This window comes from Pseudomonas sp. CNPSo 3701 (assembly GCF_028674975.1).
GTDB lineage: Bacteria > Pseudomonadota > Gammaproteobacteria > Pseudomonadales > Pseudomonadaceae > Aquipseudomonas > Aquipseudomonas straminea.
Genome location: NZ_JAQZSI010000007.1, coordinates 1 through 112,765 on the forward strand (window position 1 = coordinate 1; position 112,765 = coordinate 112,765).

General features: G+C 62.7%; 105 protein-coding genes, 1 tRNA gene and 2 pseudogenes (1 of these 108 cut by a window edge). 57 read left to right on the top strand and 51 right to left on the bottom strand.

The features are described 5' to 3' along the window. Nucleotides 1-999, bottom strand: a 999-nt coding sequence (locus tag PVA39_RS19000; protein ID WP_274125354.1) for a retention module-containing protein, incomplete at its 3' end; no start/stop codon positions are given. A 307-nt stretch (nt 1,000-1,306) separates the two neighbouring features. Here PVA39_RS19000 and PVA39_RS19005 point away from each other — a divergent pair. Genes PVA39_RS19005 through PVA39_RS19015 form a run of 3 tightly spaced genes read left to right on the top strand, consistent with a single transcriptional unit; the run spans nt 1,307 to nt 6,211 of the window. Then, nucleotides 1,307-2,659, top strand: coding sequence for a TolC family outer membrane protein (locus PVA39_RS19005; RefSeq protein WP_443200988.1), 1,353 nt, complete (start codon nt 1,307-1,309; stop codon nt 2,657-2,659). 32 nt (nt 2,660-2,691) lie between these two features. Further along, the gene (locus tag PVA39_RS19010) at nt 2,692-4,848 is read left to right on the top strand and encodes a type I secretion system permease/ATPase (RefSeq protein WP_274125357.1); all 2,157 of its coding nucleotides are present in this window, start codon (nt 2,692-2,694) and stop codon (nt 4,846-4,848) included. 58 nt (nt 4,849-4,906) lie between these two features. Beyond that, nucleotides 4,907-6,211 carry an HlyD family type I secretion periplasmic adaptor subunit gene (locus PVA39_RS19015; RefSeq protein WP_274125536.1) on the top strand — a complete coding sequence of 435 codons (1,305 nt, stop codon included), beginning with the start codon at nt 4,907-4,909 and terminating at the stop codon, nt 6,209-6,211. Between the two features lie 4 nt (nt 6,212-6,215). On the opposite strand, the gene PVA39_RS19020 is transcribed toward PVA39_RS19015, so the two are convergent. Genes PVA39_RS19020 through PVA39_RS19030 form a run of 3 tightly spaced genes read right to left on the bottom strand, consistent with a single transcriptional unit; the run spans nt 6,216 to nt 9,442 of the window. Beyond that, the gene (locus PVA39_RS19020; RefSeq protein ID WP_274125358.1) at nt 6,216-7,316 is read right to left on the bottom strand and encodes an enoyl-CoA hydratase/isomerase family protein; all 1,101 of its coding nucleotides are present in this window, start codon (nt 7,314-7,316) and stop codon (nt 6,216-6,218) included. 31 nt (nt 7,317-7,347) lie between these two features. Beyond that, nucleotides 7,348-8,166 (bottom strand): enoyl-CoA hydratase, encoded by an 819-nt coding sequence (locus PVA39_RS19025; RefSeq protein ID WP_274125360.1) that lies wholly within the window; start codon nt 8,164-8,166, stop codon nt 7,348-7,350. A 28-nt stretch (nt 8,167-8,194) separates the two neighbouring features. Beyond that, on the bottom strand, nt 8,195-9,442 hold the full coding sequence (locus PVA39_RS19030) for an ABC transporter substrate-binding protein (RefSeq protein WP_274125362.1): 1,248 nt from the start codon (nt 9,440-9,442) through the stop codon (nt 8,195-8,197). A gap of 190 nt (nt 9,443-9,632) precedes the next feature. Between PVA39_RS19030 and ung the strand changes: the two genes are divergently transcribed. Beyond that, complete coding sequence (ung, locus tag PVA39_RS19035; RefSeq protein WP_093502470.1) at nt 9,633-10,331, top strand: uracil-DNA glycosylase; 699 nt, start codon at nt 9,633-9,635, stop codon at nt 10,329-10,331. Here ung and PVA39_RS19040 read toward each other — a convergent pair whose 3' ends face one another. From PVA39_RS19040 to PVA39_RS19065, 6 genes are all read right to left on the bottom strand, one after another. Next, nucleotides 10,332-11,186 carry a DUF6279 family lipoprotein gene (locus PVA39_RS19040; protein WP_274125364.1) on the bottom strand — a complete coding sequence of 285 codons (855 nt, stop codon included), beginning with the start codon at nt 11,184-11,186 and terminating at the stop codon, nt 10,332-10,334. Between the two features lie 110 nt (nt 11,187-11,296). Further along, nucleotides 11,297-12,352 (bottom strand): AbrB family transcriptional regulator, encoded by a 1,056-nt coding sequence (locus tag PVA39_RS19045; RefSeq protein ID WP_274125365.1) that lies wholly within the window; start codon nt 12,350-12,352, stop codon nt 11,297-11,299. Continuing rightward, nucleotides 12,345-13,859 (bottom strand): tripartite tricarboxylate transporter permease, encoded by a 1,515-nt coding sequence (locus tag PVA39_RS19050; RefSeq protein WP_274125366.1) that lies wholly within the window; start codon nt 13,857-13,859, stop codon nt 12,345-12,347. Before PVA39_RS19050 ends, PVA39_RS19045 begins: the two co-directional genes overlap by 8 nt. Nucleotides 13,860-13,862: 3 nt before the next feature. Beyond that, nucleotides 13,863-14,318: a tripartite tricarboxylate transporter TctB family protein gene (locus PVA39_RS19055; protein WP_274125367.1), complete on the bottom strand. Its 456-nt coding sequence runs from the start codon at nt 14,316-14,318 to the stop codon at nt 13,863-13,865. A 75-nt stretch (nt 14,319-14,393) separates the two neighbouring features. Further along, entirely contained in the window at nt 14,394-15,374 is a 981-nt protein-coding gene (locus tag PVA39_RS19060) for a Bug family tripartite tricarboxylate transporter substrate binding protein (protein ID WP_274125368.1), read from the bottom strand. Between the two features lie 115 nt (nt 15,375-15,489). Further along, nucleotides 15,490-16,185, bottom strand: a complete 696-nt coding sequence (locus PVA39_RS19065; RefSeq protein WP_274125369.1) for a hypothetical protein — start codon at nt 16,183-16,185, stop codon at nt 15,490-15,492. A gap of 231 nt (nt 16,186-16,416) precedes the next feature. On the opposite strand from PVA39_RS19065, the gene PVA39_RS19070 reads away from it, so the two are divergent. Together PVA39_RS19070 and PVA39_RS19075 are read left to right on the top strand one after the other, a co-directional pair. Next, nucleotides 16,417-17,088: a response regulator gene (locus tag PVA39_RS19070; protein ID WP_274125370.1), complete on the top strand. Its 672-nt coding sequence runs from the start codon at nt 16,417-16,419 to the stop codon at nt 17,086-17,088. Continuing rightward, nucleotides 17,081-18,472 carry a sensor histidine kinase gene (locus tag PVA39_RS19075; RefSeq protein ID WP_274125371.1) on the top strand — a complete coding sequence of 464 codons (1,392 nt, stop codon included), beginning with the start codon at nt 17,081-17,083 and terminating at the stop codon, nt 18,470-18,472. The genes PVA39_RS19070 and PVA39_RS19075 overlap by 8 nt, the downstream gene beginning before the upstream one ends. Nucleotides 18,473-18,509: 37 nt before the next feature. Here the strand turns inward: PVA39_RS19075 and PVA39_RS19080 are convergent, their stop codons facing one another. Both PVA39_RS19080 and ygfZ read right to left on the bottom strand, forming a co-directional pair. Beyond that, nucleotides 18,510-19,346 carry an HDOD domain-containing protein gene (locus tag PVA39_RS19080; protein ID WP_274125372.1) on the bottom strand — a complete coding sequence of 279 codons (837 nt, stop codon included), beginning with the start codon at nt 19,344-19,346 and terminating at the stop codon, nt 18,510-18,512. A 48-nt stretch (nt 19,347-19,394) separates the two neighbouring features. Continuing rightward, nucleotides 19,395-20,336 (bottom strand): CAF17-like 4Fe-4S cluster assembly/insertion protein YgfZ, encoded by a 942-nt coding sequence (gene ygfZ, locus PVA39_RS19085; protein WP_274125373.1) that lies wholly within the window; start codon nt 20,334-20,336, stop codon nt 19,395-19,397. A 161-nt stretch (nt 20,337-20,497) separates the two neighbouring features. Between ygfZ and PVA39_RS19090 the strand changes: the two genes are divergently transcribed. After that, nucleotides 20,498-20,752 carry an FAD assembly factor SdhE gene (locus PVA39_RS19090; RefSeq protein WP_013792334.1) on the top strand — a complete coding sequence of 85 codons (255 nt, stop codon included), beginning with the start codon at nt 20,498-20,500 and terminating at the stop codon, nt 20,750-20,752. Continuing rightward, entirely contained in the window at nt 20,736-21,188 is a 453-nt protein-coding gene (locus tag PVA39_RS19095; protein ID WP_274125374.1) for a protein YgfX, read from the top strand. Before PVA39_RS19090 ends, PVA39_RS19095 begins: the two co-directional genes overlap by 17 nt. Here PVA39_RS19095 and nadB read toward each other — a convergent pair. After that, the gene (gene nadB / locus PVA39_RS19100; protein WP_274125375.1) at nt 21,157-22,773 is read right to left on the bottom strand and encodes an L-aspartate oxidase; all 1,617 of its coding nucleotides are present in this window, start codon (nt 22,771-22,773) and stop codon (nt 21,157-21,159) included. The two genes, PVA39_RS19095 and nadB, sit on opposite strands and share 32 nt — an antisense overlap. 573 nt (nt 22,774-23,346) lie before the next feature. Here nadB and rpoE point away from each other — a divergent pair. From rpoE to pdxJ, 11 genes are all read left to right on the top strand, one after another. Further along, the gene (gene rpoE / locus PVA39_RS19105; RefSeq protein ID WP_013792331.1) at nt 23,347-23,928 is read left to right on the top strand and encodes an RNA polymerase sigma factor RpoE; all 582 of its coding nucleotides are present in this window, start codon (nt 23,347-23,349) and stop codon (nt 23,926-23,928) included. 31 nt (nt 23,929-23,959) lie between these two features. Beyond that, nucleotides 23,960-24,550, top strand: a complete 591-nt coding sequence (locus tag PVA39_RS19110; protein ID WP_093502445.1) for a sigma-E factor negative regulatory protein — start codon at nt 23,960-23,962, stop codon at nt 24,548-24,550. An 11-nt stretch (nt 24,551-24,561) separates the two neighbouring features. Beyond that, on the top strand, nt 24,562-25,515 hold the full coding sequence (locus PVA39_RS19115) for a MucB/RseB C-terminal domain-containing protein (protein WP_274125377.1): 954 nt from the start codon (nt 24,562-24,564) through the stop codon (nt 25,513-25,515). Nucleotides 25,516-25,665: 150 nt separating this feature from the next. Then, nucleotides 25,666-27,051, top strand: coding sequence for a DegQ family serine endoprotease (locus PVA39_RS19120; protein ID WP_443200989.1), 1,386 nt, complete (start codon nt 25,666-25,668; stop codon nt 27,049-27,051). A gap of 241 nt (nt 27,052-27,292) precedes the next feature. Further along, a complete protein-coding gene (gene lepA / locus PVA39_RS19125; RefSeq protein ID WP_013792327.1) occupies nt 27,293-29,092 on the top strand; it encodes a translation elongation factor 4 in 1,800 nt (599 codons plus the stop codon). A gap of 5 nt (nt 29,093-29,097) precedes the next feature. Further along, on the top strand, nt 29,098-29,952 hold the full coding sequence (gene lepB / locus PVA39_RS19130; RefSeq protein WP_274125379.1) for a signal peptidase I: 855 nt from the start codon (nt 29,098-29,100) through the stop codon (nt 29,950-29,952). Nucleotides 29,953-30,058: 106 nt separating this feature from the next. Beyond that, on the top strand, nt 30,059-30,436 hold the full coding sequence (locus PVA39_RS19135; protein WP_013792325.1) for a DUF4845 domain-containing protein: 378 nt from the start codon (nt 30,059-30,061) through the stop codon (nt 30,434-30,436). After that, nucleotides 30,433-31,122 (top strand): ribonuclease III, encoded by a 690-nt coding sequence (rnc, locus tag PVA39_RS19140; protein ID WP_013792324.1) that lies wholly within the window; start codon nt 30,433-30,435, stop codon nt 31,120-31,122. Before PVA39_RS19135 ends, rnc begins: the two co-directional genes overlap by 4 nt. Further along, the gene (era, locus tag PVA39_RS19145; RefSeq protein ID WP_013792323.1) at nt 31,115-32,017 is read left to right on the top strand and encodes a GTPase Era; all 903 of its coding nucleotides are present in this window, start codon (nt 31,115-31,117) and stop codon (nt 32,015-32,017) included. Before rnc ends, era begins: the two co-directional genes overlap by 8 nt. Before the next feature lie 49 nt (nt 32,018-32,066). Then, on the top strand, nt 32,067-32,765 hold the full coding sequence (gene recO / locus PVA39_RS19150) for a DNA repair protein RecO (RefSeq protein WP_274125380.1): 699 nt from the start codon (nt 32,067-32,069) through the stop codon (nt 32,763-32,765). Continuing rightward, nucleotides 32,758-33,501: a pyridoxine 5'-phosphate synthase gene (gene pdxJ / locus PVA39_RS19155; RefSeq protein ID WP_274125382.1), complete on the top strand. Its 744-nt coding sequence runs from the start codon at nt 32,758-32,760 to the stop codon at nt 33,499-33,501. The genes recO and pdxJ overlap by 8 nt, the downstream gene beginning before the upstream one ends. On the opposite strand, the gene PVA39_RS19160 is transcribed toward pdxJ, so the two are convergent. Next, entirely contained in the window at nt 33,498-34,400 is a 903-nt protein-coding gene (locus PVA39_RS19160) for a LysR substrate-binding domain-containing protein (protein ID WP_274125384.1), read from the bottom strand. The genes pdxJ and PVA39_RS19160 overlap by 4 nt on opposite strands. Before the next feature lie 123 nt (nt 34,401-34,523). On the opposite strand from PVA39_RS19160, the gene PVA39_RS19165 reads away from it, so the two are divergent. After that, complete coding sequence (locus tag PVA39_RS19165) at nt 34,524-34,799, top strand: hypothetical protein (RefSeq protein ID WP_274125386.1); 276 nt, start codon at nt 34,524-34,526, stop codon at nt 34,797-34,799. Nucleotides 34,800-34,806: 7 nt separating this feature from the next. Here PVA39_RS19165 and cmoB read toward each other — a convergent pair whose 3' ends face one another. The 5 genes from cmoB to metR form a co-directional block, all read right to left on the bottom strand. Next, nucleotides 34,807-35,775 (bottom strand): tRNA 5-methoxyuridine(34)/uridine 5-oxyacetic acid(34) synthase CmoB, encoded by a 969-nt coding sequence (cmoB, locus tag PVA39_RS19170; RefSeq protein ID WP_274125388.1) that lies wholly within the window; start codon nt 35,773-35,775, stop codon nt 34,807-34,809. Then, the gene (cmoA, locus tag PVA39_RS19175; protein ID WP_274125389.1) at nt 35,772-36,548 is read right to left on the bottom strand and encodes a carboxy-S-adenosyl-L-methionine synthase CmoA; all 777 of its coding nucleotides are present in this window, start codon (nt 36,546-36,548) and stop codon (nt 35,772-35,774) included. The genes cmoB and cmoA overlap by 4 nt, the downstream gene beginning before the upstream one ends. Nucleotides 36,549-36,630: 82 nt before the next feature. Beyond that, nucleotides 36,631-37,023 carry a protease inhibitor I42 family protein gene (locus PVA39_RS19180; protein ID WP_274125390.1) on the bottom strand — a complete coding sequence of 131 codons (393 nt, stop codon included), beginning with the start codon at nt 37,021-37,023 and terminating at the stop codon, nt 36,631-36,633. Nucleotides 37,024-37,099: 76 nt separating this feature from the next. Further along, complete coding sequence (locus PVA39_RS19185; protein WP_274125391.1) at nt 37,100-37,429, bottom strand: DHCW motif cupin fold protein; 330 nt, start codon at nt 37,427-37,429, stop codon at nt 37,100-37,102. A gap of 29 nt (nt 37,430-37,458) precedes the next feature. Next, on the bottom strand, nt 37,459-38,379 hold the full coding sequence (metR, locus tag PVA39_RS19190; RefSeq protein WP_027903309.1) for a transcriptional regulator MetR: 921 nt from the start codon (nt 38,377-38,379) through the stop codon (nt 37,459-37,461). A gap of 210 nt (nt 38,380-38,589) precedes the next feature. Here metR and PVA39_RS19195 point away from each other — a divergent pair, with 210 nt between their 5' ends. Then, on the top strand, nt 38,590-39,579 hold the full coding sequence (locus PVA39_RS19195; protein ID WP_274125392.1) for an alpha/beta fold hydrolase: 990 nt from the start codon (nt 38,590-38,592) through the stop codon (nt 39,577-39,579). On the opposite strand, the gene glpD is transcribed toward PVA39_RS19195, so the two are convergent. The 4 genes from glpD to PVA39_RS19215 all read right to left on the bottom strand — a co-directional run bounded on the left by glpD (nt 39,503) and on the right by PVA39_RS19215 (nt 44,599). After that, nucleotides 39,503-41,098, bottom strand: coding sequence for a glycerol-3-phosphate dehydrogenase (glpD, locus tag PVA39_RS19200; protein ID WP_274125393.1), 1,596 nt, complete (start codon nt 41,096-41,098; stop codon nt 39,503-39,505). The two genes, PVA39_RS19195 and glpD, sit on opposite strands and share 77 nt — an antisense overlap. 249 nt (nt 41,099-41,347) lie before the next feature. Then, nucleotides 41,348-42,103, bottom strand: a complete 756-nt coding sequence (locus PVA39_RS19205) for a DeoR/GlpR family transcriptional regulator (protein ID WP_027909947.1) — start codon at nt 42,101-42,103, stop codon at nt 41,348-41,350. 81 nt (nt 42,104-42,184) lie between these two features. After that, nucleotides 42,185-43,681: a glycerol kinase GlpK gene (glpK, locus tag PVA39_RS19210; RefSeq protein WP_274125394.1), complete on the bottom strand. Its 1,497-nt coding sequence runs from the start codon at nt 43,679-43,681 to the stop codon at nt 42,185-42,187. Nucleotides 43,682-43,750: 69 nt separating this feature from the next. Beyond that, nucleotides 43,751-44,599: an MIP/aquaporin family protein gene (locus PVA39_RS19215; RefSeq protein ID WP_274125395.1), complete on the bottom strand. Its 849-nt coding sequence runs from the start codon at nt 44,597-44,599 to the stop codon at nt 43,751-43,753. 348 nt (nt 44,600-44,947) lie between these two features. Here PVA39_RS19215 and ybaK point away from each other — a divergent pair, with 348 nt between their 5' ends. The 3 genes from ybaK to PVA39_RS19230 all read left to right on the top strand — a co-directional run bounded on the left by ybaK (nt 44,948) and on the right by PVA39_RS19230 (nt 47,243). Beyond that, complete coding sequence (ybaK, locus tag PVA39_RS19220) at nt 44,948-45,415, top strand: Cys-tRNA(Pro) deacylase (protein WP_274125396.1); 468 nt, start codon at nt 44,948-44,950, stop codon at nt 45,413-45,415. Nucleotides 45,416-45,626: 211 nt separating this feature from the next. Further along, entirely contained in the window at nt 45,627-46,367 is a 741-nt protein-coding gene (locus tag PVA39_RS19225) for a substrate-binding periplasmic protein (protein WP_274125397.1), read from the top strand. Between the two features lie 96 nt (nt 46,368-46,463). Then, complete coding sequence (locus PVA39_RS19230) at nt 46,464-47,243, top strand: PhzF family phenazine biosynthesis protein (RefSeq protein WP_274125398.1); 780 nt, start codon at nt 46,464-46,466, stop codon at nt 47,241-47,243. Here the strand turns inward: PVA39_RS19230 and PVA39_RS19235 are convergent. Continuing rightward, complete coding sequence (locus tag PVA39_RS19235) at nt 47,240-48,325, bottom strand: ABC transporter ATP-binding protein (RefSeq protein ID WP_274125399.1); 1,086 nt, start codon at nt 48,323-48,325, stop codon at nt 47,240-47,242. The two genes, PVA39_RS19230 and PVA39_RS19235, sit on opposite strands and share 4 nt — an antisense overlap. Continuing rightward, nucleotides 48,322-49,242, bottom strand: a complete 921-nt coding sequence (argF, locus tag PVA39_RS19240; RefSeq protein WP_274125400.1) for an ornithine carbamoyltransferase — start codon at nt 49,240-49,242, stop codon at nt 48,322-48,324. The genes PVA39_RS19235 and argF overlap by 4 nt, the downstream gene beginning before the upstream one ends. Nucleotides 49,243-49,530: 288 nt before the next feature. On the opposite strand from argF, the gene PVA39_RS19245 reads away from it, so the two are divergent. Both PVA39_RS19245 and grxD read left to right on the top strand, forming a co-directional pair. Further along, complete coding sequence (locus PVA39_RS19245) at nt 49,531-51,639, top strand: molybdopterin oxidoreductase family protein (protein ID WP_274125401.1); 2,109 nt, start codon at nt 49,531-49,533, stop codon at nt 51,637-51,639. Between the two features lie 106 nt (nt 51,640-51,745). Further along, a complete protein-coding gene (grxD, locus tag PVA39_RS19250) occupies nt 51,746-52,072 on the top strand; it encodes a Grx4 family monothiol glutaredoxin (protein ID WP_070886621.1) in 327 nt (108 codons plus the stop codon). A gap of 257 nt (nt 52,073-52,329) precedes the next feature. Here the strand turns inward: grxD and tsaA are convergent, their stop codons facing one another. The 9 genes from tsaA to PVA39_RS19290 all read right to left on the bottom strand — a co-directional run bounded on the left by tsaA (nt 52,330) and on the right by PVA39_RS19290 (nt 59,585). Beyond that, nucleotides 52,330-53,022: a tRNA (N6-threonylcarbamoyladenosine(37)-N6)-methyltransferase TrmO gene (tsaA, locus tag PVA39_RS19255; protein WP_274125402.1), complete on the bottom strand. Its 693-nt coding sequence runs from the start codon at nt 53,020-53,022 to the stop codon at nt 52,330-52,332. Nucleotides 53,023-53,027: 5 nt separating this feature from the next. Continuing rightward, complete coding sequence (locus tag PVA39_RS19260) at nt 53,028-53,489, bottom strand: DUF1456 family protein (RefSeq protein WP_274125403.1); 462 nt, start codon at nt 53,487-53,489, stop codon at nt 53,028-53,030. 64 nt (nt 53,490-53,553) lie between these two features. Beyond that, nucleotides 53,554-54,264 (bottom strand): rRNA pseudouridine synthase, encoded by a 711-nt coding sequence (locus PVA39_RS19265; RefSeq protein ID WP_274125404.1) that lies wholly within the window; start codon nt 54,262-54,264, stop codon nt 53,554-53,556. 106 nt (nt 54,265-54,370) lie between these two features. Further along, entirely contained in the window at nt 54,371-54,484 is a 114-nt protein-coding gene (locus PVA39_RS23540; protein ID WP_443200982.1) for a hypothetical protein, read from the bottom strand. A gap of 76 nt (nt 54,485-54,560) precedes the next feature. Then, complete coding sequence (locus tag PVA39_RS19270) at nt 54,561-55,262, bottom strand: ABC transporter ATP-binding protein (RefSeq protein ID WP_075931190.1); 702 nt, start codon at nt 55,260-55,262, stop codon at nt 54,561-54,563. Then, nucleotides 55,262-56,029: a high-affinity branched-chain amino acid ABC transporter ATP-binding protein LivG gene (gene livG / locus PVA39_RS19275; RefSeq protein WP_013792298.1), complete on the bottom strand. Its 768-nt coding sequence runs from the start codon at nt 56,027-56,029 to the stop codon at nt 55,262-55,264. Before livG ends, PVA39_RS19270 begins: the two co-directional genes overlap by 1 nt. Next, on the bottom strand, nt 56,026-57,285 hold the full coding sequence (locus PVA39_RS19280) for a high-affinity branched-chain amino acid ABC transporter permease LivM (protein ID WP_274125405.1): 1,260 nt from the start codon (nt 57,283-57,285) through the stop codon (nt 56,026-56,028). Before PVA39_RS19280 ends, livG begins: the two co-directional genes overlap by 4 nt. After that, entirely contained in the window at nt 57,282-58,205 is a 924-nt protein-coding gene (gene livH, locus PVA39_RS19285) for a high-affinity branched-chain amino acid ABC transporter permease LivH (protein WP_013792296.1), read from the bottom strand. The genes PVA39_RS19280 and livH overlap by 4 nt, the downstream gene beginning before the upstream one ends. 258 nt (nt 58,206-58,463) lie before the next feature. Further along, nucleotides 58,464-59,585, bottom strand: coding sequence for a branched-chain amino acid ABC transporter substrate-binding protein (locus PVA39_RS19290; protein WP_274125406.1), 1,122 nt, complete (start codon nt 59,583-59,585; stop codon nt 58,464-58,466). Between the two features lie 290 nt (nt 59,586-59,875). Between PVA39_RS19290 and PVA39_RS19295 the strand changes: the two genes are divergently transcribed. From PVA39_RS19295 to PVA39_RS19305, 3 genes are all read left to right on the top strand, one after another. Further along, nucleotides 59,876-60,187 (top strand): DUF2288 domain-containing protein, encoded by a 312-nt coding sequence (locus PVA39_RS19295; protein WP_274125407.1) that lies wholly within the window; start codon nt 59,876-59,878, stop codon nt 60,185-60,187. A 199-nt stretch (nt 60,188-60,386) separates the two neighbouring features. Further along, nucleotides 60,387-60,755: a DUF5064 family protein gene (locus PVA39_RS19300; RefSeq protein ID WP_274125408.1), complete on the top strand. Its 369-nt coding sequence runs from the start codon at nt 60,387-60,389 to the stop codon at nt 60,753-60,755. 59 nt (nt 60,756-60,814) lie between these two features. Continuing rightward, entirely contained in the window at nt 60,815-61,606 is a 792-nt protein-coding gene (locus PVA39_RS19305) for a hydroxypyruvate isomerase family protein (protein ID WP_274125409.1), read from the top strand. Here PVA39_RS19305 and mdoH read toward each other — a convergent pair. From mdoH to lon, 4 genes are all read right to left on the bottom strand, one after another. After that, nucleotides 61,589-64,162, bottom strand: a complete 2,574-nt coding sequence (gene mdoH, locus PVA39_RS19310) for a glucans biosynthesis glucosyltransferase MdoH (RefSeq protein WP_274125410.1) — start codon at nt 64,160-64,162, stop codon at nt 61,589-61,591. The two genes, PVA39_RS19305 and mdoH, sit on opposite strands and share 18 nt — an antisense overlap. After that, nucleotides 64,159-65,703, bottom strand: a complete 1,545-nt coding sequence (locus tag PVA39_RS19315; protein ID WP_143103570.1) for a glucan biosynthesis protein G — start codon at nt 65,701-65,703, stop codon at nt 64,159-64,161. The genes mdoH and PVA39_RS19315 overlap by 4 nt, the downstream gene beginning before the upstream one ends. Before the next feature lie 143 nt (nt 65,704-65,846). Further along, nucleotides 65,847-67,103: an acyltransferase family protein gene (locus PVA39_RS19320; protein WP_274125411.1), complete on the bottom strand. Its 1,257-nt coding sequence runs from the start codon at nt 67,101-67,103 to the stop codon at nt 65,847-65,849. Nucleotides 67,104-67,300: 197 nt separating this feature from the next. Further along, nucleotides 67,301-69,688 (bottom strand): endopeptidase La, encoded by a 2,388-nt coding sequence (lon, locus tag PVA39_RS19325; protein ID WP_274125412.1) that lies wholly within the window; start codon nt 69,686-69,688, stop codon nt 67,301-67,303. A gap of 186 nt (nt 69,689-69,874) precedes the next feature. Here lon and PVA39_RS19330 point away from each other — a divergent pair, with 186 nt between their 5' ends. From PVA39_RS19330 to PVA39_RS19355, 6 genes are all read left to right on the top strand, one after another. Beyond that, complete coding sequence (locus tag PVA39_RS19330) at nt 69,875-70,627, top strand: AraC family transcriptional regulator (RefSeq protein WP_147175070.1); 753 nt, start codon at nt 69,875-69,877, stop codon at nt 70,625-70,627. Between the two features lie 180 nt (nt 70,628-70,807). Beyond that, nucleotides 70,808-71,491, top strand: a complete 684-nt coding sequence (locus PVA39_RS19335) for a methylamine utilization protein (protein ID WP_274125413.1) — start codon at nt 70,808-70,810, stop codon at nt 71,489-71,491. Further along, nucleotides 71,475-73,784: a bifunctional diguanylate cyclase/phosphodiesterase gene (locus tag PVA39_RS19340; protein WP_274125538.1), complete on the top strand. Its 2,310-nt coding sequence runs from the start codon at nt 71,475-71,477 to the stop codon at nt 73,782-73,784. Before PVA39_RS19335 ends, PVA39_RS19340 begins: the two co-directional genes overlap by 17 nt. Then, entirely contained in the window at nt 73,781-74,647 is an 867-nt protein-coding gene (locus PVA39_RS19345; RefSeq protein ID WP_443200983.1) for a DUF3034 family protein, read from the top strand. The genes PVA39_RS19340 and PVA39_RS19345 overlap by 4 nt, the downstream gene beginning before the upstream one ends. 2 nt (nt 74,648-74,649) lie before the next feature. Then, nucleotides 74,650-75,075, top strand: a complete 426-nt coding sequence (locus tag PVA39_RS19350; protein WP_443200984.1) for a group I truncated hemoglobin — start codon at nt 74,650-74,652, stop codon at nt 75,073-75,075. A 65-nt stretch (nt 75,076-75,140) separates the two neighbouring features. Next, a complete protein-coding gene (locus PVA39_RS19355) occupies nt 75,141-75,596 on the top strand; it encodes a GNAT family N-acetyltransferase (RefSeq protein WP_274125414.1) in 456 nt (151 codons plus the stop codon). Between the two features lie 207 nt (nt 75,597-75,803). Here PVA39_RS19355 and PVA39_RS19360 read toward each other — a convergent pair whose 3' ends face one another. From PVA39_RS19360 to imuA, 3 genes are read right to left on the bottom strand one after another with little or no spacing between them, the layout of a single operon-like run. Then, nucleotides 75,804-78,890 (bottom strand): error-prone DNA polymerase, encoded by a 3,087-nt coding sequence (locus tag PVA39_RS19360; protein WP_274125415.1) that lies wholly within the window; start codon nt 78,888-78,890, stop codon nt 75,804-75,806. Continuing rightward, nucleotides 78,887-80,296, bottom strand: coding sequence for a Y-family DNA polymerase (locus PVA39_RS19365; RefSeq protein WP_274125416.1), 1,410 nt, complete (start codon nt 80,294-80,296; stop codon nt 78,887-78,889). Before PVA39_RS19365 ends, PVA39_RS19360 begins: the two co-directional genes overlap by 4 nt. A gap of 1 nt (nt 80,297) precedes the next feature. Continuing rightward, nucleotides 80,298-80,918, bottom strand: a complete 621-nt coding sequence (imuA, locus tag PVA39_RS19370; protein WP_274125417.1) for a translesion DNA synthesis-associated protein ImuA — start codon at nt 80,916-80,918, stop codon at nt 80,298-80,300. 283 nt (nt 80,919-81,201) lie between these two features. Between imuA and PVA39_RS19375 the strand changes: the two genes are divergently transcribed. Further along, nucleotides 81,202-81,291, top strand: a tRNA-Ser gene (locus PVA39_RS19375). Between the two features lie 162 nt (nt 81,292-81,453). After that, the gene (locus PVA39_RS19380) at nt 81,454-81,990 is read left to right on the top strand and encodes a DUF3592 domain-containing protein (RefSeq protein ID WP_167363108.1); all 537 of its coding nucleotides are present in this window, start codon (nt 81,454-81,456) and stop codon (nt 81,988-81,990) included. Here PVA39_RS19380 and PVA39_RS19385 read toward each other — a convergent pair. The 4 genes and pseudogenes from PVA39_RS19385 to PVA39_RS19400 all read right to left on the bottom strand — a co-directional run. Further along, nucleotides 81,968-82,180: pseudogene (locus PVA39_RS19385) on the bottom strand (phage integrase); the annotation flags it as partial. The gene PVA39_RS19380 and the pseudogene PVA39_RS19385 overlap by 23 nt on opposite strands. A 25-nt stretch (nt 82,181-82,205) precedes the next feature. Beyond that, a complete protein-coding gene (locus tag PVA39_RS19390) occupies nt 82,206-82,790 on the bottom strand; it encodes a DUF1349 domain-containing protein (protein ID WP_147175078.1) in 585 nt (194 codons plus the stop codon). Nucleotides 82,791-82,966: 176 nt separating this feature from the next. Further along, a complete protein-coding gene (locus PVA39_RS19395) occupies nt 82,967-83,350 on the bottom strand; it encodes a GNAT family N-acetyltransferase (protein WP_274125418.1) in 384 nt (127 codons plus the stop codon). Between the two features lie 194 nt (nt 83,351-83,544). Beyond that, entirely contained in the window at nt 83,545-84,096 is a 552-nt protein-coding gene (locus tag PVA39_RS19400) for a TetR/AcrR family transcriptional regulator (RefSeq protein WP_093502347.1), read from the bottom strand. A 95-nt stretch (nt 84,097-84,191) separates the two neighbouring features. Here PVA39_RS19400 and PVA39_RS19405 point away from each other — a divergent pair, with 95 nt between their 5' ends. The 4 genes from PVA39_RS19405 (at nt 84,192) to PVA39_RS19420 (ending at nt 89,484) form a co-directional block, all read left to right on the top strand. Beyond that, nucleotides 84,192-85,373, top strand: coding sequence for an MFS transporter (locus PVA39_RS19405; RefSeq protein ID WP_274125419.1), 1,182 nt, complete (start codon nt 84,192-84,194; stop codon nt 85,371-85,373). A 146-nt stretch (nt 85,374-85,519) separates the two neighbouring features. Then, nucleotides 85,520-86,035, top strand: coding sequence for a sigma-70 family RNA polymerase sigma factor (locus tag PVA39_RS19410; protein WP_274125420.1), 516 nt, complete (start codon nt 85,520-85,522; stop codon nt 86,033-86,035). Beyond that, the gene (locus PVA39_RS19415) at nt 86,032-86,955 is read left to right on the top strand and encodes a FecR domain-containing protein (RefSeq protein WP_274125421.1); all 924 of its coding nucleotides are present in this window, start codon (nt 86,032-86,034) and stop codon (nt 86,953-86,955) included. The genes PVA39_RS19410 and PVA39_RS19415 overlap by 4 nt, the downstream gene beginning before the upstream one ends. A gap of 105 nt (nt 86,956-87,060) precedes the next feature. Then, complete coding sequence (locus tag PVA39_RS19420) at nt 87,061-89,484, top strand: TonB-dependent siderophore receptor (protein WP_274125422.1); 2,424 nt, start codon at nt 87,061-87,063, stop codon at nt 89,482-89,484. A gap of 187 nt (nt 89,485-89,671) precedes the next feature. On the opposite strand, the gene PVA39_RS19425 is transcribed toward PVA39_RS19420, so the two are convergent. Genes PVA39_RS19425 through PVA39_RS19440 form a run of 4 tightly spaced genes read right to left on the bottom strand, consistent with a single transcriptional unit; the run spans nt 89,672 to nt 93,035 of the window. Beyond that, nucleotides 89,672-89,956, bottom strand: coding sequence for a YciI family protein (locus PVA39_RS19425; protein WP_274125423.1), 285 nt, complete (start codon nt 89,954-89,956; stop codon nt 89,672-89,674). A 57-nt stretch (nt 89,957-90,013) separates the two neighbouring features. Beyond that, nucleotides 90,014-91,321 carry an MFS transporter gene (locus PVA39_RS19430; protein ID WP_274125424.1) on the bottom strand — a complete coding sequence of 436 codons (1,308 nt, stop codon included), beginning with the start codon at nt 91,319-91,321 and terminating at the stop codon, nt 90,014-90,016. 48 nt (nt 91,322-91,369) lie between these two features. After that, nucleotides 91,370-92,146 (bottom strand): SDR family NAD(P)-dependent oxidoreductase, encoded by a 777-nt coding sequence (locus tag PVA39_RS19435; protein ID WP_274125425.1) that lies wholly within the window; start codon nt 92,144-92,146, stop codon nt 91,370-91,372. Further along, nucleotides 92,130-93,035 (bottom strand): sugar phosphate isomerase/epimerase family protein, encoded by a 906-nt coding sequence (locus tag PVA39_RS19440; protein WP_274125426.1) that lies wholly within the window; start codon nt 93,033-93,035, stop codon nt 92,130-92,132. Before PVA39_RS19440 ends, PVA39_RS19435 begins: the two co-directional genes overlap by 17 nt. Nucleotides 93,036-93,156: 121 nt before the next feature. On the opposite strand from PVA39_RS19440, the gene PVA39_RS19445 reads away from it, so the two are divergent. After that, nucleotides 93,157-94,071, top strand: a complete 915-nt coding sequence (locus PVA39_RS19445) for a LysR substrate-binding domain-containing protein (RefSeq protein WP_274125427.1) — start codon at nt 93,157-93,159, stop codon at nt 94,069-94,071. A gap of 151 nt (nt 94,072-94,222) precedes the next feature. On the opposite strand, the gene gcvA is transcribed toward PVA39_RS19445, so the two are convergent. Next, nucleotides 94,223-95,161: a transcriptional regulator GcvA gene (gene gcvA / locus PVA39_RS19450; protein ID WP_274125434.1), complete on the bottom strand. Its 939-nt coding sequence runs from the start codon at nt 95,159-95,161 to the stop codon at nt 94,223-94,225. A gap of 194 nt (nt 95,162-95,355) precedes the next feature. Between gcvA and PVA39_RS19455 the strand changes: the two genes are divergently transcribed. The 14 genes from PVA39_RS19455 (at nt 95,356) to PVA39_RS19520 (ending at nt 111,170) form a co-directional block, all read left to right on the top strand. Next, complete coding sequence (locus PVA39_RS19455; RefSeq protein ID WP_274125435.1) at nt 95,356-96,207, top strand: transketolase; 852 nt, start codon at nt 95,356-95,358, stop codon at nt 96,205-96,207. Beyond that, on the top strand, nt 96,204-97,202 hold the full coding sequence (locus tag PVA39_RS19460; RefSeq protein WP_274125436.1) for a transketolase family protein: 999 nt from the start codon (nt 96,204-96,206) through the stop codon (nt 97,200-97,202). Before PVA39_RS19455 ends, PVA39_RS19460 begins: the two co-directional genes overlap by 4 nt. A gap of 66 nt (nt 97,203-97,268) precedes the next feature. Continuing rightward, entirely contained in the window at nt 97,269-98,033 is a 765-nt protein-coding gene (locus PVA39_RS19465) for an SDR family NAD(P)-dependent oxidoreductase (protein ID WP_182371065.1), read from the top strand. A 99-nt stretch (nt 98,034-98,132) separates the two neighbouring features. Then, on the top strand, nt 98,133-99,107 hold the full coding sequence (locus PVA39_RS19470; protein WP_274125438.1) for a TRAP transporter substrate-binding protein: 975 nt from the start codon (nt 98,133-98,135) through the stop codon (nt 99,105-99,107). Nucleotides 99,108-99,172: 65 nt separating this feature from the next. Beyond that, entirely contained in the window at nt 99,173-99,670 is a 498-nt protein-coding gene (locus PVA39_RS19475) for a TRAP transporter small permease (protein WP_274125439.1), read from the top strand. Continuing rightward, nucleotides 99,667-100,926, top strand: a complete 1,260-nt coding sequence (locus PVA39_RS19480; protein ID WP_274125440.1) for a TRAP transporter large permease — start codon at nt 99,667-99,669, stop codon at nt 100,924-100,926. Before PVA39_RS19475 ends, PVA39_RS19480 begins: the two co-directional genes overlap by 4 nt. A 48-nt stretch (nt 100,927-100,974) precedes the next feature. Then, nucleotides 100,975-101,859, top strand: coding sequence for an NAD(P)-dependent oxidoreductase (locus tag PVA39_RS19485; protein ID WP_274125442.1), 885 nt, complete (start codon nt 100,975-100,977; stop codon nt 101,857-101,859). A 41-nt stretch (nt 101,860-101,900) separates the two neighbouring features. Continuing rightward, nucleotides 101,901-102,785, top strand: a complete 885-nt coding sequence (locus tag PVA39_RS19490; RefSeq protein ID WP_274125443.1) for an AEC family transporter — start codon at nt 101,901-101,903, stop codon at nt 102,783-102,785. A 356-nt stretch (nt 102,786-103,141) separates the two neighbouring features. Further along, nucleotides 103,142-104,833, top strand: a complete 1,692-nt coding sequence (gene kdpA, locus PVA39_RS19495; RefSeq protein WP_274125444.1) for a potassium-transporting ATPase subunit KdpA — start codon at nt 103,142-103,144, stop codon at nt 104,831-104,833. 11 nt (nt 104,834-104,844) lie between these two features. Then, complete coding sequence (gene kdpB / locus PVA39_RS19500; RefSeq protein WP_274125446.1) at nt 104,845-106,896, top strand: potassium-transporting ATPase subunit KdpB; 2,052 nt, start codon at nt 104,845-104,847, stop codon at nt 106,894-106,896. Between the two features lie 22 nt (nt 106,897-106,918). Then, complete coding sequence (gene kdpC, locus PVA39_RS19505) at nt 106,919-107,512, top strand: potassium-transporting ATPase subunit KdpC (protein ID WP_274125448.1); 594 nt, start codon at nt 106,919-106,921, stop codon at nt 107,510-107,512. A gap of 5 nt (nt 107,513-107,517) precedes the next feature. Beyond that, a complete protein-coding gene (locus tag PVA39_RS19510) occupies nt 107,518-110,190 on the top strand; it encodes a sensor histidine kinase (RefSeq protein ID WP_274125450.1) in 2,673 nt (890 codons plus the stop codon). Beyond that, on the top strand, nt 110,177-110,890 hold the full coding sequence (locus PVA39_RS19515; protein ID WP_274125451.1) for a response regulator: 714 nt from the start codon (nt 110,177-110,179) through the stop codon (nt 110,888-110,890). The genes PVA39_RS19510 and PVA39_RS19515 overlap by 14 nt, the downstream gene beginning before the upstream one ends. A 106-nt stretch (nt 110,891-110,996) precedes the next feature. Then, complete coding sequence (locus PVA39_RS19520) at nt 110,997-111,170, top strand: hypothetical protein (protein WP_274125452.1); 174 nt, start codon at nt 110,997-110,999, stop codon at nt 111,168-111,170. A 39-nt stretch (nt 111,171-111,209) separates the two neighbouring features. Here PVA39_RS19520 and PVA39_RS19525 read toward each other — a convergent pair. After that, nucleotides 111,210-111,509 (bottom strand): annotated as a pseudogene (locus tag PVA39_RS19525) (YkvA family protein); the annotation flags it as partial. A 255-nt stretch (nt 111,510-111,764) separates the two neighbouring features. Between PVA39_RS19525 and PVA39_RS19530 the strand changes: the two are divergent. After that, nucleotides 111,765-112,765 carry the 5' portion of an extracellular solute-binding protein gene (locus PVA39_RS19530; protein ID WP_274125453.1) on the top strand. Its footprint extends 70 nt past the window's final position, so only the first 1,001 of its 1,071 coding nucleotides appear in the window; its start codon is at nt 111,765-111,767; its stop codon lies off the right edge, out of view.

Sequence of the window (112,765 nt, forward strand, 5' to 3'; positions counted from 1 at the left end):
CAGAACCGGTGTGGTCACGGTAAAGGTGTTGGCACCCTGAGTGATGGTCAGCGTAACGGTGCTGCCGACCGGCGCATCGGTAGTACCGACGATGGTCGGGGTGGTGTCGTTGGTGATTGCCGGTGCATCGACAGTGATCACGGGTGCAGTGGTATCGACGCTATAAGGACGACTTGCCGTCGCAGTACCGACATTGCCCGCCGCGTCAGCACTGCTGATCGTTGCGCTGAGACTGCTGAAACTGCCGAGGTCCGCGCTACTGACCGGAATGCTGAAACCGAGCGCTCCATTGCCAAGCGCTATCACTGTCCCGCTGTAGAGGTTGCCACCCAGGTTTAGGGTGATCGAGTCGCCAACTTTTGCCTCTCCGCCCACGGTGCCGGTAATTGTGACTGTTGCCGCGCCAAGCTCGGCGCTGTTGAGCACGTCGTCGCCGGTGACCGGGTCGATGCCGATGGTCACGACCGGAGGCGTTGTATCCGGTGCCGTCGTGCCCGTAGCGGCTGCGCCTGCCGTCGAGAAAATAGCGGGATCATTGTTTTCAATCAGATTGAAACCTGGCGTACCTAGACCGTTCGTCTGAAAGCCGATTGTCGGATCTACGCGCTGGGCTGTCTCGCTGAGCATGACTGCGCTGTGACCGCCACCGGCAGCACCGCCGCCGCCACCTGCGCCAGGGCCTGCCGCGGTGGGGTCAAGGTCGACAGTCGGGTCCATTCCCGCTGCCAGCGCCTGCTCGAATTCGCTGCCGGGCGCTTGGGTCGCGCTATCCGCCACTTCCTGAGCTTCTGGGTTACCCGCCTGCCATGAGGCGTTCGCACCAAGCTCTAGAGTTTCGCCATTCGCCATCTCCAGAGTCACGGAACCACCATCGGCCGTGGTGACCTGTTCTCCTGCGAAGATGCGATCTCCCTCAAATACCTGGCGCCGAATTCCGTCAACCGAGGTGACGAATACTTGGCCAATCAAGGACTTGATGACGGCGGCGAAATTACTCATAAACAGCTCCATGCGCGTGCGCGAGAGGTAAAACCTGTGAAATGTGTCTATACCGGTTTATAGCGGATGCTGCTGAAAATACGTCGTCATATAATTGGCGGAAATTTATTGTTGCAAGCTAGCCGCCAGAGTATTGACCCTTCGGGTCCGATCATAAACAATCATACTCGTTGATGTCACTTTGATATTTTCAGCTGTTTTGTCTTCCATGAGACTCTGAAGTTCAGGTGGCAATGATAGTCTTCGGCCGGTTGCTCAGCGACTTGATCTATACCGATAAAACATGTCGGCGTTTACAGGGAATTTACTGACCATGCGCTTCATTGCCACGCTTCCACTCGTCCTTGCCATTTCCGCCTCGGCTCAAGCGCAGACCTTGACCGAGGCGATGCAGAGTGCCCTGAGCGTGCACCCTGAAATCCAGTCCGGCATCAATGCACGGCTGGCGTCGGAAGAGGACATGAAAGCGGCGCGGGCGGGCTACCTGCCACGCGTCGACGTGCAGGCCGGTTATGGCCGTGAAGGTACGGAAAACAACAGCACTCGCGCGAGCAACGACCGCGGCTATCGCACACTCAACCGTTCGGAATCCAGCCTGAGCGTCCAGCAGATGCTGTTCGACGGTTTCGCGACTCGTAACGAGGTCGCGCGTCAACGCGCCACCGTCAACGCCCGCGCCTACGCACTGCTGGCCAACTCCGAGCGCACCGCACTGGAAGTCGCCCAGGTCTACCTGGATGTACTGCAGCGCCAGGAGCTGGCGCGCCTGGCCGAAGAGAACCTGCGTAGCCACGAGCGTATCTACGATCAGATTTCCCTGCGCAGCGAACGCGGTGTGGGCCGTATGGCCGACCTGGATCAGGCCGAGGCGCGCCTGGCCCAGGCACGCAACAACCTGTTGACCGAGCAGACCAACCTAGCTGATGCCCAGGTTACCTTCCTGAGCGTGGTAGGCCGCGAGCCGGCCGACCTGAGCATGCCGGACAGCATCGGCGTACACCTGCCAGAGAGCCTTACGGCTGCCCGTGATGAACTGCTGGCCAACAACCCCAACATCAGTTCGGCCGAAGCTGACGTCAAGGCGACCGAGGCGCAGTACGCCGCGGCGAAGAGTACTTACTACCCACGTTTCGATGCGGAAGTGTCCACGGGCCTGAATAACAACGTCGATGGTGTGGAGGGTGAGAACAAGGAATGGCAGGCCATGCTGCGCATGCGCTACAACCTATACGCAGGTGGCAGCGACAGCGCCAACGTGCGCTCCAAGGCTTACCTGAGCAACCAGGCCATGGACATTCGCAACAACGCGTTGCGCGTGCTCAACGAAGAAGTCGGCCTGGCCTGGAATGCGCTGCAGAACGCCCGTGCGCAATTGCCGATCGCCCAGCAGTACGTCGACCACAGTTCACGTGTGCGTGATTCCTACCAGAAGCAGTTCGGCCTCGGCGAGCGCACCTTGCTGGATCTGCTGGACAGTGAAAACGAGTACTTCACTGCCGCCCGACGTCTGCAAGAAGTGCGCTTCACAGAGCTGTTCACCCATTACCGCATCAAGGCGACCACCGGCACGCTGCTCAAGAGCCAGGGAATCGCCGCGCCGATGGCTTCCGTGCCGCTGGATACCGTGAAGACTAATGTGCAACTGCCCAACATGAACTAGAGTTCGGTTTTTTAGGTAAGGGTAAATGTGCAGTGGCAGTAGAACCGGATCCATCCCAGCCCCGTAATGATCCACGTGACCGTTACGACGACCCTCTGCTGGATAGTTTGCTGTCGTTGTGCAGTCTGCATCAGAAGTCCGTCAGCCGAGCCATGCTCACCGCCGGGCTGCCGCTGCCCAAGCAGCGCCTGAGTGCCGAATTGTTGCCGCGGGCAGCCGCTCGCGCCGGTCTGCAAGGGCGCTGGCTGCGCCGCAATCTGGAAAAGATCCCCGAACTGGCTCTGCCCGCGCTATTGCTGTTGCGTGATGGGCGCAGCGCCTTGTTGCTTGGCTGGGAGGCCGGTGGGCAGGCGCGCATAATGCCCAGCGAAACCGAAGGCGGCGAGGTGCGGGTTAGCATCGAGACCCTGGCCGAGGATTACAGCGGCCGGGTGTTCTTCGCCCAGCCCCAGCACAAATTCGATTTCACCCGCGGCGAACTGGTTCCCCGGGCCAGTTCCTGGTTCCGTGACACACTCAAACGCTCGCGCTGGCTGTATGTCGATGCCGTCGCGGCGAGTCTGCTGATCAACCTGATCGGTCTGGTCACGCCGCTATTCGTGATGAACGTCTACGACCGAGTGGTCCCCAACCAGGCCGAGGCCACGCTTTGGGTGCTGGCCATTGGCATCAGCGGGGTATTCATCTTCGATCTGCTGCTCAAGACATTGCGTGGCCTGTGCCTGGATCTGGCGGGCAAAAAGACCGACATGATCATTTCGGCCACCCTGTTCGAGCGCATCGTCGGCATGGCGATGAAGCATCGCCCGGCACGCGTTGGCAGCTTCGCCCAGAACATCCATGAGTTTCAGAGCCTGCGCGACTTCCTCGCCTCGCTGACGCTGGCCAGCGTCATCGACCTGCCGTTCACCATCCTGATTCTGGCGGTCATCGCCTACCTGGGCGGGCATCTGGTGTGGATTCCCATCCTGGCCTTCCCGCTGGTCGCGCTGATCGGCTGGGCGCTGCAGAAACCCCTGGCCAAGACCATGGAACGCAGCATGGCTCTGGCGTCCGAGCGCCAGTCCGGGCTGATCGAGAGCCTGGCTGGGTTGGATGCGGTCAAGGTCAACAATGCGGAAAGCGAGCGCCAGTACATCTGGGAGCAGACCATCGGCACCCTGGGCCGCTTCGAACTCAAGGCGCGCATGCTGTCGAGCCTGGCGATGAACTCGACGCTGCTGCTGCAGCAGCTCGCCGGTGTGGTGATCATCGTGCTGGGCGTGTATCAGATCATCGCCGGCAACCTGAGCATGGGCGGCCTGATCGCCTGTTACATGTTGAGCTCCCGGGCGCTCGGCCCGCTGGCTCAGGTGTCCGGTTTGCTGATCCGTTACCAGCAGGCGCGTGTGACCCTGGACTCGGTCAACCAGATGATGGAACTGCCTCAGGAACGTCAGGCAGACGAGCGTCCGCTCAAGCGCCAGACGCTGCAGGGCGGCATTGAATTCCGCCAGCTGGATTTCCACTACCCGGACCAGCAGCAGGCGGCGCTGCAAAGCATCAACCTGGTGATCCGTCCCGGCGAGAAGGTCGGCATCATCGGCCGTAGCGGCTCCGGCAAGAGCTCGCTGGCCAAGCTGATCGTCGGGCTTTACCAGGCTGATGCCGGCAGCCTGCTGGTCGACGGTATCGATGTGCGTCAGCTGGATGTCAGCGACGTACGCTACAACATCGGTTACGTGCCTCAGGACATTCAGTTGTTCGCCGGTACATTGCGCGACAACCTGATATCGGGCGCGCGATACGTCGAAGATGAGCTGGTGCTGCAGGCCGCCGAGCTGGCCGGCGTGCATGAGTTCGCGCGGCTGCATCCCAATGGCTACGAGCTGCAGGTGGGAGAGCGTGGCCAGAACCTGTCCGGCGGTCAGCGCCAGAACGTGGCCCTGGCCCGTGCGCTGTTGCTTGACCCGCCGATCCTGCTGCTCGACGAGCCCACCAGTGCGATGGACAACACCGGTGAGGAGCGCCTCAAGCAGCGCCTGGCTGCCATCAGCAAGAACAAGACGCTGTTGCTGGTTACCCACCGCGCTTCGATGCTGAGCCTGGTGGAACGCCTGGTTATCGTCGACCGGGGCCGGATCATTGCCGATGGCCCGAAAGAGAGCGTCATGGAGGCGTTGAAGAAGGGGCAGATCAGTGTCAGTTAAGGATTCCTTCCAGCGTTTCTATCGCGCTGCCGCCTCGTATTTCGGCCCCCGCGATGAAGTGGGTGACGAGCCGCTGCCCGAGGTGCGCAAGGCGCTCATCGAGGATGCGCCACGGGTCATGCGCCTCACGCTCTGGGGCATCATCGCCTTCGTAGTGTTCTGTCTGTTGTGGGCCAACTTCGCCGAGGTCGATGAAGTGACCCGCGGTGATGGCAAAGCCATTCCGTCCTCGCGGGTGCAGAAGATCCAGAATCTGGAAGGCGGTATCGTTTCCGAACTGTTCGTCAACGAAGGGCAGGTGGTCGAGGCGGGTACGCCATTGCTGCGCCTGGATGACACACGTTTTGCCTCCAACGTGGGCGAGACCGAGGCTGATCGCCTGTCTCTGGCCATGCGTGTCGAACGCCTGAGCGCCGAGGTGGAGGGGCGCGAGCTGGCCATTCCCGAGGATATCGCTGCCAAAGCGTCGGGCCTGGCGCAAAGCGAACGGGCGTTGTTTCTCAGCCGTCAGCAGCAGCTGCAGGACGAAATTGCCGGGCTGCAGGAGCAGCTGACCCAGCGTCGCCAGGAAGTGCGTGAGTACGCATCCAAGCAGGGCCAGTTCCGCAATAGTCTGGAACTGCTGCGCCAGGAAATTCGCATGTCCGAGCCGCTGGTGGCCGAAGGCGCCGTATCGCCGGTCGAGGTGCTGCGCCTCAAGCGTGCCGAGGTGGAGGCCCGCGGTCAGCTGGAGGCCACCGGACTGGCCATCCCGCGTGCCGAGGCAGCGATCAAGGAAGTGGAGCGCAAGATCGACGAGACCCGCGGGCGCTTTCGCAGTGAGGCGTTGACTCAGTTGAATGAAGCGCGTACTGACCTGAGCAAGATCGAATCCACCGGTAAGGCGCTCGAAGACCGGGTCAACCGCACCATGGTCACTTCGCCGGTGCGCGGTATCGTCAAGCAACTGCTGGTCAATACCATCGGCGGGGTGATCCAGCCTGGTAGCGACATGGTGGAGATCGTACCCATCGATGACACCATTCTGGTCGAGGCGCGCATTCGTCCGCAGGACATCGCCTTCCTGCACCCGGGTCAGGAAGCGGTGGTCAAGTTCACCGCCTACGACTACACGATTTACGGTGGCCTGAAAGCCAAGCTGGAGCAGATCGGCGCCGACACCGTGACCGACGAAGAAGGCAACAGCTTCTATGTGATCAAGCTGCGCACCGAGAAAAGCCACCTCGGCACCGAGGAGCACCCGCTGCTGATCATTCCCGGGATGGTCACCTCGGTGGATATCATCACCGGCAAGAAGAGCGTGCTCAGCTACCTGCTCAAGCCGATCATTCGCGCTCGCGCCGAGGCGTTGCGCGAGCGCTGATCGGTCAGGCCAGGTCGGCCAAGGGGTGATCGTCGAGCGGTGCGAAATGTGCGGCGATCACCTGACCCGGCACTTGGTTCACGTCCGGCCAATGCCAGTGCGGCGCGTGATCCTTGTCGATCAGCCGGGCACGCACGCCCTCGGCGAACTCCGGGTGACGGCAGCAGCTAAGGCTCATGCCGTATTCCATCTGAAACACCTGCGCCAATGACAGGTGCCGCGCGCGCCTGATCTGTTCCCACACCAAGTAGCCGGTCAACGGGCTGCCGCCGAGCATGGTCTTGGCGGCCTTGGCGAGCAGGGCGTCTTCGTCGTTCTCCAGGCTGGCCAGGGCCTGCCAGTACAGTGGCAAGGTGGCCTGGTCGAGCAGGGCGTCGAGGCGTTCGCGACGCGGCAGCCATTGCGCGGCGGGCAGCTCGCCGCGGGCCTGCTGCTCCAGCGCCTTGAGCAGGCTGTGCAGTTGCATCTCCGGCTGCTCGCGCCAGTTCAGCTGTACCAGCCCGTCGATCAGCGCCTCCTGCTGGGTGTCGAGCAGAAAGCGGTCAGCCAGGTTCAGATCGAGGGCATCACGGGCATTCAAGGGGCTGGCGGTGAGACCGAAGAACAGGCCCAGTTTGCCCGGCAGGCGCGACAGGAAGTGGCTGCCGCCGACATCCGGAAACAGGCCGATGCTGATCTCCGGCATCGCCAGGCGGCTGCTCGGTGTGACGATGCGAATCCCTGCGCCCTGCAGCAGCCCCATGCCGCCGCCCAGTACATGGCCGTGGGCCCAGCAGATCAGTGGTTTCGGGTAGGTGTGCAGGTAGTGATCGAGACGGTATTCGCGAGCGAAGAAGCGCTCGGCCAGCTCGGGCGCTTCGCCGGGGCTGGCCAGACATTTCTTGGCCAGTTGCACCACATCGCCGCCGGCGCAGAACGCCTTGCTGCCGTTGCCGCGCAGCAGCACGCAGGCGACATCGGCGTCGTCGGCCCAGGCGCACAGGCGATCCTGCAGGGCGTCGATCATCGGCAGCGACAGGGCATTGAGGCTTGCCGGCGCATCCAGGCTGGCGATACCGATTCGATAGCCGTGCAGGCTGGCCCGTTCTTCAAAGGTGACATTCATGTGCAGTTCCAAAGGCAGTTGCCGGTAAGGGTCACTGGTTACGCCAGTGAGCCGTACGTTTTTCCAGAAAGGCGTTGACCCCTTCGCGAGTATCGGCAGCGTCGAACAGGTCGACGAAACGCTCGCGCTCGGCAGGCAGCCAGGTGGACGGGGCGCGTTCGCGGGCGCCCTGAATCAGCGGTTTGATGGCGCGCACCGCCACCGGACTCTGGCTGGCGACCTTGGCGGCCAGCAGCAGCGCATGGCCGCGGGCTTCGCCGCTATCGACCACCTGTTCCACCAGGCCGATGCGCAGCGCGGTGTCGGCATCGACCCGTTCGCCACAGAGAATCATGCGTTTGGCCCAACCTTCGCCCACCATCCAGGACAGATTCTGGGTGCCGCCGGCGCAGGGCAACAGACCCACGCTGGCTTCCGGCAGAGCCATCATTGCCTGGCGTTCGGCGATGCGGATGTCGCAGGCCAGAGCGCATTCCAGGCCGCCACCCATGGCGTAGCCGTTGATGGCGGCAATGGACACGCCACGAAAGGCGCTGAGCCGCTCAAAGGCCTCGCCAAAGCGACTGGCCATTTCCCGGGCCCGGGCCTTGTCGCCGTCGGCGAACAGCTTCAGGTCGGCTCCGGCGGAGAAAAACTTGCCGCCCTGGCCGGTGATCACCAGGGCGTAGATGTCGTCGTCACGGTCCAAGTGGTCGATCAGCTGTTTGAGGCCGATCAGCGATTCCCGGTCCCAGGTGTTGGCCGGCGGGTTGTTGATGGTGATCAGCGCGGTGTGCCCGTGCTTTTCCACGGTGAGCTTGTGGGTCAGATCGAAGATCCCGGGTTTGTAGGGTTCCAGTGCCGTACTCATGGGCTGTCCTCTTCAGCTGTGGTGTCTTTTACTGTAGCGCCAAAGGCTGCCCCGCGTTGCGCCGCTCGGCCTGCCAGGTGGCCAGGTCGGGCAGGGCGGTGCTGCCATCCAGGCGTTCGACGATCTCGAAATAATCCTGCTTGAGTGGGTCCTTGAGTACCTCGGCGCGCGGCTTCACCTTCACGGCGTAGACCGTCTGCAGATTCTGGTGATCGAAGCTGCGCCATTGCTGGCGATCCTTGAGCAGGGTGTAGCTGTGGCCTTCGAGGGCCTTGATCAGCGCTTCGCCGTCCAGGCTGTTGGCGCGTTTGGTCGCATCCGCCCATTGCTGGACGATGCTGTAGGCCGAGGCGGCGGAGCTGGAGGGGTACATGGCGTAGCGTTCGCTGTAGGTCTTGACGAAGACCTTGCCGGCTTCCGAGTTTTCCAGCTCGGGCACGCGCCAAGTCCAGGGCTCGGTGCCGACCACGCCTTCCATCAGACCGGGGCCGGCCTGTTCGACGATGCTCTGGGTCAGGTTGGGCGCCACGATCTGCATGCGCGAGGTAAGGCCCAGGTCCTTGGCGATACGCATCGCCCGCACCAGGTCCTCACCGAACAGCACCAGGGCCAATACGTCGGCATCGCTGGCGGCGGCCTGGGTCAGGGCATTGTGGTAGTCGGTCAGGCTTGCGCCTGGGAACGGTACCTTGAGGCCGGCGTGCTGCGCGGTGTCCTGGGTGTTGGTGGTCTGGCGCAGCGAGCTCTCGGTGGTATGGCCCCAGGTGTAGTCGGCCGTGACGTAGAAATAGCGTTTACCGGGCAACTGCTTGTTGAGGTACTGGCCCAGCACTTGGGCGCTCATCCACGCATTGTTGCACTCGCGGAACATGTGCCGTTGGCCATCCTTGCCGGTGGTGTCGTTGGAGTAGGTGAGGGTGCCGAAGTACAGTAGGTCGAGCTGCGCCGCACGCTTGCCAGCGGCGATAGCCACTGCGCTGGAAGCGCCGCCGAACAGCATGGCTGCACCTTCCTTGGCCAGCTTTTCGACGTTGCGCACTGCTTTATCCGGCTTGGAGGCATCGTCCAGGCTGGACAGGCGCAAGCTGCGGCCCAGCACGCCGCCCTGGGCGTTGATTTCATCGATGGCGAGCAGGGCGCCGCGCATTTGCGCCAGGCCTTCTTCCTTGTAGCTGCCGGTGCGCGGGTAGCTGAGGCCCAGGGTGATGGGATCGGCGGCTTGTACATAGGCGCTGGCGGCCGTGCACAGGGCGAGAAACGCGAAGAGTCGCTTCATGGTGCAGTCCTTGTTTTTATTATTCGGTTGGCCGCTCCGTTTTACGCTTTTCTAAGCGGTTGGTGTGATTCACTTTTGGTCTAAGAAGGCGGCGCTGCCAACCATTTCGCATAATCTCCATCAGCCGCTGCCTTGACTTGATAGGGGCGCTTCTCTAGCGTGCCGACTTCACTGATTACCGGGAGCAGGCATGTCCGCCGCAGACAAGGTCAAGTTGGAGGCCAGCTGGAAGCAGGCGCTTCACGACGAGTTCGACAAGCCCTACATGATCGCCCTGGGCGATTTCCTGCGTCAGGAAAAGGCCGCCGGCAAGGAAATCTATCCGCCGGGTCCGCTGATCTTCAATGCCCTGGATTCCACGCCGCTGGATCAGGTCAAGGTCGTGATCATCGGTCAGGATCCTTACCACGGCCCCGGTCAGGCCCACGGCCTATGTTTCTCGGTGCAGCCGGGCGTGGCGACGCCGCCGTCGCTGGTGAATATCTATAAAGAACTCAAGCGCGACCTGAATATCGACATTCCCGACCACGGTTACCTGCAGTCCTGGGCGGAGCAGGGCGTGCTGTTGCTCAACACCTCGCTCACCGTCGAGCGCGCCAACGCCGGCTCCCACGCCGCCAAGGGTTGGCAGCCGTTCACCGATCGGATCATCTCGGTGGTCAGCGAGCAACGCCCGCATCTTGTGTTCTTGCTGTGGGGCGCCCATGCGCAGAGCAAGGAACGCCTGATCGACACCAGCAAGCACCTGGTGCTGCGCTCGCCGCACCCTTCGCCGCTGTCGGCGCATCGGGGCTTTATCGGCAACGGTCATTTCAGCCGCACCAACAAGTTCCTTGAGCAGAACGGGCTGCCGCCCATCGACTGGCGTCTACCACCAGTTCAGAGCTGATCAGCCGGTACAGATCTCTGCGGCCAGGTCGGTGCGTATGGAAGCCAGGCGCTGGTTTACCCGATCTCGCTGGCTGTCGTCGGCTGCAGCCAGCAGATCGCTGAGCAGTGTGGCCATGGCCTGGCGCGACTGTTCGTAGGCCTGGGTGGTCTGCTCGTCATGGCCGCCACGGCGGTTCTCCAGCACATCGCTCATGCGCTGAGCGAAATCCGGAGCGTTGCGGTCATCCAGCACGCGGCGAAACTCGCCCTGCCAGCGTGCGCGGTTCTCCATCCATAGCTGGTTCTGATCGCGGCGCTCGCTGGCCCACTGGGCGACGCGAGCCCGCTGCGCCTCGTTGAGGCTGCCGAACCAGGGTTTCAGGCGTTTTTCCAGACGTTCGGCGCGCTCGCGGATCTGGGTTTCCAGCGGCGGTTCGAGAAACTTCTGACGGTCTTCGCGATTGTCCTTTTCCATCCGGGCGTAAAGCCGGTCGACCTGTTCGGGGCGCAGGTCGGCGAGCAGGGCGACGGTCGTCGGGGTGGTCTGCTGGACGATGGCGTTGAAGGCCTGCTCGGCCTCGAGCATCTGCGCTTCCAGTTGCCGAGCGCTCGGCTCGGGCATCCGGACCAGCTGCTCGGTGCGTTGCAGCCAGTCCACGTAGCGTGGCAATTCAGTGCTGCAATGCCAGACCAGGTGTTCCTGCAGCCTGGGCTTGAACCAGGCCTTCTGCTGCGAATCGAGATCCAGGTACTGATTCACCCGCCAGGAAATCACCCAGTCCAGGTTTCGGTAGGCCATACCGGTCTTGCTGCACGCACTGAGCAGCAGGCCGAGTGACAGCAGCAGACACAGGCTTTTCAGATAACCGGACATGTCGCCTCCTTTTGGTACGCGTGCCTAGAGAGGGTACGCCAGCCATGTCGACCGCAGGTGCGTGGACATATCCGCTAAAAAAAGCCCGACGTAGCGTCGGGCTTGAAATCTCAGGGCAGCGGCGCGTGCCGTTGCCACAGGCGGAACAGAGGATCGGCCAGAAACATCACCAGAAACAGGCGCAGCGCCTGCAACGCCGTGACCAGGGCCACCGACAGTTGCAGGGCTTCTGCGGTCAGGCACAGTTCTGTAATACCGCCGGGCATCATGCCGAGCATCAGCGAGACCGAGTCGATACCGCTCAGCCAGCCGATGGCCGAGCCGAGCCCGACCGTCGCCATCATGGCCAGCAAGGTAAATAGCACCACGCGTGCCAGAAAGCTTGGTGCGCTGCGAAAGAATGCCCGGTCGAAATGACAACCCAGGGCGCAGCCGATTAGCCATTGCCCGGCCTGGCCGAGCCAGCCGGGCATGCCGATATGCAGGTCGAAGGTCACGCTGGCCGCGGCGCACAGCGTCAACGGGCCAAGCATCCACGGGTTGGGTTGCCTGAGTCGCCGCCACAGCAGAGCCAGCAAGGCACCGGCTGGCAGTAAAATTGCCAGCCAGAACCAGTCCACCGGCATCGACGGCGCGGGATCAACGGGCGGTAAACCCCAGGTGAACAACGCGGGAATCAGCAGGATAACCATCAGCAGCCGCACGCTGTGCGCGGCGGCGATGCGTGCCGGTTGGGCGCCGTGGCGCCTGGACAGATTGACCATCTCGCTGGCACCGCCCGGCATACTGGCGAAGAACGCGGTGGCGCGATCCACACCGGCGCGGCGCAGGCCGGCGATGCCGATGGCGCTGAGTGCCAGGGTGGCGAAGGCGCCGAACAGAATGATGGTCAGGTTGCCAAGCACCTGCTCGAGCACTTCGCTGGTGAAGTGCAGGCCGATGCCGGCGGCTACCAGCCACTGACCGACCTGGCGGCCGCCGGGCATTTCCTGGCTGAGCACGCCGCTGCAGCGCAGCAGGATGACGGCCAGCAAAGAGCCTATCACCCAAGGCAAAGGCCAGCCGATCAGGCTGGCCAGGTATCCACCGACTGCGCCAACCAGTGGCGTGAGCCACCAGTTGCGTAGGTGTTTGGGGTTGCCTCGGGTGCTCTCGCTATCAGGCATTGGCCGCGTCGGCCTTGCGCTGATTGCGTTGGCGCCAGTTGCGATAGAACGGCAGGGCGATCATCGCCACGATCAGAGCCCATACGGTCCAGGTGATCGGGCTGCTCCACAGGATGCTCAGCTCGCCGTTGGAGATCGACAGCGCCCGGCGCAGGTTCTGCTCCATCATGCCGCCGAGAATGAAGCCCAGCAGCACTGCCGACAGCGGAAAATCCATCTTGCGCAGGATGTAGCCCGCGACGCCGATGCCGATCATCAGGTACAGGTCGAACGCTGTGGCGTGTACCGCGTAAACCCCGATCGAAGTGATGATGGCGATGGCCGGCACCAGTGCCCAGTACGGCACGGCAAGGATCTTGGTGAACACCTTGATCATCGGCACGTTGATGATGATCAACATGATATTGGCCACGAACAGCGAGGCGATCAGGCCCCAGACGATGTCCGGCTGGTCGCGGAACAGCAGCGGGCCCGGGGTGATGTTGTAAAGCGTCAGGGCGCCGAGCATCACCGCGGTGGTGCCCGAGCCGGGCACGCCCAGGGTCAGCATTGGCACCATGGAGCCACAGGCCGCGGCGCTGTTGGCGGTTTCGGGGGCGGCCAGGCCACGCAGGTCGCCGTCACCGAACTTGTTGTCCTTCACGGCCAGGCGCTTTTCGGCCATGTAGGACACGGCACTGGCCAGGGTCGCGCCCGCGCCGGGCAGAACACCCATGACGAAGCCCGTGACGCCGCTACGCAGGTTGGTAGCCAGCACCGACATACCTTCCTTGGCGTTGAACAGCATGCGCCCGCTGGCATCCAGGGCCTTCTGGCCATGGTGGGTACGCTCGAGGAGCACCAGAATCTCGCTGACCGAGAACAGACCCAGTACCAGCACCACGAACTGAATGCCGTCGGCCAGGCCCAGGCTGCCAAAGGTGAAGCGATACACGCCACTGTTGGAGTCGATGCCGACGCACGACAGGAACAAGCCAATACAGGCCGCGATCGCGGTCTTCATTGGTTTGTTGCCGGCCATGCCCGCCAGGCAGACGATGGCGAACACCATCAGCACGAAGTATTCGGCCGGGCCGAAGGCCACCGCCCACTTGGCCAGTAGCGGTGCGAAGATCACCACGCCACACGTGGCGATCAGGCCGCCGACGAAGGAGCTCCAGGCGGAGATCGACAGGGCTACGCCAGCCTTGCCCTGACGCGCCAGCGGGTAGCCGTCCAGGGTGGTCATCACGGCCGAGGCTTCGCCCGGGATGTTCAGCAGAATGGAGGAAATACGGCCGCCGTATTCACAGCCCAAGTACACAGCGGCGAGCAGAATCAGCGCGGTTTCCGGTGGCAGGCCGAGGGCGAAGGCGATTGGAATCAGCAGGGCCACGCCGTTGATCGGGCCAAGGCCCGGCAGCAGGCCGACGACGGTGCCGATCAGGGTGCCGCACAGCGCGGTAAGCAGGTTGTAGGGGCTCAGGGCAACACCGAAGCCCTGACCCAGGTAGCTAAATGTATCCACGGATCAGATCTCCAGAGAGGACAGGATGCCGAGCGGCAGCGGCACATCGAGGGCTTTGTCGAACAGCACGTACAGGCCGATGGCCAACAATACGCCCGAGATCAGACTGGTCTTCCAGGTGCCTTCGTACAGGCGCGCCATCGCGACACCGAACAGCAGGCTGGCAGGAATGAAGCCCAGGGGTTCGAACAGCGCGGCATACAGGGTGAAGATCACCACGCAGCTTGCCACCTTGCGGATCACATGCTTGTCCAGCGGCGGTTCGTCGCTGGGCTCACTGGCGCTGGCCGGCTTGACCAGCAGGTAGATGGCGCCCAGACCCATGAGGGTCAGCAGCAGCATCGGGTAGGCGCGTGGGCCTACCGGTTCGTAGGAGAAGGGCGCGTGGTAGCCCCAGGCAACGATGCCCAGCCCGGCACAGGCCAGCAGCAGCACCGCGCCGAAAATGCGTTGTGACATTTGAGGACGTCCTCGTTCGTTCGTGGCGAAGGCATCCTCCGGGCGGTGCCCGGAGGATGAACTATGCGGCTGGCGTTACTGGATCAGACCAAATTCCTTGGCCAGTTCCTTGTACTGCACGACCTGCTTCTTCACGTAGGCATCCAGCTCGTCGCCGGTCATGGCGAACGGGTAGAGCTCGCGGCTCTCACGCAGCTTGGCGAAGTCTTCGGAGGCCAGCAGCTGGTCGAAGGAGTTCTTCCACCAGGTGTAGGCTTCATCGCTGACTTTCGGGCCAACGTAGAAACCGCGGATTACCGGCCAGACCACGTCGTAGCCCTGTTCCTTGGCGGTCGGAATGTCCGCTACGTTGGCGCCCGGCAGGCGCTCTTCGGAGAACACGGCGAGGATGCGCATGTCACCGCTCTCGACGTGCGGCACGGAGTCGGAAATGTCGGTACTGGCGACCTGGATGTGACCACCGAGCAGCGCGGTGGCCAGCTCGCCGCCGCCTTCCATTGCGACATAGCGCATTTCGCGTGGGTTGACGCCGGCGGCGCGGGCCACCAGAGCGGTCTGCATCCAGTCCTGGCTGCCGACGGTGCCGCCGGAGCCGATCACCACCTTGCCCGGGTTTTCCTTGAGGGCCTTGACCAGGTCATCGAGGTTCTTGAGCGGCGAATCCTTGCGAACGGCCAGTGCACCGTAGCTGGTGCCGACGCCGGCCAGCCATTTCACGGCGTTCTCATCGAAACGACCGAACTTTCCCTGGGCCAGGTTGAGCAGCGAGCCGCTGGAGAAGGCGGTGATGGTGCCTTCTTCTGATGGACGCTGGGCGACCACGGCGTTGTAGGCCACGGCGCCGACGCCGCCGGGCATGTAGGTCACGCGCATCGGCGACTTGAGCAGCTTGCTTTCCACCAAAGCGCTCTGGGCTAGTTTGCAGGTCAGGTCGAAACCACCGCCGGGCGCTGCCGGCGCGATGCACTCGGGACGGCGCGGCTCATCGGCCAGGGCCTGACCGGCCAGCATCAGGCAGGAGGCGGTCAGCAGAAGGGTACGCATGGATGTCTTCATCGGGTCTTCTCCATTGGAGTCTTTATTGTTAACAGCGATGCACCTGCCCTCGCAGGGTGCAATACGAAAGCTCTGCGCACGGCGGCGCGAGCCCTCGGCTGATCGAGTCTAGGCGTCAGCTCGCAAGGCCGGCCTGCAAGCGGGTGCTTGCAGGCCAGACAAGATCGCTGTGTGCCACGTACTTCAATTCGACGTTGCGTTCCCATCGCCTGTCGCCAGCGGCATCCGTTACTGCAGCGCGAGCGCTGGGGATGCCGTGGTGGGTGTGGCGCAGGCTGGGAACGCCGAGCGCTTTGAAGTCGTGACGCGTCTGCCACCAGCCCGTTGGAGGCTCGGCAAGATCGATGATCGGAGAAAGACTTGAGACGGCGCGGCCCTCGTCGTGGGCTGCACCAGTGCCTGCTTTGCCGGGAGTCGGGGTCAGTAGGCGGGCGGGAGAAAGGTCATGGGCCGGGGGCGAGCTGAGCGCGGGGCGCGAAGAAGGCTCGCTGGCGGTAACTGGATGCTCATCGGTGGCCGGCTGCTTGCCGTGATCTTCAATCAAGGCTGGATGGGCTTCGGCTGATGCCGCTAAGGCCTGTTCGGCGTTGTTCTGGTTCGCATCCGTGCGTGCCTGAAGAAGCAAGCTGTCGTTGGCGGCGGGGCGGGCGCTTTGGCGCACGACACGGCTGGCAGGAACGACGCGTTCTTCCAGGCTGGCAACGGAATTTTCAGGAATGTTCGCCTGGGCGAGAGAGGCGAAAAGGGCAGCCGGCAGGGCGAGGCTCAAAAGGCTCGTACACGAGATGGCCTGGCGCACGGCAATCGGCATGCGGGTACTCCGTTGTTATTGTTGTAACGACCGTATAGGTGTCGGCCGTTCTGAGGGTGGGTCTAGCCACTCGTACGATGATCCTAAGAGCACAACCTTTCACCAACCTTTCAGCGTTGAAAGTTATTGCGCAGGCTGGCCTGTACACGCCGTCACTGCCAAGTCTTCGCGCGAACGGTAAACTCTCGCCCTAGAGGGCGGTCAAGTCCATGGTTCGTTGTGGAGGTTGCAGTGCGAATTCTGCTGGTCGAGGATCATCCGCAGTTGGCGGCGAGCGTCAGTCAGGCACTCAAGAATGCTGGCTGGACGGTAGACATTCTGCATGATGGCGTGGCCGCGGATCTTGCGCTTGGCAGCGAGGACTACGCTCTGGCGATTCTGGACGTCGGCCTGCCACGTATGGACGGTTTCGAAGTGCTGGCCCGCTTGCGCGCCCGTGGCAAGACCGTGCCGGTGCTGATGCTCACCGCGCGTGGGGAGGTCAAGGATCGCGTGCACGGACTCAACCTGGGTGCCGACGACTACCTCGCCAAGCCCTTCGAACTCAGCGAGCTGGAAGCGCGGGTCAAGGCGCTGCTGCGCCGCAGCGTACTGGGCGGCGAACAGCAGTTGCGCTGTGGCGATCTGGTCTACGATCTGGACACCCGGCGTTTCACGCTGCTCGACGAAAGCCTCAATCTCACCTCCCGTGAACAGGCGGTGCTTGAGGCGATGATCGCCCGTCCCGGCCGCGTGATGAGCAAGGAACAACTGGCTTCCCAGGTGTTCGGGCTGGACGAGGAGGCGAGCGCCGACTCCATCGAAATCTACGTTCACCGCTTGCGCAAGAAGCTCGAGCGCGGCTCGGTGCGCATCGTCACCTTCCGTGGCCTGGGCTACCTGCTGGAAGCCACGAGTGGATAGCCCCGGCAGCCTGCGTGGCCGGCTGATCCGCCGGCTGGCGGTGCTGTTCACGGTCATCTTGCTGGTCAGCAGCGTAACGGCCTACTGGAGCGCGCGCCACGCTGCCGATACCGCCTACGACCGCACTCTGCTGGCCTCGGCGCGGGCGATCTCCGACGGGCTCTACGCCGTCGAAGGTATGCTCAGCGCCAACGTGCCCTATATCGCCCTGGACACCTTCGCCTACGACAATGCCGGGCGCATCTATTACCAGGTGCTCGGCCCCAAGGGTGAGCTGGTTTCCGGCTACGAGGACCTGCCGGCGGCTCCGCCGAATACGCCGCGCACCAATGATTACCCGGCCCTGGCCAAGTTCTACGACGGCGAGTACCGCGGCCAAGGCGTGCGCTTGGTGAGCTTTCTGCAGCCGGTCAGCGAGCCCGGTTACAGCGGTGTGGCCGAGATCCGTGTAGCGGAAACCCAGGGCGCGCGCGAGCGCATGACCCGCGAACTGCTGCTCGGCACGCTGTGGCGCATGGGCCTGCTGTCGCTGAGCGCGCTGTTGCTGGTCTGGCTGGCGGTGAGTGCCGGGCTGCAGCCGCTCGAAAGCCTGCGCCGCGCGGTGGCGGTGCGCAGCAGCGATGATCTGAGCCCGCTGCCGGATGCGGATATGCCCCGCGAGTTGCGGCCGCTGGTCAATGCCCTGAACCAGTTCAATGACCGCTTGCGTGGCCTGTTCGAGCGTCAGTCACAGTTCATCGCTGATGCGTCCCACGAACTGCGTACGCCGCTGGCAGCGCTCAAGGCCCGGGTCGAGCTGGGCCTGCGCGACCAGGATCCGCGCATCTGGCACGCGACTCTGGAGGATGCCGCACTCAATGCCGACCGCCTGACCCATTTGGCCAATCAACTGTTATCCCTGGCGCGGATCGAAAGCGGCGCGCGGGCGATTGCCGAGGGTGGTGCGTTGCGTCTGGATCTCAGTCAACTGGCCCGCGAGCTGGGTATGGCACTGGCGCCCTTGGCCCATTCCCGAGGTGTCGCGCTGGCGCTGGAAGCCGAGCAGCCGGTGTGGATTCGCGGCGAACCGACCTTGCTCAATGAGTTGCTCTGCAACCTGGTCGACAATGCCATGGCCTATACGGAAGTCGGCGGCAACGTGATCCTGCGGGTTCTGGAGTCCGGCGTGCTGGAGGTCGAAGACGACGGCCCGGGAATTCCCGAGGAAGACCGGGAGCGGGTGTTCGAGCGCTTCTATCGGCGTCAGGCCCAGGGGCTTGGCGCAGGCCTGGGGCTGGCCATCGTCGGCGAGATCTGCCGTGCGCACCGCGCGACAATCAGCCTGCACCAGGCCAGCCCGCAGGGGCTGCTGGTGCGTGTGGTATTTCCGGGCGAAGCGGATTGAAACCGCTGACGGGCGAGTCGGCCTCGCCCTGGATCGCTTACTGCAGCATGGTCATGGCAGCGTCCATCGCTGCCGACAGGTCTTCGTCGGCATGGATGTCCAGGTCCGGCTTGATGCCGAGCTTGGCGAACGCCGGAATCTGGCTCCAGTCCAGCTGGGTGTAGGGGTGCGGGGTGCCGAGCATGCTCTGCAGCGTGGCTACCTGAACAATGTCGACGTAGTCCACCTTGCTGCTGTCGCGACTGAAGTTCAGGTACTGGCTGGGGATGCAGGCGATCATCTCCGGGAATTCCCAGGTGCGCAGGATCTTGTCGCCAATGATCGGATGGATCTGCTCGATCACGTGGTTGAGGCTGATCGAGTCGGACAGCAACTCGCTGTGTTCTTCGGCGTAGGTGAGAATCGGCAGTACACCGATCTGATGAACCAGGCCGGCAAGGGTGGCCTGGTCCGGCATCAGGCGGGTGTAGTGGCGGCACAATACGTGACAGATGCCGGCGATCTCGGTGCTTTTGGTCCACACTTCGCGCATCTTGCGGTCGACCACATCGGTGGTCGCCTGGAACATCTGCTCCATGGCCAGGCCCGTGGCGAGGTTGCAGGTGTAATTGATGCCCAGGCGGCCGATGGCCATCTGCAGGTCGGTGATTTCCCGGTTGGTGCGCAGCAGGGGGCTGTTCACCACCTTGATGATGCGTGCGGTGAGCGCGGCGTCGTTACCGATCACTTTGGTCATCTCGGGAATACCCACGTTGGGGTCTTCCGCTGCCTCGCGAACTTTCAGGGCGACCTCGGGCAGGGTGGGTAGCACCAGTTCATCGTTGTCGATGGCCCGGGTCAGATCCAGCAGAACTTTCTCGGCGAGTTTGCTCATGAAATTCTCGTTATTGGCAGAGTGATGACAGGCGAAGCGCAGTGTACGTCAGCGCTGGATCTCGCGGTTGCTGTCCAGCGTATACGGCAACTCGAGCAGCTCGAGCGGTAACCCTTCCAGGCTGCCCAGGTGGATATGGCCGTCGAGTGCGGCATCTTCCTGCAGCACTGCCAAGAGCTCGACGCCCTCGGTGCTCTCTGCTGCCAGCACCACTTCGCCCACCGCGCTGCGGTGCACCGGCGAAAACAGTTCGCTGCCTGGCGCGGGCAGTTGATCACCGGTCATGCGCAGGCGATACAGGCGCCGCTTGAGCTTGCCTAGGTACTGCATGCGGGCAACGATTTCCTGGCCGGTGTAACAGCCCTTCTTGAAACTCACCCCCCCAACTGCCTGCAGGTTGATCATTTGCGGGATGAATAGCTCGCGGGTGCTACCGGTTACCTGGCCGATACCGGCGCGGATCTGCGCCAGCAGCCAGTCATTTAGGCTGGCTTCAGGAAGCGCTTCGCTCAGGCGTGAATGCAGGGCTTCGGCTTGCTCGGCTGGTGCCCACAGTTCGGCGCGGCCATCGCTGAGGCGAATGGCGATCAGCGTACCCGTACTGGCAACGCTGTCAGCCTCGGCTGCGAGTTCGAGCCCAAGGGCCTGCAGAGTAGCATCGGCGCCGCGCAGCCCGAAGCGAATCCAGGCAGCGCTTTCGTCGCCGAGCTTGGCCTTGGAGAACACCGCGTATTTCTGCAGCTCGGCCAGTTGCGGCTCGAGCAGTTCGCGGCTCATGGCCAGGAGAAAGCCGTCGGCTACGCTAACAATACGAAAGCTCGACAGCATACGGCCCTTGGGTGTGCAGCGTGCGCCAAGACTGGAGCCGCTGGTGCCGAGGTAATTGATGTTGCAGGTGATCTGGCCCTGCAGGAACTTACCCGCATCGGGGCCGCGCACGGCAAGGATGCCTTCGTGGGTGAGCGGGCAAAAGAAAGCGCTGTCGGCCATGGTCAGGACAATCGTGGGTAAAGAATGAGGAGGCCATGATAAGAGCAGCGGCAAGCGTCTAGCTACAGGCAAAAAAGCGCCGCCGGTCAATTATCGCGGCGACGCTGATCCGCTCGGTTGCTGTTGGTATACTGCCGGCCTTTTTTCCGAGGAGCACTGCCATGGTCGACGCCGTTGAACTCAATCGCCTTTTCTGGCACAGCCGGCGCGGCATGCTGGAGCTGGACGTGTTGCTGGTGCCTTTCGTGCAGGAGGTTTATGCCACGCTCGACGAAGAGGACCGCGCCCGCTACCGCAAGCTGCTCGAGTGCGAGGATCAGGACATGTTCGGCTGGTTCATGCAGCGTGGCGAGCCCGAGGATGCCGATCTGCGCCACATCGTTCGCATGATTCTGGATCGTGTCCAGCCCAAGTAAACGCTTCGAATGTGACTGGCGGCCGTCGCGGCGGCTGCTGGAAATCTACCTGTGCGCCCAGGCCCTGGCGCTGCTGGCCTTGCTACTCGTCGAGATTCCCTTGTGGGCGCGTCTGCTAGCCGCACTCACCTGTGCCGGCCATGCCGCCTGGGTGCTTCCCAGGCAGGTGCTGCTGACCCATCCGGCCGTGTTCAAGCGGTTGCGTCATGACGACGAGGGCTGGCAGTTGGCGAGGCGCGACGGGCAATGGCAACCAATCACCCTGCAGCCGGACAGTATGGCGCTGCCCTGGCTAGTCATCGTGCGTTATCGTCTGCCGGGCCACTGGTTTACCCGCAGCCTTTGTATTGCTGCCGACGCCATGCCGCGCGACATGCATCGGCGCCTGCGGGTACGCCTGAAGTTCAGTCGTCAGCGTTGGCGGGTTGCAGAATAGTGTCCTGCGCGTCGGGCAGCAGGCCCGGGTAATCCAGGGTGTAGTGCAGCCCTCGCGATTCCTTGCGCGCCATGGCGGAGAGAATCATCAGCTCGGCCACCTGAGCCAGGTTGCGTAGCTCGATCAGATCCCGGCTGACTTTGTAGTTGCTGTAGAACTCGTCGATCTCGTCGAGCAGCAGGCGTACGCGATGTTGGGCGCGCTGCAGGCGTTTGGTGGTGCGCACGATCCCTACGTAATCCCACATGAAGCGCCGCAGTTCATCCCAGTTGTGGGCGATGATCACGTCCTCGTCCGAGTCAGTGACCTGGCTGGCGTCCCAGGAGGGTAGGTCTGCCGGCATCGCCACTTTGTCCAGGTTCGCGACTATGTCGGCAGCGGCCGAGCGGGCATACACGAAACATTCGAGCAGCGAGTTGCTAGCCATGCGGTTGGCGCCGTGCAGGCCGGTAAAACTGGTTTCGCCAATGGCGTAAAGGCCTTCCACGTCGCTGCGCCCGGCCTTATCGACCAGCACGCCGCCGCAGGTGTAATGAGCGGCGGGCACCACGGGGATGGGCTGGCAGGTGATGTCGATACCGAACTCCAGGCAGCGCTGGTAGACGGTCGGGAAGTGGTTTCTGACGAAGTCCGCCGGCTTGTGGCTGATATCCAGGTAGACGCAGTCGATACCCAGGCGCTTCATCTCGTGGTCGATGGCGCGGGCCACGATGTCCCGTGGCGCCAGTTCCTCGCGCGGATCGAAGCGCGGCATGAAGCGCTCGCCGTTGGGAAGGCGCAGCAGAGCGCCTTCGCCGCGCAGTGCCTCGGTAATCAGAAAGCTCTTGGCCTGCGGGTGATAAAGGCAGGTGGGATGGAACTGGTTGAATTCCAGATTGCCGACCCGGCAGCCGGCGCGCCAGGCCATGGCGATGCCGTCGCCACAGGCGCCGTCGGGGTTGCTGGTATAGAGATAGACCTTGGCTGCGCCGCCAGTGGCGAGAATCACGAAACGCGCATGGTGGGTATCCACCTCGCCGCTGCGCCGGTTGAGCACGTAGGCGCCCAGGCAGCGACGGCCTTCGCGGCCGAGCTTGTGCTCGGTGATCAGGTCCACCGCGACTCGCTGTTCCAGCAGCGTGATATTGCCTCGCTCGCGGGTGCGTTCGAGCAGCGTATTGAAGATGGCTGCGCCGGTGGCGTCGGCGGCATGAATGATGCGCCGATGGCTGTGGCCGCCCTCGCGGGTCAGGTGAAATTCGTAACCGCCGTCTTCGCGGTCATGTTCGTCATCACGAGTAAAGGGCACACCTTGCTCGATCAGCCACTCTATTGCTTCACGGCTATGCTCCACGGTAAAGCGTACAGCGTCTTCACGACACAGGCCGGCACCGGCGTTGAGGGTGTCATCGACATGGGAGTCAACAGTGTCGCTGTGATCCAGTACAGCGGCGACGCCACCTTGGGCCCAGTAGGTCGAGCCATTGGTCAGCTCGCCCTTGCTCAGCACGGCGATGTGCAGATTGTCGGGAAGTGTGAGCGCCAGGGTAAGGCCGGCGGCTCCGCTGCCGATAATCAGAACATCGTGCTTAAAGTGTTGGCTCATTATTATGGGTTCCACTGGGTGGCGTGCAGCTGAAGGAGCGTTCCTCGACAGTCAGCTATTGCTTGTGCTGGTGGGTACTCCGACCGGCTACGCACATGCTGGCAACAGGGGCTTGCAGGACCACGGCTGGGGCTCGGCGGACTCTAGTATATAGAGGGAGCCAACGGCACAATAGCCGGCCCGGTAGGTAGCGCAGCGTGGAACGTGTATCGTGTCGGGATGGCGATATGCCTGCGTGGCTGGTCGCCTTGTTGGAGCTGCATTTTCTCCGCTGAAACCGGTATGAACTTTGTCATGGGGCAGGGTTCTATAGCGGAGTCGCCCCGGAGAGGGAAATGTGTCTGGCGAGTAAGTGAGCGAAGCGATTGTGCGATTCGATTCCGCTCGTCAGGTGATCTAAAGACAATTCGCGCAGCAGGCAGTGCCCTGGTGCGTGGTTTCGTGCAAAACCAAAAATGTTTTGTGGGAAGCTTGTTCGTAGGGGAGAGAACTTTTGCATATGAGTCGAGTCTATTTCGGCAGATCGATCTTCTGGCAGGTGCAGACCTCCTACGGGCTCAACGAGGAGTATTCATGCTAACCCAGGAAGAAGATCAGCAGCTGGTCGAGCGCGTGCAGCGCGGTGACAAGCGAGCATTCGATCTGTTGGTGCTGAAGTATCAGCACAAGATTCTCGGGTTGATCGTGCGATTCGTGCACGACACCCATGAAGCTCAGGATGTCGCCCAGGAAGCTTTTGTAAAAGCTTATCGGGCACTTGGAAACTTTCGCGGTGACAGTGCGTTCTATACATGGCTGTACCGCATCGCCATCAACACGGCGAAGAATCATCTCGTTTCTCGTGGCCGTCGGCCGCCGGACAACGACGTAAGTGCAGAGGATGCCGAGTTCTATGATGGCGACCACGCCCTCAAGGATATCGAATCTCCCGAGCGTGCCCTGTTGAGGGATGAAATCGAAGCAACCGTGCATCGAAGCATCCAGCAACTGCCAGAAGATTTACGAACGGCGCTAACGTTACGTGAATTTGATGGTCTGAGTTATGAAGACATTGCGAGCGTCATGCAATGTCCAGTTGGTACCGTGCGTTCGCGAATCTTTCGGGCGCGTGAAGCCATCGACAAGTCCCTGCAACCCTTGTTGCAGGAAGCCTGAGACAGCGGCGACAGCCAAGAGAGGAACCGCTATGAGTCGTGAAGCCCTGCAGGAATCGCTGTCCGCGGTGATGGATAACGAAGCGGATGAACTTGAACTTCGGCGTGTGCTCGGTGCGAGCAACGATGCTGAACTGCGTGCCACCTGGTCGCGTTACCAGGTAGCTCGCGCCGCGATGCACAAGGACCTGCTCGTGCCGAAACTGGACATCGCTGCAGCCGTTTCTGCGGCCTTGGAAAACGATGAAACTCCAGTCGTTGCACAAGAAAAGGTCGTGCGTGGTCCGTGGCGTAGCCTAGGTCGCGTCGCAGTAGCTGCAACCGTGACGGTTGCCGTGCTGGCTGGCGTACGTTTCTACAATCAGGACGACGTTTCTGGTGCCCAGTTGGCGCAGCAGGATCAGCCGGCCATCGCACTGCCGCAAGCTCAGGGACCGGCCATTCTGGCAGGCTTCAAGACTTCGGATGAGCAGCCGGCCGTAGAAACCGTTTCTGCCGAAGGTGAAGGCTGGCACGAACAGCGTCTGCCTGAGTACCTGCGTCAGCATGGTCAGCAGTCTGCCCCAGGCGCTGCTGAGAACGCTCTGCCTTTCGCTCGGTCTGCGAGTGTAGAAGAGCGTTAAGATCTACGTGTATGCGCTGCATTCTCGTCACGTCCCTGGTGCTCAGCGGTATTTTGGCAACCCCTGCCATAGCCGCTGATGCGCAGGGATGGTTGCAGAGGCTGAGTCAGGCCGAAAGCAAGCAAAGCTTCCAAGGCACCTTCGTTTACGAACGCAACGGCAATCTTTCTGCCCACAGTATCTGGCGTCAGGTCGAGCCGGGAGGTTCTGTGCGTGAGCGCTTACTGCAGCTCGACGGCACGCCCCAGGAAATGCTTCGGATCAATGGTCAGGCGCAGTGCGTCAACGGGCCTATCGCTTCTGCGGTGGTCGATGAGCAAGCCTGGCCTGCCCATGGCCTTGATGCCAAACAGATAGAGCAATGGTACGAGCTGCGCCTCGATGGGGAGTCCCGTGTAGCGGGGCGTTCTGCCGTGGTTCTCGGTCTGGTTCCTCGTGATCAGCATCGCTATGGCGTTCAGCTGTACGTGGACAAGGAAACCGGTTTGCCGCTCAAGTCGCTGCTGGTCAATAACCGCGGCGAACTGCTCGAGCGTTTTCAGTTTACCCAGTTGGATACCGCTGATACGCAGCCAGCCTCCGTGCTGCAGCCATCCACCGATTGTTCGCCTGTGCGGGTCGTCAAGGCGCGCACGCCGTCGGTGGAGTCCTGGCGTTCGGAGTGGTTGCCCCCGGGTTTCAGCCTCAGTGCCGTGACTCAGCAGCGCAGCCCTGTATCCAGCGATAGCGTCGACTGCCTGGTCTATGATGACGGCCTGGCGCGTTTTTCCGTCTTCCTCGAACCCCTGCATGATGCTGCTGTGGCAGATGCCCGCAATCAGCTGGGTCCTACCGTGGCGGTTTCGCGGCGCCTGACAACCGATGATGGTGATGTCATGGTTACCGTGGTGGGCGAAATTCCGTTGGGGACCGCGGAGCGTGTCGCCATGTCGATGCGCGCCGCAGACATGCATGCTGCTCGGTAGCAATCGACGAAACGAATCAAGGCCGATGTGCCACCCGTATGTTGTACCAATGGCCCCGCAGGGGCCTCGTTTGTTCTGGATGGGGAAGAAACTGCAATGTCGATGCCTAGCCTGAAAAAATACGCTGCCGCGTTGTTCGCGGTGTTTCTGATGGGGCAGTCGGTGGCGGCGCATGCGCAACTGCCGGACTTCACCCCGTTGGTCGAGGCGGCTTCACCTGCCGTGGTCAATATCAGCACGCGGCAGAAAGTGCCGAATGCCGTCGCCAGTAATGGCGGGCTTTCCGTTCCGGATCTGGAAGGTCTGCCGCCGATGTTCCGCGAGTTCTTTGAGCGCAGCATTCCCCAGCAGCCGCGTGCGCCAGGTGGCGGTGGTCGGCAGCGTGAGGCGCAGTCGCTGGGCTCGGGCTTCATCATCTCCAAGGATGGCTACATCCTGACCAACAATCATGTGGTGGCCGATGCCGATGAAATCATCGTGCGTCTGTCCGACCGCAGTGAGCTGGAAGCCAAGCTGATCGGTACCGATCCGCGCAGCGATGTGGCGCTGCTCAAAGTCGAGGCCAATGACCTACCCACCGTTAAGCTGGGTAACTCCGACAACCTCAAGGTCGGTGAGTGGGTGCTGGCCATCGGTTCGCCGTTCGGCTTCGATCATTCGGTCACCGCCGGTATCGTCAGTGCCAAGGGCCGCAGCCTGCCGAACGAAAGCTACGTGCCGTTCATCCAGACTGACGTGGCGATCAACCCGGGTAATTCCGGTGGTCCGCTGTTCAACCTGGATGGCGAAGTGGTTGGCATCAACTCGCAGATCTTCACCCGTTCAGGTGGCTTCATGGGCCTGTCTTTCGCCATTCCTATGAGCGTGGCGATGGATGTGGCCGACCAGCTCAAGGCCAGCGGCAAGGTTAGCCGCGGCTGGCTGGGCGTGGTGATCCAGGAAGTGAACAAGGATCTGGCCGAGTCCTTCGGTCTCGACAAGCCGGCAGGTGCGCTGGTTGCTCAGGTGCTCGAAGATGGCCCGGCAGCCAAGGGTGGCCTGCAGGTGGGGGACGTGATTCTCAGTCTCGATGGCAAGCCAATCATCATGTCCGCTGATTTGCCGCATCTGGTCGGCGCCCTGAAGCCAGGTACCAAGGCCAACTTGGAAATAGTCCGCGAAGGGTCGCGCAAGACCCTGAAAGTGGCGGTCGGCACCATGCCTGCCGATGATGGCGATGGGGCCAGCGACGACGCTGCGCCAAGTGCCGAGCGCAGCAGCAATCGCCTGGGTGTCAGCGTTGCCGAACTGACCGACGAGCAGAAGAAAGCCCTGGATCTGCGCGGTGGTGTGGTGATCCGTGAAGTCCAGGATGGGCCGGCGGCGCTGATTGGCCTGCGTCCGGGCGATGTGATTACCCATCTGAACAACCAGGCGATCAGCTCGGCGAAGAACTTCACCGAGGTGGCGCAATCGCTGCCGAAGAACCGTTCGGTGTCGATGCGCGTGCTACGTCAGGGGCGTGCCAGCTTTATCACCTTCAAGTTGGCTGAGTAATAGAGCCAGTAGTTGAGGGCGAGAAGGGCGACGAAAGTCGCCCTTTTTCGTGTCTGTCTCGCCACCTTCCCATGAAGAGCTGCACGGGAAATTTCTGCCTTTGGAGGCGAGTGAGTCAAACGTACATTCAATTACTGCGCGCGTGCGCTTGTCCTGACGTGACGTGGGGGCAACCACTCGGGTAAACTTCGCGGCTATTTTCGGCGGGCATTCGCCTGCGCCCTTTTTCGAGTGTTGTCCTGTGAGTGACCTGAGTCATATCCGCAATTTTTCCATCATTGCCCACATTGACCACGGCAAGTCGACGCTGGCTGACCGTTTCATCCAGATGTGCGGCGGCCTGACCGCGCGCGAGATGGAGGCTCAGGTTCTCGATTCCATGGACCTGGAGCGTGAGCGCGGCATCACCATCAAGGCCCACAGCGTCACTCTGTACTATAAGGCGAAGGACGGCATTACCTACCAGCTGAACTTCATCGACACGCCCGGTCACGTCGACTTCACCTATGAGGTGAGCCGCTCGCTGGCGGCCTGTGAAGGTGCGCTGCTGGTAGTCGATGCGGGGCAGGGCGTGGAAGCGCAGTCGGTCGCCAACTGCTACACCGCCATTGAGCAGGGCCTGGAAGTCATGCCTGTGCTGAACAAGATGGACCTGCCGCAGGCAGACCCCGATCGCGTCAAGGACGAGATCGAGAAGATCATCGGTATCGATGCCAGCGACGCCGTAGCCTGCAGTGCCAAGAGCGGCATGGGCGTGGATGAGGTGCTCGAGCGCCTGGTGCAGGCGATTCCAGCGCCGACCGGCGAGATCGAGGCGCCGCTGCAGGCGCTGATCATCGACTCCTGGTTCGACAACTACCTGGGCGTCGTGTCCCTGGTGCGCGTGCGCCACGGTCGCGTCAAGAAGGGCGACAAGATTCTGGTCAAGTCCACCGGCAAGGTGCACCTGGTCGACAGCGTCGGGGTGTTCAATCCCAAGCACACGGCTACCGCCGACCTCAAGGCCGGCGAAGTGGGCTTCATCATCGCCAGCATCAAGGACATTCACGGTGCGCCAGTGGGCGACACCCTGACCTTGAGCTCCACGCCCGACGTGGAGATGCTGCCGGGCTTCAAACGCATCCAGCCGCAGGTCTATGCCGGCCTGTTCCCGGTCAGCTCCGATGATTTCGAGGACTTCCGCGATGCCCTGCAGAAGCTGACCCTCAATGATTCGTCCCTGCAATATCTGCCGGAAAGCTCCGACGCCCTCGGCTTCGGCTTCCGTTGCGGCTTCCTGGGCATGCTGCACATGGAAATCATCCAGGAGCGCCTCGAGCGCGAATACGACCTGGACCTGATCACCACCGCGCCGAGCGTTATTTTCGAAGTCGTGCTCAAGACCGGTGAAACCATTTACGTGGACAACCCGTCGAAGCTGCCGGATGTGTCCTCGGTCGAAGATTTCCGTGAGCCGATCGTACAAGCCACGATCCTGGTTCCGCAGGAACATCTGGGCAACGTTATTACCCTGTGCATCGAAAAGCGCGGCGTGCAGCGTGACATGCAGTTCCTCGGCACCCAGGTTCAGGTTCGCTACGACCTGCCGATGAACGAAGTGGTACTCGACTTCTTCGACCGTCTGAAATCCACCAGCCGTGGCTATGCCTCGCTGGATTATCATTTCGACCGTTACCAGTCGGCCAACCTGGTCAAGCTGGACGTGTTGATCAACGGCGACAAGGTCGATGCGCTGGCGCTGATCGTGCACCGTGACAACGCCCACTACAAAGGGCGTCAGTTGACCGAGAAGATGAAGGACCTGATTCCTCGGCAGATGTTCGACGTGGCGATCCAGGCAGCCATTGGCGGTCAGATCGTGGCGCGAACCACTGTCAAGGCATTGAGAAAGAACGTTCTGGCCAAGTGCTACGGCGGTGACGTGAGCCGTAAGCGCAAACTGCTGGAGAAGCAGAAGGCCGGTAAGAAGCGCATGAAGCAGGTGGGGAACGTGGAGATTCCACAGGAAGCCTTCCTTGCTGTACTCAAGTTGGATAGCTAGGGCCTATGTCATTCAATTTTCCGCTGTTGCTGGTCATTGCCGTCGCCGTGTGTGGCGCCCTGGCCTTGTTCGATCTGGTATTCCTGGCGCCGCGGCGTCGTGCAGCGATTGCCAGCTACCAGGGCAAGGTCGACCAAGTCGACGACGCAGTGGTCGAGAAGCTCAACAAGGAACCCTTGCTGGTCGAGTACGGTAAGTCGTTCTTTCCGGTGCTGGCCATCGTGCTGGTGCTGCGCTCCTTTCTGGTTGAGCCGTTCCAGATTCCATCCGGCTCGATGATCCCGACTCTGGAAGTCGGCGATTTCATCCTGGTCAACAAGTTTGCCTACGGCATTCGCCTGCCGGTGCTGGACACCAAGGTGATTGAAGTCGGCGACCCGCAGCGCGGCGACGTCATGGTGTTCCGCTACCCGAGCGACCCTAACGTCAACTACATCAAGCGCGTCATCGGCCTGCCGGGTGATCACGTGCGCTACAGCAGCGACAAGCGCCTGTTCATCAATGACAAGCCGGTGGCCGAGCAACTGATTGGCGAAGAGCCGGGCAGCCTGGGCAGCGCCACGCTGTACAACGAGCGCCTGGGCGATGTGGAGCACCGCATCCGCAAGGAGATGACCCGCTACCGAGCCGAGCCCGGCAAGGAGTGGACCATTCCTGAAGGGCACTACTTCATGATGGGCGACAACCGCGACAACTCCAACGACAGCCGTTACTGGAACGACCCGAATATCCCCAAAGACGTACTGGGCATGGTTCCGGATCGCAACATCGTCGGCAAGGCGTTCGCCATCTGGATGAGCTGGCCGGATCCGAAGTTCAAGACCCTGCCGAACTTCTCCCGTGTCGGGCTCATTCACTGATCTGATGAAAATTTGCGGCGCCGTTCAATACGGCGCCGCCAGCTATCTATAGTCTTGTCATGCGCGCGACGCGCATCGGACTATCTGGATACTTTTGGGGATGAACATGAAATTCGCACGCTCGCAGCAGGGCTTGTCGATCGTCAGTTGGCTGGTGGTACTGGCTGTCGTGGCGTTTCTGGCCAGCACGGCGTTCAAGGTGGTACCGCATTACCTCGACTACATGTCGATGGAAAAGATCATCACCTCCGTGGAAACCGACCGCCTGCAGGAAGTGCGGACCGTGGGCGATTTCTATAGCCACGTCAGCCGTGGTATGACGGTCAACAGCATCCGCGACCTGAACATGCAGGACGCGCTGAAGGTGACCCAGGATGGCAACGAGTTTCTTGCCCACCTCAAGTATGAAAAACGTGAGCACCTGATCGAGAACATCGATCTGGTGGTTAATTTCGATAAAGAATTTCGTGTGCGTATGCCGTGAGTGTTTCGTTGACCCGCCTCGAGCGCCAGCTCGGGCATAGCTTCAAGGACCAGGATCTGATGATCCTGGCCCTGACCCATCGCAGTTTTGCCGGACGCAACAATGAGCGTCTGGAGTTCCTCGGTGATGCCATTCTCAATTTCGTCGCTGGCGAGGCGCTCTACGAGCGCTTCCCCCAGGCCCGCGAAGGCCAGCTGTCGAGGCTGCGCGCGCGGCTGGTGAAGGGCGAGACCCTGGCCGTACTGGCGCGCGGTTTCGATCTTGGAGAGTACCTGCGCCTGGGCTCCGGTGAACTGAAGAGCGGGGGTTTTCGCCGCGACTCGATCCTGGCCGACGCCCTGGAAGCCCTGATCGGTGCCATCTATCTGGATGCCGGCATGGACGTCGCCCGCGAACGCGTGCTGGCCTGGCTGACAAACGAACTGGACGGCCTGACCCTGGTCGATACCAACAAGGACCCCAAGACCCGTCTGCAGGAATTCCTGCAGTCGCGTGCTTGCGAGCTGCCGCGTTACGAGGTGGTCGACATCCAGGGCGAACCCCATTGCCGGACATTCGTGGTCGAATGTCAGGTCAATCTACTCAATGACAAGACCCTGGGCCAAGGCGCCAGCCGCCGGATCGCCGAACAGGTCGCGGCCACTGCCGCGCTGATCGCCCTGGGTGTGGAGAACGGCAATGACTGATTCGCCCGTAACGCGCTGTGGCTATGTCGCCATCGTTGGCCGGCCCAACGTGGGCAAGTCGACGCTGCTCAACCACATTCTCGGTCAGAAGCTGGCGATCACCTCGCGCAAGCCGCAGACCACTCGCCACAACATGCTCGGCATCAAGACCGAGGGTGACGTGCAGGCGATCTACGTCGATACGCCCGGCCTGCACAAGAACAACGACAAGGCGATCAACCGCTACATGAACAAGAACGCCTCGTCGGCCCTCAAGGATGTCGACGTGGTGATCTTCGTAGTCGATCGCACCCGCTGGACTGACGAGGACCAGATGGTGCTCGAGCGCGTCCAGTATGTCGAAGGCCCGGTGATCCTGGCGGTCAACAAGACCGATCGCCTGGAAGACAAGGCCGACCTGATGCCGCACCTGCAGTGGCTGGCGCAGCAGTTGCCCAATGCCGAGATCGTGCCGGTGTCGGCGCAGCAGGGGCACAACCTCGATGCTTTGGAAAAGCTGGTAGGCGAGCGCCTGCCCGAGGGTGTGCACTTCTTTCCGGAAGACCAGATCACCGACCGCTCCGGGCGTTTCTTCGCCGCCGAGCTGGTACGCGAGAAGATCATGCGTCAGCTCGGTGCCGAGCTGCCGTACCAGATCACCGTGGAGATCGAGGAGTTCAAGCGCGAAGGGCGGATCATGCATATCCATGCACTGATCCTGGTCGAACGTGATGGTCAGAAGAAGATCATCATCGGCGAGAAGGGCGAGCGCCTCAAACGCATTGGCCAGGAAGCGCGCAAGGACATGGAGTCGATGTTCGACACCAAGGTCATGCTCAACCTGTGGGTCAAGGTGAAGAGTGGCTGGTCCGATGACGAACGCGCCCTGCGTTCGCTCGGTTACGACGATATCTGAACCCGGCATCCGCCGCGCCGCGGCTGGCTAACTCAGCGAGTTTCTTCCCATGCTTGCGCTCAGCCAGCCCGCCTATGTCCTGCACAGTCGCGCGTACCGCGAGAGCAGCGCGCTGGTCGACTTTCTCACCCCGCAAGGCCGTTTGCGCGCCGTGTTGCGTGGTGCGCGGGGCAAGGCCGGTAGCCTGGCGCGGCCGTTCATTCCCCTGGAGCTGGAAACCCGCGGCCGCGGCGAGCTGAAGAACGTCGGTCGCCTGGAAGCCGCCGGCATTCCCAACCTGCTCTCCGGCGAGGCGCTATTCAGCGGCCTGTACCTCAACGAGTTGCTGATTCGCGTGCTGCCCGCCGAAGACCCGCACCCGGTGATTTTCGAGCATTACGCCATGAGCATCCTGGCGCTGGCCCAGGGTCGCCCGCTGGAGCCGATCTTGCGCGCGTTCGAATGGCGACTGCTCGATGAACTCGGCTATGGTTTCGCCCTCGACAGCGACGTGCAGGGCAATCCCGTGGTCGGCGACGGCTTGTACCGGCTGGAGGCCGACAGCGGCTTTCTGCCCATCGGCCATTGGCAGCCCGGCGCCTTTCTCGGTAGCGAGTTGTTGGCCATGGCCGATGCGGACTGGAGCACGCCCGGTGCCCTGGCCGCGGCCAAGCGCCTGATGCGCCAGGCACTCGCCCCTCATCTCTGCGGTCGACCGCTGGTCAGCCGCGAATTGTTCATGACGCTCAAGGAGCCGACTCGTGACTGAAGCCAACCGTGTTTTGCTGGGCGTGAATATCGATCACGTCGCCACGCTGCGCCAGGCGCGCGGCACTCGCTATCCCGATCCGGTAAAAGCCGCACTGGACGCCGAAGAGGCGGGCGCCGATGGCATCACCGTGCACCTGCGTGAAGATCGCCGGCATATTCAGGAGCGCGACGTGCGCGTGCTCAAGGAAGTCATGCAGACGCGCATGAACTTCGAGATGGGCGTGACCGACTTCATGCTCGACTTCGCCGAGGAGATACGCCCCGAGCACGTGTGCCTGGTACCGGAAACCCGCCAGGAACTGACCACCGAAGGTGGCCTGGATGTCGCCGGCCAGGAAGCGCGGATTGCCGCAGCGGTAACACGCCTGGCGGCCGTTGGCAGCGAGGTTTCGCTGTTCATCGATGCTGACCCGCGGCAGATCGAGGCAAGCAAGCGCGTCGGCGCACCGGCCATCGAATTGCATACCGGGCGGTATGCCGATGCGCACACGCCGCAAGACGCGGCTGCCGAACTGCAGCGCATTCGAGAAGGCGTCGCCCTGGGCGTGTCGCTGGGGTTGATCGTCAACGCCGGCCACGGTCTGCATTACCACAACGTCGAGCCGGTCGCGGCGATCCCCGGTATCAACGAGCTGAACATCGGCCATGCGCTGGTCAGCCACGCGCTGTTCGTCGGCTTCAAGGAAGCCGTGCGTGAGATGAAGCAACTAATCCAGAGCGCAGCAGCGCGCTAACGGCTTGCCCCGTAGGCCACCGCCACCTGCGCCGCCAGCGCTTCGGCGGCGGCGCCACGGTTGCTGCCACGCAGCAATTTGATGTGGTAATCGCCCAGTGGCGGCAGGCCATGCTCCTGCTGGGAAAGGCGGCGCAGCGGCGGTTTGACCAGGCTGGCCGGGAAGGCCGCGATAGCCAGGTCGGCAAGCAATGCCGCTTCCTGGCCTGCGCACTGCTCGCTGGAATAGGCGATGCGGTAATGGCGACCTATCCGATCCAGTCCGTCCATGGCCGCGCGCCGCCAGGCGCAGCCGTGACTGGCGACTGCCAGGGGTAAAGGCGTGCGCTTGATCGCCAGGCCGCCATCTCGGCCTGCCCACACCAGCGATTCGCTGCAGATGACGTCGCCTCGGGAGTCGTCGGTATCGTGATCGCCCGTATTGAGCAGGGTGAGGTCGAGTTCGCCGGCATCCAGGCGCTCGATCAGCTCGCAGCTGCGCCCCACCGAGACGTCGACCTGAACCGCAGGATGGCTCAGGGCGAACTGGGCCAGCAGTTCCGGCAACGAGCCCACGCCGATATCGAAGGGCGTGCCGAAACGCACGGTGCCTGCCAGGTTCGGGGTCAGAAACTGCGAAACCGCTTCTTCGTTCAGCCTGAGCAGGCGCCTGGCGTAAACGAGCAGGATCTCGCCATCGGCAGTTAGTCGCACACGGCGACTCTCGCGTAGAAACAGCGTCCGGCCCAGGGTTTGCTCAAGGCGCTTGATCTGCTGGCTGACCGCCGCCGTGGTGCGAAAAATCTGCGCAGCGGTGCGGGTAAAGCTGCCGCTTTCGGCGATACCGACGAAGGTCTTCAGCACATCGCTTTCCAGCAATGGCAATGCACTGGGCAAATCGGCGGGCAATGGACTGGTCATGTGTATTAAGTATTTATTAATTGATCATTAGGTATTTGTCGTTTTAATTAACGTTAAACCCAACTCAAGCTGTCGGCAAGCGATCACCGATCACCGGTGGACACTGGCTGCAGGAGAGTTGTCATGAGATCCAATGAACGGCACGCCGCGCACAACGGGTGCGCCAACCAAATGAAGTCGACAGGTGCCAACCCCCACGAGCTAATTCAATGGCTGAGCGACTGGTACTTCGCCTGGGCGTGGCGGCGCAAGATGCGTCGGCTGCTGATGCTCGAGAGCGCCGGTCAGGTCCGTCTGGGCAGCGCGTACGAGCGCGTCAGCGTCGGAGCGCAGATGCCTCTGAGCCTGATAGCGGCGCGACAAGCCGAATGGCGCAGCAAGGGTGACGGGGCCGACTAGGCCGCTATCAGGGCTTGCGGGCGACCATGACGGCGCGGCGCGGTGCCGGCAGGCCCTCGACGGTGCGGCGATGGTCCAGCGGGTCGAGGAACTCGGGCAGCGACTGGTAGCGCATCCACTCGGTGCTGCGCTGTTCCTCGACCGAGGTGACGCTGACGTCCACGCAGCGCACGTCAAGCAAGCCGGCGCGGCGCAGCCATAGCTCCAGCGCCGGCACCGACGGCAGGAACCACACATTGCGCATCTGCGCGTAGCGGTCTTCGGGGACCAGCACCTGCTGGGCGTCGCCTTCCACCACCAGGGTTTCCAGCACCAGTTCGCCACCCTTGCGCAGGCAGTCCTTGAGTTCGAGCAGGTGGTCGACGGGCGAGCGGCGGTGATAGAGCACGCCCATGGAAAATACCGTGTCGAAGCCCAGCAGCTTCGGTGGCAGCTCTTCGATACCGAGCGGTAGGTGCCAGGCGGGCAGATCCGGCAGGCAGTTCTTCATCGCCAGGAACTGGCAGAGGAACAGCCAGTTCGGGTCGATACCGACCACGCTGCGGGCGCCGGCGCCGAGCATGCGCCACATGTAGTAGCCATTGCCGCAGCCGACGTCGAGCACGCGTCTGCCTCTGAGGTCCAGATGCGGGGCAACGCGCTGCCATTTCCAGTCCGAGCGCCATTCGGTGTCCACGTGCACGCCGAAGGTATGGAAGGGGCCTTTGCGCCAGGGAATCAGGCCGCGCAGGGCGCTGTCCAGCGCGGCTCGGGTGGCGTCATCGCAGGGGCCGTCGAGGCGAAAGTCCTCTTGCAGGTCGATCTGCTCGGCATTCAGTGCCGGCAGCGCTTCGACGGCGGCGTACCAGCGCTGCAGGTCGCCATGGCCGATGGCCAGCTTGGCGTCGATCTGCGCGGGCAGGTCGGCGCTCCAGTCCTGCAGAGGTGTACCGGCCAGCTCGGCCTGCAGGGCGTCAAGATCCATGCGGCGCATCATGGCAGAGCCACCAGGGAGGCGAAGTTCAGGCACTGGAACCACGGCACCACCTTGCTGAAGCCAGCAGTGTGCAGGCGTTCGCGGTGCTGTTCGAGGCTGTCGGGCAGCATGACGTTTTCGATCGCGCTGCGCTTCTGGGCGATTTCCAGTTCGCTGTAGCCATTGGCTCGCTTGAAGGCGATGTGCAGGTCGGTGAGCAGGGCATGTTGTTGCTCGTCTTCGAAGCGCAGTTTCTCGGAGAGGATCAGCGCGCCACCGGGTAGCAGGGTGTTGCGAATACGGCTCAGCAACTCCAGGCGGTTTTCCGGGGCAATGAACTGCAGGGTGAAGTTCATCGCCACCAGGGAGGCGGGCTGCCAGTCCATGGCGAGAATGTCGGCTTCGATGACGTCGACCGGCAGCAGCTCCTGGAACATGGCGTCCTGGGCGTGCAGGTACTCGCGGCAGCGCTCGACCATGGCGCTGGAGTTGTCCACGGCGATCACCCGGCAACCGTCCGCCTGTACGTGGCGGCGCAGCGCCTGGGTGACGGCGCCCAGTGAGCAGCCCAGGTCATAGAGCAGGCTGCCGGGCTGGGCGAACTGGCCCGCCAGCACGCCGATGTTCTCGACGATGGTCGGGTAGCCCGGCACCGAGCGCTTGATCATGTCGGGAAAGACCCGGGCCACGTCCTCGTTGAAGACGAAATCCGGCACCTGATCCAGTGGCTGGGCGAAGAGTTGGTCGGGCTGTTTGTTCACGGTCGGTCTGCATGGCGCTGGAAAGGCGCGCATTTTAGCCAAGTCCGGCGATTAGCCAAACCTCGCTGCAGGCCTGAGGCGATGTTCGGCCTGCATGGGGCGTTGCAGATGGCCTTTAGCGCACGTGGATCTGGCAATCGAAGGTGTCGGCCGGCGCGGTGCTGGTGTCCCAGGGCTGGGCGTAGGTCAGCAGCAGCTGCGCCTCGCCGGGCTCGGTGGCCTGGAAGCGCCAGGTGGAGTGGCCGTCACCGCCGACTAGGTCAGAGTCTTCCTCGCTGCTGTAGACCTCCGGGCCCAGCGCCTTTAGTACCGCTGCAGCGTCTTCCTGCACCGTCCAGCGGTAGCCTGTCGTCGGGTTGCTCGGCAGGCTAAGGATCAGTTGCTGGCCAGCCTGCAGGCTGATCGGGCACTGGCTCTGCTTCTGCACCTGCAGGGTTTTCGAGGGGCTGGCGCAGGCACCCAGCAGAACCAGGCCGGCGATAACGGGCAGACGATAGGCGTTGATCATGACGGGCTCCAGGCGCAGAAAACGACCGCCAGCATAACGGCAGAACGGCGAGGCTGTAACCCGTCGGCGGCCCGATTCAGTCGACGATGAACAGGCGAGCGCCGGTGCTCGTCGAGCTGCGGTGCGCCTCGGCGCCATCGGCGACCTGATAACTCATGCCAGGGGTCATCACGAAACGGCGGCCGTCATCGAGTTCGGTATGCAGCTCACCTTCCAGGCAGAACAGGATGTGGCCCTTCTTGCACCAGTGGTCGGCCAGGTAGCCTGCCGTGTACTCGACCATGCGTACGCGCAGCGCACCGAACTGGCAGGTACGCCAGTAGGCGGTGCCGGTTTCTCCGGTATGTTCGGTGGCTTCGATCTGGCTCCAGTCGGTGACGCCAAAGGGGATATCGCTGATGTTCATCGCAGGTCTCTGTAAAGTGAAGTGAGGCACTACTGCCGAGCGACGCTGACGCCTTCGAGATTGGCGAACGAGGTGTCCTTGGCCGTGAGCAGGAAATCACGCATGAACGGCGCATCGAGCATGTCGGTGCGCACGCCAGCGTAGAGCGTGGCGAACAGGCCCTTTTCGCCAAGACGCTTGGCGGTCACGTAACCGCGCGAGCTGTACTCGTGCAGGGCCCAATTGGGCAGGCCGCAAACGCCGCGGCCGCTGGCCACCAGTTGCATCATCATCACCGTCAGCTCGGAGGTACGCACCTGGGCCGGCTCGATGTCGGCGGGCTCCAGAAAGCGGGTGAAAATATCAAGACGATCACGCTCCACCGGGTAGGTGATCAGCGTTTCCTTGAGCAGATCTTCGGGGCGGATATAGGGACGACTGGCCAGGGCGTGCTGGTTAGCCACCGCCAGCATGGCTTCGTAGGTGAACAGCGGCACATAGGTGATGCCGGACAGCTCTACAGGATCAGATGTCACCACCAGGTCCAGATCGCCACGGGCCAGAGCGGGCAGCGGCGCGAAGGAGAAGCCCGATGCCAGATCCAGCTCGACTTCCGGCCAGGCATCACGGAACTGGTCGATGGTCGGCATCAGCCATTGAAAGCAGCTGTGGCACTCGATCGCCATGTGCAGGCGACCGGCCGTGCCGCCGGCCAGGCGCGACAGATCGCGCTCGGCGCTGCGCAGCAGAGGCAGTACGGCGTCGCTCAGCTGCAGCAAGCGTAGCCCGGCACTGGTGAATCGCACCGGCTTGGTCTTGCGCACGAAAAGCTGCATGCCGAGGCGCTCCTCCAACTCCTTGAACTGGTGCGACAGCGCTGACTGGGTCAGGTGCAGGCGGTCAGCCGCTTCGACCAGGCTGTCGGTTTCCCGCAGAGCATGGAGCGTCTTCAAATGGCGGATTTCGAGCATTTAGGTACCTGTATAATATTCAACTGCTCCGGAACTAAGATGAGCAGCGCTCATGCTGTGTAGTGTCGCCTGACGTCTGGCCTGCTGTCGAGCCGCCTTGATCACCCGCTTGGCAGGTTTCATCAAACTGTCACCGTTTTATGGCGGCGAGCCGTACGCCATCACTGCAACACTTGTCTGCTATCCGGCTTTTCGTTCGTGGAACTCATGATGCGCATCGTTATTTTTCTGGCGGCCTTGCTGGGCAGCTTTTCGTGTCTGGCGGCTGAGGCGTGCAAGGTCGGCACGGATGTCGAGCGCGTGTCGCTGGGCGAGGTAAGCCTGGCCTACCAGAGCATCGGTCGTGACAGCGATCCGGCATTGCTGCTGGTCATGGGGCTGGGTGGGCAACTGATCCATTGGCCGGATGACGTGGTCGAGCAGCTGTGCGAGCAGGGTTTCCGGGTGATTCGCTTCGATAATCGGGATGTAGGCCTGAGCAGTTGGAATGCCAAGGCGCCCGAGGCCAATCTGGCGTATGAGGTGCTGCGCTACCGGCTTGGACTGTCGGTCGACGCGCCCTATCGGCTGCGCGATATGGCCGGCGATGCCCTGGGTTTGATGGATGCGCTAGGAATTCAGGATTTCCATCTGCTGGGCGCGAGCATGGGCGGGATGATCGCCCAGCACATCGCCGACATGGCGCCGCAACGAGTGCGCAGCCTGACCTTGGTGATGACCAGCTCAGGCGCCCAAGGCTTGCCGGCACCCAGCCCGGCGCTGCTAAAGTTGCTGGCGCGCCGCGAGGCGCCGAGCCGAGAGGCGGCCCTGGAGCAACAGGCGGATCTGCTGGCCGCGTTGGGCAGTCCGGCTGTAGTGGATGACCGGGCGATGCTCTTGCATCAGGCTGAAGTGGCCTACGACCGCGCCTTCAATCCGGCAGGCGTAGAGCGGCAATTGTTGGCGATTCTTGCCGAGAGCAGCCGGGTGGATCTGCTAAACCGGCTGCAGGTGCCGACGCTGGTGGTGCATGGCACCGCCGACCCGCTGCTACCGGTGATGCACGGCGTGCATGTGGCGGCGCATATTCGCGGCAGCGAGCTGCGGCTCATTCCCGGGCTCGCTCACCGCTTTCAGGAGCGTTTCAAAGCGCCGTTGCTTGCCGCGGTACTGCCACACCTTCAAGCGCATCGGCTGGACGCGCAACTGGTACAGCTGTAAGCAGGGCAGGCGCAGTGGGCGCAAGGTAGGCTTCCAGCCGGCTGCGCTCGGCGGCCGTCAGGAACAGGCCCAGCTTGCTGCGGCGCCAGAGAATGTCGTCCACCTCGATGGCCCATTCCTGCTCGCGCAGGTAATCCACCTCGCGGGCATACAGGTCGTGGCCGAAGTGTTCGCCCAGGTCGCTTTCGCTCTGCACGTTTTCCAGTAGCAGCCAGGTACGGCTGCCGTAAGTGACCGCCCAGCGTTTGGCCAAGTCGGCATTCAGCCAGCTGTGGCGGGCACGCAGTGCTTCGATCAGGCTTTCGCGGCTCTGCATGTTCTCACCGCCCGGCAGCGGCGCATCGGCGGTCCAGCGCGCTTTCATGTTCGGGAAGAACGGCGCGAGTTGCGCCATTGCCGACTCCGCCAGCTTGCGATAGGTGGTCAGCTTGCCGCCGAATACTGAGAGCAGCGGTGGTTCATTGCCTTGGGCCGACAGCGACAGGGTGTAGTCGCGGGTGATGGCCGAGGGCTCGTCGGACTCGTCGTCGCATAGTGGGCGTACACCGGCGTAGCTATGGATGATGTCGTCACGGCTCAGGGACTTGCGGAAGTGATCGTTGACCACTTTGAGCAGGTAATCGGTTTCTTCGTCGCTGATGCTCACGGTTGCCGGGTCGCCCTGGTACTCGCGGTCCGTGGTGCCGATCAGTGTGAAGCGATCCAAGTAGGGAATGGCGAAGACGATGCGGCGGTCTTCGTTCTGCAGGATAAAGGCCTCCTTGCCGTCGTAAAGGCGCGGCACCACGAAGTGGCTGCCCTGGATCAGGCGAATGCCGTAGGGCGACTTCTGCTGCAGATCGTCACGGATAAACCGCGCTACCCAGGGACCGGCTGCGTTGACCAGCGCCTTGGCGCGGATCGAGAAGCGGCTGCCATCGGCGCGCTCCAGATCGACTTCCCAGGCGCCCTGGTTGCGGCGTGCGCTGACGCAACGCGTATGGGTGTGTACATGGGCACCGTTCTCGCGGGCGGCCATGGCGTTGAGTACCACCAGGCGGGCGTCGTCGACCCAGCAATCGGAGTACTCGAAACCCTTGGTGATCCCGGGCTTCAGCGGGCTTTTGGCGCCGAAGGTGAGGCCACGCGAGCGCGGCAGCGCCTTGCGCTTGCCAAGGTTGTCATAAAGGAACAGACCGGCACGAATCATCCACGCCGGGCGCAGGTGCGGGCGATGGGGCAGGATGAAACGCATCGGGCTAACGATGTGCGGTGCTTTGGCCAGCAGCACTTCGCGCTCGGCCAGGGCTTCGCGCACCAGGCGGAACTCGTGGTGCTCCAGGTAGCGCAGGCCACCGTGAATCAACTTGCTGCTCGCCGACGAGGTGTGGCGTGCGAGATCGTCCTTTTCGCAAAGGAATACCGAGAGGCCGCGACCTGCCGCATCACAGGCGATACCGGCGCCATTGATGCCGCCGCCCACGACGGCAATATCGTAAACCTCGGACAGCGGGCTGTTGGTCAGGCTGGATGTGGACATCGTCGGGGCCTCGTCTAGCGTTTGTATTTTCAAATCGAACATAAATGTTCATTTTCGAAAATACTAGCGCATGAATAGTTATGCATCCAGTGGTGTTCGATCAAAAATAGCCAAGGAATGCGCTGGAATGAAAATTCACGAACATAATTACAGATGCCCGGGCGCCGAGAAGGTTCGCCCGGTGTTCGAATAGGAATAAAAAATGACACGCACCCGAGCGAGGAATCGCTCAGGTGGTGGGAGGAGGGGTCAGACGACTTCGAGGCGGATCTTGTGCTGATCCAGCAGTTGGCACAGGCCGGGCACCGGCTGTTCATCGGTGACCAGGCAATCGATCAGGCTGATCGGGCCGAGGCGGATCATCGCGTTGCGGCCGAACTTGCTGGAGTCGGCGGCTAGAATCACCTTGCGGGCATTGGCGATGATCGCCTGGGAGACGCGCACTTCCTGGTAGTCGAAATCCAGCAGGCTGCCGTCTTCATCGATGCCGCTGATGCCGACCAGGGCGAAGTCGACCTTGAACTGGTTGATGAAATCCACACTGGCCTGGCCCACCAGGCCGCCGTCGCGACGCACGTTGCCGCCGGTGAGCAGCACGTCGAAGTCATCCTTGGCGGCGAGCATCGAGGCGACGTTCAGGTTGTTGGTGATGATCTTCAGGTGGCTGTGGTTGAGCAGTGCCCGGGCGATGGCTTCGGTGGTGGTGCCAATGTTGATGAACAGCGAGGCGTGGTCGGGAATCTGCGCGGCCACCGCCTCACCGATGCGCTGCTTTTCCTGGCGCATCTGGTCGGCGCGCATCGCATAGGCGGTGTTCTCGACGCTGGAGTCGTAGGCGGCGCCGCCATGGTAGCGGCGCAGCAGGTTGGCATCCGCCAGCTGATTGATATCGCGGCGGATGGTTTGCGGAGTTACGACGAACTGGGTGGCCAGCTCCTCGATGCTGACATAGCCGCGTTCGCGGATCAGATCGAGGATTTGCTGCTGGCGAGGGGGCAGATTCATTGAATGTCCTTCGGGCCGCACGGAATTGCACCATGATGCCGCACGAACCTGCTCACTGCCAGTGACAGCCGGGGCTGTGGCTCACTTCTGTTCTTCGTGGGGCTGCCAGTCGCGGGTGCGATCGACGGCCTTTTTCCAGCCTTCGTAGAATTTCTCCTTATCTGCATCGGCCAGTTGCGGCTCGAACTCGCGCTCGATCACCGCCTTGCCGCGCAGCTCGTCCAGGCTGCTCCAGAAACCGGTGGCCAGACCCGCCAGGTACGCGGCGCCTTGGGCCGTGGTCTCGCGCATTTGTGGGCGCTCCACGTGGGTGCCGAGAATGTCGGCCTGGAACTGCATCAGGAAGTTGTTGGCCACCGCGCCACCGTCCACGCGTAGGGACTTGAGGCGCTCGCCGGAGTCCTGCTGCATGGCGTCGAGCACGTCGCGGGTCTGGTAGGCGATGGACTCCAAGGCAGCGCGGATGATGTGGTCGATCTTCACGCCACGAGTCAGGCCGAGCAGGCCGCCACGGGCGTAGGGGTCCCAGTAGGGAGCGCCGAGGCCGGTGAAGGCCGGGACCAGGTACACGCCGTTGCTGTCCTTGACCTTGCCGGCGAAGTACTCGGTGTCGTAGGCGTCGTTGACCACCTTCAGTTCATCACGCAGCCACTGGATGGTGGAGCCGGCGTTGAAGATCGCGCCTTCCAGCGCATAGGCCGGCTCGCCACGCGGGCCGCAGGCGATGGTGGTGAGCATGCCGTGCTGGGAGTGGACCGCCTTGTCGCCGGTGTTCATCAGCAGGAAGCAGCCGGTGCCGTAGGTATTCTTTGCCTGGCCCGGCTCGACGCACATCTGGCCGAACAGCGCGGCCTGTTGGTCGCCGGCGATACCGGCGATGGCGATGCCGCTCTTGGTATGGCCATAGACTTCGGACGAGGATTTGACTTCCGGCAGCATCTCGCGGGGGATATCCAGCACCTCCAGCATCTTGGCATCCCACTCGCGGGTGTGGATGTTGAACAGCAGGGTGCGCGAGGCGTTGGTGTAGTCGGTGACGTGCACCTTGCCACCGGTGAATTTCCAGATCAGCCAACTATCGATGGTACCGAACAGCAGTTCACCCTTGCGGGCGCGTTCGCGGCTGCCTTCGACGTGATCGAGAATCCACTTGAGCTTGGTGCCCGAGAAGTAGGGGTCGGTAACCAGGCCGGTGGTTTCCTTGATGTATGGCTCCAGGCCGTCGCGCTTGAGCTTCTGGCAGATCTCGGTGCTGCGTCGGCATTGCCAGACGACGGCGTTGTGGATCGGTCGGCCGGTATTCTTGTCCCACACCACGGTGGTTTCGCGCTGGTTGGTGATGCCGATGGCAGCCACCTGGTCATGGTGCAGCCCAGCCTGGGCCAGCGCTTCGACCATCACCGCGCTCTGGGTAGCGAAGATTTCCATGGGGTCGTGCTCGACCCAGCCGCTCTGCGGGTAGTGCTGGGTGAACTCGCGCTGGGCGATGCACACCACGTTGGCATCGCGATCGAAAATGATAGCGCGGGAGCTGGTAGTACCCTGGTCGAGGGCAATGATGTAGTTCTTGTCGGTCATGTCGATTGCCTTGAGGTGAGCGGAGGACAAAGTGGCATGCGTCTCCTGTGGATCCGCACGCCGTTGAAATCAGGATGCTTTGACGTCGCGGGCGGTCGCACGTTCTGCCACGGGCGCCTCGACGGCGCTGGGCAGGTGACGGGCTACCAGGGTGCGGTATGCCAGGGCGCCGAGGCTGGCGCCCAGGATTGGCGCGAAGATCGGCACCAGGAAGTAGGGAATGTCACGGCCGCCGGTGAAGGCGATCTCGCCCCAGCCCATGAAGAAGGTCATCATTTTCGGGCCGAAGTCCCGGGCCGGGTTCATGGCGAAGCCGGTCAGCGGGCCCATGGAGCTGCCGATCACGGCGATCAGCAGGCCGATCAGCAGAGGCGCCATTGGGCCGCGTGGCAGACCGTTGTTGTCATCGGTCAGGGACATGATCAAGCCCATCAGGATGGCGGTGATCACTACTTCGACCATGAATGCCTGGCCGGTGGACAGTACCGGATTGGCGTAGGTGGAGAACACCGAGGCCAGTTCCAGGCTGGCCTGGGAGCCGCGCACCATCTGGTGGGTCTGCTCGTACTCGACGAACAGACCGCTGTACAGGGTGTAAACCAGCAGCGCACCGCAGAAGGCGCCTGCGATCTGGGAGACGATGTAGAAGGGCAGCTTGCGCTTTTCGAAACCGGCGAAGATGCACAGGGCGATACTCACCGCAGGGTTGAGGTGCGCACCGGACACGCCAGCCGTGAGATAGACGGCCATGCTGACGCCGACACCCCAGATGATGCTGATTTCCCACAGGCCGAAACTGGCGCCTGCGACCTTGAGGGCGGCAACGCAGCCGGTGCCGAAGAAGATCAGCAACGCCGTGCCCAGGAACTCGGCCATGCATTGGCCCGACAGCGTGGGTTGTTGTAGCGCAGTAGTCATGGGGAAGCCTCGTTTTTGTTGTTTTGAGGCGCTGGTGTCAGGTACGGCAACCCACTTTAGAACGGGGCTGCGTTTGCACCATTGCCATCGGGGTAAACGGAACTCTATTTGTTCGTAATCGAAAAAATTAGTTCTATTTTTCGCGTATTGTCAAAAAACGAACCACACATGGCGGCTGATATTTTCGATATCAAACGCGTATACAGTTCAATAGGTCAGTTTCGCGAGGGATAGGTTCCGTTGTGAAACAAGTTTTGTCGCAGTCTGAGGATTGGCCCAGCGCTTGCGGGGCCGCGGCGCTAGAATCGCCGGGCCGTTCGCCCTTTTTTCCTGTCATCCGGAGCCTTCATGACGCCTGCATTGAATCTCTTGAAGAAGGTTGGTGCCACCCACCGAATCCACAGTTATGAGCATGACCCCAAAGCCGCTTCCTACGGGCTGGAGGCCGCCGAGAAGCTAGACCTCGAGCCGGTACGGGTGTTCAAGACATTGCTGGCGGCCAGCGAGAAGGGCGAACTACTGGTGGCCGTGGTGCCGGTGGTCGGCAGTCTAGACCTAAAGGCTCTGGCCCAAGCTGCCTGCGTGAAGAAGGTGGACATGGCGCCGGTCGATGCCGCGCAGCGTGCCACCGGGTATCTGGTCGGTGGCATTAGCCCTCTGGGCCAGAAGAAGCGTCTGCGTACCTTTATCGATAGCAGTGCGGGCAATTTCCCGAGCATTTATGTGAGTGCCGGGCGACGTGGGTTGGAGGTCGAACTGAGCGCCGAGACGCTGGCCGAGCACACCCAGGCGCAGTTCGCCGATATCGGTCGCTGATATAAAAAATCTGTGACGTGTCCAGCAACCGTATGCCGGAATACCGCGCGCCATGCTTGAAGCTGGCTCCAGAGGCTGGCACTGTCGGTTTCGCTTTCGCCTCACGGGCTGGGAGCGCAGCGGTGTACAAGGAATGGGGCGGCTATGGCGTCCCCGGCAGGAGGCTAGGCGAGCGGTGAACGGTTTGGGTTGGATGGCGAAAGGCCTGTTGGTGGCTGCGTTGTTGAGCACCGCCAGCGTGCGGGCTGAAACCTTGATCATGGAGGCCGATGTCTGGTGTCCGGTCAATTGTGCGCCTGAGGCCGAGCGGCCGGGCATCTTCATCGAGCTGGCCACGCAGATCTTCGCCGAGGCTGGCATCCAGGTCGAATATCGCGTCACCAACTGGGCGCGCGCCGTGCAGGATGTGCGTAGCGGTCGTGCCAACGCTCTGGTCGGCGCCGGCGTACGCGATGCGCCGGATTTTCTGTTCGGCAAGCACTCGCCCGGCATTTCCCGTAACTGTTTCTACGCCCGGCCCGGTACCGGCTGGCGCTACACCGGGCTGGATTCGCTGGCCCAGGTTCGCCTGGGTGTGATCAACGGCTACAGCTATGGTCAGGAGCTCGACGACTATATAAGCCGTCATCAGCGTGACCAGGAACGCTTGCAGTTGGCTGCGGGGGAACAGGCGCTGGCGCTGAACGTGCGCAAGGTCGAACTGGGGCGCCTGGATGCGTTGCTGGAAAATACCTGGATCATGGCCATGTACCAGGACCAGCACGGCAATCACGATGATCTGCTCGAAGTCGGCTGTCGGGTGCCTGACGTGCCGATCTACATCGCCTTTTCCCCCGTGCTGTCCTCCAGTGCCCGCTATCGCGATATCTTCGACGAAGGCGTGCGGCGTTATCAGCAAGACGGTCGCCTCGACGCCCTGCTGCAACGCTACGGCATCCATACCCAGCCCTGATCGCGCTGTTGCGCCGTATTGGCGTCGCGCTGTATCGCAGCCAGGCGGCGCGTTGCAGGCAAGCTGAGCCATCCGTTATCTTCAAGGAAAATCCCGATGTCCCTGCCGTTTCACCAGATCGACGCCTTCAGCGACAAGCCCTTTGCAGGCAACCCGGCGGTGGTCTATCGCCTTGACCGCTGGCTAGACGATGCGTTGATGCAGCAGATCGCCGCCGAGCACAACCTGGCCGAAACCGCCTTCGTGGTCAAAGAGGGCGCGGCCTGGCGTATCCGCTGGTTCACGCCGACCACCGAAGTGCCATTATGTGGGCACGCTACCCTGGCCAGCGCCCATGCCTTGTTCGAGTGCCATGGCGAGGCGGGCGAGCGGATCGATTTCAATTACGTGGATGGCAGCCTGTCGGTGCGCCGCGAGGGCGATCGTCTGGTGCTGGATTTCCCGTGCAATGCGCCGACGCCAATCGCCGAGCCCGAGGGTCTGGCGCAAATCCTCGGGCAGGCGCCCGTTGCCGTGCTGGATGCCCCGCAATTGCTGGTGGTGCTCGAGTCCGAAGCGGCCGTACGCGCCTGCAACCCCAACTTACGGGCGTTGGCGCAGCTGCCATGGCCGGCGGTGATCGTGACTGCGCGGGGTGAGGCGGTGGATTTCGTGTCGCGCAACTTCGCCCCTGCCGTGGGCATCGACGAGGATCCGGTCACCGGCTCGGCGCACTGCATCCTCACGCCGTACTGGACGCAGCAACTGGGCAAGCCCGAGCTGAGCGCCTACCAGGGGGGTAAGCGCGGCGGTTTTCTATGGTGTCGCCTGAAAGGGGAGCGGGTGGAGATCGCCGGTCATGCTCGGGTGGTGAGCAGCGGCGAGTTGTTTCTCTAGTCCGCTCGCTCCAGGATCGAAGGCGCTGCCACGCTGCCCGGAGCGGCAAAGGCCACTAGGTGGTCGGCGGCGATGCGGATGCCCACCTGTTCGCCCGGCTGATGGTCGGCATGGCTGGGGAACAGGGCTTCTAGCTGGCTGCCGGTGGGCAACTGCAGGCGATACAGGGTGGCGGCGCCGAGAAAGCTCTTGCCAACGATCTTGGCCTTCTGCGCGCTTGCTGGGTCATGGACGATGTCGTCCGGGCGCAGCAGCACATCCACAGAGCTACCGACTGGCCAGGCGTAGGCGCGGTTGCCGCGGATCACGCCGAGTTCGGTCTGTACTTCATCGGGCGCCAGGAGTTGGCCGCGAATGAAGTAACCCTGACCGATAAAGCTGGCAACAAACGGCGTCTGCGGTTCGTGGTAAAGATTGAACGGCGTGTCCCATTGCTCCAGATGCCCGGCCTTGAATACGCCCACCTGGTCGCTGACGGCAAAGGCTTCTTCCTGGTCGTGGGTGACCAGAATCGCGCTGGTGCCACGGGCCTTGAGAATGTCGCGCACCTCATGGCTGAGACGCCGGCGCAGCTCGCCGTCGAGGTTGGAGAACGGCTCGTCGAGCAATAGCAGTTGCGGGTTGGTAGCCAGGGCACGGGCCAGGGCGACGCGCTGCTGTTGCCCGCCAGACAGCTCGTTCGGGTGGCGTTTGCTCAGGTGGTCGAGCTTGACCAGCTCCAGCAATTCGCGAGTCACCTGCTCGCAGTCGGGCTGCTTGCGAATGCCGAAGGACACGTTCTGCGCCACGCTCAGGTGCGGGAACAGGGCGTAGTCCTGAAACACCATGCCGATGCGGCGTTTCTCGGGCGCCAGGGTGAAGCCAGGGCGGGAGATGACCTCGCCGGCCAGGGCGATTTCGCCTTCGAGTACCGGCTCGAAGCCGGCGATGGCGCGCAGCGTGGTGGTCTTGCCGCAGCCGGAAGGGCCGAGCAGGCAACCGATTTCCCCGGCGTTGAGGTGCAGGTTCAACTGCTGCACGATGCGCTGGTCACCGTAGCCGCAACCCAGATTGCGCAGGCTCAACAGCATCGGCTGGCTCATGCGTGGTGATACGCCGGTTCGACCAGGAATTCGAGCAGCGCTTTCTGCGCATGCAGGCGGTTCTCCGCTTGGTCCCAGGCGGCCGAGCGTGGATCGTCGAGCAGGTCGACGCTGATTTCCTCGCCACGGTGCGCTGGCAGGCAATGCAGGAACAGCACGTTCTCGTCGGCGGCGTCGAGCAGCGCGCGGTTCACCTGATAGGGCGCGAACAGCTTGTGGCGCTCGGCGATTTCTTCTTCCTGGCCCATGGAGGCCCACACGTCGGTGGTCACCAGGTGCGCGCCGGCGACTGCTTCGCGCGGGTCGCGGAAGATCTTCACCCGCTCACCTGCCTCGGCCAGCAGAGCAGCGCTCGGCTCATAACCTTCAGGGCAAGCGACATGCAATTTGAAGTCGAACTGCATGGCCGCTTCTATATAGGAGTTGCACATGTTGTTGCCGTCGCCGATCCAGGCAGCGGTCTTGCCGACGATGCTGCCGCGGTGTTCGAGGAAGGTCTGCATGTCGGCCAACAGCTGGCAGGGGTGCAGATCGTCCGACAGGCCGTTGATCACCGGCACCCGGGAGTTGGCGGCGAACTCGGTCAGGGTGCTGTGGGCGAATGTACGGATCATGACCGCATCGAGCATGCGCGACATGACGATGGCCGAGTCGGCGACCGGTTCGCCACGGCCCAGCTGGGTGTCGCGTGGCGACAAAAAGATGGCCTGTCCGCCGAGCTGGATCATGCCGGCTTCGAACGATACGCGGGTACGGGTCGAGGCTTTCTCGAAGATCATGCCCAGCACGCGATTGCGCAGGGGTTCGAAGAGCACGCCACTGTTGCGCAAGCCTTTCAGTTCCATGCCGCGTCGGATCAGGCCCACCAGCTCATCGGGGGTACAGTCCTTCAGCGAGAGAAAGTGTCTTGCGCTCATCGTTAACTACCTTTTGACATACAGGGCGCAGGTTGTTTTTTCGAGGAAAAACGGGAGAACCTGCGGCTGGGGGCCGCACAGTGCGACGAAACGGGAAGCCGCCGATCTTATAAGTAAATGACGCCTAGGCGCAAATTTGCCCGGATTGCCAGATGTGACGCGCCTTTCCAGCTTTTATGCCGGCCTGATGCATGGCTCTGATGGCCCGCGATTCACGGCATCGAAGCTGCTGGCAGGACTTCGCGTCGGCGCCCATGATGGCCCTTCAACAACAAAGCGAGGCTGGCCATGACCACGACCCTCCATTACCGTGCGTGCCACCTGTGCGAAGCCATCTGTGGGCTGACGCTGGAAGTCGAGCAGACTGCCGGTGGGCAGTCCCAGGTACGCTCCATCAAGGGCGACCGCGACGACCCGTTCAGCCGCGGGCATATCTGCCCGAAGGCCGTAGCCCTGCAGGATATCCAGAACGACCCGGACCGCCTGCGCCAGCCCATGCGCCGGACCGGTGATCGCTGGGAAGCCATCGGTTGGCAGGAGGCCTTCGAGTTCGCGGCCAGCCGCCTGGCTGCCGTGCAGGCAGCCCATGGGCAGAACGCGGTGGCGGTCTATCAGGGCAACCCCAGCGTGCACAACTACGGGCTGATGACCCACAGCAACTACTTCCTGGGCCTGCTGAAAACGCGCAACCGCTACTCCGCCACGTCGGTCGATCAGTTGCCCCATCACCTGACCTGTCACCTGATGTACGGCCACGGTTTTCTGATTCCCATCCCCGACATCGACCAGACCGATTTCATGCTGATCCTGGGCGGCAACCCGTTGGCGTCCAATGGCAGCCTGATGACCGTGCCGGATGTGGAGAAGCGCCTCAAGGCCATCCAGGCTCGTGGCGGCAAGCTGGTGGTGGTCGACCCGCGGCATACCGAAACCGCAGCCATCGCCGATCAGCACCTGTTCATTCGCCCTGGGCAGGATGCTGCCTTATTGCTGGGCATGCTCAACACGCTGTTCGAAGAAAACCTGGGGCGGGCCAGTCATTTGCCAATCGCCGGGCTGGATGAGTTGCGCGGCGCGGTTGCCCCGTTCGACGCCGAGCGCATGGCCGCGCGCTGCGGTGTGCCGGCAGGAACGATCCGGCAACTGGCCCGTGACTTTGCCGCGGCCGAGCGCGCCGTTTGTTACGGGCGCATGGGGGTTTCGACCCAGGTATTCGGCACCCTGTGCCAATGGCTGGTGCAGGTGATCAACCTGGTGACCGGCAACCTGGACCGCGAGGGGGGGGCGCTGTGCACCGAGCCAGCGGTGGATCTGGTGGGTGCAACGTCCGGCGGGCACTTCAACCGCTGGCAGAGCCGCGTATCCGGTCTGCCGGAATATGGCGGCGAGCTGCCGGTCAGCGCTTTGGCCGAGGAAATGCTCACCGACGGTGACGGCCAGGTGCGGGCGCTGATCACCGTGGCGGGCAACCCGGTGCTGTCCACGCCCAACGGTCGCCAGCTGGAGCGTGGGCTCGAAGGGCTGGATTTCATGCTCAGCGTGGACCTGTATATCAACGAAACCACCCGGTACGCCGACCTGATCCTGCCGTCCACTGCGCCGCTGGAGCATGATCACTACGACACCACCTTCAACCTGTTCGCGGTACGCAACGTCACCCGCTTCAACCAAGCCGTACTGCCCAAACCCGCTGGCGCACTGGATGACTGGGAGATCTTCGTCGGCCTGGCGCAGGCCTTTGCCGCGCAGACCGGCGCGACCCTAAAACCGACGCAGCCGCCAGCGCAGATGATCGACTTCGGGTTGCGCATGGGGCCCTACGGCGATCGCTCGCCGCTCAAGCTGTCGCTGCAGACGCTGCTGGATCATCCCCATGGCCTGGATATCGGCCCGCTCAAGCCCAACCTTGCAGCGCGCCTGAAAACCGTAGATGGCAAGGTGCAAGTCGCGCCGGCGTTATTGCTGGACGACCTGCAGCGTTTTGCGGCGCAGCCGGCATGGGTCGAGGGCCAACTGTTGTTGATCGGCCGCCGTCATGTACGCAGCAACAATTCATGGATGCACAACTATCACCGGCTGGTGAAAGGAAAGCCGCGCCATCAGTTGCTGATGAACCCCGAGGATCTGGCGCGACGCGGGTTCAGTGATGGCCAGCGGGTCAGCGTGCGCTCGCGGGTTGGTGCGCTGGAGGTCGAGGTACTCGGCAGTGCCGAGATGATGCCCGGGGTGGTCAGCCTGCCCCACGGCTGGGGTCATGGCCGACCTGGTGTACAGATGAGCATCGCTCAGTCGACGCCAGGGGCCAGTGCGAATGATCTGACGGATGAGCGTCTGCTCGACGCGCTATCGGGCAACGCTGCGCTCAATGGCGTGCCGGTGGAAGTGGTTGCGGCTTGAATCAGGTGCGGTGCGTCTGCATGGCTGAGCATTGCGCTCGGCTTTTGGTTACAATGCGCGCACCGTATCGACCCACGAGTCGGATAGTCCAGTTCTGAGGTGCCTAATGGATATCATCGAAACCATCAAAGAGCAGATCGCCAACAACACCGTTCTGCTGTACATGAAAGGCTCGCCGAACGCGCCGCAGTGCGGTTTCTCGGCTCGCGCTTCCCAGGCGCTGATGGGCTGCGGCGAGAAATTCGCCTACGTCGACATCCTGCAGAACCCGGAAATCCGCGCCAACCTGCCCAAGTACGCCAACTGGCCGACCTTCCCGCAACTGTGGGTAGCCGGTGAGCTGGTCGGCGGCAGCGACATCCTGCTGGAAATGTACGAGAAGGGTGAGCTGCAGACCCTGATCAAGGACGCCGTGCAGAAAGCCGGCGCCTGATCGACTGAGAATCGAGAATCCGCAGCCAGCGATGGCTGCGGATTTTTTTCGTCTGCAGGAAAGTGATTCGGTTCTTGCGTCGAGACAAGGATGTGGCGGGAGTGGACATCGGCAACTGCTGCTTTTGTGGGAGGGGCTTTAGCCCCGATTGTGCCTGCCTGGGGGGAAAGATCTCGAGGCTAAAGCCTCTCCCACGAATCGTTGGATGTCTGCTCTTGCCTTAAACCGTCCGCTAAGCAGATGTCCCCGGCACGCCATCAGGGCAAGGTGATATCCACCACCCTGATGCAGTCTGGCTGCGGGTAATGCCAGTGCACATCCACATCCCACAACCGTACCCCGTAGCGGCGTTCTGGCGCAGGCTGCTGATAGGCCGGGCGCGGGTCTTGGGTCAGGCATTGCTCGATCAGTTCCACCAGCGGCTCGCCCAGGCGCAGGGCATGGTGCCGGGCGCTGGCCAGGGCGTCGTCCTGCCAGTGCACGGCGATCTGCGGCGGGGCATCGGTGGCGATCTGGTTATGGGCGCCTGGCACACCGTCGGCGTAGGGCACGTAGGGTTTGATGTCGAGCACCGGGGTGCCATCGAGCAGGTCGATGCCTGACAGCCACAGACGATCCTTGTCGACCTTGTCCAGCTTCACCACCGATTGGCCGATGCCGTTGGGGCGGTGGGTCGCCCGGGTGGCGAACACGCCGATGGCGCGGTTGCCGCCAAGGCGCGGCGGGCGCACTTTCAGGCGCGGTTTGTCTTCCAGCGCCTGGTGAAACAGGAACAGTAGCCACACATGGCTGACCTGCTCCAGCCCCTGAACGGCGTCGCCGCTGTCGAATGGCGGGCACAGCTCCAGCACGCCACGTGCGGCAGGCGCCAGTTGCGGCTGGCGGGGGATGGCGAACTTCTCCTTGAAGCAGGAGCGCACGTAGCCGATGGGCGAAACCTGATGATTCATGCTGCTCAGCCGCGCAGGCGCTGGGTCAGGCCCTTGAGGAAGTTGCGCAGGAACTGATCGCCGCAGAGGCGGTAGTTGCTGGTGCCAGCCTTGCGGAACAGTGCGCTCATTTCCGGCTTCGACACCACGAAATCGACGCTGCGCATGATGGCGTGGATGTCGTCTTCCTTGAGCTCGAAGGCTACGCGCAGTTTCTTCAGCACCTGATTGTTGCTCACCGGCAACTCTAGGGCGGGTGCCGGGCGGCTGTCGTCCTTGCCGCGCTTGAAGTACACCATGCCATCGAGAGCGTGGGCCAGCAACTTGTCGCTGCACGGCTGGAAGCCCGGCTCATCATCCTTTTTCAGTACGGCGGTGATCTCATCCTCGGTCACCGTATGGCCACCGAGCTGGACTATCTCGGCCAGCTGTTCATCGCTGACATCAAGCATGTAGCGCAGGCTGCGCAGTACATCGTTGTTGATCATGGGAAATCCTGAAAATGGGGCCAGCGCTGAGGCGGCCCTGTAAGAAAGGGGGGAGCGTGAAGGCTCAGAAGCGTTCCTTGGCACCCAGGTAGCGCCATTGGCCCGCTGGAACCTTGCCCATGGGCACACCGCCGATGCGGATGCGCTTGAGGCCCAGCACCTTGAGGCCGACGCTGTTGCACATGAACACCAACTGGCCGGGCAGCGGATTCTTCAGGGCGAAGCGCAGGCGGGTTTCGTTCTGCCAACTGACCTTGCACGGCGCCAGGGGCGTGCCGTTGAACACCAGACCGTGGTTAAGGCGCTTGAGGTCGCGTTCCGACAGCTCGCCGCTGACCTCTACCACGTACTCCTGTTCGAGCTTGGCCAGGTCCTCGCGCAGCTTGCGCTCGGTGCGCCAGTCCTGGGTCAGCACGTGCAGGCCGTCGGCGCCCGCCTGCAGGGGGATGCAGGGCGTCAGGCGGGCAAAGTGTCCTTTGAGAGTACGTTGCTCGGCGCGATCGTCCGGCCAACGGCTGTCCTCGCCGATCTCCTCGGTGGCGCGCTCTGGAAAACGCCCGCTTGGAATGTGCAGCAGCAGGGTAACCGGCAGCAACGGTTCGGCAACGGCATCGGGCAGCAGGGCAACGGTTTCGTTGGTGACCTTGCGCTGCGGTTCGTCGACGACCGCACCGTCAACCGTGACCCAGCCGCCCTCGATATACAGTTCAGCCTCGCGGCGCGAGCAGCCGGTGAGTTCGATCAGGCGTTTGGAGAGGCGAAGGGGAGTGGTCATGGCGGAGCATCGTCAGCGAAGTGATGCCCATTGTAGCGTTGCGCGCAGGCTCATGCGCGCTGCATGAAAAAAGCCGGGCAGGGCGCCCGGCTTGCAGATGGGGTGATCAGAAGATCAGTGAGAAGATACCGATCACGACCAGCAGGCCGATCAGGAAGATGATGCCGATGGTGCTGCCCAGAAACTTCAGCATGGTGCGACTCCAGTTCAGTTCGTTCAATATTGGGACTGGAGCGCGCCGGGCATCGTTCAGGGTAAATATCCCGGCGGCCATGGGCCGCCAGGATTCAAAGGCATCAGCCGCCTAAGTAAGCGTCACGCACCTTCGGATCATTGAGCAGGTCATGCCCACTGCCCTGCATGACGATCCGCCCGTTCTCCAGCACGTAGCCACGGTCGGCCAGCTTGAGCGCCTGGTTGGCGTTCTGCTCGACCAGGAACACCGTCACACCGTCCTTGCGCAGCTGTTCGATGATGTCGAAGATCTGCTGGATGATGATCGGCGCCAGGCCCAGCGAGGGCTCGTCGAGCAGCAGCAGCTTGGGCTTGCTCATCAGCGCACGGCCGATGGCGAGCATCTGCTGCTCGCCGCCGGACATAGTGCCGGCGCGCTGCACCAGGCGTTCCTTCAGGCGCGGGAACAGGTGCAGCACCTTGTCCAGCTGCTCCTGATTGTCCGCCTTGTTGCCGAAGAAACCGCCCATGGCGAGGTTTTCCTCGACGGTCAGGCGGGCGAACACGCGGCGGCCTTCCGGCACCACGGCGATGCTCTTGCGCATGATCTGCGGGGTTTCCATGCCGACCAGCTCTTCACCCTGATAACGGATGCTGCCGCTGGTGGCTTGCGGCGTGCCGCACAGGGTCATCAGCAGGGTGGATTTGCCGGCGCCGTTGGCACCGATCAGGGTGACGATCTCACCCTGGCGCACTTCCACGCTGACACCGTGCAGCGCCTGGATCTTGCCGTAGAAGGTGGAAACGTTGTCGAAATACAGCATTACGCTTCCCCCAGGTAGGCTTTGATCACGTCCGGATTGTCGCGGATCTGTTGTGGCGTGCCGTCGGCCAGGGGTGTGCCCTGGTTGATCACGAAGATATGGTCGGAAATGCTCATGACCAGCTTCATGTCGTGCTCGATCAGCAGCACGGTCACGTCATGCTCGTCACGCAGTACGCCGATCAGCGCTTTCAGGTCGTCGGTTTCCCGCGGGTTGAGGCCGGCAGCCGGTTCGTCGAGCATCAGGATGCTCGGCCGGGTCATCATGCAGCGGGCGATTTCCAGGCGGCGCTGCTGACCGTAGGCCAGAGTGCCGGCCGGGCGGTTGGCGAATTCGGTCAGGTTGACCTGTTCCAGCCAATGCGCGGCGTAATCCATGGCCTCGCGTTCGCTGCGGCGAAACGCCGGGGTCTTGAACAGCCCTGAGAGGAAGTTGGTGTTGATGTGGCGGTGCTGGGCGACCAGCAGGTTTTCCACCGCGGTCATTTCCTTGAACAGGCGAACGTTCTGGAACGTGCGCACCACACCCTTGCGGGCGATCTTGTGGCCCGGCAGGCCTTCGATCTGCTCGCCATTGAGGCGGATGCTGCCCGAGGTCGGTTTGTAGAAACCGGTCAGGCAGTTGAACACGGTGGTCTTGCCGGCGCCGTTCGGGCCGATCATCGACACTACCTGTTTTTCATTGACCGAGAGGCTGACCCCGTTGACGGCCAGCAGGCCGCCAAAACGCATGGACAGGCCGCTCACTTCTAGAATCGGGCGGCTCATCGTTGTTTCAACTCCAGGTGTGGGCGCTGCATGGGCAGCAATCCTTGCGGACGCCAGATCATCATCACGATCATGGTCAGACCGAATATCAGCATGCGGTACTCGTTGAAGTCGCGCATTTCCTGCAGCAGGGTCATCACCACTGCGGCGAAGATGATGCCAAGCTGCGAGCCCATGCCGCCGAGCACGACGATGGCGAGGATCATCGCCGACTCGATGAAGGTGAACGACTCCGGCGTCACCAGACCCTGGCGGGCGGCGAAGAAGCTACCGGCAAAACCGGCGAAGCTGGCGCCGATGGTGAAGGCCGAGAGCTTGACCGTGGTCGGGTTCAGACCCAGGGCGCGGCAGGCGATTTCGTCTTCACGCAGGGCTTCCCAGGCGCGGCCGATCGGCATGCGCATCAGACGGTTGATCACGAAGATAGCCAACAGCACCAGCAATAGGGCGATCAGGTACAGGAAGATCACCTTGTAGGAGGAGTTGTAGGCGATGCCGAGGAAGTCATGCAGGGTCTGGCCACCATCCGGCGCGCGGCGATCCAGCGACAGGCCGAACAGCTCCGGTTTGGGAATCGAGCTGATGCCGTTCGGGCCGCCAGTGATGTCGGTGAGGTTACGCAGCATGATGCGGATGATTTCGCCGAAGCCGAGAGTCACGATGGCCAGGTAGTCACCGCGTAGCCTGAGCACCGGGAAGCCCAGTAGGCAGCCGAAGGTGGCCGCCATCAGACCCGCTATCGGCAATGCCGTCCAGAAACCGAAGCCTGCGTACTCGGCGAGCAGCGCGTAGGTGTAGGCGCCCACCGCGTAGAAGCCGACGTAACCCAGGTCGAGCAAGCCGGCGAGACCGACCACGATGTTCAGGCCAATGCCCAGCATCACGTAGATGAGGATCAGCGTGGCGATGTCCACCGCCGCGCGGGTGCCGAAGAACGGCCAGGCCAGTGCCACCACGAACAGCGCGAGCATGATCCAGCGCTGCACGCTGGGCAGGGTCAGGGTGTCCTTGAGGTTCGACGGAATGCTCGGCAGGGCGCCCTTGAGCTTTTCGCCGCCCATCAGGCGGTCACGCAGCACCAGGTGCCAGACGAACAGCAGTGCCGCGGCGATGCCGATGGTCCACAGGGTTTTGGCGCTGGCGCCGCTGACCTGCAGGCTGATGCCGACGACGCTGAGCTTGAGGCCGAGGATCGGGTAGGAGATCAGCAGCAGAAGAATGCTGCTGAACAGGGCTGTCTTGAGGTTCTTGCTCATACTTTTTCAACCTCCGGACGGCCGAGGATGCCGGTCGGGCGGAACAGCAGCACCAAGACCAGCAGGCTGAAGGCCACGACGTCCTTGTACTGATCGCCGAAGATGTCGGCGCCGAAGGCCTCGGCCACGCCGAGCACCAGGCCGCCGAGCACGGCGCCCGGAATGCTGCCGATGCCGCCAAGTACTGCGGCGGTAAACGCCTTGATGCCGGCCAGGAAACCCAGGTGCGGGTTGATCACGCCGTATTGCATGCCCAGCAGCACGGCCGCGACGGCCGCCAGAGCGGCGCCGATCACGAAGGTCAGGGCGATGATGTTGTTGGTGTTGATGCCCAGCAGGTTGGCCATCTTCAGGTCCTCGGCGCAGGCGCGGCAGGCGCGGCCCAGGCGGGAGCGGGAGATGAACAGGGTCAGGCCGACCATGGTCAGGAAGGTGACCACGAAGATCAGCACCTGCATGTAGGAGATCACCACGCCGTTCATGGCGCTCTCGCCGAACACGAAGTTACCGGGCAGCGGGTTGGTGATGGCCTTGTCCTTTGAGTCCTGGGAAAGCATCACGGCGTTCTGCAGGAAGATCGACATGCCGATCGCCGAGATCAGCGGGATCAGGCGGTTGCCGCCGCGTAGCGGCCGATAGGCAACCCGTTCGATGCTGTAACCGAAAGCACTGGTGACGATGATGCTCGCCGCGAAGGCGCAGATCATGATCAGCGGCAGGCTGTCGAGGCCCATCATTGCCAGGAGGGTGATGGCGATGAAGGCGACGTAGGATCCGATCATGTAAACCTCGCCGTGGGCGAAGTTGATCATGCCGATGATGCCGTACACCATGGTGTAGCCAATGGCGATGAGGGCATAGGTACTGCCGACGGTCAGGCCGTTGAGCAGCTGTTGCAGGTAGTGATAAAGATCAGGCATTGCCTAACTCCTGGGCTTGCGCGCACGACAGCGCTTGTGGCGCAGCGCGAAACCGGAATTCTTTCTAATAAACAAAGCCCACCGCAGCAGTGGGCTCTTGGTTCAGAACCTGTTCATGATCTGCTGCGCGTCGGCCCTGCTGCGTTAAGAACAGGTTCGGAATGCTCATGTACAAAAGTACACTCCGCTTCCTCGCCTGTTCTTGCCTTGCAGGACGCTAGCTCGCTAGCTCATGAATCAGCTTCTTCGGAGGGGGACTTACTTGGCTTCGGACTTGGTGCCGTCCTGGTGCCATTCATAGACCACGAAGTTGAAGTTCTTCAGGTCGCCTTTCTCGTCGAAACCGAGGGTGCCGGTCGGGGTTTCGAAGGTGTTGGCGCGCAGGGCTGCGGCCACTTCGGCGGTGTCGGTGCTACCGGCTTTCTCGATGCCGCCGGCGATGACCTGAACGGCAGCGTAGGCCGGGAATACGAACGGACCGCTCGGGTCTTCGTTCTTGGCTTTGAACGCTTCAACCAGCGCCTTGTTCTTCGGGTCCTGGTCGAACGACTGCGGCAGGGTGACCAGCAGGCCTTCGGAAGCCGGGCCGGCGATGGCCGAGATTTCCTTGTTGCCTACGCCTTCGGGGCCCATGAAGCGCACGTCCAGGCCTTTTTCCTTGGACTGACGCAGCAGCAGGCCCAGTTCCGGGTGGTAGCCGCCGTAGTAGACGAAGTCGATGCCTTGCTGCTTGAGCTTGGCGATCAGCGAGGAGAAGTCCTTGTCGCCGGCGTTGATACCTTCGAACACGCCGACTTTCACGCCTTTGGATTCCAGGGTCTGCTTCACGGCGCTGGCGATGCCTTCACCGTACTGCTGCTTGTCGTGGATGACGGCGACATTCTTCGGCTTGACGTGATCGGCGATGAAGTTACCGGCGGTCGGGCCCTGCAGGCTGTCCAGACCGATGGTGCGGAAGATCAGCTCGTAGCCACGGGCGGTGATTTCCGGGCTGGTGGCAGCCGGGGTAATCATCAGGATGCCTTCGTCTTCGTAGATGTCCGAAGCCGGCTGAGTGGAGCTGGAGCACAGGTGGCCAACGACGAACTTGGCGCCATCGTTGACGATCTTGTTGGCTACGGCCACGGCTTGCTTGGGATCGCACGCGTCGTCATAGACCACGCCTTCGAGCTGAGCACCGTTCACGCCGCCGGCCTTGTTGATCTGCTCGATGGCCATCTTGGCACCGACGAACTGCATTTCACCGTACTGAGCGACGGCACCGGTCACCGGGCCAGCCATGGCGATCTTGATGGTGTCGGCGGCAACCGAGTAGCTGGCGCAGCCAGCCAGGGCCATAGCGGCGAACAGCTTGGAAATCTGCTTAGTAGCGTTGTTCATAGTGCTCCACTCGTTGTGTTTTGTTGTAGTTCTGGTAGCCAAAGCAGCAGAACCGGAGTCGACTTCCGGCCATATCCCCGGCAACTGTACCGATACAGTGTAGAGCGCAGATTTGCGCCTTGGAAAGTCGGCAGTCGAAAGAGAACGGTAGGAATGTCGCGTAATTGCAAGAAATGTATAGAAAAACGGCTAGTTCCTGACCGCCGGGCGGTTGACAGTCTCTTGTCTGTCAGCCGCTCGTCGTTATCATGGCGGCCGTCAAAAAACGGCCATCGAAATACGGAACTGCCATGAACGAACAACCAAGCACCCTCTATGCCAAATTGCTCGGCGAAACCGCTCCCATCACCTGGCAGGAGCTGCAGCCGTTCTTCGCCCGCGGCGCACTGCTATGGGTGGACAGCGATCAGGACCTGATCGAGGTGGCCGAAGCGGTTGCCGAAGACCGCCGCGAGGTGGTCGGTGCGTGGCTGGAAAGCGGGCGTGTCGCGGTGTTGAGTGATACCCGAGCCGAGGATCTGCACGCGCGCGATCCGTCGCTGTGGGCTGTCGTCGTTGCGCCCTGGGTGCTGGTGCAGGAGCGCGCCGAAAAGAAGCACTGAGTTCAAACGAGCGTATCAACGTCTCTGCGCTGGGTCTTTGCAGCGGCCTGCGTGTTTCGAATTTGCCCACTATTGGTGCTTTTGTTGCTCCTTGGTGGTGCGCTCATCGACTCGCATCATCGCGACGCGCCACTGTCTATAGTGAGGAATCCGACGTCGTGTCTGGCTTCGGTCAATTCCTGCGCAGAGGAGACAGATCATGTTCGAGCCTGGCCATTTTCATCGCAGCAACAGCGTCGCCAATGGCGACGTTCCGATCTACACCGTCGATCTGCATTACGACATTCGCCAGGATGCGGCCGAAGGGCCGATGCTGCAGATGTCCCTGAAAGGTGAAATCGACGGCGCGCCCTTCGAAGAGGCGTTCGAGCTGCACCGCGATACTGCCTTCAACTTCGCCAGCGTGGTCAGTCGCCTGGCCCACAAGCACGGCCTGCCCACCAGCCTGGTGCTGATCAGCCACGAGCACGAAGAATTCGACCAGATGTTCGAGGACATTCGTCATCGCCTCGATGCCCACAGCGGCGATCCGGTGGATCTCGATCATCTGCAAAAGGATGGCCTTTAAGGCCTCGCTCATTTATCGCCCGTACCGAGCCGTCGCGCGGGCAGCCCAGGGAGTCATCCATGAAGCTATCCGCCAACCTGACCATGTTGTTCACTGAGCGGCCGCTGCTCGAACGCATCGTCGCTGCCGCCGCGGCGGGTTTCGACGGCGTGGAAATCCAGTTTCCTTACCAAGTGCCGGCGCTGCGCCTGAAGGATGAACTGGAGCGGGCAGGGCTGCCGCTGGTGCTGATGAATTTCCCGGGCGGCGATTTTGTCGACGGCGGCCCAGGCCTGGCGGCCGTGCCGGAGCGTCAGGCGGCGTTCGATGACGCGCTGCAGGAGGCGCTGACCTACGCGGCCATGGTAAGGCCGAGCGTGATCAATGTGCTGCCCGGGCGGCTGGCTGAAGGCCTTAACCGTGAGCAGGCATTGGAGACGCTGGCCGGCAATATCAGCAAGGCGGCCGAGGCATTCGGTTTGCTAGGCATCGGTGTGGTCAGCGAGGCGATCAATCCCCTCGACATGCCGGGCTTTCTGGTCAATACGCCACAACAGCTGCAGGCGCTGCTGGCTGCGGTCGAGCACGGCAATTTCCGGGCGCAGCTGGATATTTACCACATGGCCAGGCAGGGCATCGATCCGGTGGTTGCGGTCGAGACACTGGCCGGTCGTATCGGTCATGTGCAGTTCGCCGATTGCCCGGGGCGAGGTGCGCCAGGTAGTGGATCTATAGATTTCTTCGCGTTGCGCCGTGCGCTGGACAGGGCCGCCTACCGCGGCTGGCTGGGCGCCGAGTACCGCCCCGAAGGGGGCGATACCCGTGCCAGCCTGGGCTGGATGACCGTGTGGCGGTCAGCTGACCAGGGGTGAGGTGGTGCCGAGCGGCGCCAGCTTGAGTGCCTGGTTGTCATGCTTTGGCTGGGGCGGTGCGCTCTGCTTATAAGCATGGCGCCACAGCGGGTGTTGTTCGGCCTGCTGCCACAGTTGCGCATGTAGGCGTGCCATCAACACCGGGTCGCTGAGCAGCGCCAGCTTGCGTTTGTCATCCAGCTTTTTCGGGCCCAGTTCCAGGGCTTCCTTCAACGCGCGTTGACGAGCGTGCTCAAGCAGCGGCGCCTGGCCGTGGCGGGCGGTGGCCATGGCGCAGGCCAGGGCGTTGGGGAAGGGCCGCAGTACCGCTTCGATAAAGCCGTTTTCCATGGCGTGCTCGCGGTTGTGCCGCGTGTAGGCGTAGGTGGACAGCAGCTCCTGAGGCGGATTGGATTCCTCGGGGATCAGGAACAGTTTGGCCTTCTTGCTGCCAAGACCCAGGCTCAGGCGGCTGGAGAACACCGATACCGGGATCGCCAGCATCAGCGACACCACGATAGGCGACAGCCACCACAGGAAGTTCGGGTCCAGCCAGGCTACGCCTGCCGTCCAGACCACGCCCAAAAGCGCCTGCCAGCCATGGCGACGGGTGGCGTCACCCCAGGTAGTGATGCCGTTGTCACGCTGTGGCGAATTCCAGGTGGCGGACCAACCGAGAAACGCAGCGGTGACGAACATGGTGTGGAACAGCATGCGCACCGGCGCCAGCAGCACCGAGAAGAGCATTTCCAGGAGCATGCTCAGCGTTGCCTTGAAGGCGCCGCCGTACGCCTTGGCGTCCTTGACCCAGATAAGAATCACGGCGAGCAGTTTGGGCAGGAACAGCAAGGTCAGGGTCGTGGAAAACAAGGTCACCGCCAGCTGTGGATTCCAGCGTGGCCACACCGGGAACAGCTGGCCGGGTACCAGGAAGTACTGCGGCTCCATCAGCGTGTGGATCGCCAGCAGGGCGGTGGAGAGCAGCAGGAACATGAACCACAGCGGCGCCGACAGGTAGGACATCACGCCGGTCAGGAACACAGCGCGGTGCACCGGGTGCATGCCCTTGACCAGGAACAGACGGAAGTTCATCAGGTTGCCGTGGCACCAGCGCCGATCGCGCTGCAGTTCGTCGATCAGGTTGGGCGGCAGTTCTTCATAGCTGCCTGGCAGATCGTAGGCGATCCACACGCCCCAGCCGGCGCGGCGCATCAGCGAGGCTTCGACGAAGTCGTGGGACATGATCGCGCCGGCGAACGAACCCTTGCCCGGCAAAGGTGCCAGGGCGCAGTGCTCGATGAACGGCTGCATGCGGATGATCGCGTTGTGGCCCCAGTAGTGGGATTCGCCCAGTTGCCAGTAATGCAGGCCAGCGGTGAACAGAGGGCCGTAGGCGCGGGTGGCGAATTGCTGCAGGCGCGCATACAGGGTATTCATGCCCGCAGCCTTGGGCGAAGTCTGGATGATACCGGCCTGCGGGTTGGCCTCCATCAGGCGTACCAGCTTGGTCAGGCATTCGCCGCTCATCACGCTGTCGGCGTCAAGCACCACCATGTAGCGGTAATCGCCGCCCCAGCGACGGCAGAAGTCGTCGATATTGCCGCTCTTGCGCTTAACGCGGCGGCGTCGGCGGCGATAGAAGATGTTGCCGAAGCCCTCGGTCTCCTGGCACAGCTCCAGCCAGGCGCGTTGTTCGGCCACGGCGATGTCGGCATCGCCGGTATCGCTGAGGATGAAGAAGTCGAACTGGGCGAGCTCGCCGGAGGCTTTCACCGATTCGTAAGTAGCGCGCAGGCCGGCGAATACCCGGGGCACGTCCTCGTTGCAGATCGGCATGATGATCGCGGTACGCGCGGCGGCGTCTATCGGTTCGTCGCCGGCGCTGCTGCCGGAAATGCCGTAGCGGTCATAGCCGCGCATCAATTCCCAGAAGCCCATCAGGGCCGTCCAGAAACCGGCTGAAACCCAGCAGAACAACAGCGAGAACAGCGCCAGGATGCTGCCTTGCACCAGATAGGGCAGAACCTGGAAGAAGCTTTCCTGCCAGCCCTGATCCATCACTTCCTGCAGGTTGATCAGCGCCCAACCCTGGTAGGGCAGGATGCTGTTCATGTACCAGGTAGCGACGGCGGTCTGGCTCAGCATCAGAATCAGCAGCACGTAGCGGCGCAAGGATCCGACCCGACGCCAGCGCGCCGGCTCCAGCTCGCGCTTGGGTGGGCGCGGCGGGTTGCTCTTGCCGAACAGCGCACGCAAGCCGCGGGTCAGCACGTTGGTGCGCCACGGTTCGGGGGTCATCTTGGTGCGATTGAGCGGCGGGGCAGCGCGCAGGATCGGGCGCCCGGCTGCATCGAGAGACAGCAGGCCTTCGGCTTCCAGGGGCCGGCCAGCACCGAGTTCGACGCGGCGCGCGGCGGATCGTTGCACGGCCTCTTCGGCTTCTGCCGTCTGCATGCCGCCTAGGCGGCTGTGCAGTTCGGTGAAGTCACGGCTGTCAGCCAGGGCTTCGCGCTCGGTGGCACTCAGAGGCAGGCTGTCCAGGTACTCGTCCAGGGCGGACTGCTCGGTGGTCTTCATTGCGGGGCAACCGTATTGGGCGGGAGTTGATAGCTCCAGGTTTCGCTGAGGGTCTTGTCACCCTCGACCAGAGCCGCGCGCATTTCTACCGCTTGTTTGGGATCCTTGACCTTGAAGCGCACCGTCATGCGCCAGCCTTTGGTGGCCTTGTTGTACTGCAGGTGATTGTCCAGCACTTCGGCGTTGTCGTTGATGCTGAAGTTACTGGCGACTGCCGCGTCGGGCTTGAGGGCCTCCAGAGACGGACCTTCGAAGTCCACCAGCAGGGCGACGCTGCCGTCGAGTTTGCGGGTCAGGTTGGGCTGCTTGACCTCACCGGCGCTGCGCATGGTCTGCTTGACCCAGGCCAGATCCGGGCCCAACTGAGCGCGCTCGTCCTTGGTCCAGTGCATGCGGTAGTCGAACTCCATCGGCTCGCCCGGCTTGGGCTGCTCGTCAGGTGTCCAGAAGGCGACAATGTTGTCGTTGGTTTCATCCGGCGTGGGGATTTCCACCAGTTCGACCTTGCCCTTGCCCCATTCGCCCTTGGGTTCGATCCACACGCTTGGGCGTTCTTCGTAGTGGTCGTCCAGGTCTTCGTACTGGGCGAAGTCGCGGCCGCGTTGCAGCAGGCCGAAACCTTTCGGGTTCTCGACCTGGAAGGTGCTCACACCCAGGTTCTGCGGGTTGTTCAGCGGGCGCCAGATGTGCTCGTCGCTGCCGGTATGGATGGCCAGGCCATTGGCATCATGCAGGGCCGGGCGGTAGTTGGCCTTGGCTGAGCGCTGGTTGCTGCCGTACAGGAACATGCTGGTCAGAGGTGCGACGCCGAGCTTGGTGACGTTCTCGCGTAGGAATACCTTGGATTTGACGTCGACGATGGCGTCCTTGCCCGGGCGCAGGATGAAGCGATAGGCGCCGGTGGCGCGTGGCGAGTCGAGCAGGGCGTACATCACCAGGTGCTTGTCGCCGGCTTTCGGGCGCTCGATCCAGAACTCGCGGAAATACGGAAATTCCTCGCCGCTGGGCAGCGCGGTGTCGATGGCCAGGCCGCGGGCCGAGGTGCCGTAGACCTGATCCTTGCCGACCACACGGTAGTAGCTGGCGCCGAGCACGCTCATGATCTCGTCGAGCTTGTCCTTGTCGTTGATCGGGTACATGACGCGAAAGCCCGCGTAGCCCAGATCCTTGGTGGCGTCCTTGTCGACCTTCACGTCGCCGAAGTCGAAGCGCTCGGGGTCGTACTTGATTTCGTTGACGCTGGTGGCGGTCACTTCGTTGATCTTCACCGGGGTCTCGAAGTGCATGCCCTGGTGGTAGAAGCTCAGCTTGAAGGGCGTCTTGCTGCCGGCCCATTCGTACTTGTCTTCACGGGCCTTGATCTGCTGGTAGTCCTTGAAGGACAGAGTGCGCAGCTCATTGGGCAGGTTGCTGGCAGGCGCCGTGTAAGGTTTGTCCAGTAGCCCCTTGGCTTGGGAGGCCACATCATCGAGGGAGAAAGCCAGCACCTGGGCACTGAACAGCGAGGTGGTGCAGGCCAGGCACAGCGCAGCTGGAAGCATGCTGTGGCGGACAGATGCCTTGACGGTCTTGAGGATCACGGATCCCTCCCAGAAAACAAAAGAAAACAGCGGCGCGGTCGCCGAACATCTCCTTCCGACCGTCGGCGCTGCAGATGATTCCTAGGAATTTCCTTTCCTTCTGCTCAGTTTGTGCTACGTCGAACCGGCAACCACTTCAGTAGTCGTTTGCGGGTCGGTACCACGGCGTTTTCCTGAGCCCAGACGCAGAGTATCACTGTCAGCAGCAGGAACAGCGGGTAGAAGATGATGGACAGATGCTGCTCGCCCGCGCGCACCGCGCACTCGGACCAGTTGGCGAAGCACTCACCGGAGGCTACACCCAGCAGCATTTCCGAGCGCGAGAACAGTGTGAAGGCCGGCACATGCAGCACGAACAGCGGCAGCGAGGCCGCGCCCAGGCGCTGGGACCAGCGTTGCACTGTGCTGCTGGCAGGCGAGGGTGCCAGGGCGCAGAGGTAGATCAGCATGATCTGCGCCGGCAGCAGCAGGCCGTTGTGCAGCAGGTAGTACCAGAATTGTGGCCCCTCGATCAGCCAGGCAGTGCCGAGGAAGCAGCCCAGCACGAAAGCGATCATCAGCCCCACGCCGCCAGTGCCCGGCGTGCGCCCGGCGTCCTGCATGTCACGAAACAGTCCGTAGGCGAGGATGCCGGCAAGAAACTCGGGCAGGCGCACCAGCGGGTTGCGGTGCAGGATGCCAGTGAACGGCATGCCGTAATCACCGTTGAGAATCACCAGCGTCGGCGGAATCAGGTAGATCAGGGTGATCACGCCCAGCCACAGCACCTTGTGCTTGAGACGTGCCAGGCGCGGCGCCACGAACGGGAAGGTGAGGTAGAAGAAGAACAGCGTGGAGATCGACCATAGCGGTGCGTTGAAGGTCAGGTAGAAGGGGTTCCAGGCCTGCAGCATCAGCAACTGCAACAGGCTGTTGAAGGCCAACTCGCCGTTGCTCATGAAGTGTTCGAGGCTGTCGAGGGCGATCTGTGTCCTGTCCTCGTTGGTGTCGTAGACCACGAAGCGGATACTGGCCTTGGTGTCGTCGGGCGGGATACCCAGGTGGCTGATGACGAAGATGACGGCGATGGTCAGCAGCAGCGAGAAGATGTGCAGCGGATACAGGTTGGCGAAGCGCCGGCTCCAGAAACTCACCGCCGGCTCGCGCATCTGGCCGCGCTGGCAATACACGTGGGCGAGCAGAAAACCGGAAAGCACGAAGAAGGTGCTGGTGGCGAAGAAGCCCGCGCCGCTGAGCTGCTTGATGATCGGCAACTGCTGTTCGGGGTAGTTGTGCAGGGTGTGAAAGACCACGATATACAGGCCGAGTATGAAGCGCAGCCATTCGAGCCCGATGAAATGTTCCTTGTCGCTGCGGGGCATCCCCGTTCTCCTTCTGTCGACCATCGCCCGGGCATGGCGTGATCTGCACAGGCCAGATGCTGCACAGCCTCACGGCGGCCGGGTCAGCTTCTGACAGCAGCATTCGGGTTTCGATCTATCGATTTCCCAGCAGGCCGGTAGCGGGAAGGGGCATCGGGACGGCGGGCACCTGGTCTGGCAGCCCGCCGCGGCAGTGGTCAGTCGAATAGCACCTTGGCCACATCGCTGAAACGCTTGGCGAAGTGCACGGTGATGCCCTGCTTGAGGTATTCCGGCAGCTCCTGATAGGAGCCACGGTTGGCCTCGGGCAGGATCAGCTCGTGGATCTTTTGGCGGCGCGCGGCGATGACCTTCTCGCGCACCCCGCCGATGGCCAGCACCTGGCCGGTCAGGGTCAGTTCGCCGGTCATCGCTACGCCTTTCTTCGGCGCCTGGTTGCGGGCCAGGGAGAGCAGGGCGCTGGCGATGGTGACGCCGGCGCTCGGACCGTCCTTGGGCGTGGCACCTTCGGGCACGTGCATATGCACGAAAGCCTGGTCGAAGAAGGTCGGGTCGCCCTTGAAGGTTTTCAGGTGCGAGCTGACGTAGCTGTAGGCGATCTCCGCCGACTCCTTCATCACTTCGCCGAGCTGGCCGGTGAGCTTGAAGCCGCGGTTCAGTGTGTGGATGCGTGTCGCCTCGATCGGCAGCGTGGCGCCGCCCATGCTGGTCCAGGCCAGGCCGGTGATCACGCCGACACCGGAAAGCACCTGCTCGCTGCGAAACACCGGCATGCCCAAGTAGCCCTCCAGATCCTTGGCGGCGATCTTGACCTTGGTGTCGCGGTCGTCGAGCAGCTTGACCACCGCCTTGCGCACCAGCTTGCCGAGCTGTTTCTCCAGCTGGCGTACGCCGGCTTCGCGGGCATAGCCCTCGATCAGGGCGCGCAGGGCGCTGTCGCTGATCGACAGTTGCTTGGCCGACACGCCGGCCTTGTCGAGCTGCTTGGGCCACAGGTGGCGCTTGGCGATGGCCAGTTTTTCCTCGGTGATGTAGCCGGACAGACGAATCACTTCCATGCGGTCGAGCAGCGGGCCGGGGATCGAGTCCAGGGTATTGGCGGTGCACACGAACAGCACCTTGGACAGGTCCAGGCGCAGATCCAAATAGTGGTCGAGGAATTCGACGTTCTGTTCCGGGTCGAGGGTTTCCAGCAGCGCCGAGGCTGGGTCGCCCTGAAAGCTGCTACCCATCTTGTCGATCTCGTCGAGCATGATCACCGGATTCATCACCTCGACTTCCTTGAGCGCCTGCACCAGCTTGCCGGGTAGGGCGCCGATATAGGTGCGGCGATGGCCCTTGATCTCAGCCTCGTCGCGCATGCCGCCGACCGAGAAACGATAGAACGGCCGGTCCAGGGATTCGGCGATGGACTTGCCGATGCTGGTCTTGCCCACGCCGGGCGGGCCGACCAGCAGCACGATGGAACCGGCGATCTCCCCCTTGAAGGCGCCGACGGCAAGGAACTCGGTGATGCGCTGCTTGATGTCGTCCATGCCGGCGTGGTGATCGTCGAGTACCTTGCGGGCGTGCTTGAGGTCCAGCTTGTCCTTGCCGACCACGCCCCAGGGCACGCTGGTGGCCCAGTCCAGGTAATTACGGGTGACGGCGTACTCCGGCGAGCCGGTCTCCAGTACCGAGAGTTTGTTCATCTCCTCGTCGATGCGCTTGCGCGCCTGCTCGGGTAGGGTCTTGCCTTCCAGGCGCTGGGTGAACTGCTCGGCGTCGGCGCTGCGGTCATCTTTGGTGATGCCCAGTTCCTGCTGGATGATCTTCAGCTGTTCCTTGAGAAAGAACTCGCGCTGGTGCTCGCCCACCGAGCGGTTCACCTCGTCGGAGAGCTCGTTCTGCAGGCGTGCGACCTCGACTTCCTTGCGCAGCAGCGGCAGCACCTTTTCCATGCGCTTGAGAATCGGCACGGTGTCGAGCACTTCCTGTAGCACCTTCGATTGCGCGGTGGTGAGCGCCGCAGCGAAGTCGGTGAGCGGCGAGGGATCGTTGGGGCTGAAACGGTTGAGATAGTTCTTCAGCTCTTCGTTGTACAGCGGGTTGAGCGGCAGCAACTCGCGGATCACGTTGATCAGCGCCATGGCATAGGCCTTGACCTCGTCGCGCCCATCATTGGCGTTACGCGGGTATTCGACCTCGGCCAGGTACGGCGGGCGGTGATGCTTGAGCCAGCCACGAATGCGCACGCGGGTCAGGCCCTGGGCGACGAACTGCAGCTTGCCGTCGTCGTTGCTGACATGGTGCACACGCACCACGGTGCCGTGCTCGGGCATGCTGGACGTATCGAAATGGCGGGGATCGGTGACCGGCTTGTCGACGTAGAACAGGGCCAGGGTCTTGTGCTCGGTCTTGCTGACCAGTTCCAGGGTTTCCGCCCAGTGCTCCTCGTTGACGATCACCGGCAGCACCTGCGCCGGGAAGAAGGGGCGGTTGTGGATTGGAATCACATAGAGTTTGTCCGGCAGGTTCTGCCCGGGCAGCATCAGGCTGTGGCTGGTTTGCTCCGAAGCGATCTCGATATCGTGCGGGTCGTTCATGCGGCACCTGTCCATTGACGTTGAAGGTTAGATGGGGCGCCGCCGGCTTTTTTCAACATTTATTAGTGACTGCGCCGTTTCGCTTGTCAGGCCTGGTTTGGTGCCTGCCGGGCCTCCTGTCGCCGCCCATACAGTTTTGCGTGGCAACGCGGTAGAGTGCGCGCGTTGCCCATCGAGTCGCGAATCATGCTCAACGCCCGCCTCATGCGCCTGGACGATCAGGCCCACGAACATACTCACGACCACCACCAGCTGGTGATGTCAGTGTCCGGGCGTGCCGAATTCGAGGTGGTTGGGCGCGGCGGCGAGGTGTGCCGCATGCGCGCCTGCCTGGTGCCGGGTGATGCTGACCATCAGTTCGCTGGTATTGGCGACAACCGCATGCTGATCGTCGACCTCAATGAGCAGGACATGTCCAGCGAGGACCTGCAGCTGCTAGGCCATCTGTTCGACACGCCGCGTTACCCGCAACTCGATGCCGACTTTCAGCATCTGCTCAGCTATGCCGGCTCTGAACTGGAGCGTTACGGCAGCGACCCGCTGCTGGCGCGCTCGCTGGGTGGCGTGTTGCTGCGCGCCCTGCACCTGAGGGTATTTGGCGAGCAGTCCGCGCGTGGCCATGGCTCGCTGGACGTGCAGCGGCTCGATGGCTATATCGCCGACAATCTGGCGCGGCGCATCAGCGTGGCCGAGCTGGCCCATGTCGCCTGCCTGAGCCCTAGCCACTTTCACGCCCAATTCAAGGACAGCGTCGGCCTCACGCCCCATCAGTACCTGCTCAAGGCGCGCCTCGATCGCGCCACGCGCCTGTTGCGTGGCAGTGGCTTGCCACTTGTGCGCATCGCCGAGGAGTGCGGCTTCTCCAGCCAGAGCGCACTGACTACCGCCATGCGGCGTTACCTGGGGCTGACGCCCAAGCGTCTGCGCGGCAGCGAATAAAGCTCTGGATCAGCCTTTTCGGACTGTTTCGTTCGATAGTGGCTTTTTGCCTATTCGCGGCGTCATTAAAGCTCGAACTTCTTCAGCATCACGTCTAATCTTCCTGCAGACCTTCCTTAATCAGCGAAGAGGCACTTATGTGGCCTCGCGGTAAGGCTGAGTAGCCCTTGACGAGCTCCCATGACCAGACGTTTCTTTATCGCTGTACACCTGTATCTGTTCGGCGCGCTGTGCACCGCGCAGGCTGCCAGCCTGCAAGGCGAAGTGGTGGACGCCAAGGGCGCACCGCTGGCCGACGCCGTGGTGACGCTGCGTGGCGCTGCAGTTCCCAGCACGGCAGCCGCCGGCAAAGCGGTAATGGACCAACAGGATATGCGCTTCGTACCCAGCGTGCTGGCCGTGCGCAGCGGCACTGCGGTCACCTTTCCGAACCGCGACGACATTCGCCATCAGGTCTATTCGTTCTCGCCGGCCAAGCGCTTCGAGCTGCGCCTTTACCAGGGCACGCCGAGTGAGCCGGTGGTTTTCGACAAGCCCGGCCTGGTGGTGCTGGGCTGCAATATCCATGACTGGATGGTGGGCTACATCTACGTTACCGACGACCCCTGGTTCGCCGTCAGCGATGCCCAGGGCCGGGTTAGTTTCGACAACCTGCCGGCCGGCGAATATCAGGTCACCCTCTGGCACTCGGCGCTGCCCGACATGCTGCCTAAACAGGCCGAGGCCTTGAAAGTCGGCGATGGTGCCACGGCGCCGCGTTTCAGCCTGCCGGTCGATGCTGCCAGCGTCAGCGGACCACCGGGCGCACCGCCCAGCGCCTTTGGCGATGCCTTCAAGAAAGCTTTGGATCATGGTTCGCACTAGTTTCCAGGCGCGCATCGCCATCGTGCTGATCTTGCTGCCGCTGGTGGTGATCGGCGCGCTGTATTTCGCCGTGCAGGCGGCCACCAATGCCTCGATCCGCACCCAGGCGCGTGAGCAGCTTGAAGTCGGTACCAGTGTATTCGGGCAGTTACTCGATACCCACGCCCGCCAGCTACGTGATGCGGTGCAGGTGTTGACCAGCGACTTCGGCTTCCGCGAGGCCGTGGCCAGTGGCGACGAGGCGACCATCCGCTCGGCGCTGTTCAATCATGGCGCGCGGATCAACGCCGGCGTGGTGATGATGTTCGACATGGACGGCAAGCTGACCGCTAGCACCTCGGCGCCGCCGTCCGTAGCCCAGACCGAGCAGATCAACCGGCAGTTGAACCGTCAGGGACAGAGTATTCTCATGCCCTTCGACGGACAGATCTATCTGCTGGTGCAAGCCACGATCAACGCGCCACTGCCCATCGCGCGCCTGGTGACCGGTTTTGCCATTGATGATCGCTTCGCTCACGAGCTCAATCAACTGACGCACCTGGAACTGAGCATCATCGGCAGCATGGACGGCCAGCCGGACGTGTTCGTGAGTACTCTGCAAGACCTGCACAAGATCACGTTCGATGGCGACAGCGGCGAGGTCATGCATGGTGATGAGCCCTTCCTGGTACAGCGTCTGGTGCTCGGGAGTGGTGACGGCTTTCGCGTGCAGGCACTGCTGCAACGTTCGCTCGAACAGGCCCGTGGCTCGGTGGTTGCGCTCAATAAGCAGATCCTGCTGATCGCCGTGGCTGCGTTGGTGGCGTCCCTGATGGGGGCATTGTTGCTGGCGCGTAGCCTTTCGCGGCCGATTCGCCACTTGGCTGGTGCCGCCGAGCGGGTCGGCCAGGGTGATTACGAGGTGCCGTTGGCGCTCGATCGCGGTGACGAGCTCGGCAGCCTGGCCAAGGCGTTCCAGAGCATGCAGCAGGGCATCGCCGAACGTGAGCGGCAACTGGCCCATAACGCCCTGCATGATCCGATGACCGGGCTGCCCAATCGCAACCTGGCGCTCGAGCGCTTGAGCAGCGCGATCATGGCCGATCGGCATATCGCCTTGCTGTATATGGGTATCGGCAATTTCCGCACAGTCACGGAAAGCTGCGAGGCCGGCGGCGGTGATCGGGTCATGCAGCAGTTGGCCAACCGCCTGCAGATGGCATTGCGGCCGTCCGACAGCCTGGCGCGACTGCATGGCGACGAGTTCGTGCTATTGCTCGATGGTGCTGATGTCGACAGCGCGGTGGCTACTGCCGACCGCGTGCAGCAGCTGTCTATGAAGCCCTTTCGTATCGATAACGTGGATATCGCTCTGGATTGCCACATTGGCATCGCTGGCTACCCCAGCGACGGTGTGACGCCTGAAGAGTTACTGCGTCGTGCCGGTATCGCCATGCAGGACGCTGGTCAGCTGCCGGGGCGCATCCAGGTTTACGAAAGTGGTCGTGACGCTGTCCAGCAGCGTCAGGTACAACTGATCCGTGACTTGCGCCACGCCGCTCAGCGAGAGGAACTGCTGCTGCACTACCAGCCCAAACTGGACGTGCGTAATCCCTCGCGTATCCAGGCCGAGGGCCTGCTGCGCTGGCAGCATCCGCAATTCGGCATGGTCTCGCCTGGGGAGTTCATCCCTATCGCCGAGCGCACCGGTAGCATTCAGATCTTGACTGCCTGGGTGATCGAGGAGGGTGTGCGTCAACTGCAGGAGTGGCGTCAGCGTGGGCTGATGGTGCAGTTGTCGTTGAACATTTCCACGGATGACCTGATCGATGCTGAGCTGCCCTCCCGAGTTGGCCATCTGTTGGGGCATTATCAGGTTCCTGCCTCGCAACTGATCTTCGAAATTACCGAAAGCGGTGTGATGCTCAATCCAGCAGTAGCCTTGCAGGTTCTCCATGGGCTGCGCGACAAAGGCATCGGCCTGTCGGTGGATGACTTCGGCACCGGCTACTCTTCTCTGGCACAGCTCAAGCGCATGCCGGTGCAGGAGTTGAAGATCGACCAGTCCTTCATTCGCGACTTGGACGATACCAGCGAAGACGCGGTGATCGTCCGTTCGACCATCGAGATGAGCCACAGCCTTGGCCTCAAGGTGGTGGCCGAAGGTGTCGAACTGCAGCGCAGCCTGGACCTGCTCGACCGTTGGCAGTGCGACAGTGTGCAGGGTTACCTGATCAGCCGTCCGCTGGCGCCGCAGGCCTTCGAGGCCTGGATGCAGCGTCCGTTAACTTCTCCCGTTTCTCTGGTGCATTGACCATGTGGCTATCGCAATTGATTGGCGCCCTTCTGGTGGGCATGTTCACCTCGGCTGCCTTGGCCGGCGAAGGTCGCCTGCTCGCCACCGGCGGCGCCAGCAGCATTGAAGGCCCTGCCGGCGGCGGCATCACGCCCTGGGCGGTATTGTCCGGCTATGGCGAGAAGGGCGAGTGGGGTGCCGACGTGTTTGCCACGCGGGTGGAAACCGGTGATTACCGTCTGGATGTGGCTGGCGTATCGGCGGCCTATGACAACCGCATCGAACTCTCCTACGCACGCCAGCGCTTTGACCTTGGCACGCTGGCCCGTGACCTGAGCCTGCCGGAAAACAGCCTTAGCCAGGATATCTTCGGCATCAAGGTGCGGTTGTTCGGCGACCTTATCTACGACCAGTTGCCACAGGTTTCCCTGGGTATTCAGCACAAGCGCCAGAAGGACTTCCTCATCCCCAGCCTGGTCGGCGCCAAGCGTGATGAAGACACCGAAGGCTACCTGACTGCCAGCCGGCTGATCCTCGGCGGCGCCTTCGGCTACAACCTGCTGCTCAACGGCGGTGTGCGCTACAGCCGGGCCAACGAGTTGGGCCTGCTAGGCTTCGGTGGCGACCGCCGCGACCGCCGCTCGGTGCTCAAGGAAGGTTCGGTGGCCGTGCTGCTCAACCGAGAGTGGGCCGTGGGCGTCGAGTACCGGGAAAAACCGGACAACCTCAGTTTCGCCGGCGAGAGCGACTGGGCCGACCTGTTCGTCGGCTACTTCCCCGGCAAGCACCTTGCCATCGTGCTGGCCTACGCGCGCCTCGGCGAGATCGCCACGCTGGATAACCAGAACGGCGCCTACCTGTCCGTGCAGGGGAGTTTCTGAGCATGCTGCGTTCATTGTGCGTTGCGCTGCTGGCACTGGTGTTGATCGGTTGCGCGCAGCAGCCGGCCAAGGATGACAGCCTTTACCGCGACCTGGGCGAGAAGCCCGGCATCACCCGCATCGTCGAAGGCATGCTGCTCAATGTGGCGGGTGATCAGCGTATCGCGCCGTTCTTTGCCAAGGTGGATATCGTCGGGCTGCGTGACAAACTGGTCGACAAGTTCTGCGTGATTGCCGGCGGGCCTTGCGTCTATACCGGCGACTCTTTGGAGGAAAGCCACAAGGGCCAGAATCTTTCTCCCAGCCACTTCAATGCCTTGGTCGAGAACCTGCAGGCCTCAATGGATAGCCAGGGCGTGCCGATACCGGTACAGAACCGCCTGCTGGCCCGCCTGGCGGCCTTGCGTGGGCAGGTGATCGAAAAGTAGAGACCTCATGACGAAAAGGGGCGATGGGGGTAGAGTCGCCGGCTACCCCGAGTTGTGAGCCGATCATGTCCGTTACTTGGCACTGCAAGCACCACACCGAACTGACCAAGACCGAGCTGTACGCCGTGCTGGCGCTGCGTACCCAGGTGTTCGTGGTCGAACAGAACTGTCCGTACCTGGAAGTCGATGGCCGCGATCTCGAAGGTGACACCTGTCACCTGCTGGGCTGGCGTGGCGATGAACTGGCGGCTTACCTGCGTCTGCTCGACCCGTCGCTCAACGACGGCGAAGTGATCATCGGCCGCGTCGTCACTGCACCCAGCGCCCGCGGCACCGGTCTCGGCCACATCATGATGGAACAGGCCCTGCTGGCCTGCGGGCTACGCTGGCCAGGCCTGCCCGTGTACATGTCCGCCCAGGCGCACCTGCAGGGCTACTACGGCCGCTACGGTTTCGTGGCGGCGACCGATGAATACCTGGAAGACGATATTCCCCATATCGGGATGCGCCGGGTGCTGTAAGCACTGTTACCCCAGTCACCTGTAGGAGCGCGCGGGCGCTCAGTCCATGGGCGCGAAAAGCTCATGGGCATGCCTCGTTCTCACCGGACTGAGTGCGCAGGAAATCCCCACCAGTTTCTTCGATCTCGCAAAACCCACCGCTCGTAGGATGGGCGCAGCCCATCAAAACCCTAGGCAAACCACAGCTGCCGAGCGCTACATCCCGCCTCAATGAAAATCCCGACTACGCACATCCAGCCCCACCAGCCAGTCGGTCAGGTCCACCAGCCGCCCCGCGATCACATGCCTTACCCCGTTGGCCGCTTCCAGATGCCCGTCGATCCGCATCAGCCGTGATTGCAGCAGCGTCTTGCGCTGGCGCTCGGCCAACTCCAGCCGCACCAGCACGTTGATCATGCCGAACTCGTCTTCCAAAGTGACGAAGGTCACGCCGCTGGCAGTTTGCGGGCGCTGGCGGCCGATCACTAGGCCGGCCACGCTGACCATCCTACCGGGCTCCACATGCTCCAGCTCACGGCGGCTGCGGCAGCGTGCGGCCCTGAGTTTGCCGCGCAAGAGCGACAGCGGATGTGGGCCGAGGGTGGTGCCGAGGGTCGCGTAGTCGGTCAGCAGGTTCTCGCCGACGCTGGGGCGCGGCAGGCTTATGGCGGCTTCCTGCTGGGCGGGTAGGCTGGCGAACAGCGGCAATTGCGGCTCCACCCCGGCGATGGCCCAGCGCGCCTGGTGGCGATGGCCGACCAGGGCCTGCAGAGCGCCCGCATCGGCCAGGCGCGCGCGGGCGTTGTTATCCAGGCGGGCGCGCTGGCACAGATCGGCAATATCGCCGAATGCCGCCTGCTCGCGGGCGGCGGCGATGCGCAGCGCGGCGTCCTCGCGAAACCCCTTGACCAGGCACAGGCCCAGGCGGATGGCCGGCTGCGGCTTGCCGATATCTTCCAGGGTGCATTCCCAGGCGCTGTAGCGCACGTCCACCGGGTGGATGCGCAGGCCATGGCGGCGGGCGTCCTGCAGCACCTGATCGGGGTTGTAGAAGCCCATCGGCCAGCTGTTGATCAGCGCGCAGGCGAAGGCCGCCGGTTCGTGGCACTTGAGCCAGCAACTGGCGTAGGTGAGCAGGGCAAAGCTGGAAGCGTGGGACTCGGGAAAACCGTAGCTGCCGAAGCCCTTGATCTGCTCGAAGATGCGGTTGATGTATTCGATCGGGTACTTCTTCTCGAGCATGCGATCAGTCAGCCGTTTCCGGTGTGGCTCCAGGCCGCCATGGCGCTTCCAGGCGGCCATGGCGCGGCGCAGTTCGTCCGCTTCGCCAGGTGAGTAATCGGCGGCGATGATCGCCAGCTCCATCACCTGCTCCTGGAACAACGGCACGCCCAGAGTGCGCTCGAACACCGGCTGCAACTCCTCGGAGGGGTAGGTGACTTCTTCTTCGCCGGTGCGGCGGCGCAGGTAGGGGTGCACCATATCGCCCTGAATCGGCCCCGGCCGCACGATGGCCACCTGAATCACCAGGTCGTAGAAGGTTTGAGGCCGCAGGCGCGGCAACATGGCCATCTGCGCGCGGGATTCGATCTGGAACACGCCCAGGGTGTCGGCACGGCTGATCATCTCGTAGGTGGCTTTGTCCTCGGCCGGCAGGCTGGCCAGCGTCCAGCGTTTGTTGCGGTAGACGGCCAGCAGGTCGAAGCAGCGGCGCAGGGCGCTGAGCATGCCGAGGGCCAGCACGTCGACCTTGAGCAGGCCGACGGCGTCGAGATCGTCCTTGTCCCACTGGATCACGGTGCGCTCGGCCATGCTGGCGTTTTCCACCGGCACCAGGGTGTCGAGCGGCGTCTCGGAAATCACGAAGCCGCCGGGGTGCTGGGAGAGGTGGCGGGGAAAGCCGATCAGCTCCCCAGCCAGCACCAGCACACGGTGCAGCACCTTGCTCTGCGGGTCGAAACCAGCCTCGCGCAGGCGTTCGGCATCTGGGATGCGGTCGCTCCAGCGGCCGCAGCAACCGGCCAGGGCGTTGATCTGATCGGGCGGCAAACCCAGGGCCTTGGCCACGTCGCGAATCGCCCCGGCGCCGTGGTAGGTGCTGACCACCGCGGTCAGCGCCGCGCGCTCGCGGCCATAACGGCGGAACACGTACTGGATGACTTCCTCGCGGCGGTCGTGCTCGAAATCCACGTCGATGTCCGGTGGCTCGTTGCGCTCGCGGGACAGGAAGCGTTCGAACAGCAGGCGGCTGCCCTTGGCCATCGGGTTCAGTTCGGTGATGCCCAGGGCGAAGCACACCGACGAGTTGGCCGCTGAACCACGCCCCTGACAGAGAATGGAATGCTCGCGGGCGAAGCGCACGATGTCGTGCACGGTCAGGAAGTAGCTCTCGTAGCCCAGCTCGCTGATCAGCGCGAGCTCCTTTTCGATCTGCGCCCGCGCCTTGTCGCTGATGCCATCGCCCCAGCGCCAGCGGATGCCGTCCTCGACCAAGTGGCGCAGCCAGGAACTGGGTGTATGCCCCGTCGGCACCAGCTCGTGGGGATACTGATACTTGAGCTCATCGAGATCGAACCAGCAGCGCTCGGCTATCCGCAGGGTTTCGGCGAGCAGTTCGGATGGATACAGCTCGGCCAGTTCTTCACGGCGGCGCAGGTGGCGCTCGCCATTGGCGAACAGGTAGGCGCCGGCCTCGGCCACGGGCAGGTGGTGATGGATGGCGGTCATGCAATCCTGCAGGGCGCGGCGGCCACGGGCATGCATGTGCACGTCGCCACAGGCCACGGCAGGGATGCCCAGTTGCCGGGCCAGGCCGAGGCCATGCTGCAACAGCGCTGCATCGTCGGCGCCGCGGTGCAGCTCTACGCCCAGCCACAGGCGCTCGGCAAAGCGCTCGCGCAGCCAGGCGCCGGCCATGGCGTCGTCGTCCGCGCGTAGCAGCCAGATGGCCAGCAGTCCATCCGGCGCCTCGGGCAGGTCTTCGTCGAGCAGGATGTAGCGGCCCTTTTCCGCACGCCGTCGGGCACGGGTGATCAGCGCGCACAGGCGCTGGTAACCGGCAAGGTTCTCGACCAGCACGATCAGCCGGGCACCGCTCTGCAGGCGCAGTTCGCTGCCGACGATCAGCTTCACACCATGCTCCTTGGCGGCCTGCCAGGCGCGCACGATGCCGGCCAGGGTGCATTCGTCGGTGATCGCCAGGGCGCGATAGCCGAGCCGCGCGGCACGCTCGAACAGTTCGGCGGAGCTGGAGGCACCGCGCTGGAAACTGAAGTTCGACAGGCAGTGCAGCTCGGCGTAGTCGGGCATGCTCATGCGAACCAGCCGTGCAGCCGCAGCGGGCCGTCTTCACCGACGCTGCGAAACGCCCAGCCGCGCTGGCCGCTGCGCGTTTCGATCAGGTAGTAATCGCGACGCACGTCCTCGCCATCCCACCAGCCGGATTCGATCCGCTCGGGGCCGCTGAGAATATGCAGCGGCTCACGCAGCACTTGGGGCTCCGGCAGCAGCCAGCTGGGCCGGGCAGCGCTCGGGCTGGGCAATGCAACGTGGCTGGTAGCCGTGCGCCAGGCCTTTTCCGGGCGATGGTCGGCATGGGCGGCCAGGCCTTGTACGGCGTCGTCGCCCAGGCGTGCACGCAGGCGTTCACGCAATTGTTCCCAGCCCAGGGTTTGCTGCGGCCGGTCCTCGAACAGCGCCTGGTGCTGCGGCACGAAGGTCGGCAGGTCGCGGGCTACCAGGCGCAGCGCCAGCACCGGTGACGGCAATTGCAGCTGTTCCAGGCGGCCGCGGGTGAACTCCAGCAGCATGCCCGCTTCTCGCTCGGCACTGAGCAGGCCGACGGGCAGCAGGCTGTCTTCACCGTCGCGGTGTTCCAGGTGCAGCACGAAACGCTGTACGCCGCAGTCACGACCTGCCAGGTAGGCGGCCAGGTCCGCGGTCAGGCGGCGTAGCGGAAACAGCAGGGCCTGGGTCGATTCCACTTCGAAGTACAGCTCCAGCCGACTGTCGAACACATCTGGCGGGCGGTAGTACTCCAGCGCCAGCGGGCGCAGGCCCATCAGGGTATCCAGGCCGGCCAGCAACTCCGGGGGGAAGCGCCGCGCCAGGCTGTCGCGGGGCAGCGCCTGCAACTGGCGCACCTGGCGCAGACCCATGCGCGCCAGCGTGGTGACCAGATACTCGGGCAGGCCGATGCGATCCAGGGGCATGGCCGCCAGCCGCTCGCGCAACTCCTGCTCGTCGGTGATCGCCAGGCCATCATGCAGGTTGGCGAGCATGCGCGCCGCGGCAGGGTGATGCGCCAGGGTGATGCGATGGCGAAAGCCCAGCGCCGTCAGCTCCTCACGCAGGCGTGCCTCAAAGCGCGGCCAGGGCCCGAACAGGGATAGGCTCGATTGCACCTCGAGCAGCAGGCAGCGCGGATAGTGCAGGCTCACCTGGGAGCTGAAACCGTAGGCCCAGGCCGCCAGGAAGCTGCGCCAGCGCTCGATGTCGGCGGGGTCGTACTCGGCGCTGGTGAACGCGCAGTTCAGGGATTGCGCCGCCGTCAGGGTCAGCCCTGGGCGCAGGCCGAGCGTTCGTGCAGCCGGGTTGACCGCCTGCAGCATGCGCCGCTGGGGCGTGCCGCTCAGCAGCACCAGCGGCGCGTTGGCCTCTTCACGGCCACGCAACACGCCGTCCATGGCCAGTTGCGGCAGCAGGATGCACGCCCAGCGCATATCAAGAGCCCCAGCCGCTCAAGTGAAACGTGCGCGCCGGTGGTTGCCCACCTCGGCACTTGAGCACCCGTACCTGGGCGGGCTGTGCCTGGATGGTCAGGCGCAAGGCAGCCGGCGAAGGGTTGCGTGCCTCAAACAGCGGACGATAGGCGAAAGCCAGGGTCTGCCCGGTTTCAGCGGCAATCTGCAGGCGGCGCAGGGCACGGTCATCGGCCCGTTGCGGCCACAGCACCACCGCCCCACAACTGCCCGAACGCAGGCATTGCTCGGCCGCCCACAAGGCATCCCGGGCGCTCGCCTGGATCAGCGTCAGCTGCTTCATCTCCACCCCAGCCGCCAGCCAGGCGCCGGGGTAGGGCAGGTAAGGCGGCGCGACCAACACCACCCGCTCTCCGGCAGCGCTCAAGCGCGCCAATGTCGGCAGCACCAGGCGCAGCTCACCGATACCCGGTGCCTCGACGAGCAACTCGCTCAACGCCTCTTCCGGCCAGCCACCTCCTGGCAACGAGGCATCCAGCGCTGCGTTGCCAGTGGGCTGGTGGCCACTGGGCGCGACGATGCCCTGGCCACGCCAGATACGGCGCTCATTGAGCAGATGATCGATAGCGACGACGGAAGACATGGCAGGCAAATGGCAAGAAAGATACTGTTTAAATGTACAGTATTTTGCTTTGCCAGCAAGGCTACATCCGCCGAGTGGATGACTCTGACAGCCGACAGTCTTGGTCCAGGCACAATGCTTCAGCGGTACAACCCGGCTGTAACCAGCACTGACAGGCGCGCCAACCGGCCCGCCCCAGCGCCGCCGCCACCGAGCAAATGAGCCAAGCATTTGATAGCACGTGAAAAAAATTACTCGATGGGCTTCGCCAAACGGATTTCTGCTGGTATCATGCGCGCCGCCTGGGAAGATGCCGGAGTGGCCGAACGGGACGGATTCGAAATCCGTTGTATCAGCGATGGTACCTAGGGTTCAAATCCCTATCTTCCCGCCATATAGATCGTCTAAGCCCCTGAAATTCATAGAGTTTCGGGGGCTTTTTCGTTTCAGACTGGGCAACTGTCGAAGAAGTGTCGAAACATCAGTTGAAAGAAACGCAAGCTTTGGGCTAACTGGCTCAGTTCGCGTTATGAGCGTTCATAAAGGATGGAGCCTTATGAAAGTCGGTCTTTTGATTGCGTTGGTCTTTTTAACGCTCGCAGTGGGTACTGGGGCTGTATTGCTTTGGTCTGGCTTTACATCGCTCAAGCGCGCCATGGATGCGGAGAACTGGCCGACTACCTTTGCTCAAGTTGAACGTGTGGAGTTGAAGGAGGAGACTGACTCTGAAAACTCACGAACGTATGCAGTTGAAGTCGAGTACACCTACCAAGTGGGTGGGCATACCTACAACGGCAACACGTTGAACGATGGTTACAGCGGCAGCAGTGGTTACGAGCAACATCGCAAACTCTTTGAAAAGATCCGGTCAGCCAAGACTTTGGAAGTCAGGTTCAATCCTGAAAAACCACAAGAGTCCAGCATTGCCTACGGTTTGAGTCGTTCACACTACATCAGCCTTTCATTTTCTATTACGTGGTCGCTTGGCATCATCGGCTTCATCGCTATTTTCCTTGCGTTTCAGTCTAGTGATGATCGGTTGCTTTCAAGAATCAAAGTCATTGAGCAGGTCAGCACTTCCGGCACGCCTTAAGGCTGATGGGACTTTGTACGGCTCTCCACGACTGAGGGCCTAGCGAGACAGCGTCTTGTAGATGGTCTGGTGCAAGACGCGCATAGCGCATGGTCATAGCCAACGATTGGTAGTCCAGGATTTTCTGCAGGGTCAGGATATTTCCACCGTTCATGACGAAGCGACTGGCAAACGTGTGATGCCGGACGTGGATAACTGCCTGCAACCAGGCGCAGTTAAGTCAGGTCGTGAAGGTCTTTCGTAGTAGCGGGAGTGATTTCAAACTCCGAGAATCGGACAGCAAGCCCACTGCGCTCCGGCGTACAAGCTGTAGGGCCAACCTGGTAAGTGCTGGCGACTGGGAAAGGTGCCAGCCGCAGAAGTGGCCAGAAGCGCCCGTCGCGGGAGGCTTGAATACGCATCGCGCCATTGGAAAGAGTGACTTGTATGTAGAAGTCCTCCAACTCCTTGAAAGGTTGTGAGACCGACCAATCCGATTTCCCATCAGTAACGACAGTGCTCAGAAACGCTTCCCCATCAGTGAACTCGACGCCCGTCTTTACCCAACGGTTTTCGTCGATACGCACCATCAGGCCAGCCTGGTCGTACAGGGAGCGGAATTCGCCCTGGATGCGTAGGGTCGCCGTGAATCCGTCGCCGGTAGCAATGCCCAGGAAATGTCCTGTGTCACGGGTAAACCCATAATGGGTCTCCCGCCAGAAGTCCGTGCTCTGATCCGTGGTTATCGTCAGGCTGTGCTCCGACACCTCAGAGGTGGCGGGCGCATTCAGCCATTGTCCACTTCTGAAATCGACATTCATTCGCAGGCTCCATGTTGAGATAGATGCGTTATTAAGGGCATCCGAGAGAATGATCAGCAAGGCGACTCATAGTTGCTTTTGTGTTCGCTGGCAAAGCAATCGATAAGACGGAACGGCTCATACTGGCGGCCTGGGCAATCGCATCACTCCGTTAGCAAGGCGTCGCGCTTGAGCAGCTAGTCAAATCGACCGCCAGAATGGGCAAGATCACACCTATAGAGACGATCATCAAACAGCTGCCCGTTGATGATGCAGGCATCAGGTTTTCGCTGCTCAAGCACGAATCCGCGCTTTTCGAGCATGCGAAAAGATGTGCTATTTCCTTCTGTTACCATCCCTTTGAGGGTATGAAGTCCTAATACGTTTCGAGCGAAATTCATCACTGTTTGCAGTGATTCAGAGCCGTACCCGTTCCACTGATACCGTTCCAGCAACATATATCCAACTTCCGCAGTAGAGCTGTTCTCAGACTCAAGCTTCAGCCCCGTCACCCCGACAGGGTTGTTGGTATTAGATTCGAAGATGGCAAGACACAACCAGTGTTTAGAACCGGCGACCATTGCGGAAGTCGGGATTCAAATTTTTCACGGATTTGGGGTTCGGTTGGAGTGGAACAGATGTACCGGATTACTTCGGGGTTAAGATGCAACTCAAGAAGCAGCGGCCACTCACTTGGAGTTATCTGTCTCAGATGTAGGCGTTTACTCGATAGCTCCACAGTTCTGCCTCTCAATTCGGAGCGATAGAAGGATTTTTACTCGCCAAGTGCTTGCGCTAATAGGCGTCGGCAGAGTTTTTCATCGGGCCGCTTGGCATTGAACAAGGTTCGGAAGACCAGCGGAGCGACCAGGCCATCCATGAGGGCGTCCAGACTTGGCGCAGCTTCCCCACGCGAATGAGCCCGTTCGAGCAGCAGTTCGAGGCGCTCTCGGGTCGGCTCAGTGCAACGGACCGCGCAACCTGGATCGGTAGATGCAAGGGCGTCCCTGAGCATCGCCTGCCCGGGTGTCGAAGCAAGGTCATCTACGTAGGACTCCAGCCAGCATTCGAGGTCGCCACGCAGACTGCCGGTATCGGCCGGAGGCTGATCAGGCCGTAGCTGGCGCAGATCGACGTCGGCCAGCAGGGTCGGTAGGTTGCCCCAGCGTCGATAGAGGGTAGAGGGAGTTACGCCGGCACGCGCAGCAATCTGGGGAACGGTCAGGGACTCGCGCGGTTGTTCGTCCAGAAGAGCCAGAACGGCGTCATGAACGGCTTGCTGGACGCGGGCGCTACGCCCTCCGGGGCGGGTTTGCTTGGTATTCATATCGACAGGATACCTCTCGCTTAACGCAAAAGCATTGCTTTAATAATCAAAAGGGCTCAGGCTTTAAAGCTAAATATTTGCTTTAGGGTTTGGCCATGCCGTTCTCGATTTTTTCTTCTAACGCGCGCCTCACCCTGCTCGGTACGCTGCTATTCACATTCCTGGCTGCGTCGGCCGCACCAACGCCGCTTTACGCTAGTTATCAGCAAGCCTGGGGATTTTCCACCTTCTGGCTGACCTGGGTGTTTGCGGTCTATGCCTTTGCCTTGCTCGGCGCGCTACTGGTGGGTGGGCGGCTTTCTGATCATCTGGGGCGACGGCCCGTCATCTTCGGCGCACTGGCGCTGGAGGCAGTCTCCATGCTGATGTTCCATCAGGCCCAAGGCCTGACGGACCTGGTAATCGCTCGCACCTTGCAGGGCTTCGCCACTGGCGTTGCTACCAGTGCGCTGGGGGCTGCATTGCTCGACGCGGATCGTGAACGCGGCCCTTGGCTGAACAGCCTGGCGCCACTGCTGGGCATGGCCGGGGGAGCGCTGGGTTGCGGCTTGCTGGTTGAGTTCGCGCCGGCACCGTTGCAGCTGGTCTACCGGCTTTTCCTTCTGCTCTTCTTGATGCAGGGCCTGCTGCTGTTGCGCCTGCCTGACCTACTGTCTCGTCGTCCGGGATTGCTGGCCGCGCTGCGTCCGCAGCTGGCGGTGCCTCCTCAGGCACGCGCCGTGCTCTGGAGAGTATTGCCGTTGGAGCTGGCGGTTTGGGCCGTGGGTGGGTTCTATCTCTCATTGATGCCGGGCCTGATCAAAGCGGCCACCGGAACAAGCTCGATTCTGATCGGAGGCGGGGTAGTGGCCGGCCTGACGCTGAGCGGCGCTGCGAGCCTGCACGGGCTTCGCCTCTGGCCTGCTGGCCGTCTGCTACGCCTGGGAGCCGGCACCCTGGTAGCTGGACCGGTATTGCTCTGGCTGGCGGTCGTCAGCGGTGAGCTGGGGCTCTTTGCAGTGGGGACTGTCGTCACTGGGGTCGGCTTCGGCAGTGGTTTTCTCGGCGCTACCCGCAGCGTGCTGCCGCTGGCCGAACCGGCACAGCGTGCCGGCTTGCTGGCCGCCTTCTATGTGCTCAGCTATCTCGCGTTCTGCCTGCCGGCCCTCGCAGTCAGCGGCCTAGTGCCACGGCTTGGGCTGGACGGTGCAGCGCAGCTCTATCTGGCTGGCGTGATTGCGTTGGCGCTATTCGGTATGCGCACCAGCGCCGCGCGTCCTTGCGTCCAGCCTAGCTGAAGCCATGGGTCTGCATTTCGCAAGCCTCGTTCTACCCGCCAGCATTCAAAAGCGGGGTTGGGCCCACAGATTCACTTCCCAATAAGACCCAGGCGCCGTAAAATCGCGAGTTATTCCTATTCGCATTTCGGCTTGGGTAAAGGTCAATGTCCAGATCGGACACGGAAGTCGCTCACCATGATCATCTGCACGCCCTGTATCGTGACCACAGCAGTTGGCTACGTGGCTGGTTACGCAAGCGACTGAGCAATTCGGCGGACGCCGCCGACCTTGCCCAGGATACGTTTATCCGGGTTCTGGTTGCGCGTACTGCCAGCTCTCTGCAGCAACCACGGCACTACCTGACAACCATCGCTCGTGGTCTGGTCATAGACCTCTATCGTCGGCGCAGCGTGGAGCAAGCCTACCTCGATGTATTGATGTCCAGGCCAGAGGTGCAGGCGCCGTCTGCAGAAACCCGCGCAATGATTCTGGAAAGTCTTCTGGCCATCGATCGCATGCTCGATGGCCTAGGCCAGCGCACCCGGCAAATTTTCCTTGCTGTGCAGCTGGATGGGCTGACTTACGAAAAAGCTGCTGAGCGTTTTGACGTGTCGGTCACCACAGTGCGCAAGCACCTGGCGAAAGGCTTGATGCATTGCCTGCTGATAGATGAAGAATGAAACAGGCACTCGCCCAGGCAGTTGAATGGTATGTACGACTGCATGACAGCGCGGCCACGGAGGTCACTCATGCCGAGTGGCAGGTCTGGCTTCAATCTGACCCGCTGCACGCCAGAGCCTGGGAGCGTGTCGAAATGCTGCGCCAGCGCTTGAGTTCGGCACCAGAAGGCTATGCCGCTACCACCCTCGAAACGGCGCGGCAGCAAAGGCGTGCAGCGTTGAAAACGCTTGCCGTGCTACTTGGCGTCGGCGTTACAGGGTGGGGAAGCTACCGGGCTTCACCATTGAGCGCGGACTACAGCACGAGTGTCGGGCAGCGTAAGAGGGAAACGTTGCCCGACGGTAGTTTGTTGGTACTCGATACCGACACCCGGGTGGACGTGCAATTCGACTCGCACAAGCGACTGATCGTCCTTCGCCAAGGCGCCATCCTCATCGAGACCGCAAAGGATATTCGCAGATTGAGCGTGCAGACCGCCGAGGGCGAAATCGAGGCGCTGGGCACCCGATTCACGGTGCGGCAGAACGACAGGCTTACCCAGGTATCCGTCGAAGCCCACGCAGTGGCGGTACGGCCGCGATTGGCCCCTGGCAAGGCCATACGCACCGAGGCGGGGCAGGCGGTGAGCTTTACCGCCGCCAGCATCGGCCCATTGAGGGCGGCTAACGAGCAGGTCTCGGCGTGGACGCGCGGCATGCTGGTGGCCGTGGACTGGCGCCTGGACGATCTACTGGCCGAGCTATCCCGCTATCGCCATGGTTTTCTCGGCTGTTCACCGGATATTGCCGGGTTGCGGCTCTCGGGAACCTTCCTCCTTGATGACACCGAAGGTGTTCTAGCGAACCTGGAGGACTCGCTTCCCGTCCAGGTTCGCCGTCTCACTCGCTACTGGGTAAGGGTGGAAGCTCGGGCGGTGTAATCAGAGATTTTTTGCGCAGAGGGGTAACAGATTTTCATTCCTGTTTCGGCTCTACCTGCATGTGCGCATCAGACGCACATTGCCAACGCTGACAGGAACATCTCCATGCAAGTACGCACCACCTTTTTCACCAGCAGTGCCCGGCCGACTTCTCTTGCACTGTGCCTGGCCGGCTCGATACTCGCGGCTGCGCCGGCGTGGGCAACACCTCTGAACTACGACATTCCTGCCGGCAGCCTGGCGGCAGCGCTCAGCGAATTTGCCGCGGCGAGTGGGGTGATGATCACCTTCAGCTCGGAAGATACCGCTGGGTTGCGCTCGCCAGGACTGCAGGGCAGCTACGAGCTGGAGCAGGGCTTCGCACGGGTACTCCAGGGCAGCGGCTTGCGTGTGGTGCAAGCTGGCGAAAACAGGTTCGTGTTGGCCAGGGCGGAAAGTGGTGCAGCGACGGAGCTCGGCCCTATCAGCATCAATGCCACTGGCCTGGGCACCACGACAGAAGGCACCGGCTCGTACACCACGGGATCCACCAACAGCGCGACCAAGCTGGCGCTATCGCTACGCGAGACGCCACAAACCGTCAGCGTAATGACTCGCCAGCGTATCGACGATCAGCAGCTCAATACCTTGAGCGACGTGCTCAAGCAGGCCCCAGGCCTCTCGGTGCAGAACATCGACAGTGAGCGGGTGAACATCTATTCGCGTGGTTACTCCATCGACAGTTACCAGCTCGATGGCATTCCCACCACCCTGGTCGTGCAGACCAGCGCGAGCCCGCAGAGCATGATCGACACCTCGATCTATGACCGGGTCGAAATCGTCAGGGGCGCCACCGGGCTCATGACCGGCGCGGGCGATCCCTCTGGCAGCGTCAACCTGATCCGCAAACGGCCCACCTCGGATTTCCAGGGCTCGGTCAGCGCCGGTGCTGGTTCGTGGGAGACATATCGCACCCAGGTGGATGTGTCAGGCCCGCTGACCGACGATGCGCGCCTGCGCGGGCGCACGGTCGTGGCCTATCAACAGGGCAACAGCTTCATCGATCACTATCAGCAGGAAAAACAGACCTACTACGGCATTATCGAGGCCGACCTTACTGACAGTACGCTGCTCACCGTGGGGGTCGACTATCAGAAGAACGACCCGCGTGGCGTGTCATTTGCCAGCTTCCCGCTGTTCTACAGCGACGGAGGGCAAACCGACTTCTCGCGCTCGACCAACGCCGGCGCCCGCTGGAGCTACCGCCAGCAGAACACGCTCAATACCTTCGCGACGCTCGAGCAGGGCCTGGCCAACGACTGGTCACTGAAGGTGGCCGTCAACAACATGTACAGCACCCGGGAGTATTCCCTGGCATCGCTCAGCGGCGGCACGCCGGATCGCGAGACAGGAGAAGGCGCCTATCTGTATGGAGGCGACGGCTACGGCTCCCAGCGTCAGCTTGGTATCGATGCCATGGCTCAGGGGCCGTTCCAGCTTTTGGGGCGCGAACATGAGTTGGTAGTCGGCTTGAGCGGGTCGGAATTTCGCGACTACAGCGATCCGGACGATGATGATCTGGAAATGCGGCCGGCCAACATCCATGACTGGAACAATGACACCGACCGTCCCATCTCGGTAGGCAAGCTGATGAACGACGATACGACTATCCGTCAGAACGCAGCCTATCTGGTGGCGCGCTTCAAGCCCACGGATGACCTGTCGCTGATTGTCGGTGCCCGTGTCGGCGACTACAGCTACAAGAAGAAGGCCATCTACAACCCACCGTACACACGCTCGTCCAACTCCGTCGAGACGCGTGAAAGTGGCTTCGTCACGCCTTATGCCGGGGTCGTCTATGACCTCAACGAGATTCACTCGGTCTACGCCAGCTATACCAAGATCTACAGACCACAGTCCATTCGGGACCAAGGCGGGAAAACCCTCGAGCCTCGCGAAGGTGACAACTATGAAATTGGCCTGAAAAGCGAGTTCAGGGATGGCCGGGTCAACACCGCCGTAGCGCTTTACGAGATTCAGCAGGACAACCTCGGCGTAGCCACCGGCGAGACCGTTGTGGGCACGGTGCGTGAGTCGGCTTACCGCGCGGTAGCTGGCGCCAAGACCCGCGGTATCGACATGGAGATCCATGGCGAGGTACTGACCGACTGGAACGTCAGTGCGAGCTACAGCCACAGCGTCACCAAGGACGCCGAGCATGAGCGCATCAGAACCGAAGCGCCGGCCAATCTGGTCAAGCTCTGGACCACCTATCGGCTACCCGGTGAGCTACAGCAGTGGACCATCGGCGGAGGGATGAACTGGCAGAGCGGGGTGAGCCTGACCACCAGCGAGGGCAAGGCTGTACAGGAGCAGTATGCGGTGTTCAACCTGATGGCGCGTTACGACATCACCAAGAACCTGAGCGCCTCTGCCAATCTGAACAACGTGTTCGACAAGAAATACTTCAGCTCCCTGGACCCGACCTTTTTCACCGGCTACTACGGTGAGCCTCGCAATGTGATGTTCACTACGAGGTACGCTTTCTAGACGAGCTTCCATTGCAGGGCAGACCACCTACCCAGAATGCTCACTGCAAAACCGCCAGTCCAGAAAGGTATCGCAGGTCAGCGGCGGTAAGCCGTTTCGGCCCGTGAGTGTTTGGGGCATCACTGCTGGGCTCAGGCGGCCCCACTGATCCAGGAGTAATTGGCTTTTCAGTACCGTAACTCCCGTTTCAGCCCAGACTGAGCAGCTTGATCTCGCGGATCTCGATCTGCTCCCAAACTCGCTCCAGCACATACGGCTCATCTTCCAGCCACTGGTCCAAATCGCCGCGTTGCTCGAAATCCAGGTGTACGTTGGAGCCAATCATCTTGCCTTCGTCGTTCAACAGCACGCCGCCGCCCAGCACCTTGCCTCGCTCGGCCAGTGCTTTCAGGCGAGCCAGGTGGTGTTCACGGCATGCAAGCCTGCGCTCGAGCGCATCGGGGTAATCATGGGCGATCAATGCAAATGGCATGTCTGTTCCTTTCGATGATGGGGGCGCTGCCTAGGGTGCAGCGCCACGATTTGACTGTCAGCCGTGGGCTGCCAGAGGTTTGAGTGCCGGTTGTGGGGCGGCTTCTGTTGCAGGGCGTGACACCATCGCGGCAATGGCGGCAATCAGCGCCATGCCACCCATGAAGTAGCCCACCGGTAACCAGTCGGAACCACCGCCCAGCAGCGCATAGCACAGGCTCGGCGAGAACCCGGCGATGATGAAGCTGAGCTGGGTTGCCAGGCCCACGCCGGTGTAGCGCACGCGAATGGTGAACATCTCGGCGTAGAACGATGGCCATAGTGCGTTCGGTGCGCTGTAGATGATGCCCTTGAGCACTACGGTGGCGAAGATGATCAGGGCGATATTGCCGGTGGTGATCGACCACAGGAACAGGAACACACCCGCGCAGCAACCCAAAGAGCCGAGCACGAAGATTCGCTTCTTGCCGATGTGATCAGCGAGCATTCCGAACAGCGGCTGACAGATCAGCGCCGCTACCTGGCTGGCGGCAATCGCCGAGAGCATCGAGGCACGGTCGACGTTCTGGTTGTTGGCTGCCCACGACAGTCCGAAGATCATCACCAGTGACGAAACCGAGCAAATCAGCGCGCAACAGAACACCACGATAAACGCGCGCCACTCCTTGCTGAACATTTCCACGACCGGCGCCTGGGCGACTTCGGCCTTCTTGGCCGCGAACTCCGGGCTTTCATCCACACCGGCGCGGATGATCAGGGTCACGATCACCATCAGGGCGCTGAGCAGGAACGGAATACGCCAGCCCCAGGACAGCAGCTGTTCTTCGCTGAGCATCGACAGCGGGATGAATACCGAGGTCGCCAGGATCGAGCCCATCGACGCCCCATTGATCAGCCAGCTCGTGTAGAACGCCTTCTTCGTACCAGGCGCATGCTCCATGGTCAGCAGGCTGGCACCGACCTGTTCACCGCCAGCGGACAGGCCCTGCAGCAGCCGGCAGGCGACCAGCAAGCCCGGCGCCCAGGCACCGATGGTGGCGTAGGTCGGCAGTAGGCCGATGATGGTGGTGGCCAGGCCCATCATCAGCAGGGTCATCATCAACACCTTCTTGCGGCCGATGCGGTCGCCCAGGTGCCCGAACAGCAAGGCGCCGACAGGCCGGGCGATATAGCCGACCCCGAAGGTGGCCAGCGCTGCTAGCGTACCCGCCATCGGGTCGGTGGACGGGAAGAACAGCGTGCTGAATACCAGCGCTGCTGCCGAGCCATAGATGAAGAAATCGTAGTACTCGACGACGCTGCCGAGGAAGCTGCCAAAGGCAGCCTTGCGCGCCATGCGCCGGTCTTTTGTAGCGGAGATAGTCATGGGGCAACCTTTATTGTCTTTGTGATGGTTGGAGAGCGGGTAGGGCGGTTAGCCGCTGCCGAATGGCGCCAACTGGCTGCCACCGCACACGTGAATCACCTCGGCAGTGATGAATGCAGCGTCGCTGGAGGCCAGAAACGCCGTGGTGTTAGCGATGTCTTCCGGCGTCGTCAGGCGTTTGAGTGGGGTGCTGTTGATCGAGCCTGCGGCCATCCGCTCGAAGCTCTCGGCGTCACGGCCGTCCAGGGTGAAAGCCGAAGGCAAAAGCCCCGGAGCGATGGCATTGACGGTGACCTGGTAAGGCGCCAGTTCACGGGCCATGGAGCGGGTCAGGCCAACCAGCCCGGCCTTGCAGGCGACGTAGGCGGGCGGGCCACCTGCGACCCAGCAGCGCGACACCATGTTGATCACCCGACCGCTGCCCTGGGCCTGCCAGTACGGGGCTACCTTCTGGCACAGCAAGGCCGGGCCACGCAGGTTCACGGCCATCATGTGATCCCACTTGGCCGGGTCAAAATCGAGGATCGAGCCGCGATGATTGACCGCCGCGTTGTTGACGACCACGTCGATACGACCGAACTCGGCGCCAGCCTGCTCGACCATGGCGTCGATGGAGCCCTTGTCGCCCATGTCGGCATAGACGGCGATGATGCGTTGCTCGGGCTGGCACTCAAGTGAGTCGACCAGTTGCTGAGCTGCCTCGAGATTGATGTCGGCGGCAACGATATGCAGGCCGTCACGGCAGAGGCGCGCGCAAATCGCCCGGCCAAGCTCGCCAGCGGCGCCGGTGACCAGCGCGACCCGGCGGTTAGTTGGTGTGTTCATGGGCGGTATGTCTCGTGGGAGTGTGCGAATCGGGCTCGATGCCGAGCCCCAGGTAATGGCGAATCAGGTCGCGGTTGCGCGACAGTTTGTGCAGATCGCCGTATTTCGTGGAGAAGTCCTCGATCGATATCCAGTCGGCAAAACCGCTATCGGCGAGGGTTTTCAGCATCGACGCGAGCGGCAGCACGCCCTCGTCCGGCGGGCACCAATCCCATTGCCAGCCAAGGCCCGGGCCGATGGGGCTGTAGGACACGTTCTTGACCTGCGCATGGGCGAGGTGTCGGCCCATCAGGTCGAGGGACAGCTGTACGTCTTCACGCCCTTCGATGGCGAGGTTACCGATGTCATAGATGATGCCCAGGCTGCTGGCCGGGTAGTGCTCGACCACGCGCATGGCCAGCGAAGGGCTCGAGCAGATGGTGCGCTGATGCACTTCGAGCACCAGTTGCACGCCCAGGGCTTCGGCACACGGCAAGATCTGATCGAGAAATCGGCGCATACGGCCGTAGGCCTCTGTGTAGCGCTCGCTCGCATAGTTGGGCGCCCAAAGCCGCAGGCGCGCCTGACCGGCAAGGGCTGCCAGATTGATCAACCGCTCAGCGTGGTCGAGATCGCCGACAGCCAGGTATGGGCTGAGCCCGAAGATCTTTAGGCCGACCGATTGGCAATGCGCCTGGATGCGGCTGATCGCCGATTCAATCGGGGCGATGGTGCAACGGTTGTTCTGGCGGGCGTCCCAGGGGTGCGTTGGATCGAGGTGGCCGATATCGGCGACTCGCCATTCGACGCCCTGGTAACCAAGGCGGGCGAGTTCATCTACCAAGGCCTCGGGGCACAGGCTCGGTAGCGAAGCGCTTGAGGCCCCGAGTCGTGGAGTGGGCTGATTCATCGGAATCCTGATTTAGTGTTATTGGATTTACCAGGAATGCTAAGTGAAACCTCAGGTTGATTAAATTGATAAAAAATCAGCCTGAAATTAACCTGTGGGTTGATTAACTTGGGCCGCCTCCATGAGCCAATCCACCATCAGCCTTCGTCATATGCGGGTATTTCTCGCCGTAGTCAGCTCCGGCAGCCTCGCCACGGCGGCCAAGCTCCTTCACATCACCCTCTCAGCCGTCTCCAAGAGCCTCAAGGAGCTGGAACACGAGCTGGGCGTTCAGTTGGTGATTCGTGGCCGCAAGGGCATGCAACTGACCCAGGCGGGAGAGACCTTTCACAAGCACGCGGCACAGACCCTGGCCAGTTTCAACCAGGCCATGGATCAAGCGCAGGTTGCCGACCATGCTCCTGAGCTGGTGCGTATCGGGGCATTGCCGACAGCGGCGGGGTACATGTTGGCTCCAGCAATCGCTCAGATGCGCGAGCGTTACCCGCAGGTACGGGTACAGGTGCTATCAGGCGTGTACGAGTATCTGGTGGGCAAGTTGCGCACCCGTGATATCGACCTGATCGTCGGCCGGCTGATTGGCCGCGACATGCTTGGCGTGATGTTCGAAGCGCTTTATGAAGAAGACCTACTGATGGTGGTACGCCACGATCACCCGCTCGCGGGATTGGAGCGCCTGCATCTCGAAGACCTGCGGCCTTACGTGTTGATCGCCTCACCACAGGGCACACTGGTGCGCACCAGCGTTGACAACTTTCTGCTCTCGCAAAATGCCGGCGAAGGCTTGCAAATTTTCGAGTCGCTTAGCGAAACCTTTTCTCGCGTGTATGTGCAGGACCATAACGCCGTATGGTTCGTACAACGCGGCGTGGTCGACCTGGATCTGCGCTTGGGGATCGTCAGGGCGCTGCCGTTCTCCAGCCCGCTATTACGCGCTCCAGTCGGCCTGACGACCCCGACGGATCGCCCCGTTTCCAGAGCGGCGGAGCATTTCTGCCAACTTCTACGCAGCTGGGCTAGCGAGGCCAAGGCGTAGACCGCTTCAATTTTTCAGAAGCCTGTTTATGCACATATGGCGAATGATTCGGCTCTGGTTACTGTTGCTCGGACGGCAGTCCTACGGACTGTAGCTCTTGATCAAAGATTTAGGCATTTGAGGTAAGGAGCACTAATACGCGGGATCAGCGTCAGCTGCTTCTTTTGACTGCCCGCGTTGGCTTGTTTGGCGAGTGGTGATCTTCAAGTTCGTTGAATAGCCAGTCCTGGAAGCTGCGTATCTTTGGAAGCTCCGCGTATGACTTAAGGACATTAAAGGTATAACCCTGGACTCTGGGGCCTTCAAGCCCGAAGGGCGCTACCAGGCGCCCTGTCTCGAGTTCGCGTTGCACGAGCAGCAAGCTCTCCAGACATATACCCTGGCCATCCACTGCGGCGCTGATCGCCATGAATGAACGATCAAAGCGTGGCCCGCGGGATATGTCGAGGGTCACCTTGCGATGCTGGCGCATCCAATCGCGCCAGCTCATTAGGCAGACCTCGCTGTGTATCAGCATGTGATGGCGCAGATCTTCTGGTACACGAATCTGCTGTTCACCATTGGCCAGAGATGGTGCGCAAAGCGGCACGATGGTCTCGGCCGGAAAGGGCAGCACCATGGTGCCGGCTGGTTGCAGGCGTTTCATGCCATAGCGGATATCGATATCCACACCCTGAGTCAGGAGATCGGCAGGGGCTGGATACGAAGCATTCAGCCGCACGTCGATATCCGGTTCAAGGGCGCTGAACCGGGCCAGGCGCGGCATCAACCATTGAGTCGCGAAACTCGGTGTGGAGTGCACGGTGAGGATGTCGCTTTTGGCCGTGCGCCCTAGTTCGCGGGTGGCGATGTCGATCCTGGCAAAGGCCGCCGAAACCTCTTCCGCATACACACGGCCGGCATCGGTCAGCACCACTGCGCGGTGAACGCGGTGGAACAGGCGCACACCAAACTGCTCTTCCAAAAGTTTTATCTGATGGCTGATCGCCGAGGGTGTAACGAACAGTTCTTCTGCGGCGAGTGCGAAGGACGACAGCCTCGCTGCCGCTTCGAACGCCTGAATTGCCTTGAGAGAGGTTCGGCTCTGCATCGCGCTTTCACATGAGTTCAGTTCATCTATATGGCTTGATTATTCGTTTGAGCGCAAAAAATCAAGCGAATAGCCTTGATCTCACTGGTTGAGCGGCCTTCTAGGACGTTCGGCAGTTAAGGAGATTTGCTTCTCCGACCGAGACGATCAGGCACCGGTAGCTTCAAACGCCGGGCCGTATTAAGGAGAACCGCGTGCAGAACAATAATTCTTTCGTCCACGCCAAGGTTGCCGAGGGCGCCTATCGCATCCGCCGCTTCGCGCTGCAGATGGGTGAGGTCCAAGGCCAAGGTTACGTCGGTCAGGCGCTTGGTTACGCCGACGTGCTGGCGACCGCTTACTGCCACGCGCTGAACCTGCGCCCCGAAGACCCCACCTGGGAAGGTCGCGACCGCTTCCTGTTGTCCCACGGCCATTACGCCATCGCCTTCTACGCGGCGTTGATCGAGGCGAAGGTCATCCCCGAAGAAGAACTGGAAACCTACGGCAGCGATGACAGCCGCCTGCCCATGTCGGGCATGGCGACCTACACGCCAGGCATGGAAATGTCGGGTGGCTCGCTCGGCCAGGGCCTGCCGATTGCCGTGGGCATGGCGCTCGGCCTGCGCCTGAAGGGCTACCCGGCGTTCGTCTACAACTCGATGTCCGACGGCGAACTGGACGAAGGCTCGACCTGGGAAGCCGCGATGAGCGCGGCTCACCATGGCCTGGGTAATCTGATCTGCCTGGTGGACATCAACAACCAGCAAGCGGATGGCCCTTCGACCAAGGTGCTGGGCTTCGAGCCGCTCGCTGACAAGTGGGCGGCGTTCGGCTGGCACGTACAGCGTGTCGACGGCAACGACCTCGCCGCGGTCATCGAGGCCTTCGACACCGCGCGCAACCTCACCGAAGCCAAGCCGCGCGTGATCCTCTGCGACACCCTGATGGGCAAGGGCGTGCCATTCCTCGAAACCCGCGAGAAGAACCACTTCATTCGTGTCGACCAGGCCGAGTGGCAGCAGGCCCTCGATATTCTCGACCAAGCCCAGGGAGTCGCCCGATGAGCACCACCGCCAAGAAACCCCGCCTGACCACCTCGGCGATGATTGCCTCGATTGCCTCCGAAGGGCAGCGTGTACAGTCGGCCCCATTCGGCAAGGCCCTGGTCGAGTTGGCCGCCAACCGCCCGGAGATCGTTGGCCTGACTGCCGACCTGGCCAAGTACACCGACCTGCACCTGTTCGGTCAGGCTTACCCGGATCGCTTCTTCCAGATGGGCATGGCCGAGCAACTGCTGATGGCCGCCGCCGGCGGCATGGCCAAGGAAGGCTTCGTGCCGTTCGCCACCACCTACGCGGTGTTCGGCACCCGCCGCGCCTATGACTTCGTACATCAGGTGATCGCCGAGGAAAACCTCAACGTCAAACTGTGCTGCGCGCTGCCCGGCCTCACCACCGGCTACGGCCCCAGCCACCAGGCCACCGAGGACATCGCGCTGATGCGTGGCATCCCCGGCATGACCATCGTCGACCCCTGCGATGCGCTCGACACCGAACAGGCCGTGGCGCAGATCGCCGATCACAACGGCCCGGTTTACATGCGTCTGCTGCGTGGCAACGTGCCGCTGGTGCTCGACGAATACGGCTACAGCTTCGAACTGGGCAAGGCCAAGATGCTGCGCGACGGCCGTGATGTGCTGGTGATCTCGTCCGGGATTCTGACCATGCGCGCACTGGAAGTGGCCAAGACATTGGAGGCGGACAAGGTCGACGTCGGTGTGCTGCACGTGCCGACCATCAAGCCGTTGGATGTCACGACCATCCTGCTTGAAGCCGGCCGCGCCGGCCGTCTGGTGGTCGTGGCCGAGAACCACAGCTCGATTGGCGGCCTTGGTGAAGCCGTCGCGACCGCGCTGTTGACTGCTGGTGTGACCCCGCAATTTCGTCAGATCGCACTACCCGATGCTTTCCTCGACGCCGGCGCGCTGCCCACCCTGCACGACCGCTACGGGATTTCCACCGAGGCGATGTCGGCCACCATCAAGGGCTGGCTCGGCTGAACGCGGCGTCACGCTGACCCACATTTCCACGCGCCGCTTGCCGGCGCTACTGCAAGGATCTTTTGCATGAATAACGCTCTTCTTCTCGCTGGCAAGGTCGCCATGATCTCGGGCGCGGCCTCGGCGCGCGGTATTGGCCTGGCCACCGCTCGCCTGTTCGCCAGCCACGGCGCCAAGGTGGCGATTCTCGATCTGGATGAAGGGGCTGCCATCGAGGCCGCTGCCGCCATCGGCCCCGAGCACCGTGGCTATGCCTGCAACGTGGCGGACAAGGACGCCTGCCTCAAGGCCACCGAGCGCGCCATCGCTGACTTCGGCCAGATCGATGTGCTGATCAACAACGCCGGCATCACCCAGCCAGTGAAGACCCTGGAGATCGACCCGGCGAGCTGGGATCGCATCCTCGACGTCAACCTGCGCGGCGTGCTCTACCTGTCCCAGGCGGTCATCCCGCACATGCAGGCGCAGGGCGGTGGCGCGATTGCCTGTATGTCCTCGGTATCGGCCCAGCGTGGCGGCGGTATTCTCGGCGGTCCGCATTACTCGGCGGCCAAAGCCGGTGTGCTGGGCCTGGCCAAGGCCATGGCGCGCGAGTTCGGCCCGAGCAACATTCGCGTCAACTGCGTCACCCCTGGCCTGATCCAGACCGATATCAGCGCCGGCAAGCTCAGTGATCAGCAGAAGGCCGAGATCGCCGCCAGCATCCCGCTCAACCGCCTGGGCAACGCCGAGGAAGTGGCCGGTGCCTACCTGTTCCTGGCCTCGAACCTGTCGGCCTACATCACCGGTGCCGTGATCGACGTCAACGGAGGCATGCTCATCCACGGCTGAGTACTACCCGGTGCAGGTGAGGGCTCTGCCGCTCGCACCTGCAACCTGCAGCAAGCAAGACATGCAGACAACATCAATAAAAAAAGCAAGGTGAAGCTCATGAAAAAGACACTGATCGCACTCACCGCGACCTTGGCACTGGCTACTGCCTCCAGCAGTTGGGCGCAACAGGTACTGCGCCTCTCCCACAACGCTGCGCCGGGTAACCCGAAGGCGGTGGCGTCCCTGAAGTTTGCGGAACTGGTCGAGCAAAAGACCGAAGGGCGAGTGAAGGTCGAGGTGGGTGGCAGCGCCCAGTTCGGCGACGACGTCGAATCGCTGACTAATATGCGCCTGGGCACGCTGGCGTTCAGCACCAACTCCCAGGGCAGCACCGCCGGCGTGGTACCGGAATTCAACCTGGTCGGCCTGCCGTTCCTGTTCCGTGATCTCGAACACGCCTACAAGGTGGTCGATGGCCCGGTCGGCGCCAAGCTCGACGAGGCAGCCAACAAGAAGGGGCTGGTGGTGCTGGCGCTGTGGGACAACGGCATTCGCCACACCAGCAACAATAAACGTCCGATCGTGAACCCTGAAGACCTGCAGGGCATCAAGGTGCGTACGCCGCCGGATGCCATGACCCTGGATATCTTCAAGGCGCTTGGCGCTAACCCTGGCCCACTGGCGTTTTCCGAGTTGTACATCGCCTTGCAGCAGGGAGTGTTCGACGGCCAGGAAAACCCGCTGATGAACGTCTATTCCTCGAAACTCTACGAGGTGCAGAAGTACATCTCCTTGACCGGGCATAAATACGAGACCACGCCGCTGCTGGCCAGCAAGATGATCTGGGCCTCGCTGTCCACGGCCGACCAGCAGGCGATCAAGGAGGCCGCTGCAGAGGCCGGCAAGCTTAACCGCGAGATGTCCCTGGCTGCCGATATCGAGTTGCGCACCAAGCTCGCCGAAGCCGGCGTCGAGATCAACGAAATCGACCAGGCCGAGTTCGCCGCCAAGACCAAGCCGGTCTACGACAAGTGGTCGAAGCAGTACCCCGAACTGGTCGAGCTGATCGTCACGGAGGCGGGCAAGCAATGATGGCCGCTCAAAACCCCAGCAAGGAAACGGCGCAGGCCGGAGCTCTGACGCAGGTGGTTAAGTGGGTGGACAGCTCAATCGTGGTCGTCAGCGTGGCGGTCGTGATTGCGGCGCTGGTGGCCATGTTCGTAGCGCTGATGGCCGAGGTAGTCGTGCGCTACCTGACCAATCAGGGCATGGGTTGGCCCACCGAGATGCCCAACATCCTGTTTCCCTGGCTGGTCATGGGCGGCATCGTGCTGGCTGCCCAGCGTGGTCAGCACATTGCCGTCACTGCCATCCAGGGCTGGTTGGGGCGCGGTGGCAACCGACTGTTGCTGATCGGCCATCAATTGCTGATCACCGCAACCTTCTTCTACCTGGCCTGGGTCGGTCTCGACGTGATCGAGATCACCGGCGGCGAGATCTACCCCGTCACCGGCATTTCGGCGAGATGGGCTTATCTGGCCATGATCACCGGGTTCGTCGGCCTTGGCCTCACCGCATTGACCACGCTGGTTCATCTGCTGCAAGCCGGCGATCCGCTCGCCGTCCGTGCTCACAACATCGAGGACGACCTATGACCCTCATGATGCTTCTGGTCTTCGCCGTGTTGCTGGCATTGGCAGTACCGGTCGGGTATGCACTGCTGATCAGCTCGGGTCTCGCGGCTGTCGCCGTCGGCGGCATACCCAGCGTGGCGGCGATCGTAAAGATCTTTCAGCCCACGCAGAGCTTCCCGCTGCTGGCCATCCCGTTTTTCATGCTATCCGGCAGCCTGATGATGGGCGGCACGCTGGGCAAGCGCCTGATCGACTTCGCCACCATGCTGGTTGGCCGCTTCCATGGTGGGCTTGGCCAGGTCACGGTGGTCGGCTCGACCGTGTTCGGCGGGGTATCCGGTTCGGCCGTGGCGGAGGCCTCGGCGCTTGGCTCGATGCTGATTCCCTGGCAGAAGCGCGAGGGCTATCCGGGCGCCTTCGCCGCTGCCGCAACCGCGTCGTCGGCGACCATCGCCGGGCTGATTCCGCCGTCGATTCCGTTGATTCTCTACGCCGCCGTGTCCAACCAGTCGATTGCTGCGCTGTTTCTCGCCGGCCTGGTACCGGGGCTGTTGCTGTGCGTCGGCTTCATGCTGACCTGCTACCTGTCAGGCCGTCTGCGTGGCTTCAAGCGCCTGGCCAGTGAGATCACCTTCAAGGGTGCACTGCGCGTGACGATCGCTGCTGCACCGGCGCTGGCGATGCCGGCCTTCATCGTGGTGTTGCTGCGTGCTGGTATCGCCACGCCGACCGAGGTCAGTGTGCTGGCGGTATTTTATGGCTTGATGGTGAGCATGCTGGTCTATCGCGACCTGACCCTGCGCCGGCTCTACGACGCGCTGGTACACACCGCGATCACCACCGGTGTGGTGATGCTGGTGATCGCCGCCTCGAACCTGGTGGGCTATGTGCTGACCGTCGAGTCGGTGCCGACCGCCGTGGCCGAGTGGACCGCGCAAACCCTGAGTTCGCCGTGGATGGTCATCCTCATGCTCAACCTGATCATGGTGGTGGTGGGTATGTTCCTCGACCTGCCAGCGGCGATCCTGCTGTTGGGGCCGACGTTCGTCGCGATCGGCAACGCCATCGGTCTCGACCTGACCCAGCTCGGCATCATGATGGTGGTCAACCTGAGCATCGGCCTTTTTACCCCGCCGGTGGGCACCACGCTGTTCATCGCCTCGGCGATTTCCCGCGAGAAGGTTGGGGCAGTGGTGCGCGAGCTGTGGCCGTTCTACCTGGTGGCGATCATCGTGCTCGGCCTGGTCTCCTTCGTGCCGGCTTTCACCCTCTATTGATCGATGCGCCCCGGTTCATGCCGGGGGCGCGCTCTGCAAGGAACTCTCATGAAGACGATTGCATTCGCCGGGCTCGGCTCGATGGGCCTGCCCATGGCCAAGAACCTGCTTGCCGCCGGCCACGCTGTGCGCGGTATCGACCTCAACCCCGTGGCGCTCGGCACGCTTGCCGAGGCTGGCGGGCAGCCCGCTGACGCCGCCTCTGCTGCCAGCGGTGCCGATATGCTGATCCTGATGGTGGTCAATGCCGCCCAAGCCGAGCAGGTGCTGTTCGACAACGGCGCACTGGAGGCATTGGCCGAGCATGGCATCGTCTGCCTGATGGCGACCTGTTCACCGGCTGCGGTCGAACGCATCGCCGAGCGGGTGAGGGCAGCGGGACGGCGCTTCGTCGATGCGCCGGTATCGGGCGGCACTGCGGGCGCCATCGCCGGTTCGCTGACCATCATGGCAGCCTGTGAGCGCGCCACCTTCGATGCGGTGCAGCCGGTATTCGAGGGCATTGGCCAGCGCATCTTTCATGTCGGTGAGCGAGCCGGGCAGGGCGCCACGGTCAAGGCCGTCAACCAGTTGCTGTGTGGCGTGCACATCGCGGTGGTCGCCGAAGCCTTTGCGCTCGCCGCCAAGGTCGGTGTCGATCTGCCGGTACTGCTGGAAATCATGGGCGGTTCAGCGGCATCGAGCTGGATGCTCAAGGATCGCGGCCCGCGCATGTTGCAGGCCGAGCCCGAAGTCAGCAGCGCGGTGGACATCTTCGTCAAGGACCTGGGCATCGTCCTCGAAGCCGGGCGCGACGCGCAGGCTGCGTTGCCGATTGCCGCCGTGGCGCACCAGCTGTTTCTGGCCACCTCCGGGCGCGGCGAGGGGCGGGCTGACGACAGCCAGGTGATCCGCAGCTACTACGCCCTCAACGGTACACCGACGCAAGGCTGAGTCGCCCAGCCCCTCTAATCGCCAGCGGCTAAGGTTGTTCCATGTTCGTGCAGATCGTGAGCATCGTTTTCCCCGTGTTCACGGTCATCGCGGTGGGCTACCTGTATGGTCGCAAGCATCGCCCGGACATGATCGCCACCAACCAGGTCAACATGGGCATCTTCGTGCCCGCGCTGATCTTTTCTGCGCTGGCGGTCAAGAGTGTCGACTTGGCCGAGGTGCAGATGATCGCCCTCGGCGGCCTGGTCATCGTGCTCGGCTCCGGCCTGCTCGGCTGGCCCATCGCCCGCCGGTTGGGCTATGCGTCGAAAACCCTGCTGCCGCCGATGATGTTCAAGAACGCCGGCAACATGGGCTTGCCGCTGCTGTTGTTCGCCTTCGGCGAGCAGGTGCTGCCGGCGGCGGTGGTGCTGTTTCTGGTGGAAAACGTCCTGCACTTTGCCGTCGCCACCTGGTGGCTCGGACGCAATGCCAAGGTCTGGCTCCTGTTGCGTGAGCCGGTGGTCATCGCCGGTATCGCTGGCGTGCTGGTGAGCATGTCGGGTATCTCGATGTGGCCGCCTTTTCTCTCTGCGATCAAGATCATCGCCGACGTGTCCACCGGCCTGATGCTGTTCTCCCTCGGCGTGCGCCTGAACACCGCGCCCTTCGCGCAGTGGCGCATCGGCATGGTCGGCGCGGTGGCCACGCCGCTGACGGGCATGCTGATCGCCTACCTGTTCTGTCTGGCCTTCGGCCTGTCGGATCGCGAGACGGACATCCTGCTGATCTTTGGCGCGCTACCGCCTGCGGTGCTCAACTTCATGTTCGCCGAACGCTATGCCCAGGAGCCGGAAAAGGTTGCGTCGATCGTGATAGTGGGCCATCTGGCCGCGCTGTTTTCCATCTCGCTGGCGTTGGCTTTGCACTTGTGGCGTGAACGGTAAAGGTGATGGATTCAGCCCTTAACGTAAGGTGCAGTGATGGGCTGGCAGCGACGATATTCCTGCTTATCTACGACCCCGCAAGAAGCAAGGCCTGTCGCAAACAATGACCATTTTGGCTGTTGACTCAGCCATCTTCATTAACTGTTAGCCGTATTCGCAAAACCCATCATGATCGACGTTGCGCAAGCAACGCAGGCAGCCAGCATTAATTGGCGAAGAACAATCACCCTTATTGCAGCCCCCGACCCACTTTATTTACGTTTAATTTATGCATCTCGGCCTTAGCGCAATAGAGACTTTACAGCCATAGATCCAACAATCCTTCCGTCGCCATTTCGGCATCGCAGGCACGGATCATGACTGAATTTCTGTTCGTTTTTGGCTTGGCCATCGCGTTGGCGTGGCCGCTGGGGCGCTATCTGGCGGCCATCATGCGCGGCGCGCCGATGCGTGGGGATCGCCTGTTCGCGCTGGTGGAGCGCCCGCTGTATCGGCTGCTCGGCGTAAACCCTGCTCAGGGCATGGGCTGGAAGACCTACGCCGGCGCCTTTCTGCTGAGCAACCTGATTCTCGGCCTGCTGGTCTGGCTGATGCTGATGACCCAGCAGTGGCTGCCGCTCAATCCCAACGCGGCGCCCAATATGCGCTGGGATCTGGCGCTGCACACCGCCGTTTCATTTCTCACCAACACCAACCAGCAGCACTATTCCGGGCAGGCGCAGCTTTCCTACCTGGCGCAAATGACTGCCATCGTCGGCCTGCAGGTGACCACGCCGATGATGGGCCTGGCGCTGGTGGTAGCGACGCTGCGTGGCCTGTTTGGTGGGCGCCGGCAGGTGGTCAGGGAGGAGGCTGCCGATGTCGGCAACTTCTGGGCGGATCTGATTCGCCCGACGGTGCGGCTGTTCCTGCCGCTGTGCCTGGTGCTTTCGGCATTGCTGACCTGGCAGGGTGTGCCTGCCACTCTGGATGGCGGGCCGCTGGCTAAACCGCTGGACGGCGCCGCGCAGATGAGCGAGCAGAAGATACCCCTCGGCCCAGTCGCCGCCATGGTCGCGGCCAAGCAGTTGGGCACCAATGGTGGCGGCTGGTATGGCCCCAACAGCTCCGTTCCGCTGGAAAACCCGACCCCACTGAGCAATCTGCTGGAAACCCTGGCACTCATTCTGCTGCCGATGAGCGTGGTGTTCATGGTCGGCAGCCTGATCGGCCGGGCCAAGCTTAGCGCCCTGATCTTCGGCTGCATGCTGAGCATGTCGCTGATGTCCGCCGGTATCGCCTTGTGGTCCGAGGGGCATTCGGCGACCAGCAGCGACAGCGCCTTGATGGAAGGCAAGGAGGTGCGCTTTGGCGTCGACGCTTCAGCGCTCTGGGCAGCGCTGACCACCCAGACCAGCAACGGCTCGGTCAATGCCATGCATGATTCCCTGGCGCCGCTGACCGGCATGGTGGCCATCGCCAACATGCTGGTGAACGCGATCTGGGGCGGCGTGGGCTGTGGCCTGCAGCAGTTTCTCGTGTACCTGCTGCTGAGCGTGTTCCTAGCCGGTTTGATGACCGGCCGCACCCCGGAGCTGTTGGGCCGCAAGATCGAGGCGCCGGAAGTGAAGTGCCTGGCCGTGCTGATCCTGCTGCAACCGCTGGTGGTTCTGGGCTTCACCGCGCTCACGCTGCTGTTGCCGGATCTGGCCGGCAACTCCAACCCCGGCGCCCATGCCATCAGTCAGGTGCTCTACGAATACACCTCGGCCTTCGCCAACAACGGTTCGGGGTTCGAGGGGCTGGGCGATGCCACCTACTGGTGGAACCTGACCTGCGTGGTGGCGCTGATCCTGGGTCGCTACCCGGCGCTGATCTTGCCGCTGGTCATCGCCGCGATGCTGGCGCGCAAGCGGGTAACGCCGGAAGGGCCGGGCACTCTGCAGATCGAGACGCCGACCTTTGCCCTGACGCTGATGGCCATCATCGCCATCCTCACCCTGCTGCAATTCATGCCCGTGCTGGTGCTGGGGCCCGTGGCCGACCACCTGCAGTTCATCACCCGTTGAGGCTGATTTCCATGACTCAGATAACCCAACATTCCGCCGCGGCCAAACGCCCGGCGCTGCTCGACAGCGCCGGCGTGAAGAGCGCTGTACTGGCCGCCTTCGCCAAGCTCGCGCCGAATAACGCCTTCAGGAACCCGGTGATGGCCGTGGTCTGGCTCGGCACGCTGCTCTGCGCCGTGCTGACTCTGCTGGGCAAGAGCACGCCCGCCATCGGCTGGAGCGTCACCTTGCTGCTGCTGGTCACGGTGCTGTTCGCCAACTTCGCCGAGGCGGTGGCCGAGGCCCGCGGGCGCGGCCAGGCCGATTCGCTGCGCAAGGCACGTAAGGACCTGGTCGCCCGCCGCCTGAAAAGCCTGAGCGAGCGGGGCGAGCCGCAGCGCATCGCCGCCAGCGAACTGCGCCCCGGCGATCTGGTGATCGTGGCGCAGGGCGAGATCATTCCCGCCGATGGCGAGATCATCGAGGGGCTGGCGAGCATCAACGAGTCGGCGGTCACCGGTGAGTCCGCGCCGGTGCTGCGCGAGTCTGGCACCGACCGCTCCGGGGTGATCGGCGGCACCAAGGTGCTGTCCGACCAGATCATCGTCGAGGTCACCGCCCAGCCGGGCGACAGCTTCCTGGACCGCATGATCGCTCTGGTCGAAGGTGCCAACCGGCAGAAGACGCCCAACGAAATCGCCCTGGGCCTGCTGCTGACCACCATGACCCTGACCTTTCTGATCGTGGTGATCACGCTGCCCGCCATCGCCGCTTTCGTTGGTATCGAGATCGATCCGCTGCTGCTGATCGCGCTCTTGGTGTGCCTGATCCCGACCACCATCGGCGGCCTGCTGCCGGCCATCGGCATCGCCGGTATGAACCGTGCGCTGTCCGCCAACCTGCTGGCCAAGTCCGGCAAGGCCGTGGAGGTCGCCGGCGACGTCGATGTGCTGCTGCTCGACAAGACCGGCACCATCACCCACGGCGACCGCCAGGCCACGCAGTTCCATGCGCTGCCGGGCATGCAGCTCAGCCGCCTGCAGGAAGCCGCGCTACTGTCATCGCTGGCCGACCCGACCCCGGAAGGCAAATCCATCGTCAAGCTGGCGCGGCAAAACGGCGTCAACGCTGAAGCGCCGCAGGACGCCACCTTCATTCCCTTCAGCGCCCAGAGCCGTCTGTCCGGCCTCGATATGAGCGACGGTCAGGTGATTCGCAAGGGTGCCATCGATGCCATTCGCCGCCATGTGCTGGCGATGTCCGGTTCGGTACCACCGCAACTGCAGGAACTGGTCGATCAGGTCGCGCGCAAGGGCGCCACGCCGCTGGTGGTATCCGATGGCCGCCTGGTGCTGGGCGTGATCGAGCTCAGCGATGTGGTCAAGCACGGCATCCAGGAGAAGTTCGCCAAGCTGCGCGCCATGGGCATCCGCACCGTGATGATCACCGGAGACAACCCGCTGACCGCCGCGGCCATCGCCGCCGAGGCGGGGGGCGACGACTACGTCGCCGAAGCGCGGCCGGAAGACAAGCTGGCGCGCATTCGCCAGGAGCAGGAGCGCGGTCACCTGGTGGCGATGGTCGGCGATGGCACCAACGACGCGCCGGCGCTGGCCCAGGCGGACGTCGGCCTGGCCATGAACTCTGGCACCCAGGCCGCCAAGGAGGCGGGCAACATGGTCGACCTGGATTCCGATCCTGCCAAGCTGCTGGCCGTGGTGGAGGTGGGCAAGCAGCAACTGATCACCCGCGGCGCGCTGACCACCTTCTCGCTGGCCAACGACGTGTCCAAGTACTTCGCCATCCTGCCGGCGCTGTTCGCCGGGGCGATTCCGGCCCTGGCCGGGCTCAACCTGATGCAGCTATCCAGCCCGACCAATGCGGTGCTGTCGGCGCTGATCTTCAACGCGCTGATCATCCCGCTGCTGATTCCGCTGGCCATGCGCGGCGTGCGCGTGCGCGCTGCCAATGCCACGGCGCTGCTGCGTCGCAACATGCTGATCTACGGCATCGGCGGGGTGGTGCTGCCGTTTCCGGCCATCAAGCTGATCGACATGCTGCTGTCGGCAACCATCGGCGTATAGACGACTACATAGGGTGAACGAGATGACCAACCAAACGACTATGCCCCAGGGCAATCTGCTGCGTCCGGCTTGCGTCCTGGCGCTGATCAGCCTGCTGGGCTTCGGTCTGAGCTATTCGCTGGTGGCCACCGGCATCGGCAACGGCCTGTTTCCCGAGCAGGCGAACGGCAACCTCATCGAGCGCGATGGCACCGTGATCGGCTCGCAGTGGGTGGCGCAGCCCTTCACCAGCCCCGGCTATTTCCAGGCGCGACCCTCGGCCGCCAGCTATGATCCGATGGCCGTGTCCGGCAGCAACCAGGCGCGTACCAACCCGGCGCTGCGCCAACGCATCGACGAGCAGCGACCCGCCATTGCTGCCCGGGAAGGGGTCGAGCCGGGCGCCGTACCGGGCGATCTGCTCACCCAGTCCGGCGGCGGCCTCGACCCGCACATCAGCCCCGAAGCGGCGCAGATCCAGGTCGTCCGAGTGGCGCGAGAGCGCGGCATGTCGCCAGGCGAGGTGCAGACCCTGGTTAGCGCCTACACCGAGGGTCGGCAATGGGGGCTGTTCGGTGAGCCCAGGGTCAACGTGCTGTTGCTTAACCTGGCACTCGATGAAGCCCACAGCAGGTAGCGGCCATGCAAGAAAACCGTGAAGCACGCGCCGATGCCCTGGCCGGTGAATTGCGCCGCCAGGGCAGCGGCCACCTGACGCTGTTTCTCGGCGCCGCGCCCGGCGTGGGCAAGACCTACGCCATGCTGTCCCGCGCCCGGGAGCTGCGCCAGCAAGGCGTCGACCTGGTGATCGGCGTGGTGGAAACCCATGGGCGCAGTGAAACGGTCGCGTTGATCGACGGCCACGAGCTGATCCCGCGTCGGCAGGTCGACTACCAGGGGCACCGGCTCGACGAGATGGACCTGGACGCCATCGTGCAGCGCCTCCCGCGCATCGTGCTGGTCGACGAACTGGCCCATCGCAATGCGCCCGGCAGCCGCCACGAACGGCGCTGGCAGGATGTGCTGGAGCTGCTGGACAAGGGCATCGACGTGTACAGCACGGTGAACATCCAGCACCTGGAAAGCCTCAACGACATCGTGCACCGCATCACCGGCATTCGGGTCAGCGAGACGGTGCCCGATGCCGTGCTCGACCGGCTGCGCGACATCCGTCTGGTCGACCTGCCGCCGGGCGAGCTGATCGAGCGCCTGCACCAGGGCAAGATCTACCTGCCGGAGATGGCCGAACAGGCGCTGCAGCGTTTCTTCTCGGCGCCCAACCTGGCGGCGCTGCGCGAACTGGCCATGCAGACGGCGGCCGACCATATCGAAGACCACCTGCGTGAAGCCCAGACTGCCCAGGGCATCAGCGCTCTGGCGCTGCGCCGGCGGGTGCTGATCGCCATCGACGGCAGCGGCAATTCTGAATACCTGGTGCGTGCCGGCCGGCGCCTTGCCGAGCTGCGCGACGCGCCCTGGAGCGTGGTCACCGTGCAGCGCGCCGGGCACCCCGATCCGGCCAGGCAGGCCGAACTGGACCGCGCCTTCGCCCTGGCGCGTAACCTGGGCGCCGATACCCAGGTGCTGCATGGCAACGCTATCGCCGACACGCTGCTCGACCATGCCGCCCATGACGGGGTTTCCACCCTGGTGGTCGGGCGCAGCCGCGAGCGGCCTATCGCCCGCATGTTCAACCGTACTCTGACCCAGCGCCTGCTGCAGCATGGCGCCCATTATGAGCTGGTGATCCTCAGTTCCCCGCATGCGCGCGCCCAGGCGCGGGCCCGCTGGCGGCCAGGCGCGCCGGTACGCTGGTTGTCCTGTCACGATGCGCTGTACGCCAGCCTTTGCGCCTCGGTGGCGACGGGCTTCGCGGGGCTGGCGGAGCAGTGGGTCGGCCTGACGGACCTGTCGATGATCTTTATCGTCGCGGTGGTCGTGGTGGCCGCGCGCACGCGCATGTCGGCGGCGATTCTGGCGGCCATTCTGTGTTTTCTGGCCTACAACTTCTTCTTCATCGAGCCGCGCTACACGCTGATCATCGCCGCGCCCTGGGGCATCACCACGGTGGTGCTGTTCCTGCTCGCCGCGTTGGTGGCCGGGCGGCTCGCCTCGCAACTGCGCATGCAGGTGCTGACCTTGCGCGCTGCCAACAACCAGGCCTCGGTGCTGCAGCACCTGGGCCGCCAGCTCAGCGCTGCCGCCGATCTGGAGCAGGTGCTGCAGGCCGGGCGTAACACCCTGGAACGCGCTTTCGGGGCGAGCGTCACACTGCAGGTCGGCGCCCGCCAGAGTCACTCACCCGGCGTACAGCTCGCTCAGTTGGACAAGGCCGCCGCCGACTGGGCCTTGAGCCACGGGCAATCGGCCGGCCGGCATACGCAAACCCTGGCCGGCGCCGCCTGGTGGTTCATGCCGCTGTTGGGTAACGATCAGGCAATCGGCGTCATCGGTTTGCAGGAGAGCACCGAGCAACGGCAGCTGAGCACCGAAAACCGCCGCCTCGCTGAAGCGATCTGCACGGACATCGCCCAGGCCGCGCTGCGCACCACGCTGGTCGCCGAGCTTGAAGCGGCGCGGGTCAACAATGAAACCGAGCGCCTGCGCTCGGCGCTGCTGTCGTCGGTGTCCCACGATCTGCGCTCGCCGCTGGCCGCGATGATGGGTTCGGCCGGCAGCCTGATCAGCTATTCGGCGGCGATGAATGAGGAGGATCGCCTCAGCCTGTTGCAGACCATCCAGCAGGAGGGCGAGCGCCTCGACCGCTACATCCAGAACCTGCTGGACATGACGCGCCTGGGCCACGAGGGTCTGACCCTGCACCGCAGCTGGATCGGCGTCGACGAGCTGGTCGGCTCGGCGACCGGTCGGCTGCGCCGCTATCGCCCGCAGGTCCTGGTCGACCTGCAGCTGGATGCGGACCTGCCCGCGTTGTGGGTGCATCCCGCACTGATCGAACAGAGCCTGTTCAACGTATTGGAAAACGCCGCCAAGTTCTCGCCCGCCGGCCAAAGCATCCGGGTGTTCGCCCGGCAGGTCGAGGGCTACCTGCAACTGGACGTGCAGGACCGCGGCCCGGGCATCGCCGAGGAGGAGCGCGGGCGCATCTTCGATATGTTCTACAGCATCGAGCGCGGCGACTGCGGCAAGCAGGGAACCGGCCTGGGGCTGACCATCGCCCAGGGCATGATCGGCGCCCATGGCGGCAGCGTCAGCGCGTTTGCCGGTGAAGGCGGGCAGGGCACGCTGATCCGCCTGAGCATCCCGCTGCTCGCACCGGACGAATCACCGGAGGCACCCGATGAGCGTGAATGAAGCGGCTTCCAGCTGCGCGCGCATCCTGATCATCGACGATGAGCCGCAGATCAGGCGCCTGCTCGAAATCAGCCTGCGTGCCCAGGGCTACGAGGTGCAGCAGGCCGAGGATGGCACTCGCGGCCTGCTCAGCCTGGCTCAGAAGGGCGCCGACCTGGTGCTGCTGGATATCGGCCTGCCGGACCTGGATGGCCACCGGGTGCTCAAACAGCTGCGCGAGTGGAGCAGGGTACCGGTGATCATGCTCACTGTGCGTGGCGCCGAAACGGAAAAGGTCGCGGCCCTCGACGCAGGCGCCAACGATTACGTGACCAAGCCCTTCGGCACCCAGGAGCTGATGGCGCGCATCCGCGTGTTGCTGCGCCAGCACGGCAGCGAGCGCAATGAACCTTTTATCTACGACGACGGCGACCTGCATATCGATCTCGCCCGCCGTGAGGTGCTGCTGCGTGGCGAGCGCCTGCAACTGGCGCGCAAGGAGTACGCGCTGCTGGCGTTGCTGGTGAAGAACAGCGGGCGCGTGGTGACCCAGCCGCAGATCCTGCGGGAAATCTGGGGCAAGACCCATGACGACGATCTGCACTACGTGCGCGTGCTTGTGGGCAAACTGCGTCAGCGTCTCGGCGACAACGCCGCCTCACCGCGCTGGCTGGCCACCGAGCCTGGAGTTGGCTTGCGGTTCGTGGCGGCCGATGGGTGAAGGCTTGTAGCTCGGCTGCCGTCCGTCGAGCCGGCTGCACTTCATCTATCCCGCGTCTCACCAACATGTAAGCGCAGGCGTTCTGCGCAGACACGGGAGATCCGCCATGACAGTCGAACAGAAAAACGGCCCGGCCGAACCGTACCAGGGCCCGTCCGCAGACAGCCCGACCCAGGGGCACGGCGCGAAGAAGGAGCAGGAGGCGGTCAACTCGGAGGCCGAGCGGGCTGTCGATGCTGATCAGCGCGAAAGCGGGCAGGGCGACAAAAACGTCGATTGATTAGCTTCCTGACTTAAAGCCCAGCCACGCTGCCGGGCTTTAGTTCTGCCGCCAATAATGACTGGCGGCTTGCCAACACCAAACAGCGACAACCAACCAGATCACCACGATCAGGGCGCCGGCAACCAGGCTCTTTGGCCGTGGTGTTCGATTGCGCTCGCGCTCGGCCGCCTGCTGGCGGCATTCTTGGAGCACGCTCGCCGGCATCAGGCGCATGACCAGCCAGATACCTAGCGGCAGCAGAATCACATCGTCCAGATAACCCAGAACGGGAATGAAGTCGGGGATCAGGTCGATGGGGCTCAGGGCATAGGCCACCACGACGATGGCCAGCATCTTGTTGGTCTCATTTTCGTTTCGGTGGTCGGGGTGCTGGTGACCTCTCAGCAGAGCCCGGCGGGCGTGCATTGTACAAACTTGGTCGTTCAGGTTTCGCCTGCCGCTGCTACGCCAAAGCCGTCATAGTGCTCTGGTGACCCTGTTGGCTTGAGCCGGCAATGCGTCACGGCGGCACAAGAGTTCGGCATGCAGAAACAAGACGGGGCGGGTTCGGTGGGTTATTGCTAGGGCCTGACCACTTCAGGATTCTGGACAGTGAAAACCTTTCTAGTTGCCGTGCTCGTTTGTTGCGCCGTAAACGCTCACGCGCAGACGCTGAAAATCTACAACTGGGCGGGCTATATCGACCCGGCGGTGGTGGAGGGTTTCCAGCGCGAGACGGGTGTCACGGTCGACTACCAGACCTATACCTTGGCCCAGGAGTTGTCCGCTGCGCTGGATGCCGGCGCCGATTTCGACCTGGTGGTGCCCTCGCACTTTCAACTGCAGCGGCTGATCGAGCAGAACCAGCTGCAGGCGCTGGAACCGAGCAAGTTGAGCCGGTACGGCAATCTGGATCCCAAGCTGATGGCGTCCCTGGCCGGCCTTTCGGGGGCCGGCCGTTATGTGGTGCCGTACCAGTGGTCGACGGTCGGGCTGGTCATTGATGCGGCCCGCGTCGAGCAACAGCAAGGCAAGCCAGCACCGGCCAGCTGGCAGCTGTTGTTCGATGGCCAGTACGTCGCTCAGCTGAAGGGCTGCGGGATCGGCTGGGTCGATGCGCCGCAAGAGATGTTTTCGTTATGGATGAATTTCCAGGGCAAGCGCCTGCTCGACGCATCACCAAGGCGGCTGGCCGAGGTGGGCGCGCAGATGCTGCAGCAGTCCGCCGCCGTGCGCACGCTCGACAACAACACCTACACCGAGCAGTTGGCCTCGGGGCAGCTGTGTGTGTCGGTGGCCTGGAGCGGTCACGCTCTGCAGGCGGCGGCTCGCCGTTCGACCTTGAAGTTTCTGGTGCCGCAAGAGGGCGGGCTGTTGACCGTCGACAGTTGGGCCATTCCCAAAAGCGCCAAGCAACCGGAGCTGGCCTACCGCTTCATCGACTACATGCTCGATGCACGTAACGCCCGCCTGAACAGCGAGGCGACGCATTTCTATGCCCCATTGCGCAGCGATCTGCCGGAAATGGCCGAGCTGGCCAAGCAGTCCGCCGAGCTGGTGCCGCCGCCTGGCGAGCGCCGTCGCCTGTACTTTCTCGAACCACTCAGCGCGCA

Coding starts and splice junctions, on each gene's coding strand:
- PVA39_RS19020 (WP_274125358.1), bottom strand. CDS start 7,316: ATGAATGTCACCTTTGAAGAACGGGCCAGCCTGCACGGCTATCGAATC.
- PVA39_RS19025 (WP_274125360.1), bottom strand. CDS start 8,166: ATGAGTACGGCACTGGAACCCTACAAACCCGGGATCTTCGATCTGACC.
- PVA39_RS19030 (WP_274125362.1), bottom strand. CDS start 9,442: ATGAAGCGACTCTTCGCGTTTCTCGCCCTGTGCACGGCCGCCAGCGCC.
- ung (WP_093502470.1), top strand. CDS start 9,633: ATGTCCGCCGCAGACAAGGTCAAGTTGGAGGCCAGCTGGAAGCAGGCG.
- PVA39_RS19040 (WP_274125364.1), bottom strand. CDS start 11,186: ATGTCCGGTTATCTGAAAAGCCTGTGTCTGCTGCTGTCACTCGGCCTG.
- PVA39_RS19045 (WP_274125365.1), bottom strand. CDS start 12,352: ATGCCTGATAGCGAGAGCACCCGAGGCAACCCCAAACACCTACGCAAC.
- PVA39_RS19055 (WP_274125367.1), bottom strand. CDS start 14,318: ATGTCACAACGCATTTTCGGCGCGGTGCTGCTGCTGGCCTGTGCCGGG.
- PVA39_RS19060 (WP_274125368.1), bottom strand. CDS start 15,374: ATGAAGACATCCATGCGTACCCTTCTGCTGACCGCCTCCTGCCTGATG.
- PVA39_RS19065 (WP_274125369.1), bottom strand. CDS start 16,185: ATGCCGATTGCCGTGCGCCAGGCCATCTCGTGTACGAGCCTTTTGAGC.
- PVA39_RS19080 (WP_274125372.1), bottom strand. CDS start 19,346: ATGAGCAAACTCGCCGAGAAAGTTCTGCTGGATCTGACCCGGGCCATC.
- ygfZ (WP_274125373.1), bottom strand. CDS start 20,336: ATGGCCGACAGCGCTTTCTTTTGCCCGCTCACCCACGAAGGCATCCTT.
- PVA39_RS19090 (WP_013792334.1), top strand. CDS start 20,498: ATGGTCGACGCCGTTGAACTCAATCGCCTTTTCTGGCACAGCCGGCGC.
- nadB (WP_274125375.1), bottom strand. CDS start 22,773: ATGAGCCAACACTTTAAGCACGATGTTCTGATTATCGGCAGCGGAGCC.
- rpoE (WP_013792331.1), top strand. CDS start 23,347: ATGCTAACCCAGGAAGAAGATCAGCAGCTGGTCGAGCGCGTGCAGCGC.
- PVA39_RS19110 (WP_093502445.1), top strand. CDS start 23,960: ATGAGTCGTGAAGCCCTGCAGGAATCGCTGTCCGCGGTGATGGATAAC.
- PVA39_RS19115 (WP_274125377.1), top strand. CDS start 24,562: ATGCGCTGCATTCTCGTCACGTCCCTGGTGCTCAGCGGTATTTTGGCA.
- PVA39_RS19120 (WP_443200989.1), top strand. CDS start 25,666: ATGGGGCAGTCGGTGGCGGCGCATGCGCAACTGCCGGACTTCACCCCG.
- lepB (WP_274125379.1), top strand. CDS start 29,098: ATGTCATTCAATTTTCCGCTGTTGCTGGTCATTGCCGTCGCCGTGTGT.
- PVA39_RS19135 (WP_013792325.1), top strand. CDS start 30,059: ATGAAATTCGCACGCTCGCAGCAGGGCTTGTCGATCGTCAGTTGGCTG.
- era (WP_013792323.1), top strand. CDS start 31,115: ATGACTGATTCGCCCGTAACGCGCTGTGGCTATGTCGCCATCGTTGGC.
- recO (WP_274125380.1), top strand. CDS start 32,067: ATGCTTGCGCTCAGCCAGCCCGCCTATGTCCTGCACAGTCGCGCGTAC.
- PVA39_RS19160 (WP_274125384.1), bottom strand. CDS start 34,400: ATGACCAGTCCATTGCCCGCCGATTTGCCCAGTGCATTGCCATTGCTG.
- PVA39_RS19165 (WP_274125386.1), top strand. CDS start 34,524: ATGAGATCCAATGAACGGCACGCCGCGCACAACGGGTGCGCCAACCAA.
- cmoB (WP_274125388.1), bottom strand. CDS start 35,775: ATGATGCGCCGCATGGATCTTGACGCCCTGCAGGCCGAGCTGGCCGGT.
- cmoA (WP_274125389.1), bottom strand. CDS start 36,548: ATGCGCGCCTTTCCAGCGCCATGCAGACCGACCGTGAACAAACAGCCC.
- PVA39_RS19180 (WP_274125390.1), bottom strand. CDS start 37,023: ATGATCAACGCCTATCGTCTGCCCGTTATCGCCGGCCTGGTTCTGCTG.
- PVA39_RS19185 (WP_274125391.1), bottom strand. CDS start 37,429: ATGAACATCAGCGATATCCCCTTTGGCGTCACCGACTGGAGCCAGATC.
- metR (WP_027903309.1), bottom strand. CDS start 38,379: ATGCTCGAAATCCGCCATTTGAAGACGCTCCATGCTCTGCGGGAAACC.
- PVA39_RS19195 (WP_274125392.1), top strand. CDS start 38,590: ATGCGCATCGTTATTTTTCTGGCGGCCTTGCTGGGCAGCTTTTCGTGT.
- glpD (WP_274125393.1), bottom strand. CDS start 41,098: ATGTCCACATCCAGCCTGACCAACAGCCCGCTGTCCGAGGTTTACGAT.
- PVA39_RS19205 (WP_027909947.1), bottom strand. CDS start 42,103: ATGAATCTGCCCCCTCGCCAGCAGCAAATCCTCGATCTGATCCGCGAA.
- glpK (WP_274125394.1), bottom strand. CDS start 43,681: ATGACCGACAAGAACTACATCATTGCCCTCGACCAGGGTACTACCAGC.
- PVA39_RS19215 (WP_274125395.1), bottom strand. CDS start 44,599: ATGACTACTGCGCTACAACAACCCACGCTGTCGGGCCAATGCATGGCC.
- ybaK (WP_274125396.1), top strand. CDS start 44,948: ATGACGCCTGCATTGAATCTCTTGAAGAAGGTTGGTGCCACCCACCGA.
- PVA39_RS19230 (WP_274125398.1), top strand. CDS start 46,464: ATGTCCCTGCCGTTTCACCAGATCGACGCCTTCAGCGACAAGCCCTTT.
- PVA39_RS19235 (WP_274125399.1), bottom strand. CDS start 48,325: ATGAGCCAGCCGATGCTGTTGAGCCTGCGCAATCTGGGTTGCGGCTAC.
- argF (WP_274125400.1), bottom strand. CDS start 49,242: ATGAGCGCAAGACACTTTCTCTCGCTGAAGGACTGTACCCCCGATGAG.
- PVA39_RS19245 (WP_274125401.1), top strand. CDS start 49,531: ATGACCACGACCCTCCATTACCGTGCGTGCCACCTGTGCGAAGCCATC.
- grxD (WP_070886621.1), top strand. CDS start 51,746: ATGGATATCATCGAAACCATCAAAGAGCAGATCGCCAACAACACCGTT.
- tsaA (WP_274125402.1), bottom strand. CDS start 53,022: ATGAATCATCAGGTTTCGCCCATCGGCTACGTGCGCTCCTGCTTCAAG.
- PVA39_RS19260 (WP_274125403.1), bottom strand. CDS start 53,489: ATGATCAACAACGATGTACTGCGCAGCCTGCGCTACATGCTTGATGTC.
- PVA39_RS19265 (WP_274125404.1), bottom strand. CDS start 54,264: ATGACCACTCCCCTTCGCCTCTCCAAACGCCTGATCGAACTCACCGGC.
- PVA39_RS19270 (WP_075931190.1), bottom strand. CDS start 55,262: ATGCTGTATTTCGACAACGTTTCCACCTTCTACGGCAAGATCCAGGCG.
- livG (WP_013792298.1), bottom strand. CDS start 56,029: ATGAGCCGCCCGATTCTAGAAGTGAGCGGCCTGTCCATGCGTTTTGGC.
- PVA39_RS19280 (WP_274125405.1), bottom strand. CDS start 57,285: ATGAGCAAGAACCTCAAGACAGCCCTGTTCAGCAGCATTCTTCTGCTG.
- livH (WP_013792296.1), bottom strand. CDS start 58,205: ATGCCTGATCTTTATCACTACCTGCAACAGCTGCTCAACGGCCTGACC.
- PVA39_RS19290 (WP_274125406.1), bottom strand. CDS start 59,585: ATGAACAACGCTACTAAGCAGATTTCCAAGCTGTTCGCCGCTATGGCC.
- PVA39_RS19295 (WP_274125407.1), top strand. CDS start 59,876: ATGAACGAACAACCAAGCACCCTCTATGCCAAATTGCTCGGCGAAACC.
- PVA39_RS19300 (WP_274125408.1), top strand. CDS start 60,387: ATGTTCGAGCCTGGCCATTTTCATCGCAGCAACAGCGTCGCCAATGGC.
- PVA39_RS19305 (WP_274125409.1), top strand. CDS start 60,815: ATGAAGCTATCCGCCAACCTGACCATGTTGTTCACTGAGCGGCCGCTG.
- mdoH (WP_274125410.1), bottom strand. CDS start 64,162: ATGAAGACCACCGAGCAGTCCGCCCTGGACGAGTACCTGGACAGCCTG.
- PVA39_RS19315 (WP_143103570.1), bottom strand. CDS start 65,703: ATGCTTCCAGCTGCGCTGTGCCTGGCCTGCACCACCTCGCTGTTCAGT.
- PVA39_RS19320 (WP_274125411.1), bottom strand. CDS start 67,103: ATGCCCCGCAGCGACAAGGAACATTTCATCGGGCTCGAATGGCTGCGC.
- lon (WP_274125412.1), bottom strand. CDS start 69,688: ATGAACGACCCGCACGATATCGAGATCGCTTCGGAGCAAACCAGCCAC.
- PVA39_RS19330 (WP_147175070.1), top strand. CDS start 69,875: ATGCTCAACGCCCGCCTCATGCGCCTGGACGATCAGGCCCACGAACAT.
- PVA39_RS19335 (WP_274125413.1), top strand. CDS start 70,808: ATGACCAGACGTTTCTTTATCGCTGTACACCTGTATCTGTTCGGCGCG.
- PVA39_RS19350 (WP_443200984.1), top strand. CDS start 74,650: ATGCTGCGTTCATTGTGCGTTGCGCTGCTGGCACTGGTGTTGATCGGT.
- PVA39_RS19355 (WP_274125414.1), top strand. CDS start 75,141: ATGTCCGTTACTTGGCACTGCAAGCACCACACCGAACTGACCAAGACC.
- PVA39_RS19360 (WP_274125415.1), bottom strand. CDS start 78,890: ATGAGCATGCCCGACTACGCCGAGCTGCACTGCCTGTCGAACTTCAGT.
- PVA39_RS19365 (WP_274125416.1), bottom strand. CDS start 80,296: ATGCGCTGGGCGTGCATCCTGCTGCCGCAACTGGCCATGGACGGCGTG.
- imuA (WP_274125417.1), bottom strand. CDS start 80,918: ATGTCTTCCGTCGTCGCTATCGATCATCTGCTCAATGAGCGCCGTATC.
- PVA39_RS19380 (WP_167363108.1), top strand. CDS start 81,454: ATGAAAGTCGGTCTTTTGATTGCGTTGGTCTTTTTAACGCTCGCAGTG.
- PVA39_RS19390 (WP_147175078.1), bottom strand. CDS start 82,790: ATGAATGTCGATTTCAGAAGTGGACAATGGCTGAATGCGCCCGCCACC.
- PVA39_RS19395 (WP_274125418.1), bottom strand. CDS start 83,350: ATGGTCGCCGGTTCTAAACACTGGTTGTGTCTTGCCATCTTCGAATCT.
- PVA39_RS19400 (WP_093502347.1), bottom strand. CDS start 84,096: ATGAATACCAAGCAAACCCGCCCCGGAGGGCGTAGCGCCCGCGTCCAG.
- PVA39_RS19405 (WP_274125419.1), top strand. CDS start 84,192: ATGCCGTTCTCGATTTTTTCTTCTAACGCGCGCCTCACCCTGCTCGGT.
- PVA39_RS19410 (WP_274125420.1), top strand. CDS start 85,520: ATGTCCAGATCGGACACGGAAGTCGCTCACCATGATCATCTGCACGCC.
- PVA39_RS19415 (WP_274125421.1), top strand. CDS start 86,032: ATGAAACAGGCACTCGCCCAGGCAGTTGAATGGTATGTACGACTGCAT.
- PVA39_RS19420 (WP_274125422.1), top strand. CDS start 87,061: ATGCAAGTACGCACCACCTTTTTCACCAGCAGTGCCCGGCCGACTTCT.
- PVA39_RS19425 (WP_274125423.1), bottom strand. CDS start 89,956: ATGCCATTTGCATTGATCGCCCATGATTACCCCGATGCGCTCGAGCGC.
- PVA39_RS19430 (WP_274125424.1), bottom strand. CDS start 91,321: ATGACTATCTCCGCTACAAAAGACCGGCGCATGGCGCGCAAGGCTGCC.
- PVA39_RS19435 (WP_274125425.1), bottom strand. CDS start 92,146: ATGAACACACCAACTAACCGCCGGGTCGCGCTGGTCACCGGCGCCGCT.
- PVA39_RS19440 (WP_274125426.1), bottom strand. CDS start 93,035: ATGAATCAGCCCACTCCACGACTCGGGGCCTCAAGCGCTTCGCTACCG.
- PVA39_RS19445 (WP_274125427.1), top strand. CDS start 93,157: ATGAGCCAATCCACCATCAGCCTTCGTCATATGCGGGTATTTCTCGCC.
- gcvA (WP_274125434.1), bottom strand. CDS start 95,161: ATGCAGAGCCGAACCTCTCTCAAGGCAATTCAGGCGTTCGAAGCGGCA.
- PVA39_RS19460 (WP_274125436.1), top strand. CDS start 96,204: ATGAGCACCACCGCCAAGAAACCCCGCCTGACCACCTCGGCGATGATT.
- PVA39_RS19465 (WP_182371065.1), top strand. CDS start 97,269: ATGAATAACGCTCTTCTTCTCGCTGGCAAGGTCGCCATGATCTCGGGC.
- PVA39_RS19470 (WP_274125438.1), top strand. CDS start 98,133: ATGAAAAAGACACTGATCGCACTCACCGCGACCTTGGCACTGGCTACT.
- PVA39_RS19480 (WP_274125440.1), top strand. CDS start 99,667: ATGACCCTCATGATGCTTCTGGTCTTCGCCGTGTTGCTGGCATTGGCA.
- PVA39_RS19485 (WP_274125442.1), top strand. CDS start 100,975: ATGAAGACGATTGCATTCGCCGGGCTCGGCTCGATGGGCCTGCCCATG.
- PVA39_RS19490 (WP_274125443.1), top strand. CDS start 101,901: ATGTTCGTGCAGATCGTGAGCATCGTTTTCCCCGTGTTCACGGTCATC.
- kdpA (WP_274125444.1), top strand. CDS start 103,142: ATGACTGAATTTCTGTTCGTTTTTGGCTTGGCCATCGCGTTGGCGTGG.
- kdpB (WP_274125446.1), top strand. CDS start 104,845: ATGACTCAGATAACCCAACATTCCGCCGCGGCCAAACGCCCGGCGCTG.
- kdpC (WP_274125448.1), top strand. CDS start 106,919: ATGACCAACCAAACGACTATGCCCCAGGGCAATCTGCTGCGTCCGGCT.
- PVA39_RS19510 (WP_274125450.1), top strand. CDS start 107,518: ATGCAAGAAAACCGTGAAGCACGCGCCGATGCCCTGGCCGGTGAATTG.
- PVA39_RS19515 (WP_274125451.1), top strand. CDS start 110,177: ATGAGCGTGAATGAAGCGGCTTCCAGCTGCGCGCGCATCCTGATCATC.
- PVA39_RS19520 (WP_274125452.1), top strand. CDS start 110,997: ATGACAGTCGAACAGAAAAACGGCCCGGCCGAACCGTACCAGGGCCCG.